This window comes from Roseomonas indoligenes (assembly GCF_017813365.1).
Lineage (GTDB): Bacteria > Pseudomonadota > Alphaproteobacteria > Acetobacterales > Acetobacteraceae > Roseomonas > Roseomonas indoligenes.
Window position 1 is genome coordinate 48,159 of sequence record NZ_JAGIZA010000003.1, and the last position, 104,844, is coordinate 153,002.

Annotated in this window: 140 protein-coding genes, 2 tRNA genes and 1 pseudogene (2 of these 143 running past the window's edge); 51 read left to right on the top strand and 92 right to left on the bottom strand. The window is 69.4% G+C overall.

The genetic code is table 11. The features are described from left to right. The 5 genes from J5Y10_RS05125 to J5Y10_RS05140 all read right to left on the bottom strand — a co-directional run. A protein-coding gene (locus J5Y10_RS05125) for a phage baseplate assembly protein (RefSeq protein WP_209371463.1) crosses the window boundary here: on the bottom strand, positions 1–6 show its 5' end (the start). Its footprint begins 1,218 nt before the window's first position; the window shows 6 of its 1,224 coding nt (coding positions 1–6); its start codon is at positions 4–6; the stop codon falls past the left edge of the window. Positions 7–105: 99 nt separating this feature from the next. Next, positions 106–477, bottom strand: coding sequence for a hypothetical protein (locus J5Y10_RS05130; RefSeq protein ID WP_209371464.1), 372 nt, complete (start codon positions 475–477; stop codon positions 106–108). Further along, positions 477–605, bottom strand: coding sequence for a hypothetical protein (locus J5Y10_RS28360; RefSeq protein WP_280854936.1), 129 nt, complete (start codon positions 603–605; stop codon positions 477–479). Before J5Y10_RS28360 ends, J5Y10_RS05130 begins: the two co-directional genes overlap by 1 nt. Positions 606–748: 143 nt before the next feature. Next, positions 749–1,384: a phage antirepressor N-terminal domain-containing protein gene (locus J5Y10_RS05135; protein ID WP_209371465.1), complete on the bottom strand. Its 636-nt coding sequence runs from the start codon at positions 1,382–1,384 to the stop codon at positions 749–751. A 113-nt stretch (positions 1,385–1,497) separates the two neighbouring features. Next, positions 1,498–1,707 carry an Arc family DNA-binding protein gene (locus tag J5Y10_RS05140; RefSeq protein ID WP_209371473.1) on the bottom strand — a complete coding sequence of 70 codons (210 nt, stop codon included), beginning with the start codon at positions 1,705–1,707 and terminating at the stop codon, positions 1,498–1,500. 119 nt (positions 1,708–1,826) lie between these two features. Between J5Y10_RS05140 and J5Y10_RS05145 the strand changes: the two genes are divergently transcribed. After that, entirely contained in the window at positions 1,827–2,102 is a 276-nt protein-coding gene (locus tag J5Y10_RS05145) for an Arc family DNA-binding protein (RefSeq protein ID WP_209371486.1), read from the top strand. Positions 2,103–2,570: 468 nt separating this feature from the next. Here the strand turns inward: J5Y10_RS05145 and J5Y10_RS05150 are convergent, their stop codons facing one another. From J5Y10_RS05150 to J5Y10_RS05355, 41 genes are all read right to left on the bottom strand, one after another. Continuing rightward, entirely contained in the window at positions 2,571–3,134 is a 564-nt protein-coding gene (locus J5Y10_RS05150; RefSeq protein ID WP_209371488.1) for a hypothetical protein, read from the bottom strand. Continuing rightward, positions 3,131–3,895, bottom strand: coding sequence for a DNA circularization N-terminal domain-containing protein (locus J5Y10_RS05155; protein ID WP_209371491.1), 765 nt, complete (start codon positions 3,893–3,895; stop codon positions 3,131–3,133). The genes J5Y10_RS05150 and J5Y10_RS05155 overlap by 4 nt, the downstream gene beginning before the upstream one ends. Then, positions 3,892–6,099 carry a lysozyme family protein gene (locus tag J5Y10_RS05160; protein ID WP_209371493.1) on the bottom strand — a complete coding sequence of 736 codons (2,208 nt, stop codon included), beginning with the start codon at positions 6,097–6,099 and terminating at the stop codon, positions 3,892–3,894. Before J5Y10_RS05160 ends, J5Y10_RS05155 begins: the two co-directional genes overlap by 4 nt. 125 nt (positions 6,100–6,224) lie before the next feature. Further along, positions 6,225–6,527 (bottom strand): phage tail assembly protein, encoded by a 303-nt coding sequence (locus J5Y10_RS05170; RefSeq protein ID WP_209371496.1) that lies wholly within the window; start codon positions 6,525–6,527, stop codon positions 6,225–6,227. A gap of 1 nt (position 6,528) precedes the next feature. Further along, a complete protein-coding gene (locus J5Y10_RS05175) occupies positions 6,529–6,897 on the bottom strand; it encodes a phage tail tube protein (protein ID WP_209371499.1) in 369 nt (122 codons plus the stop codon). A gap of 3 nt (positions 6,898–6,900) precedes the next feature. Further along, on the bottom strand, positions 6,901–8,379 hold the full coding sequence (locus J5Y10_RS05180; RefSeq protein ID WP_209371510.1) for a phage tail sheath subtilisin-like domain-containing protein: 1,479 nt from the start codon (positions 8,377–8,379) through the stop codon (positions 6,901–6,903). After that, on the bottom strand, positions 8,379–8,552 hold the full coding sequence (locus tag J5Y10_RS05185; protein ID WP_209371513.1) for a DUF2635 domain-containing protein: 174 nt from the start codon (positions 8,550–8,552) through the stop codon (positions 8,379–8,381). The genes J5Y10_RS05180 and J5Y10_RS05185 overlap by 1 nt, the downstream gene beginning before the upstream one ends. A gap of 9 nt (positions 8,553–8,561) precedes the next feature. Continuing rightward, positions 8,562–9,101: a hypothetical protein gene (locus J5Y10_RS05190; protein ID WP_209371516.1), complete on the bottom strand. Its 540-nt coding sequence runs from the start codon at positions 9,099–9,101 to the stop codon at positions 8,562–8,564. Further along, on the bottom strand, positions 9,098–9,436 hold the full coding sequence (locus J5Y10_RS05195) for a head-tail joining protein (RefSeq protein ID WP_209371519.1): 339 nt from the start codon (positions 9,434–9,436) through the stop codon (positions 9,098–9,100). The genes J5Y10_RS05190 and J5Y10_RS05195 overlap by 4 nt, the downstream gene beginning before the upstream one ends. A gap of 3 nt (positions 9,437–9,439) precedes the next feature. Then, on the bottom strand, positions 9,440–9,814 hold the full coding sequence (locus tag J5Y10_RS05200) for a hypothetical protein (RefSeq protein WP_209371520.1): 375 nt from the start codon (positions 9,812–9,814) through the stop codon (positions 9,440–9,442). 1 nt (position 9,815) lies between these two features. Next, the gene (locus J5Y10_RS05205; protein ID WP_209371521.1) at positions 9,816–10,844 is read right to left on the bottom strand and encodes a major capsid protein; all 1,029 of its coding nucleotides are present in this window, start codon (positions 10,842–10,844) and stop codon (positions 9,816–9,818) included. 26 nt (positions 10,845–10,870) lie between these two features. Further along, positions 10,871–11,251 (bottom strand): head decoration protein, encoded by a 381-nt coding sequence (locus tag J5Y10_RS05210; RefSeq protein ID WP_209371523.1) that lies wholly within the window; start codon positions 11,249–11,251, stop codon positions 10,871–10,873. A gap of 11 nt (positions 11,252–11,262) precedes the next feature. Further along, positions 11,263–11,853: a hypothetical protein gene (locus J5Y10_RS05215; protein ID WP_209371525.1), complete on the bottom strand. Its 591-nt coding sequence runs from the start codon at positions 11,851–11,853 to the stop codon at positions 11,263–11,265. Between the two features lie 44 nt (positions 11,854–11,897). Then, the gene (locus J5Y10_RS05220; RefSeq protein ID WP_209371526.1) at positions 11,898–12,794 is read right to left on the bottom strand and encodes a S49 family peptidase; all 897 of its coding nucleotides are present in this window, start codon (positions 12,792–12,794) and stop codon (positions 11,898–11,900) included. After that, positions 12,791–14,488, bottom strand: coding sequence for a phage portal protein (locus J5Y10_RS05225; RefSeq protein WP_342452845.1), 1,698 nt, complete (start codon positions 14,486–14,488; stop codon positions 12,791–12,793). Before J5Y10_RS05225 ends, J5Y10_RS05220 begins: the two co-directional genes overlap by 4 nt. After that, on the bottom strand, positions 14,485–14,754 hold the full coding sequence (locus tag J5Y10_RS05230; RefSeq protein ID WP_209371528.1) for a hypothetical protein: 270 nt from the start codon (positions 14,752–14,754) through the stop codon (positions 14,485–14,487). Before J5Y10_RS05230 ends, J5Y10_RS05225 begins: the two co-directional genes overlap by 4 nt. Positions 14,755–14,766: 12 nt before the next feature. Continuing rightward, on the bottom strand, positions 14,767–16,776 hold the full coding sequence (locus J5Y10_RS05235) for a phage terminase large subunit family protein (RefSeq protein ID WP_342452846.1): 2,010 nt from the start codon (positions 16,774–16,776) through the stop codon (positions 14,767–14,769). After that, the gene (locus J5Y10_RS05240) at positions 16,751–17,299 is read right to left on the bottom strand and encodes a hypothetical protein (protein WP_209371531.1); all 549 of its coding nucleotides are present in this window, start codon (positions 17,297–17,299) and stop codon (positions 16,751–16,753) included. The genes J5Y10_RS05235 and J5Y10_RS05240 overlap by 26 nt, the downstream gene beginning before the upstream one ends. A 168-nt stretch (positions 17,300–17,467) precedes the next feature. Further along, on the bottom strand, positions 17,468–18,085 hold the full coding sequence (locus J5Y10_RS05245) for a hypothetical protein (RefSeq protein ID WP_209371532.1): 618 nt from the start codon (positions 18,083–18,085) through the stop codon (positions 17,468–17,470). Beyond that, positions 18,082–18,393 carry a P-loop nucleotide/nucleoside kinase family protein gene (locus J5Y10_RS05250; RefSeq protein WP_209371535.1) on the bottom strand — a complete coding sequence of 104 codons (312 nt, stop codon included), beginning with the start codon at positions 18,391–18,393 and terminating at the stop codon, positions 18,082–18,084. Before J5Y10_RS05250 ends, J5Y10_RS05245 begins: the two co-directional genes overlap by 4 nt. 94 nt (positions 18,394–18,487) lie before the next feature. After that, positions 18,488–19,117: a hypothetical protein gene (locus J5Y10_RS05255; RefSeq protein ID WP_209371537.1), complete on the bottom strand. Its 630-nt coding sequence runs from the start codon at positions 19,115–19,117 to the stop codon at positions 18,488–18,490. A 118-nt stretch (positions 19,118–19,235) separates the two neighbouring features. Next, complete coding sequence (locus J5Y10_RS05260) at positions 19,236–19,514, bottom strand: hypothetical protein (RefSeq protein ID WP_209371540.1); 279 nt, start codon at positions 19,512–19,514, stop codon at positions 19,236–19,238. Beyond that, positions 19,511–19,960: a hypothetical protein gene (locus J5Y10_RS05265; protein WP_209371542.1), complete on the bottom strand. Its 450-nt coding sequence runs from the start codon at positions 19,958–19,960 to the stop codon at positions 19,511–19,513. Before J5Y10_RS05265 ends, J5Y10_RS05260 begins: the two co-directional genes overlap by 4 nt. A gap of 229 nt (positions 19,961–20,189) precedes the next feature. Beyond that, positions 20,190–20,411, bottom strand: a complete 222-nt coding sequence (locus J5Y10_RS05270) for a hypothetical protein (RefSeq protein WP_209371545.1) — start codon at positions 20,409–20,411, stop codon at positions 20,190–20,192. Next, on the bottom strand, positions 20,408–20,602 hold the full coding sequence (locus J5Y10_RS05275; RefSeq protein ID WP_209371547.1) for a hypothetical protein: 195 nt from the start codon (positions 20,600–20,602) through the stop codon (positions 20,408–20,410). Before J5Y10_RS05275 ends, J5Y10_RS05270 begins: the two co-directional genes overlap by 4 nt. Continuing rightward, positions 20,599–20,781 (bottom strand): hypothetical protein, encoded by a 183-nt coding sequence (locus J5Y10_RS05280; protein WP_209371549.1) that lies wholly within the window; start codon positions 20,779–20,781, stop codon positions 20,599–20,601. The genes J5Y10_RS05275 and J5Y10_RS05280 overlap by 4 nt, the downstream gene beginning before the upstream one ends. Continuing rightward, a complete protein-coding gene (locus J5Y10_RS05285; protein ID WP_209371552.1) occupies positions 20,778–21,125 on the bottom strand; it encodes a hypothetical protein in 348 nt (115 codons plus the stop codon). The genes J5Y10_RS05280 and J5Y10_RS05285 overlap by 4 nt, the downstream gene beginning before the upstream one ends. Next, entirely contained in the window at positions 21,113–21,583 is a 471-nt protein-coding gene (locus J5Y10_RS05290; RefSeq protein WP_209371554.1) for a hypothetical protein, read from the bottom strand. Before J5Y10_RS05290 ends, J5Y10_RS05285 begins: the two co-directional genes overlap by 13 nt. Then, a complete protein-coding gene (locus tag J5Y10_RS05295) occupies positions 21,580–21,825 on the bottom strand; it encodes a hypothetical protein (protein ID WP_209371557.1) in 246 nt (81 codons plus the stop codon). Before J5Y10_RS05295 ends, J5Y10_RS05290 begins: the two co-directional genes overlap by 4 nt. Continuing rightward, on the bottom strand, positions 21,825–22,310 hold the full coding sequence (locus tag J5Y10_RS05300; protein WP_209371558.1) for a hypothetical protein: 486 nt from the start codon (positions 22,308–22,310) through the stop codon (positions 21,825–21,827). The genes J5Y10_RS05295 and J5Y10_RS05300 overlap by 1 nt, the downstream gene beginning before the upstream one ends. 80 nt (positions 22,311–22,390) lie before the next feature. After that, complete coding sequence (locus J5Y10_RS05305; protein WP_209371560.1) at positions 22,391–23,551, bottom strand: AAA family ATPase; 1,161 nt, start codon at positions 23,549–23,551, stop codon at positions 22,391–22,393. Continuing rightward, positions 23,548–24,093, bottom strand: coding sequence for a hypothetical protein (locus J5Y10_RS05310; RefSeq protein WP_209371562.1), 546 nt, complete (start codon positions 24,091–24,093; stop codon positions 23,548–23,550). Before J5Y10_RS05310 ends, J5Y10_RS05305 begins: the two co-directional genes overlap by 4 nt. A 76-nt stretch (positions 24,094–24,169) precedes the next feature. Beyond that, complete coding sequence (locus tag J5Y10_RS05315) at positions 24,170–24,427, bottom strand: DUF2312 domain-containing protein (RefSeq protein ID WP_209371564.1); 258 nt, start codon at positions 24,425–24,427, stop codon at positions 24,170–24,172. Next, on the bottom strand, positions 24,420–24,650 hold the full coding sequence (locus J5Y10_RS05320) for a hypothetical protein (protein WP_209371566.1): 231 nt from the start codon (positions 24,648–24,650) through the stop codon (positions 24,420–24,422). Before J5Y10_RS05320 ends, J5Y10_RS05315 begins: the two co-directional genes overlap by 8 nt. Beyond that, a complete protein-coding gene (locus J5Y10_RS05325; RefSeq protein ID WP_209371568.1) occupies positions 24,647–25,459 on the bottom strand; it encodes a hypothetical protein in 813 nt (270 codons plus the stop codon). The genes J5Y10_RS05320 and J5Y10_RS05325 overlap by 4 nt, the downstream gene beginning before the upstream one ends. Before the next feature lie 258 nt (positions 25,460–25,717). Next, positions 25,718–26,164 (bottom strand): RuvC family protein, encoded by a 447-nt coding sequence (locus tag J5Y10_RS05330; protein WP_209371570.1) that lies wholly within the window; start codon positions 26,162–26,164, stop codon positions 25,718–25,720. 41 nt (positions 26,165–26,205) lie between these two features. Further along, complete coding sequence (locus J5Y10_RS05335; protein ID WP_209371573.1) at positions 26,206–26,496, bottom strand: hypothetical protein; 291 nt, start codon at positions 26,494–26,496, stop codon at positions 26,206–26,208. Between the two features lie 115 nt (positions 26,497–26,611). After that, positions 26,612–26,938, bottom strand: coding sequence for a hypothetical protein (locus J5Y10_RS05340; RefSeq protein ID WP_209371576.1), 327 nt, complete (start codon positions 26,936–26,938; stop codon positions 26,612–26,614). Positions 26,939–27,131: 193 nt separating this feature from the next. Beyond that, the gene (locus tag J5Y10_RS05345) at positions 27,132–27,887 is read right to left on the bottom strand and encodes a COG3415 family protein (protein WP_209371579.1); all 756 of its coding nucleotides are present in this window, start codon (positions 27,885–27,887) and stop codon (positions 27,132–27,134) included. Continuing rightward, entirely contained in the window at positions 27,888–28,127 is a 240-nt protein-coding gene (locus tag J5Y10_RS05350) for a hypothetical protein (RefSeq protein ID WP_209371582.1), read from the bottom strand. After that, positions 28,127–28,333, bottom strand: a complete 207-nt coding sequence (locus J5Y10_RS05355; protein WP_209371584.1) for a carph-isopro domain-containing protein — start codon at positions 28,331–28,333, stop codon at positions 28,127–28,129. The genes J5Y10_RS05350 and J5Y10_RS05355 overlap by 1 nt, the downstream gene beginning before the upstream one ends. A gap of 84 nt (positions 28,334–28,417) precedes the next feature. On the opposite strand from J5Y10_RS05355, the gene J5Y10_RS05360 reads away from it, so the two are divergent. Genes J5Y10_RS05360 through J5Y10_RS28870 form a run of 3 tightly spaced genes read left to right on the top strand, consistent with a single transcriptional unit; the run spans position 28,418 to position 29,822 of the window. After that, entirely contained in the window at positions 28,418–29,146 is a 729-nt protein-coding gene (locus tag J5Y10_RS05360) for a S24 family peptidase (RefSeq protein WP_209371586.1), read from the top strand. Further along, complete coding sequence (locus J5Y10_RS05365; RefSeq protein WP_209371588.1) at positions 29,143–29,382, top strand: hypothetical protein; 240 nt, start codon at positions 29,143–29,145, stop codon at positions 29,380–29,382. Before J5Y10_RS05360 ends, J5Y10_RS05365 begins: the two co-directional genes overlap by 4 nt. 35 nt (positions 29,383–29,417) lie before the next feature. Next, on the top strand, positions 29,418–29,822 hold the full coding sequence (locus J5Y10_RS28870) for a type II toxin-antitoxin system PemK/MazF family toxin (protein ID WP_408901575.1): 405 nt from the start codon (positions 29,418–29,420) through the stop codon (positions 29,820–29,822). Between the two features lie 182 nt (positions 29,823–30,004). On the opposite strand, the gene J5Y10_RS05375 is transcribed toward J5Y10_RS28870, so the two are convergent. Further along, positions 30,005–30,229 carry a hypothetical protein gene (locus tag J5Y10_RS05375; RefSeq protein ID WP_209371592.1) on the bottom strand — a complete coding sequence of 75 codons (225 nt, stop codon included), beginning with the start codon at positions 30,227–30,229 and terminating at the stop codon, positions 30,005–30,007. Positions 30,230–30,412: 183 nt separating this feature from the next. Here J5Y10_RS05375 and J5Y10_RS05380 point away from each other — a divergent pair, with 183 nt between their 5' ends. The 24 genes from J5Y10_RS05380 to J5Y10_RS05495 all read left to right on the top strand — a co-directional run bounded on the left by J5Y10_RS05380 (position 30,413) and on the right by J5Y10_RS05495 (position 41,830). Beyond that, positions 30,413–30,691, top strand: coding sequence for a hypothetical protein (locus tag J5Y10_RS05380; protein WP_209371594.1), 279 nt, complete (start codon positions 30,413–30,415; stop codon positions 30,689–30,691). Next, entirely contained in the window at positions 30,688–30,960 is a 273-nt protein-coding gene (locus J5Y10_RS05385; protein WP_209371599.1) for a hypothetical protein, read from the top strand. Before J5Y10_RS05380 ends, J5Y10_RS05385 begins: the two co-directional genes overlap by 4 nt. After that, positions 30,957–31,154 (top strand): hypothetical protein, encoded by a 198-nt coding sequence (locus tag J5Y10_RS05390; protein ID WP_209371606.1) that lies wholly within the window; start codon positions 30,957–30,959, stop codon positions 31,152–31,154. Before J5Y10_RS05385 ends, J5Y10_RS05390 begins: the two co-directional genes overlap by 4 nt. Continuing rightward, entirely contained in the window at positions 31,154–31,630 is a 477-nt protein-coding gene (locus J5Y10_RS05395; RefSeq protein WP_209371607.1) for a hypothetical protein, read from the top strand. Before J5Y10_RS05390 ends, J5Y10_RS05395 begins: the two co-directional genes overlap by 1 nt. Next, a complete protein-coding gene (locus J5Y10_RS05400; protein WP_209371608.1) occupies positions 31,631–32,017 on the top strand; it encodes a hypothetical protein in 387 nt (128 codons plus the stop codon). Between the two features lie 214 nt (positions 32,018–32,231). Next, positions 32,232–32,420, top strand: a complete 189-nt coding sequence (locus J5Y10_RS05405) for a hypothetical protein (protein ID WP_209371609.1) — start codon at positions 32,232–32,234, stop codon at positions 32,418–32,420. 91 nt (positions 32,421–32,511) lie between these two features. Next, positions 32,512–32,667, top strand: a complete 156-nt coding sequence (locus J5Y10_RS05410) for a hypothetical protein (protein WP_209371610.1) — start codon at positions 32,512–32,514, stop codon at positions 32,665–32,667. Beyond that, positions 32,664–33,857, top strand: coding sequence for a DNA cytosine methyltransferase (locus J5Y10_RS05415; RefSeq protein WP_342452847.1), 1,194 nt, complete (start codon positions 32,664–32,666; stop codon positions 33,855–33,857). The genes J5Y10_RS05410 and J5Y10_RS05415 overlap by 4 nt, the downstream gene beginning before the upstream one ends. Further along, positions 33,854–34,108: a hypothetical protein gene (locus tag J5Y10_RS05420; protein ID WP_209371611.1), complete on the top strand. Its 255-nt coding sequence runs from the start codon at positions 33,854–33,856 to the stop codon at positions 34,106–34,108. Before J5Y10_RS05415 ends, J5Y10_RS05420 begins: the two co-directional genes overlap by 4 nt. Before the next feature lie 55 nt (positions 34,109–34,163). After that, complete coding sequence (locus tag J5Y10_RS05425; RefSeq protein ID WP_209371612.1) at positions 34,164–34,370, top strand: hypothetical protein; 207 nt, start codon at positions 34,164–34,166, stop codon at positions 34,368–34,370. Continuing rightward, entirely contained in the window at positions 34,367–34,582 is a 216-nt protein-coding gene (locus J5Y10_RS05430) for a hypothetical protein (protein WP_209371613.1), read from the top strand. Before J5Y10_RS05425 ends, J5Y10_RS05430 begins: the two co-directional genes overlap by 4 nt. Beyond that, positions 34,575–35,318, top strand: a complete 744-nt coding sequence (locus J5Y10_RS05435) for a hypothetical protein (protein WP_209371615.1) — start codon at positions 34,575–34,577, stop codon at positions 35,316–35,318. Before J5Y10_RS05430 ends, J5Y10_RS05435 begins: the two co-directional genes overlap by 8 nt. Then, positions 35,315–35,533, top strand: coding sequence for a hypothetical protein (locus J5Y10_RS05440; RefSeq protein WP_209371617.1), 219 nt, complete (start codon positions 35,315–35,317; stop codon positions 35,531–35,533). The genes J5Y10_RS05435 and J5Y10_RS05440 overlap by 4 nt, the downstream gene beginning before the upstream one ends. Next, positions 35,530–35,835 carry a hypothetical protein gene (locus J5Y10_RS05445; protein WP_209371619.1) on the top strand — a complete coding sequence of 102 codons (306 nt, stop codon included), beginning with the start codon at positions 35,530–35,532 and terminating at the stop codon, positions 35,833–35,835. The genes J5Y10_RS05440 and J5Y10_RS05445 overlap by 4 nt, the downstream gene beginning before the upstream one ends. Beyond that, a complete protein-coding gene (locus J5Y10_RS05450; protein ID WP_209371622.1) occupies positions 35,835–36,173 on the top strand; it encodes a hypothetical protein in 339 nt (112 codons plus the stop codon). The genes J5Y10_RS05445 and J5Y10_RS05450 overlap by 1 nt, the downstream gene beginning before the upstream one ends. A 1-nt stretch (position 36,174) precedes the next feature. Further along, on the top strand, positions 36,175–36,468 hold the full coding sequence (locus J5Y10_RS05455) for a DUF4326 domain-containing protein (protein ID WP_209371624.1): 294 nt from the start codon (positions 36,175–36,177) through the stop codon (positions 36,466–36,468). After that, positions 36,461–36,655 carry a hypothetical protein gene (locus tag J5Y10_RS05460; protein WP_209371626.1) on the top strand — a complete coding sequence of 65 codons (195 nt, stop codon included), beginning with the start codon at positions 36,461–36,463 and terminating at the stop codon, positions 36,653–36,655. Before J5Y10_RS05455 ends, J5Y10_RS05460 begins: the two co-directional genes overlap by 8 nt. After that, complete coding sequence (locus J5Y10_RS05465; RefSeq protein ID WP_209371628.1) at positions 36,655–37,536, top strand: PD-(D/E)XK nuclease-like domain-containing protein; 882 nt, start codon at positions 36,655–36,657, stop codon at positions 37,534–37,536. Before J5Y10_RS05460 ends, J5Y10_RS05465 begins: the two co-directional genes overlap by 1 nt. Continuing rightward, complete coding sequence (locus J5Y10_RS05470) at positions 37,533–38,492, top strand: AAA family ATPase (RefSeq protein WP_209371630.1); 960 nt, start codon at positions 37,533–37,535, stop codon at positions 38,490–38,492. The genes J5Y10_RS05465 and J5Y10_RS05470 overlap by 4 nt, the downstream gene beginning before the upstream one ends. A 46-nt stretch (positions 38,493–38,538) precedes the next feature. Further along, the gene (locus J5Y10_RS05475) at positions 38,539–38,853 is read left to right on the top strand and encodes a hypothetical protein (RefSeq protein WP_209371632.1); all 315 of its coding nucleotides are present in this window, start codon (positions 38,539–38,541) and stop codon (positions 38,851–38,853) included. 371 nt (positions 38,854–39,224) lie between these two features. Beyond that, positions 39,225–39,674: a hypothetical protein gene (locus tag J5Y10_RS05480; RefSeq protein WP_209371633.1), complete on the top strand. Its 450-nt coding sequence runs from the start codon at positions 39,225–39,227 to the stop codon at positions 39,672–39,674. After that, the gene (locus J5Y10_RS05485) at positions 39,675–39,941 is read left to right on the top strand and encodes a hypothetical protein (RefSeq protein ID WP_209371635.1); all 267 of its coding nucleotides are present in this window, start codon (positions 39,675–39,677) and stop codon (positions 39,939–39,941) included. Positions 39,942–40,164: 223 nt separating this feature from the next. Continuing rightward, positions 40,165–40,335 carry a hypothetical protein gene (locus J5Y10_RS05490; RefSeq protein WP_209371637.1) on the top strand — a complete coding sequence of 57 codons (171 nt, stop codon included), beginning with the start codon at positions 40,165–40,167 and terminating at the stop codon, positions 40,333–40,335. Between the two features lie 613 nt (positions 40,336–40,948). Beyond that, positions 40,949–41,830 carry a tyrosine-type recombinase/integrase gene (locus tag J5Y10_RS05495; RefSeq protein ID WP_342452848.1) on the top strand — a complete coding sequence of 294 codons (882 nt, stop codon included), beginning with the start codon at positions 40,949–40,951 and terminating at the stop codon, positions 41,828–41,830. Positions 41,831–41,850: 20 nt separating this feature from the next. Here J5Y10_RS05495 and J5Y10_RS05500 read toward each other — a convergent pair. Together J5Y10_RS05500 and J5Y10_RS05505 are read right to left on the bottom strand one after the other, a co-directional pair. Continuing rightward, a tRNA-Ser gene (locus J5Y10_RS05500) sits at positions 41,851–41,943 on the bottom strand. Positions 41,944–42,018: 75 nt separating this feature from the next. Further along, entirely contained in the window at positions 42,019–42,648 is a 630-nt protein-coding gene (locus J5Y10_RS05505; protein ID WP_209371640.1) for a glutathione S-transferase family protein, read from the bottom strand. A gap of 126 nt (positions 42,649–42,774) precedes the next feature. On the opposite strand from J5Y10_RS05505, the gene J5Y10_RS05510 reads away from it, so the two are divergent. The 4 genes from J5Y10_RS05510 (at position 42,775) to J5Y10_RS05525 (ending at position 47,293) form a co-directional block, all read left to right on the top strand. After that, positions 42,775–44,142 carry a cytochrome P450 gene (locus J5Y10_RS05510; RefSeq protein ID WP_209371643.1) on the top strand — a complete coding sequence of 456 codons (1,368 nt, stop codon included), beginning with the start codon at positions 42,775–42,777 and terminating at the stop codon, positions 44,140–44,142. A gap of 52 nt (positions 44,143–44,194) precedes the next feature. Beyond that, positions 44,195–44,530 (top strand): TM2 domain-containing protein, encoded by a 336-nt coding sequence (locus J5Y10_RS05515; RefSeq protein WP_209371645.1) that lies wholly within the window; start codon positions 44,195–44,197, stop codon positions 44,528–44,530. A 136-nt stretch (positions 44,531–44,666) separates the two neighbouring features. Next, entirely contained in the window at positions 44,667–46,292 is a 1,626-nt protein-coding gene (locus tag J5Y10_RS05520) for an ABC transporter substrate-binding protein (protein WP_245214353.1), read from the top strand. A 65-nt stretch (positions 46,293–46,357) separates the two neighbouring features. Then, entirely contained in the window at positions 46,358–47,293 is a 936-nt protein-coding gene (locus J5Y10_RS05525; RefSeq protein ID WP_209371649.1) for an NAD(P)/FAD-dependent oxidoreductase, read from the top strand. Between the two features lie 13 nt (positions 47,294–47,306). Here J5Y10_RS05525 and J5Y10_RS05530 read toward each other — a convergent pair whose 3' ends face one another. The 5 genes from J5Y10_RS05530 to gatC form a co-directional block, all read right to left on the bottom strand. Continuing rightward, entirely contained in the window at positions 47,307–48,845 is a 1,539-nt protein-coding gene (locus J5Y10_RS05530) for a cryptochrome/photolyase family protein (protein WP_209371651.1), read from the bottom strand. Between the two features lie 51 nt (positions 48,846–48,896). Further along, entirely contained in the window at positions 48,897–50,348 is a 1,452-nt protein-coding gene (gene gatB / locus J5Y10_RS05535) for an Asp-tRNA(Asn)/Glu-tRNA(Gln) amidotransferase subunit GatB (protein WP_209371652.1), read from the bottom strand. A 72-nt stretch (positions 50,349–50,420) separates the two neighbouring features. Next, positions 50,421–51,392: a hypothetical protein gene (locus tag J5Y10_RS05540; RefSeq protein WP_209371653.1), complete on the bottom strand. Its 972-nt coding sequence runs from the start codon at positions 51,390–51,392 to the stop codon at positions 50,421–50,423. Between the two features lie 41 nt (positions 51,393–51,433). After that, positions 51,434–52,915: an Asp-tRNA(Asn)/Glu-tRNA(Gln) amidotransferase subunit GatA gene (gatA, locus tag J5Y10_RS05545; RefSeq protein ID WP_209371654.1), complete on the bottom strand. Its 1,482-nt coding sequence runs from the start codon at positions 52,913–52,915 to the stop codon at positions 51,434–51,436. After that, entirely contained in the window at positions 52,915–53,202 is a 288-nt protein-coding gene (gene gatC / locus J5Y10_RS05550) for an Asp-tRNA(Asn)/Glu-tRNA(Gln) amidotransferase subunit GatC (RefSeq protein WP_209371655.1), read from the bottom strand. Before gatC ends, gatA begins: the two co-directional genes overlap by 1 nt. 108 nt (positions 53,203–53,310) lie before the next feature. On the opposite strand from gatC, the gene J5Y10_RS05555 reads away from it, so the two are divergent. The 5 genes from J5Y10_RS05555 (at position 53,311) to J5Y10_RS05575 (ending at position 56,654) form a co-directional block, all read left to right on the top strand. After that, positions 53,311–54,249 (top strand): retropepsin-like aspartic protease, encoded by a 939-nt coding sequence (locus tag J5Y10_RS05555; RefSeq protein ID WP_209371656.1) that lies wholly within the window; start codon positions 53,311–53,313, stop codon positions 54,247–54,249. Between the two features lies 1 nt (position 54,250). After that, positions 54,251–54,712 (top strand): Holliday junction resolvase RuvX, encoded by a 462-nt coding sequence (gene ruvX, locus J5Y10_RS05560; RefSeq protein WP_209371657.1) that lies wholly within the window; start codon positions 54,251–54,253, stop codon positions 54,710–54,712. A 69-nt stretch (positions 54,713–54,781) separates the two neighbouring features. Further along, complete coding sequence (locus tag J5Y10_RS05565) at positions 54,782–55,372, top strand: chromate transporter (RefSeq protein WP_245214354.1); 591 nt, start codon at positions 54,782–54,784, stop codon at positions 55,370–55,372. Continuing rightward, the gene (locus tag J5Y10_RS05570) at positions 55,369–55,887 is read left to right on the top strand and encodes a chromate transporter (protein ID WP_209371659.1); all 519 of its coding nucleotides are present in this window, start codon (positions 55,369–55,371) and stop codon (positions 55,885–55,887) included. Before J5Y10_RS05565 ends, J5Y10_RS05570 begins: the two co-directional genes overlap by 4 nt. A 68-nt stretch (positions 55,888–55,955) precedes the next feature. Beyond that, complete coding sequence (locus J5Y10_RS05575) at positions 55,956–56,654, top strand: hypothetical protein (RefSeq protein ID WP_209371661.1); 699 nt, start codon at positions 55,956–55,958, stop codon at positions 56,652–56,654. On the opposite strand, the gene J5Y10_RS05580 is transcribed toward J5Y10_RS05575, so the two are convergent. Further along, positions 56,626–57,234, bottom strand: a complete 609-nt coding sequence (locus J5Y10_RS05580) for a GNAT family N-acetyltransferase (RefSeq protein ID WP_342452849.1) — start codon at positions 57,232–57,234, stop codon at positions 56,626–56,628. The two genes, J5Y10_RS05575 and J5Y10_RS05580, sit on opposite strands and share 29 nt — an antisense overlap. Between J5Y10_RS05580 and J5Y10_RS05585 the strand changes: the two genes are divergently transcribed. The 10 genes from J5Y10_RS05585 (at position 57,217) to rpmG (ending at position 69,942) form a co-directional block, all read left to right on the top strand. Then, positions 57,217–58,158: an aspartate carbamoyltransferase catalytic subunit gene (locus tag J5Y10_RS05585; RefSeq protein WP_209371663.1), complete on the top strand. Its 942-nt coding sequence runs from the start codon at positions 57,217–57,219 to the stop codon at positions 58,156–58,158. The genes J5Y10_RS05580 and J5Y10_RS05585 overlap by 18 nt on opposite strands. Beyond that, positions 58,155–59,426, top strand: coding sequence for a dihydroorotase (locus tag J5Y10_RS05590; RefSeq protein ID WP_209371665.1), 1,272 nt, complete (start codon positions 58,155–58,157; stop codon positions 59,424–59,426). The genes J5Y10_RS05585 and J5Y10_RS05590 overlap by 4 nt, the downstream gene beginning before the upstream one ends. Then, positions 59,423–60,007 carry a glycerol-3-phosphate 1-O-acyltransferase PlsY gene (gene plsY, locus J5Y10_RS05595; RefSeq protein WP_209371667.1) on the top strand — a complete coding sequence of 195 codons (585 nt, stop codon included), beginning with the start codon at positions 59,423–59,425 and terminating at the stop codon, positions 60,005–60,007. Before J5Y10_RS05590 ends, plsY begins: the two co-directional genes overlap by 4 nt. Before the next feature lie 301 nt (positions 60,008–60,308). Continuing rightward, the gene (locus tag J5Y10_RS05600) at positions 60,309–61,136 is read left to right on the top strand and encodes a DNA-processing protein DprA (protein ID WP_432761252.1); all 828 of its coding nucleotides are present in this window, start codon (positions 60,309–60,311) and stop codon (positions 61,134–61,136) included. Continuing rightward, complete coding sequence (gene topA / locus J5Y10_RS05605; protein WP_209371668.1) at positions 61,133–63,871, top strand: type I DNA topoisomerase; 2,739 nt, start codon at positions 61,133–61,135, stop codon at positions 63,869–63,871. The genes J5Y10_RS05600 and topA overlap by 4 nt, the downstream gene beginning before the upstream one ends. 55 nt (positions 63,872–63,926) lie before the next feature. After that, positions 63,927–66,263 carry a ribonuclease R gene (rnr, locus tag J5Y10_RS05610; protein WP_342452850.1) on the top strand — a complete coding sequence of 779 codons (2,337 nt, stop codon included), beginning with the start codon at positions 63,927–63,929 and terminating at the stop codon, positions 66,261–66,263. A gap of 287 nt (positions 66,264–66,550) precedes the next feature. Beyond that, positions 66,551–67,735, top strand: coding sequence for a S41 family peptidase (locus J5Y10_RS05615; RefSeq protein ID WP_209371670.1), 1,185 nt, complete (start codon positions 66,551–66,553; stop codon positions 67,733–67,735). Positions 67,736–67,867: 132 nt separating this feature from the next. Next, on the top strand, positions 67,868–69,232 hold the full coding sequence (locus J5Y10_RS05620; protein ID WP_209371672.1) for a putative bifunctional diguanylate cyclase/phosphodiesterase: 1,365 nt from the start codon (positions 67,868–67,870) through the stop codon (positions 69,230–69,232). Beyond that, a complete protein-coding gene (locus J5Y10_RS05625) occupies positions 69,229–69,660 on the top strand; it encodes a BLUF domain-containing protein (protein WP_209371674.1) in 432 nt (143 codons plus the stop codon). Before J5Y10_RS05620 ends, J5Y10_RS05625 begins: the two co-directional genes overlap by 4 nt. A gap of 114 nt (positions 69,661–69,774) precedes the next feature. After that, the gene (gene rpmG, locus J5Y10_RS05630) at positions 69,775–69,942 is read left to right on the top strand and encodes a 50S ribosomal protein L33 (protein ID WP_140881882.1); all 168 of its coding nucleotides are present in this window, start codon (positions 69,775–69,777) and stop codon (positions 69,940–69,942) included. Positions 69,943–70,030: 88 nt separating this feature from the next. Here the strand turns inward: rpmG and J5Y10_RS05635 are convergent, their stop codons facing one another. Next, positions 70,031–71,101, bottom strand: coding sequence for an alcohol dehydrogenase (locus J5Y10_RS05635; protein ID WP_209371678.1), 1,071 nt, complete (start codon positions 71,099–71,101; stop codon positions 70,031–70,033). Between the two features lie 61 nt (positions 71,102–71,162). Continuing rightward, complete coding sequence (locus J5Y10_RS05640; RefSeq protein WP_209371680.1) at positions 71,163–71,924, bottom strand: M15 family metallopeptidase; 762 nt, start codon at positions 71,922–71,924, stop codon at positions 71,163–71,165. Positions 71,925–72,050: 126 nt separating this feature from the next. Here J5Y10_RS05640 and J5Y10_RS05645 point away from each other — a divergent pair, with 126 nt between their 5' ends. After that, a complete protein-coding gene (locus tag J5Y10_RS05645) occupies positions 72,051–73,154 on the top strand; it encodes a TRAP transporter substrate-binding protein (RefSeq protein WP_209371683.1) in 1,104 nt (367 codons plus the stop codon). Between the two features lie 36 nt (positions 73,155–73,190). Here J5Y10_RS05645 and J5Y10_RS05650 read toward each other — a convergent pair whose 3' ends face one another. From J5Y10_RS05650 to J5Y10_RS05720, 16 genes and pseudogenes are all read right to left on the bottom strand, one after another. Continuing rightward, positions 73,191–74,249, bottom strand: coding sequence for a toxic anion resistance protein (locus J5Y10_RS05650; protein WP_209371685.1), 1,059 nt, complete (start codon positions 74,247–74,249; stop codon positions 73,191–73,193). After that, positions 74,246–75,001: a hypothetical protein gene (locus J5Y10_RS05655; protein WP_209371687.1), complete on the bottom strand. Its 756-nt coding sequence runs from the start codon at positions 74,999–75,001 to the stop codon at positions 74,246–74,248. The genes J5Y10_RS05650 and J5Y10_RS05655 overlap by 4 nt, the downstream gene beginning before the upstream one ends. Further along, complete coding sequence (locus tag J5Y10_RS28365) at positions 74,998–75,120, bottom strand: hypothetical protein (protein ID WP_280854983.1); 123 nt, start codon at positions 75,118–75,120, stop codon at positions 74,998–75,000. The genes J5Y10_RS05655 and J5Y10_RS28365 overlap by 4 nt, the downstream gene beginning before the upstream one ends. Positions 75,121–75,169: 49 nt before the next feature. Beyond that, the gene (locus J5Y10_RS05660; protein ID WP_209371689.1) at positions 75,170–76,180 is read right to left on the bottom strand and encodes a branched-chain amino acid ABC transporter permease; all 1,011 of its coding nucleotides are present in this window, start codon (positions 76,178–76,180) and stop codon (positions 75,170–75,172) included. Positions 76,181–76,183: 3 nt separating this feature from the next. Then, positions 76,184–77,071: a branched-chain amino acid ABC transporter permease gene (locus J5Y10_RS05665; RefSeq protein WP_432761248.1), complete on the bottom strand. Its 888-nt coding sequence runs from the start codon at positions 77,069–77,071 to the stop codon at positions 76,184–76,186. A gap of 57 nt (positions 77,072–77,128) precedes the next feature. After that, positions 77,129–78,367, bottom strand: a complete 1,239-nt coding sequence (locus tag J5Y10_RS05670; RefSeq protein ID WP_209371690.1) for an ABC transporter substrate-binding protein — start codon at positions 78,365–78,367, stop codon at positions 77,129–77,131. A 51-nt stretch (positions 78,368–78,418) separates the two neighbouring features. Further along, complete coding sequence (locus J5Y10_RS05675; RefSeq protein ID WP_408901573.1) at positions 78,419–79,141, bottom strand: ABC transporter ATP-binding protein; 723 nt, start codon at positions 79,139–79,141, stop codon at positions 78,419–78,421. Continuing rightward, positions 79,134–79,919, bottom strand: a complete 786-nt coding sequence (locus J5Y10_RS05680; RefSeq protein ID WP_209371691.1) for an ABC transporter ATP-binding protein — start codon at positions 79,917–79,919, stop codon at positions 79,134–79,136. Before J5Y10_RS05680 ends, J5Y10_RS05675 begins: the two co-directional genes overlap by 8 nt. Before the next feature lie 109 nt (positions 79,920–80,028). Next, positions 80,029–80,105: transfer RNA gene (locus J5Y10_RS05685), tRNA-Pro, on the bottom strand. A gap of 170 nt (positions 80,106–80,275) precedes the next feature. Then, positions 80,276–80,626, bottom strand: a pseudogene (locus tag J5Y10_RS05690) (MerR family transcriptional regulator); the annotation flags it as partial. Positions 80,627–80,673: 47 nt separating this feature from the next. Continuing rightward, on the bottom strand, positions 80,674–80,982 hold the full coding sequence (locus J5Y10_RS05695) for an integration host factor subunit alpha (RefSeq protein WP_209371704.1): 309 nt from the start codon (positions 80,980–80,982) through the stop codon (positions 80,674–80,676). A 172-nt stretch (positions 80,983–81,154) separates the two neighbouring features. Further along, positions 81,155–82,099, bottom strand: a complete 945-nt coding sequence (locus J5Y10_RS05700) for a beta-ketoacyl-ACP synthase III (RefSeq protein WP_209371706.1) — start codon at positions 82,097–82,099, stop codon at positions 81,155–81,157. Next, a complete protein-coding gene (plsX, locus tag J5Y10_RS05705) occupies positions 82,099–83,115 on the bottom strand; it encodes a phosphate acyltransferase PlsX (RefSeq protein ID WP_245214389.1) in 1,017 nt (338 codons plus the stop codon). The genes J5Y10_RS05700 and plsX overlap by 1 nt, the downstream gene beginning before the upstream one ends. Positions 83,116–83,218: 103 nt before the next feature. Further along, a complete protein-coding gene (rpmF, locus tag J5Y10_RS05710; RefSeq protein WP_209371709.1) occupies positions 83,219–83,422 on the bottom strand; it encodes a 50S ribosomal protein L32 in 204 nt (67 codons plus the stop codon). Positions 83,423–83,527: 105 nt separating this feature from the next. Continuing rightward, complete coding sequence (locus J5Y10_RS05715; RefSeq protein WP_209371710.1) at positions 83,528–84,022, bottom strand: YceD family protein; 495 nt, start codon at positions 84,020–84,022, stop codon at positions 83,528–83,530. Further along, positions 84,019–84,558, bottom strand: coding sequence for a ubiquinol-cytochrome C chaperone family protein (locus J5Y10_RS05720; protein WP_209371711.1), 540 nt, complete (start codon positions 84,556–84,558; stop codon positions 84,019–84,021). The genes J5Y10_RS05715 and J5Y10_RS05720 overlap by 4 nt, the downstream gene beginning before the upstream one ends. Before the next feature lie 120 nt (positions 84,559–84,678). On the opposite strand from J5Y10_RS05720, the gene J5Y10_RS05725 reads away from it, so the two are divergent. Next, positions 84,679–85,224, top strand: coding sequence for an outer membrane protein assembly factor BamE (locus J5Y10_RS05725; RefSeq protein ID WP_209371712.1), 546 nt, complete (start codon positions 84,679–84,681; stop codon positions 85,222–85,224). A 107-nt stretch (positions 85,225–85,331) separates the two neighbouring features. Here J5Y10_RS05725 and J5Y10_RS05730 read toward each other — a convergent pair whose 3' ends face one another. From J5Y10_RS05730 to J5Y10_RS05780, 11 genes are all read right to left on the bottom strand, one after another. After that, positions 85,332–86,531, bottom strand: a complete 1,200-nt coding sequence (locus tag J5Y10_RS05730) for an MFS transporter (RefSeq protein ID WP_209371713.1) — start codon at positions 86,529–86,531, stop codon at positions 85,332–85,334. Next, positions 86,531–87,499, bottom strand: a complete 969-nt coding sequence (gene thiL / locus J5Y10_RS05735; protein ID WP_209371714.1) for a thiamine-phosphate kinase — start codon at positions 87,497–87,499, stop codon at positions 86,531–86,533. Before thiL ends, J5Y10_RS05730 begins: the two co-directional genes overlap by 1 nt. 18 nt (positions 87,500–87,517) lie before the next feature. Continuing rightward, positions 87,518–88,054 (bottom strand): transcription antitermination factor NusB, encoded by a 537-nt coding sequence (nusB, locus tag J5Y10_RS05740; protein WP_209371716.1) that lies wholly within the window; start codon positions 88,052–88,054, stop codon positions 87,518–87,520. Next, positions 88,051–88,539 carry a 6,7-dimethyl-8-ribityllumazine synthase gene (ribH, locus tag J5Y10_RS05745; RefSeq protein ID WP_209371718.1) on the bottom strand — a complete coding sequence of 163 codons (489 nt, stop codon included), beginning with the start codon at positions 88,537–88,539 and terminating at the stop codon, positions 88,051–88,053. The genes nusB and ribH overlap by 4 nt, the downstream gene beginning before the upstream one ends. Then, positions 88,533–89,654, bottom strand: a complete 1,122-nt coding sequence (ribB, locus tag J5Y10_RS05750; RefSeq protein WP_209371720.1) for a 3,4-dihydroxy-2-butanone-4-phosphate synthase — start codon at positions 89,652–89,654, stop codon at positions 88,533–88,535. The genes ribH and ribB overlap by 7 nt, the downstream gene beginning before the upstream one ends. Continuing rightward, positions 89,651–90,268 carry a riboflavin synthase gene (locus J5Y10_RS05755; protein ID WP_209371722.1) on the bottom strand — a complete coding sequence of 206 codons (618 nt, stop codon included), beginning with the start codon at positions 90,266–90,268 and terminating at the stop codon, positions 89,651–89,653. The genes ribB and J5Y10_RS05755 overlap by 4 nt, the downstream gene beginning before the upstream one ends. A gap of 82 nt (positions 90,269–90,350) precedes the next feature. Next, positions 90,351–91,460, bottom strand: a complete 1,110-nt coding sequence (gene ribD, locus J5Y10_RS05760; RefSeq protein WP_342452851.1) for a bifunctional diaminohydroxyphosphoribosylaminopyrimidine deaminase/5-amino-6-(5-phosphoribosylamino)uracil reductase RibD — start codon at positions 91,458–91,460, stop codon at positions 90,351–90,353. 18 nt (positions 91,461–91,478) lie between these two features. Then, a complete protein-coding gene (nrdR, locus tag J5Y10_RS05765) occupies positions 91,479–91,934 on the bottom strand; it encodes a transcriptional regulator NrdR (RefSeq protein ID WP_209371724.1) in 456 nt (151 codons plus the stop codon). Between the two features lie 14 nt (positions 91,935–91,948). Beyond that, entirely contained in the window at positions 91,949–93,253 is a 1,305-nt protein-coding gene (glyA, locus tag J5Y10_RS05770) for a serine hydroxymethyltransferase (protein ID WP_209371726.1), read from the bottom strand. After that, positions 93,250–93,708, bottom strand: a complete 459-nt coding sequence (rpiB, locus tag J5Y10_RS05775) for a ribose 5-phosphate isomerase B (protein ID WP_209371739.1) — start codon at positions 93,706–93,708, stop codon at positions 93,250–93,252. Before rpiB ends, glyA begins: the two co-directional genes overlap by 4 nt. Before the next feature lie 47 nt (positions 93,709–93,755). Further along, positions 93,756–94,586 (bottom strand): dienelactone hydrolase family protein, encoded by an 831-nt coding sequence (locus J5Y10_RS05780; protein ID WP_209371741.1) that lies wholly within the window; start codon positions 94,584–94,586, stop codon positions 93,756–93,758. 70 nt (positions 94,587–94,656) lie between these two features. Between J5Y10_RS05780 and hemB the strand changes: the two genes are divergently transcribed. Beyond that, positions 94,657–95,652: a porphobilinogen synthase gene (hemB, locus tag J5Y10_RS05785; RefSeq protein WP_209371743.1), complete on the top strand. Its 996-nt coding sequence runs from the start codon at positions 94,657–94,659 to the stop codon at positions 95,650–95,652. Positions 95,653–95,673: 21 nt separating this feature from the next. Here hemB and J5Y10_RS05790 read toward each other — a convergent pair whose 3' ends face one another. The 4 genes from J5Y10_RS05790 to J5Y10_RS05805 all read right to left on the bottom strand — a co-directional run bounded on the left by J5Y10_RS05790 (position 95,674) and on the right by J5Y10_RS05805 (position 100,334). Continuing rightward, positions 95,674–96,684: an alpha/beta hydrolase gene (locus J5Y10_RS05790; RefSeq protein ID WP_245214358.1), complete on the bottom strand. Its 1,011-nt coding sequence runs from the start codon at positions 96,682–96,684 to the stop codon at positions 95,674–95,676. Positions 96,685–96,887: 203 nt separating this feature from the next. Beyond that, positions 96,888–97,739 carry an alpha/beta fold hydrolase gene (locus J5Y10_RS05795; protein WP_209371747.1) on the bottom strand — a complete coding sequence of 284 codons (852 nt, stop codon included), beginning with the start codon at positions 97,737–97,739 and terminating at the stop codon, positions 96,888–96,890. Then, positions 97,726–98,931: a CaiB/BaiF CoA transferase family protein gene (locus J5Y10_RS05800; protein WP_209371749.1), complete on the bottom strand. Its 1,206-nt coding sequence runs from the start codon at positions 98,929–98,931 to the stop codon at positions 97,726–97,728. Before J5Y10_RS05800 ends, J5Y10_RS05795 begins: the two co-directional genes overlap by 14 nt. Before the next feature lie 2 nt (positions 98,932–98,933). Further along, positions 98,934–100,334 (bottom strand): malonyl-CoA decarboxylase, encoded by a 1,401-nt coding sequence (locus tag J5Y10_RS05805; RefSeq protein ID WP_209371751.1) that lies wholly within the window; start codon positions 100,332–100,334, stop codon positions 98,934–98,936. Positions 100,335–100,509: 175 nt separating this feature from the next. On the opposite strand from J5Y10_RS05805, the gene J5Y10_RS05810 reads away from it, so the two are divergent. Further along, positions 100,510–102,021, top strand: coding sequence for an aldehyde dehydrogenase family protein (locus J5Y10_RS05810; protein ID WP_209371753.1), 1,512 nt, complete (start codon positions 100,510–100,512; stop codon positions 102,019–102,021). A gap of 44 nt (positions 102,022–102,065) precedes the next feature. Here the strand turns inward: J5Y10_RS05810 and J5Y10_RS05815 are convergent, their stop codons facing one another. From J5Y10_RS05815 to J5Y10_RS05830, 4 genes are all read right to left on the bottom strand, one after another. Further along, positions 102,066–102,827, bottom strand: coding sequence for an ABC transporter permease (locus J5Y10_RS05815; protein WP_209371756.1), 762 nt, complete (start codon positions 102,825–102,827; stop codon positions 102,066–102,068). Positions 102,828–102,837: 10 nt separating this feature from the next. Then, on the bottom strand, positions 102,838–103,806 hold the full coding sequence (locus tag J5Y10_RS05820) for an ABC transporter substrate-binding protein (RefSeq protein WP_209371758.1): 969 nt from the start codon (positions 103,804–103,806) through the stop codon (positions 102,838–102,840). 77 nt (positions 103,807–103,883) lie between these two features. Beyond that, on the bottom strand, positions 103,884–104,645 hold the full coding sequence (locus J5Y10_RS05825; protein ID WP_209371759.1) for an ABC transporter permease: 762 nt from the start codon (positions 104,643–104,645) through the stop codon (positions 103,884–103,886). Beyond that, a protein-coding gene (locus J5Y10_RS05830) for an ABC transporter ATP-binding protein (RefSeq protein ID WP_209371760.1) crosses the window boundary here: on the bottom strand, positions 104,638–104,844 show its final stretch. 588 nt of this gene lie beyond the right edge of the window; the window shows 207 of its 795 coding nt (coding positions 589–795); the start codon falls outside the window, past its right edge; the stop codon is at positions 104,638–104,640. Before J5Y10_RS05830 ends, J5Y10_RS05825 begins: the two co-directional genes overlap by 8 nt.

Below are 104,844 nucleotides of genomic sequence, written 5' to 3' on the forward strand. Positions count from 1 at the left end.
GGGCATGAACGACACTCCTGAAACAGGAAGAGCGCCCCGAAGGACGCTCTAGTAATGTGAAGGGCCGCCACCGGGTGGCCCTTCAGTCGGTATCGCCGGCTCAGATCAGGCGAGCCGCAGCAAATCCCGGATCACGTCGCCTGCCAGCTGCTCACCCCAATCCTGCTGGTCATAGGGTTCCTGCATCAGGTGAAGGAACATGGTCACCGACTGGGCCTTGGCCTGCAGCCCGGCCAACGTAAGCGCCGGCAGAGCCTGGACCCGCGTCAAGGCGTCATCCTCACGCTTCTGCCGGATCGCCCACTCGGCATCGGTAGCACTGGTGCCGTCGAGGACGCGGCAGGCCACGAAGGCCTCCCGGTGTTCGGCGCAGGCCGCCAACAGGACGGCATCGGGGTTCGGCGCGGCCACCACGGCCACAGGTGCTGCGAAGGCCCCCGCAGCGGCGAGGGCGAGGCGGCGAGAGAGGGCGGGCATTAGTGCTGGCCTCCCTCAATCTGCTGTTGACCACCCATAATGTAGGCAATCAGCTTCTCAGCATCGCCAATGATCAAGTCCGCACGCTCACGCGCCGTCCTCGTCGGGCAAGTGTCGATCAGTGCCATCACCACATCACGGCGAAGCTTACGCGGGTCTGGTGGGGTATTCGTCACCGGACCGGGCTTCGGGGCATCGGGCTTCGGGGCGATTGCCGAGGCGGCGGGGCTGCCTGGGCGCTGGTGCTGGCCCAGCGGAGGGTTCGAGGCCATCAGGCGCGCCCTCCCGGCATCTGAACCACGACCATAGCCCGGTTGTCCTGGACCGGCTGTGGCATGTCGATCTCGGACTGCCACCACGCCGGCTGAAAACGCCTCGGCGGCCGCGGCATCTTTGCTTGGGTCATGGCGTACCACCATGCGCAAGAATGGTTGCCGTAGCGGCCGTAGGCGGCGATGGTCGCCAACTCTAGGCGCCGATCCTCTGCCGGGCGTTCGTGCCAGGGGCGCTCTTCCATGACCTCTATCGGGGCATGAGCAACATGCTGCCGTCCGAAGAAGTGGGCAAAGAGGGTGTCCGCGCACTCGACTTGGTAGCGGATCACCGCATCACGGACAGCCTGATCCTTGATGCGGTTCGGGTGGATGGTGGCCATCCAGAAGTTGAGCCGCGTCAGCGGCAGGGCCGTCGCCTCCTGTAGCCCGCCGTCCGAAGGTATCTCCATAACGGAGACACCCTGAGAGAGAACCGGGTGCGCCAGGAGCTTCTTGTGCTGGCCGCCCCAGTCCAGCTTCATGCCCTCTACGACGGGCTTCATCGCTACGAGGGTGGCTTCCGGCGTCTCGGCCGGAGACGTGAGCAGGGTAGCGCCGTGGAACTCGACGGTGGTAAGGGACCGATTAGTCATCGTGATCTTCCTGAACAAGGTTGCGATGCAGCCCTTCCCCGCCTTGCCGGGCGGATGGGGCGCTGGTCCCGTTCCCCAGAATTGGGGAGCGGCTTAGTTGAGCCGGTGGCGGGCTACGCCCGCGAAGCCTCGCCCGCCGCCGGCTGACCGCCCCCGAGAGGGCGGGGCTGCTGGACGCCTAAGCGGGCCAACTCCAGCAGGAACTCAATCTGTCCGTTCATGCTGCGGTCGTTCTCTTCGGCCTGCGCCTCCAGCCAGCCCTTCAGAGGCCGGGGGATGCGGAGGGTGAACCGCGCAGCCATCTTGGTCTTGGTCCTCGCCATCATCTCCTCGTAACGACACCATTGTCGTGTCACAGATGATGAAGCGACACCATTGTCGTGTCAACTCGAAAGCGACACCAGAATCGTGCTAGGGCGGTTCTATCTGAGAGAGCAACCTGATGAGCGATGACGGCTACACCCGCATCACCCTGCGCATTCCTATGTCGCTGCACCAGCGCTTAACCCAAGCCGCTGCGGATCGCTCCCACTCCATGAACGCTGAGATCATCACTCGTCTCGAAAGTTCATTCGGTGAAATCGGCGAACGTTTGAGCAAACTAGAAGCGCTGGTTTTCGGAGATGAGTTAGGGAATGAGGCACTACTCCGACAAATCATGTCTGTCGAAGAGGATTATCAATCCTTGCTGCGGGATTTGGCCCGCCAGTTCAGATGAGGAGTAACGCCATGCGCTGGACAATAATTCTAATTCTCTGGGCTGCCACGGCCATGACGGTCCAAGCGCAGCAGGTAAATGCGCCCCAAATTTGGATCTACGCGACAGCTCGACTTAGTGTGCTAAGTTGCGAGGTCTCTGTGGCTGCGACGAACTACACCACTCAGCCAATCGACTCCCTTTTAGTCGCCGGCTCGGTTGATTCTCGCGGAAATTCGTACCCGGTAAGCTTTCTTTTCCGTAATGCCTTGGTGGACAGGCGCCAAACGCAGTCATTCTCGCTACCAAAAGAGGCCTGCGATTTGGAAATGAAAATCGTGGTTGTGCAAGAGCCACGGTGCACTATTAACGGACGTCCGCAAAGCCAGTGCGTCACGTGGCTCAAGCAATCCTCTGCGCCCGCTGATCTTCCCGCCGATCGCCTTCCGATCTTGATTACACTGCCCACTGGAATCCGACTGGGGTGATCTACCGTCCTCGCGCCTGGAACTCGTCTGGCATAAAGTTCGGATCCGCCGCCCCCGCGTAGGCTGTCAGCTCATCGGCCCGGTCCAGGTCGGCGTAGAGTCGGTAGGCGTGCACCAGCGCCGGCAAAGGCGCGCGGACCGACACCGTTTGTAGCCGCGCGAGGTTGGCTGCCCTGTCGGTAAGGAGGCGAGCGGTTGCAGTCTTGAGCCGGCGCAGAGCATCTCCCGACGCATCGTCTGCCAGATCGCCTGCAATCAGGATCTCGGCTTCGAGCAGCCCGTCGAGGAGGTCTCGCAGGGCAACCGCCTCGTCATAGGACGCCGGATAGATGTCCGACACGGCCCGCGCCATCGCCACCAGCGCAGCGCGGCGGCACAGTGCTCCCATCGCGTCCTGGATCGCGCCACGTGCCGCTCCGACCGTGTCCGCCTCGACCGGATCGGCCGGGTAGAAGGCCGAAAGGCGCGTCAGCAGGCGCAACTGGTCGCCCGGGTCGGCAGCCATGGCGCGAACGGAGGCCGTGAGGGCCTGCACACCGCCCGCGAGGTCATCCGCCGCGCTCACAGGAGGCCCGCCAGGCGTTCGACGGTCGCCCCGGCGCGGGTCACCGCTGCCCGCGCCTGCGATACCCGCGCCAAGCCCTGCGAAACGCTGCCGGTGATGCTCGTCAGGGTGCCGAGAGGAGAGCGAGAGCCGCCAATCAACCGCCCGAAGGAGCGATCAAGCCCGGGGACCAGCCCACCGACGCTGCCGACCACCGACCGCACATCACCCGCGAACCGCTGCACCTGCGAGATGTAGGCACGAGCCGTACTTTGGACCTGCTGGACCACCTGCGCCCCCTGCTGAACGGCTCCGAGAGCGTCCTTTGCGAAGTCGGACGAGGCGGCCAAGTCGGCCAGTCCGCAGGCCTCCAGCACATCGCCCGCGAAGTCCGTGCCGAGGGTCGGATAGATCCGCTCACCGCCCTGGATAAAGATGAAGGCCAGGGAGGCGACCCGGCCGAGCTCGACCCGCATCTCGGCGCCGAAGTCGACGAGGCTGACCTCGCAGGACCCGAAGATGGGGTGGACGAGCTCGCCCGGCCCCTCTTCCTCGGCGGCGTCGCGCAGCGCTTCCACCTGGGTCACCACGTCGTCGCCGACGACGAAGCCCTGCAGGGAGAGGCGGCGCACCGCCAAGCCCAAGTCCTCAACCCAGGCGGTATCCCGAAATGGGTACTCGTGCAGCGCGGTCCGGCGACCGGCGCGGGTGTCGTGCGTAAAGACGCCGAACGGAATGCCGCGCCAGGAGGCGGGACGCAGGTCGTCGCGCCAGTCACTCATCCAAGGCCTCCCAGGCCGGTACGCTCAACCCGAACGCTCCCATCCTGCGTCCGGGTGGTCACCGTGGCGCCGGCGCTGCCCGGCCCCGCCAGCTGCACGCGGACGTCGACGCGTTGCGCCTGCGGGCCCAGGCTGGGGTTCTGCATGGGCTCTTCGCCACGGCCAGGGCGGCCAGCGGTCGGCCGCTCCGGCAGAGCGGGCAGTGAGCGCGGGTCGAGGGGGTCGGCGTAGCGTGCCGCGGGCGCCGGCGAGGAGGCCGGAGACGGGGCAGCATTCGGCCGTTCGCGGACAGCGCCAAGCACGCCGTCGACCATGCTTTGGCTTACGCCTGGCCGCCTCTGACCAGGGTAGAACCCCTGCCCCGTCCGCGGATCCGGAATGCTCGCCCACTCCTGGGCAAGCCGCGACTGGAACTCCTCACGGGTAATGTTCCCGGCCTGGAACGCGCGCAGGCCCCGGCGCTCGGCCAGTGCCGTCGCCAGCTTGTCCTGCGTTGCCTCGTCGTAGCGGGTCGTGCGCGGGTCGAGGCCCATCTCCCGGACGAGACCGCGCAGTGTGGTCTGGGTGATCTGGTAGCGCCCAGCGGCTGAGGAATTGAGCTTGTTGTCGGGGTGCCGGAGCATCTCGGACTGCATTTTGTCCACCTCTTCCAGCGTCATGCCGGTGAGGTTTCGCGCGCCGCCGGTGTAGGCGCCGTAGCCGAGCGTCTCGTTGTAGCCGCGGCCCCGGTCGGTGCCTTCCGAGCGGCCGATGAGCCCCAAGAGATCGGTGGGCGCCGGGCCCACATCCACAGAACGCTGGGCTTCACGGCCGGCGCGGTTGGCAAAGCCCGCCGCCGGCCCGGTCGCAATGCGCCCGATGATGCGCTCAGCCGGGAAGTTCAGCATGCGGTCCAGGAGGCTGGCCTGGCGCGACCAGACCCGCGCCGGCTCCATCTCCCGAGCCAGCGCGGCCGGGTCGCTCCTCTGGCGCTCCAGTTCTTCCCGCTCTCCGGCATTCGTTGTGCTCGGCTTCATGCCAAGCGCGAAGGCACCCGCGGCCCCGAGCCCCGTCACGCCCACCATCCCCAGGAGCCACGCCGGCGCGCGGAACGCCGCAATGACCCCCAGGGACCCGACGATCGAAGCCAAAGGGGCGACCATGTTGGCCGCCAAGAGCCCGCCCACGACGATGATCGCGTTCTCCCAGCCGCCCATGGACTGGACGACCTTCTCGATCCCCTCGCCAATGGCTTGGATCCGGCTGGAGAACCGGTCCCAGCCCCCGTCATCGACCCAGGCCTTGATCCTTGTCGCCAGCTGCTCAACTGCGCCAGCGACCGCCGTAACCACGGCCTCGACCTTCTGGGCCAGCCACTCGCGGTTCTTGGCGATCCACTCCGTCATCCTCTCCATCAGCCCACCGATTGAAGGTGCGAGCCGCTGGGCGATTGTATTGACGAGCCCCTCGCCGGCCAGCCGGAGCATGGACTGCTGCTTCTCGAAGCGTGCCGCAGAGGCCGCGCCGTCGTCGGTGATGGCACCTAGGCGCCGAGCCTCGCTGGCATATTCTGCCAGCCCTGCCGCTCCCCGCTTCATGAAAGGGATGAGGCTCTCGGGGATGCGGAGGGCGCCCAGGACACGCGCCTGCAGGCGAGGATCTGCAATCCGGGCGATGCCGTCGGCGACCTCTGGCAGCACGTCGGAGGCGGTCCGGGCATGCCCGGTGGCATCCCGCATCTTGATGCCGAGCAGGGTGAAATACTGCAGCGCCGTGGCATCGCGCCCGCCGACAGCGTCGGACAGCGCATCGCCTAGGCCCTGGAGACCCGCAGTCAGGTCCTGCGCCGAAGATCCCGCGATCCGCGCTGCGCCCTGAAGAGCGGCCAGGCCTGACGCCGTGGTCTGAACGCGGTAGGCCGCACGGCCAAGCTGCGCGCCCATGTCGGCGAAGCCGGTCACAAGACGCACCACGCCGGCGACAGTGCCCGCCGCGGTCAGCACGCCGAGGGCCGGGATCATGGCCTCCAGCCCGCGCGAGGCACCGCGGGCGCTGTTCGCCAAGCGGTTCAGGCCGCCGGCGCCGCCGAGCCCGCCGATTGAGCCCATGCGGCTCAGACCGGCCTGCATCTTCGTGGCGAGGGCGTTGACGCGGGTCAGCGCGGGCGAGAGGCGGTCGTTCGCGGTGAGGGTGACAGAGAGGGTGCCAGCGGAGGCAGTCGCCATGGGTTACGGCCTCCTTTGCTGCTGGAGCAGTCGGTTCGCCGCCCCCAGCCACCGCGACAGGTCAGAGGGGGTCAGACGATCAATCTCGCTGGGAGGCCAGTGAAAGAGCAGTGCGGCCTCGGCCCCTAGGCCTCGCCATCCTTGGGGGAGGCCGGCGTAAAAGCCTCGAAGTAGCTGGAGGCCGCCTGGACCACCCCCTGCGGAAGCTTGTTGATGACGAAGGCATTGAGCCCGGTCACACTGCTGAGCAGTTTCACCACCATGGCCGAGCCCTGCAGCTTGCTGGCCTCGGTGATCTCGCCCCAGGTCGGTTCCCGCAGCACCATGCTGTCGTAGGTGGTGCCGCTATGCTCGATCGGCGCGAACTTGAGCCGCAGCGGCTTCGCGGCTGCGATTTCCTTCTCGTCCTCGACGTACAGCTCGTCCATCTCAGGTCTCCCGCACGTCCTCACCCTCAAAGCGCACGCTGAAGGTGCCCTCCGTGGCGTTCACCTCCTGGCTCTCCACGGTCCACATGCCCGTGCCGGACACGCGCTTGCCGCTGGCGAGCTCCAGGGAGACGGAGGAGTTGGTCATGTTCTCGAAGTCGCCCACGGTGATGTTGTCGCGGTCGCTCAGCGTGAACGAGATGAAGCCGGGGGAGATCGTCTCCGAGTACCCGTGGATGCGATCCATGCCGGCGACAGTCGTCCGGGTCCGGGTCGAAACCTTCCACATGGGGTCGGCTCGAAGGTCGAAGGCCAGCCCATCGACGAAAGCGGCGCCGATGCCGCCGATGCGGCGATTGCTTTCCGACATGGCTTACGCCTCCCCGGAGTTGCGGAACTGGACCAGCATCGCAAGCTGGCGCAGCTGGTCGATCGGGACGATGGGCACCAGCCCGTCCACCCGGCAGCGGTTCGACGCGTTGCGCTCGACCACCAGATTGCGCCGGAAGGTCTCGTACTCCTGCACCAGCCCGGCCCGCTCCATGGCGCGGTACTCGCCGAGGATGTGGTCCTTGATGATGGAGGGGGTGACGATGTTGGAGCCCGGCGCGAAGGCCGTGCCGTCCGACGCCAGCTTGAAGCGGCCGAACTTGGAGGTGGTGCTCGCCTTCAGCCGGCGGATAGCCGCGGCCAGGGTGTAGAGGCGTTCGACGTATAGGTAGCTGTCGTCGGGCTGGCCCAGGACGTTCGTCCGGTAGTTCGTGACGATCGTCTCCAGCACCACCGTGCCGTCGTCCTGCACCGTTGAAGTCGACATCCCCGCGAAGAGCAGGCCGTTCCGCTCGCCGATGTTCCAGCGGCTCTCCACAGGAGGGGGCTCCACGTCGAGCGCCAAGCCCTGCAAGGGCAAACCAGGGTCAGCCCGCAAGCTCACTGCGGCAGCACCCCCGAAATTGGCGGCCCAAAGCCATGCCGGCCGGGGGCTGCCATTGAAGGGGAGCGTCACGACGTGGCTGTCGTTGCGGGAAAGCCCCTGAGTGTTCACTGCCGAGAGAGTACCGCGGAAGGCAGTGAAGGCACCGCCATAGAGCATCCGGTCCCAGGACCAACGGGAGGCCAGAAAGGTCTTTAAGGCGTCGAGGCTGGTGCTGTCCGTGTACGGGCAGATGATAAAATCGAACGGCATATCGCCCAGGATGGCCAGCGCGGTGTCCAGCACCGGCGCCGTTGTGCCGCCGCTCATCGGCGAAATTGTCACCGCCAGCCCGGGCGGGGTTGCCTCGCCGCCGGCGGAGCCCCGGTAATTCAGCCGCAGGTCGATGTCGTTGCCGATCGTACCCTTGTGCTTGGCGGTCAGGGTGACGGCGTTCGTGGTCGCGGCGGCCGTGACCGGCTGGTCGGTGTCGGCATTGATGGAGGCAGCGATCGCTGCGGCAATCTGGGCTGTGGTCTGTGAGGGGGCCACATACACCTGGACCCGGTCGCCAGCCACGTAGAGGTTCAAGGTGCCGGCGGCGGTCGCCGCCGAGGTCACAGTGATCGTGCCCGTCGCCACAACACCTGCGGGATTGTCTGCAAGCGGCAAAACCCAGGTCTCGCCGAAGCTATCGCGCTTGCGATACCACTCGGCCATGAGCGCAAGCATGGTGCCGGGCCCAGACCGCACCTTGACGGAGGGAACACCTTCCATCAGCACCGGAATGCCCGCCGGGTAGGTGCCCGACGCGCCCTGCTGCCCGATGATAAGGGTGCGCAGCACCTGCGCAGTGCCACTGTTCGCCCGGCTGTTGTCCAGCTCGGCGAAAAAGAGCGGAACGCGGAGGTTCTGCGGGATTTCGCGGAAGCCGACCATCAGCGGGTGCCCTCCGCCGGCTTGGCCGGCTTCTCCTCGACCTCGCGCACATCACCCTCGGCGATGCGGCGCAGCCAGTATTCGTTGCGGGGAACGTCCCGCCCCTCGGAGGGCAAGGCATCGTTGAGTTCGGGGTCGCGAACCGCGAGCCCCTTGGCAGGCTTCACCAGCATGGCGGGCTCCTACGGAACGGAGGGGGTGAGCAGGAGGGCGAGGGAAAATTCCTCGCAGAGTTCAGGGGGCGGCAGGGCGTACTGCTCCTGCCAGGCCATCTCGAAGGCGATCACGCCCTCGCCAATGGCCGTCTCGCCATCAGTCTTGATGCCCAGCGTGGTCCGGGCGGCGCCGATGGAAACGTCGAGACCGCCACCGCGGCGCGAGAGGCGGAGGGCGGGGGCAGTCATCACCGAGAGGCAGACGGCGCCTGCGAGCGCTTCCAGGTCGGCCTCAGTCCCGGGCGTGTCGATCGACTTCTCCTGCACGCGCAGGCCAACAGCCATGGTGCAGGTCACGTCGTAGGACGCCTCACCCCGCGACATATTCGTCAGGGTCTTCGTCTCGTCGTACCCATAGACCAGCAGTGCTGGGAAATGCTCTCGCTGTAGCGGCCACGTGCGCGCCCGAAAGACCCGCCCCCTCACCATCGGCACGCCGGCGTCGAGGGTGGCGGCCACAACGTCACGCACCAGAGCGCGGCGGGTGGGCGGGACGGTCTCGCTCAACCGACGAGCCCCAGCGGCAGGTAGATCCACCCAAAAACGTCGGGCTGCACGTCCGTGATGTGGAAGGTGAGCCCCTGCACCTCGATGCGGCCGCCCTGCTTCAGCTCCAAGTCTATCGGCAGGTCGGCCTGACACATGCTGAGCATTGAGCGCTTCACCGAGGTCGGCGCCCCGTCCTCCGCGATGACCTCAATCTGGTAGCGATCCAGGATGCCGCGCAGGCCCTCGAAGATGACGCCGGTCCCAGGGGCGACATAGGTGACGGGCACCGCCTTCTCGTCGCTGAACCCCGTCATGACGGCGGAGTTCAGGGCGTTCCAGTCGATGCCCGCCATGGGTCAGGCCTGCGAGACGGTGACGCCACCCGTAAGCGGGTCCGGGGCGCGGGGAAGGCCCTTGCCTGCGTACTTCTGCAGATCGAAGAGGGAGACCTCGAACTCGGACCCGGACAGGATCGTACGGCCGGTCGGATTCTCGTCATCCACCAGGGTGAACGACGTCACTGCGACCAGCGTGGTTTTTCCCATGCGGTTGCGGGTCTCGTCCTCGACCGCGCGCTGACGGGCGAGTGCATCCATATCCCGCTGCCGTGCCGTCTCCGCTTCTCCGCGGATGGCGGCGGCGAGCTGCGCGACGAGGTCGCCGGCAGGAGCCACCGGAGCCACGGCCGCAGCCGGCGCCACGGGGGCATTGGGCTTCTGAGGATCGGCCATGTCAGATCACCATCGCTGCGAAGGACGCGTTGACGCGGCTGGGGATCACCAGCGGCGCGGACTGGGTCATGAGCCACCGCGCGCCCGGGTCATGGGTCACCCAGGACTTCGGCGCATACGGGATCGAGGGGTAGCCGATCTCGGTGTCGATGATCGTGGCGAAGGCGCGCACGCCGTCGATGTTGCGGCTGCCCATGAGGACCGTGCCGTCCGGCAGGGTCGGCTTCTGCTGATTATCCACCGGGTCGACATAGAAATCGTAGTACAGCCACAGCCGGAACTGGCCCCACTGGCCGAGCAGCTGACCGCCCGTCTGCGCCACGACGCCCGCAGCCTGCAGGCCGGGAATGCCATTCGCCAGCGAGGCGACGATCTGGGCGAAGCGGGGATCGGCGCGGAAGTAGGCCCAGGCCGACGGGGTGAAGACCACGTCCGTCACCGGGTAGCCCGACTTCTGCAGAACGAGGCCGCCCCAGGTCTCGATCATGCTCACTGGCGACACACCGCTCTGGCCCCAGCGATTGGCGCCGCTCAGAGTGACGTTCAGGGCGGCATCGCGGCCGAAGTTGATGCTGGTCTGGGGCACGCCCTCACCGACCACCGTCAGCGCGCCATCGGCCATCGCGCGACCGGCCATCCATTCCAGGCGGCGGTTGATCATGCGGATCTGCTCTTCGAGCTCAAACCGCAGGTTGATCGCCTCCCGCTCCATCGGAGTCATGTCGCCGCCGACACGCTCACCGAGGGAACGGCGGAGCGGACGGGTCGGATCGATACGGACCTTGGGCTTCAGGTAGGGCGGCTTGAACGTCGGCGTGCGGATGCCGAGCTGCTCGACCAGCTTGCCTTCCTGGAGAGGATTGACGAACGGCGCGAGGCGCCGCTGGCCGTCGAGCACGTCGATCGCGACGTATTCGGTGTCCGACTGGACGGTGTTCGGGAAGAACGTGTCCAGTAGGAACTGGGAGGGCTCGAAGACATTCTCCACCACCCTGATCAGGGCGACGGTGTCGTACATGCTGATGGCCATTGCGGCGTTCTCCTATGCGCCTGCGTTCAGGACGCGTGAACAGAAGGCTTGAGGAAGATGCCGCCGTCCCGAAGGGCGTCGTGCACCGTGAGGACGGTGTGGCCGGCGCCGAAGATCACGGCGTTGTCGTTGAACTCGCCCTTCACCATGACGCCGCAGCCGCCGAGATCGCCGGCAGTCGCGTCGTAGTCGTCGAGCAGGATGCCGTAGGGGACTTGGCTCCCGTCGGACGCGGCCGCGGCCGAGATCGTCGCCTTGCCGGACGCGGTGATGCGCCCAACGATGGTGCCGCGCTTCAGGTTCTGGCCGCTGAGCAGCACCATGTTCTCGGTGACAATCTGCGTCAGCCCGGCAATGAGCCGGTCGGGGGCGTAGCTCTCGCTGAAAGAGCGGGGATACTGGGGCATGGGGGCTCTCCTTACTTGCCGGCCGGCTTGCGGCCGGCGCTGAGGACGAAGGCCGCCATGCCTTCGGCGGTGTTGAGGTCCGGGCCCTTGGCGGAGGCGTCGCCGAGCGCGACGCTCGCGCGGGGGGCCATGCGGGTATCGAGAGAGGCGCGACGGGGCTGGGCCGCGGCAGTGCCGACGGCGCCGGCCTTGAGTAGCGCAACGGCCTGCTTGACGGGGACGTCACTCTCGAAGGCGAGGCTGGCCGCGAGGACGGGGTTGTTTCCGGCCTCAGTTGCCTTGAAGATGGCGGAGCAACGCGCACGCTCGGCCTTCGCGCCGACCATGCGGCCCTTCCGGTAGGCTTTGCGGGCCTCCGGTTCCTTCGGCTCGTTACTCTCCGGCTCATCGTCGGCAGAGTCACCTTCGACGTCGTCGATCTTCTCTTCGAGGTCTTCGACGGCGTCTTCGAGGTCTTCGACCTTCTCCTCGACGTCCTCAACGTCATCCTTGACGTCCTTCACCTCATCAGTGGTGGCGGGCGTCTCCTCTGCCTTGGCCTTGCGGAAACCGGCCAGGTGCGCGAACGCGCTCACCCGGCCCGCAAGTGAGCGGTTGGACATGGTCTATTCCTTTGTGGGAAGCGGTCGCGGGATGCGCCGCCGGACTACTGAGGCGCGGCGGCGTCCAGATCAGCCATCAGCGCCATAAGCGCCTCGTCGGGAGCCATGACGGCATCGGCGAGGCCAGCCTGTACGCCGGCGGCGCCCAGGTAGTAGTCAGCCTGCTGGGCGCGGACGGCCTCAACAGACATGTTGCGGTTCCGCGCCACGGTAGCGACGAAGAGCTCGCCCATTACGTCCACGTCGCGTTGAATGCGCTCCAGAAGGTCGGGCTTGACCCCGCCGTGCATGGCGCGAGTCTCTTCCATCTTCCGTGAGCCGTAGTGCACGAAGTGAACAGCCAAGCCGGACCGCTCGATCGCTTTCGAGTAGTCCACCAACATTGTCACGACACCGACGCTGCCCGTACCTCCCGTGCGGGGCACAGTGACCCGGTCGCAAGCGCTCGCCAGGGCGTAGGCCGCGGAGTAAGCGCATTCCGAGCAAATCGCCCAAATCGGCTTCAAGCCGCGGCTGGCATAGATTAGATCGGCCAGATCAAAGCAGCCCGCCACTTCCCCGCCGCCACTGTTCAGATCCAGCACAATTGCCTCGGCGAGCGGATCCTCCATCGCGGTGAGAAAGTTCGCTCGCAGGCCATCGTAGCCAGTCATCCCCGAATAGGGGCGGAGCGTGCCGGTCTTTTGGACCAGCATGCCCTCCACCTGGATCAGGGCGACACCACCGACGAGGTCGTACCCAGCCCGGCAGGGGCGGGCTTCGTCATCAAATCCGAGGTCCTCATCCTCATCGAAGGCTAAGGAGGCGCCATCGGCTCGGGCGACCCGAGCAATTCCCAGCCTCTCCGCAAGGGCCGTCAGCGCCACCTCGGCTTTTTGAGGGTGAAGGGCGAGCGGCGTGTTGAAAATACGCTGAGCCAGCCGGGGGAATAGGTCGCTCATGCCGCCGCAGTCCTATCTAGGCCCCGTGCCGCGATGCGCGCTTCCGTCGGAGATAGGGCTTGCTCAACTGACGGTTCAGAGCCTCGCTGCGGCTGCTGCCCGCCCGTTACCTCGATGGTCAGGTCCAACCCCAAGGCACGCGCTGTCTTCTCCTCCAGCGCACGCTGCTCCAGGACCTCTTCCCAATCCTCTCCGCCGGACTCCATAATTTCCTGCTGAAGCGTCGACAGCCCGGCGGAGATTTTGGCCCTCGCTCCCTCGACTTCTGCCACGGGGTCTACCCAGCCGCGGCCAGGGCCCATCCAGCGGCAACGGGCATACTCGAAGCGCGCTTCGGCGAACTCCGGGGCGCCGGCGGGCATCGGCACGTCGCCGCGGTCGATCATCTCTTCCAGCAGGGCGACATAGACCGGGGTGCAGAAGCTGGCCCCGAAGTCCATCCGCCGGCGATCGACCGTCTTGCCCTCGACGATGGTGGCCTGCCGTGCCGAGCTGTAGCTCGACCCGCGATAGTCGCCTGACACGTTGACGTAGGCCATGCCTAGCTGGGCGGCGAGGTGCCGCAACATGGCGCTCTCGAACATGTCGAAGGCCGCGGCCGGGCGGTTGGCCGAGATTGTGGCGATGTCCTCACCGGGGAAGAGGGTTGGCATCCGCACGTCGCCGGCCATCAGGCGCCGGTCCGCGTGGAAGTCCGCCCGCTGGGCTTGGTAGTTCGAGAGCATGCCCTCGTCGCTGTCGTCCATCGCCGCCTGGACCTGCGTCGCGTCGAAGGGGCTCTTCACGTATGCGCCGAAGATGGCGTTCACCATCGCGGCCTGAAGCTCGACCCGGTCGTACTGCGCCAGCATCCGCATCCGGGCTAGGACCGGCGTCAAAATGCCACCCACCGGGCGGTGCTGCCCTGCGCGCTCGCTGTCGAAGTGGTGCACGACCACCGGCCGCCCCCACTCCTCCTCCCGCGGCAGGCGCTCCCACTGGACAGACTGCCCGGCCGCGAACCAATCGTTCAGGTGCGCCCGGCGAATATGGTAAGCGATGGGCACTCCGTCCTGGTCGAGCTCGATGCCGCCCCGCATATCGAGGGTGTCCATCCGCTGCGACGGATTGCTTAGCCGGTCGGGATCAAGAAGCTGCAGCGTGGTCGCGTAGCGCGCACGGCCGTAGCCCATCCGGTCCGGGCGCCAAGCCAGTACGGCTAGCGCTTCCCCCTCAACGAGGTAGTGCCGGAAGGCCAAGCGGGCCATCTGCCCGAAGGTAAGCCGGCGCGACGTATCGCAGTACCGCCCGGGATCATTGGCCCACACCCGCCATCCGGCCTCGGCCGCATCGCGGAACTCCTTTGCCCAGACGGCATCGAAAGTGCGCCCAAACTGACGCTGGAGATGCCGGTAATCCGGCATGGCGGATAGCCGAAAGTCGGAGCCGATCGTCGCGTCCGTGATCCGCATGATCGCGCCGGACGCCCAGCCATCGTTCCGGACAAGGTCTCGGATGCGAGCAACCGACTGGTCACGGTACGGGGTGGTCTCAGTGTCTGGGGAGCCGAGCCAGGGATTCCAGCCCGACATCTCCGCCGACATCGTATCGGCTGCGTCGTATGGCGTGCGGCTGCCGTTAATCAGGGCGGACGCCCGGGGGCGGCGCAGCGGCAAGGCCTTGCCGTCCGGGCCGAGAAGCGTGGCGCCGCTCACCCGAAGCGGATCCCGATGGCGCGGCGGGCAGGACGGCGAGCGACAGCGAGGCCGCGCAGCGCCATCTCCGCAGCGATCGCCGCCCCCCAAGCCAATAGGTCGTTCTTCGTCGCCTGCGTGAAGCTGACACTGCGGCTACCGGCGCCCTGGCTCACCGAAAGGCTGGCCTCCATGCGGCCGGTCGCGAGCTTGCCGATTGCCTCGGCGTAGCTGGCCGCTGCGGCACGCAGCTGGTCGTCCGTCAGGAGGTGCAGCTGATAGTCCATGCGGCCCTCCTTTCAGGCGAGGCGGCTGACGGCGCGGCGCGGCGCTCCGGCGACGGTGACGCGGGGGCCGGCGACAGCCGCTGGTGGCAGTGTGACGGGCCCGGCAGCGGGCGCTGCTTCTGGCAAGTCCATGAGAGGCCGCGGCGGCGCCACCTCAGTCCCGGAATAGCCAGACGAAACCCGCCCGACCTCCTGGTTCAGCTTCAGGCCGAAATGCTGCAGCCCGGCCAGCGCGGCGTAGGCGTAAACCCGGCAGTCGAGCGCCTCATTCCGACGGCCCGGTAGTGGTTCCCAGACCCGGTAGCGGGCGCCGCCCGCGTCTTTCAGGACCGATCGCTCTGCGAGCAACTGGCTGAAGTAGGCCGCGTCCCGGTCCTCCGGGAAGTGCATGAAGCCTGGGCCGTGCTCGTCTAGGTTAAGTCGGTGCCGGACGACGTCCTTCGCCGTATTAACCCCGATGATAACGGGCTTGAAGGATGCCTTCATGCGCGCCAGCGGCTTCTTCGTCGGCCAGACGGGGGATCGCTGCCCGGGCCGGGCGCTCTCTCCCTTGATGGCCCAAATCTTCCGGCCCAGCCTCGCCTTGGCGAATTCGTAGACCCTCTGCGTGTGGTGCCCGCCGCTGTCGCAGCAGCCCGCTGCCAGGCTGAAGAGCCGGCCATCCGCCCGCATCCACCGGCGCCGCAGGTACGGGTCGACCAGGTCGTTCCAGAAAGCGGGGGTGTCGAGGTCGCCCTCGATCGCCTCGTAGGCGACGGACCAGCTTTCCTCGTCCCGACCCCAGGCCACAACCTCGATCTCGACCCGGTCGTCCTGGGTGTCCAAGCCAAAGGTCAGCACCGCGGCGCCGTCCGGAACCTCAGCGGGATAGACCTCGCGGCGCGCCATGAGGCGGGCCTCGGCCAGCACCTTGTCCGCCCGCTCCTCGTAGGGCTCGCCCAGCACCAGGTTGTAGAAGGTCTGCCGCTCCAACGGCTTGTCCATGACCCGGAGCCACTCGCGGACGAGCTCGGCCCAGGCCGCATTCGTGTTCAGGCTATAGCCGGCCCAAATGTGGAACCCGGCGTGCCCACCCTTCGGGTTCGTCGCCCGCCACTCGCCGCCGGCGACCATGTCGGCCTTGTCGGCCTCGTCGATGATGCAGCCGTTCATCCGGCACACGTAGTGCGCCGTCTCCGGCCGCCCGTTGCCGTCCTCGTCCCGGGCCCACTTGATCCCGTAGGGCGTGTCGCGGCCGCCCCACTCCAGGAACTGCCGCTCGCCGCAATGCGGGCAGGCCACAAAGAATCGCCGCTGGTCGCTCTCGTTCCAGGCGTCCTCAATGCGGGACTGCCCCTTCACGGTCGGGGTCGAGCCCAGCACGATCTTCCGGTTCCAGAAGGTCTCGCTGCGCTTCTTGCCCAGAGCAATCTGGTCGCCTTCACTGCCGGCGCCCGCCTTGGGATAGCCGTCCACCTCATCGAAGAGGATCACTCGCGCCGTGATGCGCCGGAACCCGCCCGGGCTGTTCGCCCCGACAAAGGAGACCGACGAGCCATTCCGGAAGACCCGCTTCAGCAGCTTTTGCTTGCTGTCCTTAGCCTTCAGATCGCCGGCGATCTCGGCCAGCACCTCCGTGTCTCGGAGCATCGGCTCGATCTCGGTCGAGCTGTAGTCCTCGGCATCCTCGACGCGCGGCTGAACCACCAGGATCGGAGAAGGGTCCTGGTGGATGAAGTACCCGACGACGTGGTCCAGCACCTTCGTGTAGCCCACTCGGGCCGACTTCATCACGGTGACCTGCGTCACGGAGGGGTCCGTGATCGCGTCCATGATACCGTCCTGGTACGCATAGGCCCGGAACCGGCCCGTCTGGGCGCTGGTCTCTCGGGAAAGGACCGCGTAGCGGGACGCCCATTGGCTCAGGGTGAGCCGCGGAGGCGGTGCCAGGTTGGCCCGGCGGGCCTCCAGCAGCCGCGTGCGTAGTTCCTGCGCCCCCTTGGCGTAGCGCCGCGCCTCAGTGGGCTCCAAGGGCAACGTCACGGGTCAGGGCCTCCAGGGCCTCGGTTACGACCTCAGTCAGGACCGCCTGGACTTCGGCAATCGTCTTGCACCGGTGGATCCGGGGCGCGTGCTCGGCAGGGATCGACAGGAGCTTCGACCGCACGGCCGCGTACTCCTTACCTACCGCCTCGGCCGTGTCGGCGATCAGGGCCACCGCCTTGACCTCACGCTCGTATTCCACCTGCCGCAGCCGGGCGATGAAGCTGTCCCGGTGCCGTTCGGCGTCGGCGCGGGTCTCAAAGACTCCCTCAGCCTCGACCAGCTTCAGCGCATCTCGCGCATCGGCCGCTGCGGATCCGTCCACGCTCTCCCGTGCAACCGGCGCCCGGGTTGCGGGTGCATCCCGGTTCTGGCGGTCATTCAGCCACAGATCGAACGACGCGACGCGGACTTCGCCGGTCGCGGTCAGCGCGATGCGGCCAGCGCGAATGTGCTTCTCCAGCGCGGGCCGGCTTATGCCAGCGCGGCGCGCCGCTTCAGACCGCGAAAGCGTGTCCTGCACCCTGCAACCTCATTTCTGGCCTTCAGCTAGAGAGGGCGCGGGGTCGGGAATGCCCCGCATCCGGGGGGAGGGGGGCTGAAGGGACCCGCATGGGGGGGGTGCCCCCCCTCCGAGCCATGCGTCTAATGCAGGTGTGGCGCCATGGCCACACCTCGCCAATCCCCTGCCCTACCCCCTCCTCGTCCTCATCGCCTCGGCCAGCCTCTGCCTGAAAGCGGGCACCATGACCGCCTGCGCGGTCCGGACCACCTTGCGCTGAAAGCCGAAGCGAGGCCGATACTTCGCCACCTGCTTGAACGCGACGAGCAGCCTAGGCCGTCCTGCCTTCTCGCCTGAGCCCTTCGGGACAGGACGACGCTGCCAGATGCCACCGACGCCGCCAACGACGCCTGAGAAGGTGTCCTTGCGGTTTGAGACCCGCCGCACCCCGCCCCGCGGGATGTTGCCGTATTGGTCGCGCTGGATGGCCGCAGGCAGCACCAGCGCCCGCTTACGAGGGGTGCGTGTGCCGCCTGTCTCCTGGATGGCCAGATACTCGGCCTGCTTGGTCTTCACAAAGACCCGCGCCGTCAGGTCCGTCTTCCGCGCCGCCTTGATTGTCACCGCGTTGCGCGTGAACGGCGTGGGCTTCTCGAACACCCTGGGCAGGTCACGCGAGACGGCCACCCTGGCAGCTTGCGCGCTGTCCGTGAGCGCCCGGGCCATGGCGTAGGGCGCCTGCTTCCTGGCCACGTCGTCCAGGCCCCGGGTCATGCTGCGCATGTCGATGCGGACGACCGGGTTCATCCGGCCTCGACCTGCACCCACCGGCAATCCGCCCCGGTCTCCCGCGCGAGTTCACGCCACCCAGCCCGGTCGTCGGCCTCCAGATTCCAACCCACCGCGCAGACACTGACGTCGGCCTGGAGCAGTGTCCGGGCCATGGCGAAGGTGGTCAGGGTTACGACCCACTCATCGACTTGGTGCTGCAGCAGGCTCCGCACATGGTCCCGAGCGATCATAGCCTGCCCGCGGTAGGCGACCAGCGCCTCGGCGATCAGGCTCTTCCCCGTTTCGGGGCCGCCGGCGATGACAGTGAGGACCGGCCGGGCCATCCGATCCTCCGGCAAAAGAAAAGCCCGGAAGCCAAAAGGCCCCGGGCGCAAAACGACGAATTACGGAGAAACATGGAATAACCCCCTCGCCGCGTCAAGATCCTTTTCGGCAGTAGTCCGCAGGGATGCGGTAGTGATCCACCAGCACCCGCAGCGCCTCATGCAGCAGTCGCATCCGGTCAGAGGCCCACTCGTCCTCTCCGCAGACCCCGATAACCACGGCTCGCATCCGCACGGGCAGGGCATCCAGGGCCGCCAGGTATTTCCGCTCGGCGTCGTTGCGAGCATCAACCGCCTCGGCCGTGCTCCCTTTTCCGCCCCGCTCCCCGTATTCCGCCGTGACTTTGGGGCGAGTGGTCGCAGCGCGGTACTGCGCCCGGAACATCATCCCCGCTCGCCAGAGCATGTCTACGAGCTGTCCCCGGGCATTGTAGGCATCCAGCACGCACTCCACGGTATAGCGGCGGGCAATCGCCTTGACCGCAGCCTTACTTCCTGGCGCCGGCAACAACTCGATTTCCGTGGTTTCGATCGGGCGATGGCTGCCTGCTCCGACAACCTTACCTTCCGGATCCCTCACCTCTTGCCCGAGGTCTGGGGGGGTGCGGGCCTCCTTCAGCGCCCGCTTCCGAAGCACAGCTGTCTTTTCGGACGGCCAGAGGGATGCGGGCGTCAGCGCCGGCTTACCCCTCTTCATGGCCTGACTGCCCTCAAGTGCCTTCATAGCGCCCTTCCTCATGCCCCAGCCCTCCCCTGTGTGTGTTGAGACCCCCTCCCCAACCCCCGCGCGATCTGCACCAGCCGCGCCCGCTTGGCGGTGAGGAAGGCGGCGTCGTCGGGGGCTAGGACGGATAGGTCACGCCCTCCTTCATCGCCTGTTCAAGGTCTTCGGAAATCGAAGTCAGATGGACGAGATACCGGCCCTGCCCCTTGCGCCGGGCGGCCCGCCAAGCGTTGGCCCGCGACCGCCAGACGCCGTTGATGCCGCGCACGCCGTAGCGCTCACGCCCTAGGCGCCGGATGTTCGGGCCGTTGCCCTCTCCCCGATCCCAGGTTGTCAGGCTCTGTCCGCGCCATGCGACCGTGAAAAGCCGCCAGGCGGTTGGGTCTTCCACCGTCACAGCGACCCCTCCCGTTCCCCTTCCCGCCCCACCTCAGCCTTCAGGGCCATTCCGTCAGGGCTGAGCCGCCAATACGCCGACCCTTCCATATCGTTCTCGGCCAACCCCATCCCCCGCATCTCCTCCAGCATCTCCACCTGCTCCGTGAGGGAGCGCGTCCAGCTGCCGTCGCCGGGGAGCCAGGACAGGGCGCGGCGTTGGGGTTGGGTGAGGGCGGCGAGGCGGATCATGGAGCGACCCTCGCGCGGAGAGCCGCGCCGGCCGGGGGTGAGGCGGGCATGAAGGCCTCGCCATCCCTCGCCAGCGTCGTAACCACTCTCAGCCAGCTTCATGGTGCGGAGGCGCCGCACCGCCATCCGCATGCCTCGGGGGAAATCGCCTCGCCATTCAGTCGTCAGCCACAGCAAGGCGCGCTTCTGAGCGGGCGTGAGGTCAACGACGGTCATGCGCCCTCCATCTCGGCTTTGAGGGCTAGGCCGGCGGAAGTGAGGCGCCAGACCCAATCCCCGCTTCCAAGACGCGCCTGAGCCAAGCCAAGCATTCGGAGCCGGCGCAGAACGCCACGGTTGGGCCGAGGTGCCATGTCGGCGTCCAAGATGGACCCACGCCACCCCCCATCCCCCGGCAGCCACTCCAGCGCCCGCACCTGCGCGGGGGTGAGGTCTTCCAGGCGGGTCATGTCCTGTCCCCATCTGCGCAGAGGTCGCGGACGTTCAGGAGGGCGTCGCGAAGCTTGGCAAGACCACCCAAGACGACTGCATCCTGGCCCTGCTCACGCATGAGGTCCGACAGGACGGCCACGTAGTCGGCAGCGCTCACTTCCCCGTCGAACCCCAGCGCCTCCCGTATCCGCAGCCGGTGGTAGGCTGTTGGGTCGGTGATTGTGCCGTCGGTCATGAGCGGGTGTTCCGGTGAAAGGCGATGAGAACCAGAGCCAGCCCACAGAGGGCCATCCACCCGGCGAACAGCGCATAGGCCAAGCGAGGCAGGCCGGCGATGATGGCGGCCAGCTGCAACAGCCCGAGGATGCACAGGTGCCAGAGGAAGTAATCGGCCCAGGCCTGGGCGGCGGCGTAGATGCGGGTCACCCCCTCACCTCCTTCACCCGCCACAGCCCGACGATGCGGGAGCGGTCACGGAAGGCGTGCCCGGCCTCGCGCTGGTGGGCGATCAGCGAGGCGGCGCCGTCCGCGGTGACCGGGCCTATGACGCCCTGAGCGGCTGACGGGGGCTGGACCACCAGCCAGGTGTCGCGGTGGGGGGTCATCGCGTCATGGCCTCCAGCCCGCGGTCTGCCTTGGTGGCGAAGTGCGGACGGAGCCGACCTCCCCCTTTCTCAGCCAGACGCGACGCGACCCACTGCCACAGATAGATCTGCCGGAAAGGCGGGGTGCTTCCCCGACCACTCCGCCCCCAGCGATACCGGAGCATCGCGCTGCGGTAGTCGAACCAGCAGTGGTCACAGAGTTCCGGGGCAATCTGCCGGCGGTAGCGTCTGGGCGGCAGCGGATGGCACCAGATCGACTGACGCACCTCGTCGTCGTCCATGACCGTCGCGGCGTCGATGAGGCGGTCACAGACACCGCAGGAGAGGAAGGTCAGCCGGAGCATTCGGCACCTCCCGTCAGCACCAGGGGCGCCGGCGCATGGTCAGGCCCGAGGGCCGCAGCGCGCTCGGCATGCACCAGCTCCAGCTTCACCGTGTTGCAGATGCCGTCAGCCAGCTTCGCGGCGGCCAGGGCCTGCTTGGGCGAGGTCTTACCCTCCCTGAGAGAAGCCAGTTCCGCGAACAGGATGGCCCTGAGGCCGGCAGAGGTCATGGTGGTAGGCGATGGGCGGGGCGGCATCACAACGACCTCCTGCGTGGGCTGGGGCTGCGTGGCGGGCTGGGTAGGTGGCTGAGGGGCGGATGGGGCCTCACGCGCTGGCAGCAGCCCCTGCTGAGAGAGCGATACCTTCAGCAGCACGATGTCGCGGGCCGGCAGCGGGACCTTCCGGGCAACCTCGGCCTCGGTGTAGCCCTGCCTGAACAGGTCCTTCGCCTGCTCGCGCCGATCTTCCAGGGTCACGGCCGCCCCCTCCCCAGCGTCTCGCCCACCTGAAGCTGCTCCTGCGCCGCCTTCAGGGTGCGGGGGTTCGTGTACATGGCGAACTTCCCGTCGAGCTGCAGGCAGACCATGCCGCTGCTGCGCTCCTCGGCCGTGGCGCCGCGGGTCAGCAGGTCGGCCGCGCGGTTGATCTGGTGGATGTCGTCCCAGGTCTTGCCGGAGGTGCTGGGGTGCTTGCCCCGGGTGCGGTGCTGGGGGCGCATCAGGCGGCGCCCCGAACGACACTTCGCATGCATGCGAACGGGGTCACGCCACTCTCTTCCAAGTAGGCGACCAGCGCCTTGAGCTCGTCGAGGGTGGCATCCGACTTCAGTCGGTTGGCGCGGTAGCTGATGACCCGCACATTGCTGGGCACGTAGCCCAGGGACGGCACGAGGCGGTCCAGAGTGGGGCTGTTGTCGCGCTGCCCACCAACCACGAGCGCCAAGCCCAGGACAGGACATGCGGCCGGGACAGCGATGTCCGAGGCCGAGAGCGTGAAGGCGATGCCATGGCGAGCGGCCCGATATCGCGCTTTATCGAACAGGTGCCGCGCTACGTCCGACTGGCGCCGCTCAGCGACCCGCAGCCGCTCGGCCGCCCGCTTTTCGGGGTTCGCAGCGCGGTAGGCCGCCTTCCTGGTGCGCTCGTAGGACCGCCTCTGATCTCTCTCCGCCCGGTCGCCATCCCAGGGGGACATAAAGGACATGTCTATAGACACATGTCCTTTTTGTCCCTTCGTAGGGACATGGGGACATTCTGGGGACATGTCCCTTTTGTCCCGGATGTTCATTGGCCGTTCTCCATGCTGACTGCCCAGACCAAATCTCCCCACTTGCCGACCTGGCGCCCGGCAATGAGGTCCCGAGAGGCCCGGTCAAACGCCTTTTTCTGGGCGTCCGGCTTGGCCTCGGTGAATGCGCGCTGGTAGGCATGCTCCCGCCAGTCCTTGATGGACACGCAGGGCATGTGCGGGGGCACGAACTCATTAACCGGTGGGATGCGGCCCTGCCGGGCGATCAGGTCGTGCAGGATGTCGAGGGCCTGCCCCATCTGGCCTGAGGGCTTCTTCGGCTTGCCCTTCGGCGCGTCGGTGGGATCGATGAGGCAGGTGGTAATATCGTCCCCGTCCTCGTCCTGGCCCAACACCACCCGGCGCAGGTTGAAGCCCAGCTTGTCCCCATCCGCGTCGTCCTTCGCCTTGGCGACCCGCATCAGACGCGGGCCGTCCTCCTCGGGGCGACTGATCTCCAACTCGCAGTCGCACGCGCCGTGCAGGCTGTTGTGGCCGCGCATGCCGCGCGTCACGTCCTTGCCAGTGTGGTGGATGACCGTGACGTGGGCGCCGGTCGCGTGACGGACATCGGAGAAGATGGACAGGATCTTGCCCATCCCCTCGGGGCCGTTCTCGTCTCCCCCGCCCATGGCCCGGCTCAGGGTGTCGATCAGGATCCACTGCGCGCCGACTGCCATGGCCGCCGCGATCAGCTCGGCCACGGCCTGCGGGTCGTCGTGCAGGTTCAAGGGCTGGGCGAGGTAACAGAAGTCCGGGCAGTCCCCGAACTCGTCCGCCAAGGCCTGCAAGCGCTTGTCCGCTCCGCCCTCACCTTCCAGAAAGCCGTAGAGCACCTTCGTGCGCTTGACCCGCCGGCCGAAAACCTCGCGTCCTTGCGCGGCAGCGTAGGCGATGTGGCTGCCCATGAAGGACTTGCCCGACCCAGGCGGCCCGTAGATCGCGCTGAACTCGCGGGCGTAGAAAAGCCCCTTGACGATGTATTCCCGCGTGGTGGACTGCCGCGCCTCACCGATTGTCTTGACCAGCAGGCGGCCGACACGCAGCCCGCCTTCCTCAGCAACGGCCTTGATCGCCTCAGCCATGACGGCCGGGTTCGTGGCCTGGGTCGCCAGACGCGCCCGCTTCTCGGCCTCGCCCCACATGTCGGCGCTCATGCAGCGCGGCCTTTCTCAATGAGCTTGGCAAGGCGGATGAGGGCGGCACCGTGTTTGCAGGACCAGCGCCAGGCGGCGAGGGAACCGAAGTTAGGTCCGGCAGCCTCGGTCGGCGCCTCCCGCGGCGCACCGGCCGGCTTGGCCGACCAAGCGCCGCTGGTCAGATCGACCTTCACCAGCAGGCGAGCACCTGCCCACTCCATCAGCGCCCAACTCTCGCCGCCCTTGATGCGCCGATCGAACAGCGTGAGCAGGACGAAGGGGCCGTCCAGGGCACAGGACCACTCGGCCAGGATCCATTCCGGTTCGCCGCGCTCCAAGGTCTGCAGGAAGGCGACCGCATAGTCCCGGGCCGTCCCGATCCCGAGCCGGATACGGTCCGCACGATCCTCGCGCATTCCGGCCTCGATCCAGGCGACGACATCCGGCGTGAAGGCGGGGAATTGCTCGATGACCGATACCGGCACCTGAGCGTCCCGGGCTGACAGGAGCCCGCGAACCTTTGCGAGCAGGCGCATATCCTCTGCCATGGGCAGCGGCACGTGCTGGCCGCCGACGTAATCGTCCGCGACCTGCGCCAGCCTGCTCAGAGTGGATGTGCCCCCGCTCACCTGGATCTCACATACCCAGAGCGCGGCGGTAGAGATCGAGCAGGGTCTCTTGCTCTTCGACCTCAGCAGGCTCCTGCTTCCGCTGACGGATGATCTGGCGGATCACCTTCACGTCGAAGCCGGCACCCTTGGCTTCGGCCAGGATGTCCTTCTGGTCCTCGGAGAAGGCCTTCTTCTCCTCCTCCAGCTTCTCCCACCGCTCGATGATAGAGCGCAGGCGCTCAGCGGCGATGCCGCCCACATCAGTGTCGCTTTCGTCAGCCATTGGAGCCTCGCTTGAAGGGGATGAACCGCTCGACACGCATCAGGCCGAGGGCGTTGATGACGCGCTCGCTGGGGTCGCGCCGGCCGCTGATCGTCTCGGAGACAACGGAGACCGGGATGTTATGGCGCTGCGCCCAGCGAGACTGGCCACCGGCCATTTCGCACGCATGCGAAAGTCGGTTTCGGAGGTCACCCGACGTGAGGGCCTGGGCGTCCTCGGTCACCCCCGACCTCGCATCTCGGAAGCGAGGCGGTCCACCTGATCCTTAAAGACCACGTTCTTGCCGCTCGCCTTGAAAATGGCGATGAACTGCGCTTCGTCCGCGCCTACGCCCTCGTAGCGGCCAAGGAACAGGTGGCGGGACCCATTCCGCGTCATCTGCCGGAGCACCACCGGGTAATCGTCTCCGATCACCGGCTTGATCTCCACGCGGAGCGTGAAGGTGGGCTCGTAGGGGGTGTGGCTAGTCAGCCGCAACCCATCCAGACCAAGCCGGTACGAACCGGCCGAAGTGGCGCCCGCGGACGGCAGCGACGCGCCCAGCACCACGTCTTGCGGGGCTTCGAACGCCACCTTCAAGGAGAAGCTGGGCGCTCCCAGATTGGCGAGCTGGGCGAGGACGCCCTCACCTGCCGCGATGAGGCTGTTACGGCTGATGTCTTTGCCATAGCTGCAATGGGTCGAATCCGGCGCCTTCTGGGCAGCCTCAACCTGAGCCGCGATGAGCCCTCGAATTTCTTCTCGGATGTCCTCGCGGCTCCGGAGTTCCTTTGCTATCTCCTCCGCAATCCGTTCGCCCGCGGCGATCTGCGCGAAAGCCGCCTGATAAACAGGATCCAGGAACAGCGCTTGCAGCCGATTGTGGATCGGTGTCGCCTCGGCCTCAGCCCGGTCGTGTGCGTCGAGCAGATGCCCGAACCGCTCACGGAACCAAGGCTGGGCGCCGATCCATTCCATGTAGCCGGCGTCCGCCAGCATGTCCTCAACCGGCTTTCCCTTGTATTTGCCGAAGGGCACGACATTATCGGCCATGTTCAATCCGCTCCTGACGGGTTGTGCACGACGCCCGTTCCCGTTCGCAGCGGGGCGGTCGTTTCCGTTTGAGGGGATGACGTGCGCGTCACTGTCGGACATGCGGCTTGCCCCTCTCATCCACATGGACAGGCGGCAGGCTCTGCGCGCGGCGAAGCTCGTTTGCCCTCTCCAGCGCGTGCACGTAGCAGCGCTGTTCCTGTCCCACACGGACGGCGATCTCGTCGGGGCAGCCCGGAACGTCACACCGGAGACCGCTCATGCCGCAAAGGCCGCCAGCCCGTGCATGCGGCCGGATCCATGCAGCGCGATCAGCGCTGCCTCCGCCCGCCCGTCATCCTTCACCCGGGCGAAGGAGGCCGCGGCGCCCGGCCAAAGTTGGCACGCGCGTGCCCGGGACGCGCTCTTGTCCCGCCCCAGGCTGAGGTCGCGCTTCCAGACCTGCGGACGCACCATCGTGTAGGCGAGCCCCGCCGCGGCCAGAGCGCCCTCGATCTGCCCGAAGGAGCGCCCGAGATTGAAGGACTGCACCGCGCCGTCGTTCGGCATCGGCCCTACGTCCTCCAGAAAGGCGTGGACGACGGAACGCTCCCGCAGAAAGGCGGCCAGCACCGATGGAACCAATCGGGTGCGCTTGCCCTCCCCGACCTTAATCTTGACGGTCGGCAGATCGCGCACCTCAACCAGGTGCCCGTCGTCGGTCATCCAAGCGATCGCGCCGGAAGCGCCGGGGTCGATGCCAACGATCACTGCACAACACCCCGCAACCGGAACACGCCCACCGGGCGGGAATGGCAGGTCTTGCGGCTGGAGCGCTCGTGCCGAAGCAGTTCCCAGTCCTTCGCCTGGAACACCGCCCCCATCACCCGCGGATCCACGTCCTCGGGCGGCGGGCACTTGGCGCGCACGTCGTTGATGGTGACCGTCCGGCCTCCGAGACCGAGCAGGCGGGCATGGGCGCGGGCCTGGGCCAGCCATTCGGCGCGGTGCGCCTCGAAGTGCGGAAGGACGGTGTCCTCGAAGAGGGTGGTGCTCATCAGCGCCACCACCAGAAGCGCCGAATGCGCCACTCTTGAGCACGACGAACGGCCTCCTCAGCGCGCGCGGTCCAAACCCGCTCACGCCAGCTGGCGAAGCGTTCCCATAGAGGCTTCATGCGCTCCCTTTCAGGGCATCAAGCTTCGCGCGCACCAGGGCCTGGCGAGCGTCGAGCTGCCTCATCTCGTCTTGCATCCGCGCCTCGTAGGCGGCCTTGATGCGATCCTGCTCGTCGGCCCAGAGCCGCTTCGGCTCGCCGTAGAAGATCGCCTTCGCGCGCCGCGCAGACACGACGCAGGCGCGGGCCGCGCGGTCGATCGCGCCGTCTAGCCCGTGCTGCGGACGGTCCAGCAGGACCATCTCGCGCAGCAGCGTTCGACCGCTGAGCGCGCTATTCATGGCTTCCGAACCTTTGGACGGAATTTCCAACATCTGGGACAAGAGGCTCTCCATGCTTCAGGGCATGGAGAGCGAGCGTTTCACCATTCAGCAGCGTAGGCAGACCCGGGGGCTGGCACCCCTGGGTCGTCTGCTGTTGCGCCTGTTGACGCGCCTCCAAAGCAGTTCGGCAGCCGGCGGTGGGCTGGGCGGGGAGCCCGGCGTCGACGGCGGCGGGGGTAAAGGCGGCGGCCATTCAGGCAGCCCGCCGGGTGATGATGGGAGCGCCGTCTCGCTCCTTGCAGTCGGTGCAGACGAACCACCGGGGCGGATCCACGATGTCGGCCGGCTTGCGGCAGCACATGCAGAGGCGAGTGGGGACGGGATCCACGACGGTGGGCGCCTCCACCTTCTGCGGCAGTGCCGCGATTGCCGCCTTAGTCCGGCAGCGGTAGGGGATATGCTCTCCCTGCGCCCGCATCGCATTGAGAGCGTCGTGGACCGTGGCTTCCTTGCAGCCCAGACGTCGCGCAATCTCGCGCGTAGGCAAGGTCAGCGGGTCCAGATAGAGAGCCTTCACCGCCTCGTAATCGACTGTAGGTGCGGGGCCACGCCGGGGCTTGGCTGGGACATTTACGCCAGCCTGGCGCTGAGCATGGAGGATCTTGCTGACGGCCCTCTCCGTGATGCCGAGAGAGGCTGCGATCTGCTTCTGCACGACCCCGTCGCGTGCCAGCTGGGTAACGGCGCGCCAGTCGAGCTTGCGCGGCGCCCCCGGCATATCCTGCAGAGGAAGGTCTATGCCCTTGCGCCGAGCCTTGGAGGCGTAGTCGTAAACGGCGCTGATGCTGATGCCCAGCTTATCGGCGATGGCCGAAGCAGCCCAACGCGCCTTATACAGTCGCGCGACCTCAGCCTCACGCGGTGTGAGAAGTGCGTCGGCTGCCTCGGCGGAAGTGCCGTGGGGGTTGGCAGCCGACGCGGCCGGACTGGAGGAGGTTCCGTCCGGCATCTACTTGGCGCCTCGCAGGGTGGGCCCCATGCTGGCGTCCATCTGTTGGATCAGCGCGCGGGCGGCATCGTGCAGCGGCTCCGCGTCGTATTCGTGCGGGATGCCCTCCACCATCTCGCCGTCCGGGTACACGGCGCGCAGCATCACCGCGCCGAACTCGTCCAGGACGATCTGCGCCTTCGGGCCTGGCACGCCGCGCTCAATGGTCAGAATGGTGGTGCGCTCGGGGAGGCCGGCCATCAGGTGGCGTCCGCGAGCACGAAGAAGTCCTCGGGCTTGATGACCACGCCCGCCTCTCTGGCCTTCTGGACCACATCGCCTTGACGGCGAGCGGGGATGAACCCGGCATCCTTCCAGGACTGGACGGTAGTCGGGGGGCTGCCGAGGATGGCAGCAGCCTTCCGGGTGCCGCCGAGCTTGCTGATGATGCGGGCCGCAGGGGTCATGTACGACATATTCGACGTTTTCCGCCGAATGTCAACGATCTTGTCGTACAGACGAATCGTTCGAGTTTCTCGTACGGGCTCGTCATGGTTGATGAAGAGCCGGCGGCTATCCGCCTCCGAAAGCTAAGAGAGCGCTCCGGACTGTCTATTCAGGCGGTCGCGGACAAGCTGGGCCACGATGGACGCTCTACCTATGCCAGTCGCGAGGACGTCAAAAAGGCCAAAGGCCGCTTCATAAAGGTGGAACACGCCCTGTCGTACCTGCCTGTTTTCGTCGGTCGCGGCGATCCTCCCATCACGCGAGACGACGTGATGGCGCTGACCGGGACCGAGACCCTGCCGGCCGTTTCTGCCCCTGACCCCATGGACGACGACGACGAGGGCGAACCGAGGCAGGGCTACCTGGTGCTCCGGGAGTACGACGTTGCCGGCGCCGCCGGGTACGGCGCGTTCCCGAATCTAAGTCCCGGGGGTGAGGCCCGCATCGTGGGGGAATGGCGGGTTCCCAGGTCCATGCTGCCGGCGCGCTACCAGGGCGGCACGATCGCCATTGTCAGCGTCCAGGGCGACAGCATGGTCCCCGAGCTGATGCCTGAAGAGCGGGTCATGGTGGATATCTCCCAGACCTTCATGGGGCCGGAGGGCATCTACCTGCTGGTCTTTGACGACAGCCTTCTCGTAAAGAGGCTGCAGCGGGTCGGCAATGGCAAGCTGCGCTTGGTCAGCAAGAACCCGGACTTCGAGCCCCTGATCGTGCCGGCCTCCGAGGTCCGGATTGTCGGGCGCATCATCGGCCGTTGGGAGTGGAAGTGACCCACCCTCCCCTCAACCCCTTCCCCGTCGAGCCCCGCGAGGACGAGACCCACCCGGCTTATGGTGAGGTCGGCCTCTGGGTCTTGAAGGCCATGGGCGAGGCGCCCTCGCCTGGCACGGTCGGGCGGATGGAGCTGCTGCGGATCTGGGACGTGCTCGGCCGGGATGCGCGGAAGGAGTTGGTGGCGAAGGGGCGGGAGCTGTTGAGGCGGGAGACGGGTGAGGATCGAGGTTAGTGGGGCTACAGTTTCCGCCGAATGTCGGCTTGGTGGTGATCTGCAACTACAACTCGGGGTTCCGAGAGCCGGAGATGGTGAAGGAGCGGCTTGCCGTAGTCGTAAGCCCCCGCCTACCGCACCGGGACCGCCTGTGCACCGTTGTGCCGTTGAGCACGACCCCGGCGCGGGCGGGCATCCGGTACCAGTGTAAGATCATGCTGCCGACCCCGGCGCCGGCCCCATACGAGGGCACGCTCAAGTGGGCCAAAGCGGACATGCTGGCCACGGTTTGCTACGACCGATTGACCTTGCCGTACACCGGACGTGATCCCGTAGGAGGCAAGCGCAAGTACTTGAAAATCATAGTACCCGAGTCCGGCATGCAAGACATACGGCTGGCTATGCTCCACGCGCTTGGAATGGAATCGTTGACCTCGAAACCGGCCGAGCCTATATAGCGTTCCGCTAGCGTTCGCCGAATGCTCACAGGATTTGGCGGTACGCCTCAAGTCCACTCCCGGGTGGCGGATAGTACTTGGGCAATGACAAGCCTGTATTATTGACAACCCCGCCTTCCGAGGCGGGGTTTTCTTTTGTGGTGTCGGCTCAATAGCCGGGCGCGTGGCTGCATCTCCCCACATTACTTCGCCGGCCACTTATACTCCGGCGGCAGCCGCCCCTGGTCCAGCCAGTAGTCGATCACCCGCGTAATCACCCCGACCCCTGAGCCATTCAGCTTGAATGGCAGCCCCTCCGGCTGGGTCCTGGCCGTCCAGATGTGCTCCCCTTTGGCCGACCACACCTCGAACCCGCGGTAGGTGTAGGTCCGCCCGCCGAGAGAGTTCTCCTTGCCAGTCCACTTCATCTCGTGACGGTCGTGCGGACTGGGCGGGAGTAGGTCTGCGGGCATGGAACGTAGGTAGCAGAACAACACGCCCGCGTGTGCCGGGACGCTTTCGTACGAACCGTACGATTTTGTCGTTGACTGCCCGACGATCTATTCGTACGTTTTCCCTCACCAGCCACCCGCTGATGAGGCCCGAACCCGATGCCGTATCCCACCGGACAACTCCCCGCCGTTGCGATCCCCCGCGAGCTGCAGCTGCAGCTGGTGACGCCCGTCCTGGCGATGGTGCTCAGCGACGACGAGCAGGAGGAACTGCGCGACTGTCTCCGGCAGCGCCGGCTGCAGGTCGTGATGCAGGGCTATGCCGAGCACGCGGCCGGCTACCGCAGCAACGCGCGCTGGCACTTCGCTCGGGCTGACCGGGTGAGCGGCATCATTGCGAAGCTGGGGCTGGTGCCGGCGGCGGAGGTGGTGTCGTGAACGCCGTCATGCCGCCCCGCATGCAAGGCTGGACGTGCGAGCTGGACCGTATGTCCGCTGCGGCGGAACTCCCCAAGGCCCAGCAGGGCGCGAACGCATCGCTGCGCGAGGTGATGGCGCTCTTCGAGGAGGAGGTTGCCGCCGTCGAGTTCGTGCCGGAGCACCCGACGCTGACGTGGATCGACTACCGCGAGACTGAGCGGGTCGAGCGCGCGATGCGGGCCGCCTGGGCTGCGTTCGGCGCTGCCATGGGGAGGGCCGCCCTGTGACCGAGACCCGCACCATCACCATGACGCGCGAGCAGTGGCGCCGGACTGAAGCCTGGGCCGAGGCGCAGCGCGTTTCGGACCTGCGCGAGAAGGACCGCCTCGACGAGGAGGGCGAGCTGATTGCCGCCACGCTTTGCGAGGACGATGCGGCAGACGCGCTGGACATCCTCACCGCCATCCGGAGAGCCGCCTGATGCCCACCTGCCAATGGCTCTGGATCCGCGGCTGCATGCGCTGCATCGACGGCGTGAGCCCCAACCGCACGCACATCCAGTGCGACACGCGCAACGGCCCGCACGCGACGGTGGGCGAGTTGGAGGCTGGTGGCGCTGTGGGCGGCTGGTCCTTCCCGACATTCGCGGGCGGTGGTGGGGCTGTCCTCTCCCCGCAAGAGGCGGTGCTCCTCTCTCAGGCCGGCGCGTTCGGGACCGGCCCCGTGCTGGTGCGCGACACGGCGACCGGCACCTGGCTGGCAGTGAGCCAGCAGGAGCTGGCCACGGCGTGGAGCTACATGCCGCCGATGCTGTCGCTGCCGGAGGTTGGGGCGAGCGGGGGTGTTCCGCCGATGCGAACGCCGGTCGCTGTGCCGGAGCCGGGGGCGGCGCTGATGTTCGTGGTCGCTCTTGTGGCGCTGGCTGTGGCGCGGTGCCGGATGGGGAGGGCTGCGTAGATGGCCGACGAGACGAGCGGCGAGGCGGTGGGGGATGCTGCCGCCATCAGCGCCTGGATTGAGCACCACACGAAGCCCGGCGAAGACAATATGCGCGATCCATTCTGCGCACCCCGGATCGAGTGCGTCGACGGCTTCCGGGTGAGCGTCCAGGCTGGCGCCTACCACTACTGCCTCCCTCGCGAGATGTGTGGCCCCTGGACGCACTTCGAATGCGGCTTCCCGTCCGCTGCCGTGCCCGAGTGGCTGGAATGGCGTGACGGCCCCGGACCCGACACTGAGACCGTGTTCGGCTGGGTTCCGGCGACCGCAATTATGGACGTGATCCGCCAGCACGGCGGGGCTGCTGCGCTAGGTGCTCTCACGATGAGGGGAGACGCCGCATGACCCCGCCCGACGAGAACAGCGGCGGGGCGGCTCTAGCCGAACTCCGTGGGCGCGCTCGGAACGCTGACATTCAAGTTTGGCCTTCTGAGGGGGCGCGCTATCCCGGCGATGATGCTCCGTGGCGCTACCGGATAGGTGGGCGAGAGGTCGGCTCCCTCGTCTGCGAGACGGAGGCTGAGTGCCTCTCCTACCTGCTGGATGAAAGGCGCAACCCATGACCGACGCCAACGGCGGGGCGGCGGATCTGTTCGAGGCGCTGAGGGCTGCACAGAAGGCCCTGGCGATGATCGTATCTCCCGACGCGATCAAGCAGACGACCACGATGAGTGCCTTTGCCGCCGCGACGGCAGCGGAGGTGCAGGCCCGCGCCGCCCTCACCCGCGCGAAGGGCACCGCGCCATGACCCCCTGGCCTGTCGCCGCCCGTCGCATCGCCCTTCTCTCCTTCGCGGGATGGGGGCCGCTCCTCCTCGCCGTTCTGTGGGTGTCCAGCCGATGAGCAACGAGAACTGGCTGCGTGACAGCCGCCGCGCGACCCACGGCCTGAGCGCGGAAGAGATCGCGCTGGGCTGCGTGCAGGCCCTCGGCGGCGGGGTGCTGTTTGCCGCCGTGCTGGCGGTCTTCTGCTTCGCGGCGGGGGTGATGCAGTGATCTTTGGATCCGTTTGCTCCGGCATTGAGGCCGCGTCCGCTGCGTGGGAACCGCTGGGCTGGAAGGCTTCCTTCCTGTCCGAGATCGCGCCCGCCCCTCGCGCCGTCCTCAAGCACCACTACCCCGACACGCCCCTGCGCGGGGACTTCACGGAGATCCAGCGCGTTGACCATGATCCAATCGAGCTTCTCGTTGGAGGCACCCCCTGCCAGTCGTTCAGCGTCGCAGGGCTGCGGCGAGGCATGGCCGACGAGCGCGGAAATCTGGCCCTTGAGTATCTTCGGCTGGCTGACCGACTACGCCCCCGCTGGCTGGTTTGGGAGAACGTCCCCGGCGTCCTGTCGAGCAACGGAGGACGGGACTTTGGTTCCCTCCTCGGGGGCCTTCGCCAACTCGGGTATTGTGGGTGCTACCGAGTGCTTGACGCTCAGTACATCGGAGTACCCCAGCGACGCCGTCGTGTCTTCCTTGTCGGATATCTTGGAGACTGGCGACGTGCCGCCGCGGTTCTTCTTGAGCCCGCGAGCCTGCGCGGGGATCCTCCGCCGCGCCGAGAAGAGGGGGAAAGAACTTCCCCAACCCTTAGCGCGCGCGCTTCGGCAGGTGGCGGGCTTGGAACCGACCACGACCTCAACGGGGGTCTGATCGAGGCCGCCGATACGGCGCGCTGTCTGACGGCCAAGAAGGGATACCGCAGCGATGGTGAGAGCGAGACCTTCATCGCCACGGTGGACACGTCGCCTGCCCTGCGAGCTCAGTCCCAAGCAAGTCACCGAGCCGACAGCGAGGCGTACGTCGCCCACACCCTTCGGGGCGAGGGCTTTGACGCGAGCGAGGATGGAACGGGACGCAGGACACCGCTGGTGCCCGTCGCCTTTGACTGCAAGGCATCAGGCCGCAACGGCTTCGGTGTGGGCGAGATCGCCAGCACGCAGCGCGCCATGGGGCACTCGGATAGCCACCAGAACGGCGGCGGGCACCAAGCCGTCATGGCCGGGGCTGCTGTCCGCCGCCTCACCCCGCGTGAGTGCGAGCGACTGCAGGACTTTCCCGACGACTACACGCTGGTCCCGTACCGGGGCCGGATGATGGCCGATGGGCCGCGCTACCAGATGCTCGGGAACAGCATGGCGCGCTGCGTCATGGTTTGGCTCGGGCGCCGCATCCAGATGGTGGAGAGCATGGCATGACCGAGCGCCGCGAGTACTTCAGCCGCTGGCAGATTGAGGATCTGATCCGCCGCGAGTTGCATGTATATATGCCGGGCGTTGAAATTGAGTGGGCTGGCAACTGCAGCGCCGTCGCCGTCTGGACCGAGGAAGACGAGCGACGCGTCAGTGCTTCCGCATGTAGCTCGAACGGCTGTCTGGACCGCCTTTGGTGCCTCCAGCGCGAGACGTGCAAGCGCACTCTCGACGTATCTCGGGAGCCCTCCCCATGACCCGCCGCCTCCGGGTGTTCGGGGTGTTTCTGCCGCTGCCGGGTGGGAGGGGGTGATGGCGCTGGTTATCCGCCGTCAATCTGACGAGAGCTGGCGCGCAGCCGTTGAGCGCATCGCCGGCAAGTATGGCTTGGCCGCCGAGTGCCTCGAAGTCTTCGATGACGAAATCGAGGATGGAGCGGACGAGGGGCGCGCGGCCTGGAACGCCCTCTACGAGTGGGACTGCCTCGCCTACGTGCCCGACCCGGAGGACGAGGAATGACCCGGTATCGCCCAACTGAGATGGAGTGCCGCTGCATGCTCTGTGGCGACCAGACCGTCATCCCGAACCTTTGGTTCGACACGGAGCCGCCCGACCGAAAGTGCGTCGAGGGCGCGCAGGTGGTGACGGACTGCCGGCAGGCCATGGAGCGCGCCGGGGCATCTGCCTGGCTGCTCAAGACCCTTGCACGCAAGGACCCCACCCATGTCTAACCCCACCCCGCCCCCCGCTGACCAGCCGGTTCGGCCCTCGCGCGAGGGGGTGACGGACACGATGTGCGAGGCCCTTGTTGACGCGCTGAAGCCTGACCGCATCCAAGGCTTTCAGTATGGCGACGAGCTGGTCATCCGCGATGTCTGGCTGCCTGACGGTAAGCAAGTTCTCTGGCGCGCACCAGCAGACCCACGCCCAGAAGGTGAGCGGTTCTCCCCCAGCGGCCCGCAGCACGACAAGATGATGCGGCGCTGCGAGATTGAGCGCGCTCGGCTCGGTCTTGCCGCCGCTCTTGCCGACCCGGACACCCCCGCTCCGTCGCTGGGCGAGGCGGCGATGCGACTGCGCGAGGAGTACGACGGCTTCAAAGAGCAAGCGGTCGCTCTAGCAAAGCTTCGGAACAACACGTCCACCTATGCATCTGGGTGGGACGATGGAGTTGTGTTTGGGTTGGATCGAGCGCTGGAGATCGTCTCCGGAGAGCACGGCACCGCCCTCTCCCGCCCCAGCCCTGTCGCGCACGAGGATGGGGAGGTGGGCCGGTTGAGGGATGTGGTCAGCCGCCTTCTAACCTGGGCCGACAAGAAGTGCCCTTGTGAGAACGAACAGCCGAACCCTTGCCCCTTGTGCGGCGCCTCGGTCGAGAACCTTGAGCCGTGCAAGGCCGCCGACCAGACACTCCCCCGCGACCTGCTTGCCGCAGCCCGTGCCGCCCTTCCCGGCTCCCCGTCATGACGGCGGTCAAAGTCTACCTCTTCAGTCGAGAGGCGGAGAACGCGCTGGTTGATCTGGCTGAGATGCTGGCGCCGGACGCCAAGATGACGCTGGTCGTCTACTTCGACGGCAAGCCCGAGCAGGACATCATCATCACGAACGGCAACCTGGGCGAGGTCGTGGCCGCAGTCGAGCGCCGCCGCACGGTCCCAGCCGATGGAGGCTCCCCGTCATGACGGCGCAGAGCGAGGGTGCGGGGGTGGTGAAGGGGCGCGGCGACGGGCTGAAGCTCGGCGACTACGTGACAGCGACCTGCCCTGGCGTTGACGGTCCGAGGCAGGGCGTCATCACGACGCTCAATGCCAACTGGATGATCCTTGAAGGACAGATCGGAACCTACGTCGCGAAGCGCAAAGGCGCGGTGCTGGTGCCAGACGTGAACCTCTGGGGCGATGCTTTGAAACACGTCCAGCAGGTCCGCGCCCTCCTCACCGGAGAACCCGCACGCGCCGCCCAGGTCCGCGGGGAGGAGGGGTGATGCCGATCCGAGCCTCTGAGCGCGCCCGCTACCCGAAGGACTGGCCGGCGATCAGCAAGCGGATCCGCGAACGCTCCGGCGGGCGCTGTGAGTTCGAGGCTGACGGCGCGCGCTGCGAGGCGCTGAACGGCCAGCCGCACCCGATCACCGGCAGCAAGGTCGTGCTGACCGTGGCCCACCTGGACCACACCCCGGAGAACTGCGCCGACGACAACCTGCTGGCGGGCTGCCAGCGCTGCCACCTCCGATACGACGCGGCGCACCACGCGGCTAACGCCGCCGCCTCTCGTCGCGCCGCCCTTCAAACCCGAGACCTGCTCGCCCAGGAGGACCGCTGACATGGAGACCCGCGCCCCCACCCGCGTCCAACTATCCCGCAAGAAGGGATGGAGGATGCCGGAGAACACGGTGAAGGTGGATCGCACCAGCCGTTGGGGGAACCCGTTCCGCGCCACAGGGCACACGCCGCAGCAGGTGGTGGATCACTACCGGCACTGGCTGGAGGTCAACCCCAGCGGCCGATGGGTGACGCAACTCGCCCGCACGGAACTACGCGGCCTCAACCTCGCCTGCTGGTGCAAGCCCGGCGCGCCCTGCCACGCCGATGTGCTGCTGGAGATTGCCAATGCCTGACATGGAGCCGACCACCCCCACCCGCGCCGATCGTATCCGGCAGGCCCTGGACGACGTGCTGATGCAGCTGACCACGAAGGACCATCGGCCGGCGGAGCAGATCGCGGAGGACATCATCTACCGGCTGAACGAGGCCAAGAGCAGACCGCTCGCCGCGGGCACCACCAGCGGGCAGGGCGGGGAGTGATGGCTGTGAAGATCGAGAACCCAGGCATCTACGACATGCCAGCGGCCGACTACCACGCGGACCCGTGCCCGGAGCCGAGCCTGTCCAGCGGCATCGCGAAGCTGCTGGTGCGGCGCTCGCCCCGCCACGCCCGACATGCCCACCCTCGCCTGGGCGGCGTCACGAGGACTGCCACGGAAGCCATGGACGCAGGTTCCATCCTCCACGGTCTGCTGCTGGGTGAGGGCGGCGACTACGTGGCTGTTGATGCCGATGACTGGCGCAGCAAGGCGGCAAAGGAGCAGCGGTCCGCCATTCGCGAGCAGGGCAAGATACCGGTCCTGGCCGATGAAATGGAGGCGCTGCACGAGGCGGCTGGCATCGCGGAAGCCGAGATGATGGACCGGCCCGACCTGCGCGCCTTCTTCAGCCCCGGCCGGTCGGAAGCGGTTCTGACCTGGCAGGATAGCGGCGTCTGGTGCCGCGCCATGGTGGATCGCCTGCCGTCCGAGGGTGGCATCTGGTTCGACCTGAAGACGACGGCGACCAGCGGTGCGCCAGAGGACTACCAGCGCACGATGATCCGAGATCACGCCTTCCAGGCAGCCTTCTATCTGCGCGGCGGCCGGGCGCTGGGCATGCGCCCCAAGGAGATGCGCTTTGTCGTGGTGGAGCGGCACCCGCCCTACGGCGTGTGCGTCATGGCCTGCGCGCCTTCCCTGCTGGCGATGGCCGAAGCCGAGGTGGAGCGCGCCATCCGGGCCTGGGGCGATTGCCTGCGGTCAGACCACTGGCCCGGCTACCTCACTCAAACCGCCTACGTCGAAGCGCCGGCCTGGATGATGGTCGCTGAAGATGAGCGCGAGCTGCGCGAAGAGATCATGAAGGAGAACGCCCTGTGAGCTTCACCGTCCGCCCGGCCGTCCGGGAGAAGATTGGCCTGCTGTTCGGCATCGCGGGGGCCAGCGGCTCCGGCAAGACCTTCTCGGCGCTCATGCTCGCCAAGGGCATCGCGAACGGCACCGGCAAGATCGCCGTCATCGACACTGAGGCCGGTCGCGCCCTGCACTACGCCCCGAAGCCTGGCGAGAAGGGCGACGGGATCCGCACCTTCGACTTCCTGCATATTGACTTCCCGCCCCCGTTCACGCCGGAACGCTACATTGAGGCAATCCGCGCCGCCGAGGGCGCCGGAGCCACGGTGATCGTTATCGACAGCATGTCGCATGAGTGGGATGGCGAGGGCGGCTGCGCCGACATGGCGGACGCGGACCCGTCCTGGAAGACGCCGAAGAAGCGCCACAAGCGTATGATGGCCCGGCTGATCCAGACCCGCACGCACCTGATCTTCTGCCTGCGCGCCCAGGAGAAAGTGAAGTTCGTCAAGAACCCGAAGACCGGCAAGAACGACATCGTGCCCATGGGCTTCATGCCCATTTGCGAGAAGTCCTTTATGTTCGAGCTCTCTGGCTCCATGACGATGCACCCGGAGAGCCCGGGCCAGCCCCGCTACGACCTGCCGCACAAGCTTAACGACGACCTGCGCGGCATCTTCGCGGAGGGCGACCGAGTTGGCCCTGATGCCGGCAAACGCCTTCGGCTGTGGGCCGAGAGCGGCGAGGATAGGCCGCCTGTGGACCGCGTGGCTGAGGGTGTGCGCGAGCTGATCGAGCGTATTCAGGATGCGGACAGCATGGCGGCTCTGGAGGCCATTACGGCGGATCCCGAGGTGATGAAGCGCCGCGAGTGGCTGGCACAAAAGCGCATCGACTTGGCTGCCCGCGTGACCGATGCCGTGAACGCGGCCCTTGATGCCCTGAACAGCGAGGAAGAGACCCGCCAGGAGGACGCAGCATGACCGAGGCGGATCGGGTGGTGAAGGCGCTGGGGATGGGAGAGGGGTGATGGGACGTATTACGATCGACGGGCGCACGTTCACGGGCCGCTCCGTCAGCATCATCAACGGCCGGGTGACGGTGGATGGCGTGCCTCAGGACGGCACCCTCTCGGGCGTAGTGGAAATTCGAGTTGTGGAGGGCGTGCTGGGCGAGTTGCGGACCGATGCCGCCGTGAACTGCGGAACGGTCCAGGGCAGCGTTCAAGCAGGCGGTTCCGTCAACTGCGATGACGTGGGCGGCAACGTAAGCGCGGGCGGCTCGGTAAATTGCGATGCCGTCCGGGGCTCGGTGAACGCTGGAGGAAGTGTCCGCCATGGCTAATCAGACCGCCCCGCACCCCCCGCCCGCCGAAGCCGTGATGGCGCGGGCGATTGAGAACGGGAACACCGCGCAGCACGGGCTGACCTGGGGCGACTGTCAAGCGCGGGCTCGGGCCGCCCTCACCGCCCTCCACGACGCCGGGTACGAGCTGACCCAGGGCTGGCAGCCGATCGAAGGCGCGCCAAGAGATGGTACGGAGGTTCTGCTCTGCTCCCCGCGTTGGAGAGGCGGCCCCCTTGTGGCCGCTGGCCGCTACCATGTCGAAGGAGCGCCGTTTGCTCATCTGAGCCAATGGCGCGACGCATTTGGAAGTTGGGTAGAGCCGACACACTGGAAGCCCCTCGGCCCACTTCCCAACCCGGAGGCCCGCGATGCCGAGTGAGAAGGGCTGGGAGGGGGTGGTGGGGGTGCCGGCGGGGGCATTCCGCTTCGCCTCCGAGCATGGATGCATGCTGGCATCCCTGTCGCGCGACGGCGTGGCGCAGTTTCACTGGACAGCAATCGAGCAAGCCGCCGCCATGGAAATGAGGGGGCCGGCGGACGCCACGGCGATTGCCATGGCCAAACTGTTGCTCGCGGCCCGAGAACAGGAGCGCACCCAAGTCGCCGCCCGGCTCGCGGAGGCTCGGAAGGCGGCGCTGGAGGAGGCGGCGGTGCGGGTGGAGGGAATGCGCGACTGGCATTCCGAGAAGAAGGACGCAGCCGAACGGATGGACCTGCACGAGCCGTATCTGCGCTACCACCAGCGGATCGTAGCGTTTGAAGACGCCATTGACGCCATCCGCCAGCGAGGCCGCGCCGATCAGCAGGGGGAGGGGTAGATGGGAAAGATCGACCCCAGCGCGCCACTGTCCAAGCACACGATGCGCTTCGTATCGGCATACCTGCGCATCGGCGCCGACCGATCCGAGCGGGAGGCGATGGTCTTGAGGCATAATGCGGCGGGCCTCACGGACCCGTCCGCCACTCTTCGTCACGCCCGCAAAGAGGAGGGCAAGGCTGCGCGGCTACGGAGCGGATCCGACTACTTCCGGCGCCTCGCGACCACCACGCGCCCGCCGGCCAGCGAGGGAGGGGAGGCGAAGTGAGAACGAACCCTGAGACGATAGCCGCGCTCGTCGCCAAGGCGCCAAACGGTCTGCAGCCCTTCATCCTCATTGCCGCCGCCAGGAAGTTCGGCATGACGCCCGGTGAGGCCCGTCGAGCCGTGCAAACCGCCCTCGATAAAGGGCTGGTGCACTTTGGCCCACGAATGGAGCTTCAGCCCGGCTCTCTGTGGACCACCCCCGCGCCCGTGGTGGAGGGGGAGCCATGAGCGATCCGCGAGAGGTGCGGAAGGCCGCGATGGAAGATGCCGCCAAGATCTGCGACAGCATGGTGAAGACCATCCTCTTCATCCATCCGGAGAAGGAGAAGGATCCGGCGGTTGTCTACCTGCGCGCGGCAGCCCAGACGATCCGTGAGGTGGCCGGCTATGCCTGACCTCACCCTCAACGACCTAACCCGCGAGCAGCAGCACGCACTGCGCGAGTGGCCGTCTGGGTGGGACCGGTGCGCCACAGAGGAGGAGATGGAGAAGCAGTTCGGACGCGGTTCCGGTCTGTTGGTCCGGTCTGGGGCCGAAAGGCACGGCCTCTACACCTTCAAGCTATCCCGATTGGGGCGGTTCCTCTGGGGGCTGGAACGAGGGTCGTTTGCGATCAGGGCTGCCGATGCCTGAAGGCTCCCTCCCTCCCCGCGTCCGTGCCGAATGGGTGGCTGAGCAGACCACCCTCTCCGTCCGAAAGGTACAGGAGCTGGCCGCCGCCGGCCGCCTGGAAGGCGCTGCCAAGCTGAGCGGCGTCTGGACCTTCGACCCCATTAAGATCCGCGAGTGGATCGCGGCTGAGGAACGCAAAGCATGGCGAGGACGCCTCGCAACCTATACCTCCGCGGAGACACGTGGTGGGGTCGGACCAAGATTGCCGGCCAGCAGTACCGATGCAGCCTACGAACGTCTGATCCGCGGGAAGCGGCGCGCCTCTTCAAGGCTTGGCGGAAGCGCCTCGTCCGCGAGACCCTAGGAGACCCGGACGCGCCGACCTTCAAGGAGGCGGTGCTCCGCTGGGCCAAGGAGGTTCTGCCCGGCGCCGTGAAGCCCGCCGTCGCCACACGCTACCTCGCCAGCATCGGGCAGCTCGACGCGATCTTCGGCGCCCTCCGCATGGACCAGATCACGCCGCAGACCGTGGCGGCCTATGTGAGCGCCAGGACCGGCAAGGTGACGAACGCCACCATTCGGCGCGACCTGACGGCCCTCTCCCGTCTCATGGCGGCCTGCGTGTCCTGGGGCTGGCGTACGGACAACCCGGCCAGCGCCTACGACCGGTCCATGGTCCGGGAGAAGCGGGACCCCATCACCCTGCCCGGGGACCGGGAGTGGCATCTTCTGCTGGCGGAAGCGCCGGAGGAGATAAGGCGGATCCTGCGCCTGCTGGACGCGACGGGGTTCCGGAGCAAGGAGGGGGAAGACCTGCGCGGTGAGCAGGTGGACAAGGCCCGGGGGCAGATCACCCTCAGCATCACCAAGACGATGCGGCGCCGGGTGGTGAACTGGCGCACCCCTGGCGGCGACGCCACGCCCCTGCTGGCCGACGCTCCGCGGACGGGCCGGCTGTTCCGGGCCTACCCGAACTTCTCATCCAACGTCGGCCAGGTCATGCGCCGCATTGAGCGTCAGGAGCAGAAGGCGGGGCGGGAATTCCGGCGGTTCCGGGTCCATGACCTCCGGCATCGTTTCGCCGTCCGGTGGCTCAAGGAGGGCGGCAACATCTACAGCCTGTCCAATCACCTGGGGCACACATCGGTGAAGACCACCGAGATCTACCTCGATCACCTCACGGAACAAGAACGGGGGGTGGCACAAAAAGGGACACAGACGGCGCCTGAACGTGTCGAATCCCCCAGCGCCAAGGGCGATCTGGAGGATGCAGATTAGCTAGGAAATGCGGGAGTAAATGGCGGAGGGGATGGGATTCGAACCCACGATAGGACTTGACATCCTATAACGGTTTAGCAAACCGCCGCCTTCGGCCACTCGGCCACCCCTCCGCAGGAGTGGAAGTCAACACGGCGTTGCAGGCGCCGCTTCTAGCCGGCCCCTGCCCCGCCGTCAAACCTCCCCGATCAGGAAAGTGCCACCTCGAAGCCGCGCTTCACCCCGGGGCGGGCCATCATCCGCTCGTACCAGGCCGCCACGTTGGGCAGGTCGTCGAAGGGCACCTGGTGCCGCTCATGCCGCCAGGCCCATCCGATGATCGCGAAATCGGCCACGCTCGGTTCCCCCTCGGTCGCGACGAATTCACGGCCCGCGAGCCTTTTCTCCAGCACGCCGTAGAGCCGCCGCGTCTCCTTGCCGTAGCGCGCCAGACCGTAGTCCTTCGCAGGCCCGTCCGGCTGCATCAGGAAGTGGTGCACCTGCCCGGGCATCGGCCCGAAGCCGCCCATCTGCCACATCAGCCACTCCAGCACCGGCACCCGCGCGCGCAGGTCCACCGGCAGGAACCGACCGTTCTTCTCGCCGAGATAGAGCAGGATGGCTCCCGACTCGAAGATGCTCATCGGGCTTCCGCCCGGCCCCTCGTCGTCCACGATGGCCGGGATCCGGTTATTCGGGCTGATCGCCAGGAACTCCGGCCGGAACTGCTCATCCTTGCCGATGTTCACGGTCTTCACCGTATAGGGCAGCCCCATCTCCTCCAGCGCCACGCTGATCTTTCGCCCGTTCGGCGTGTTCCAGGTGTGCAGCGTGATCATCCGCGCTCTCCATCCATCCCCCCGCAGGGCAGATGCCGCGGGCGCGGCAGCATCGCCCCGTGCCACCGCGATGAGAAGCCGCCCGGCCTGGAACCCGGGCCCGGCCGGGACGATATCCCCGGTGCCATGCCGGACATCCATCAGCCCGATCTCGCACGCCTCACGCCGCCGGAGGCGCCTCTCGGCAGCCTCGCACTTCTCCGGGCCATTATCCGCAATCCGCTGGAGGCCCTGCCGCGCGAAGCCTTTGAGAGCGCCCTGACACGCCGCACCCTGCTGGGCCGGGAACGCGTTTTCGTCACCGGCCCGGACCTCATTCAGACCGTCCTGCTGACGGAGGCCGACGCCTTCGTGAAGTCGGACGCCATGCGCCGCGCCCTCTCCCCCGCGCTGGGCGACGGCATCCTCACGGCGGACGGGGAGCGCTGGCGGTGGCAGCGCCGGGCCGTCGCCCCGATCTTCCGCCCGGACCGGGTGAACGGCTTCCTGCGTCCCATGCTGGACGCGGCGGCCGCAACACGGGACCGCTGGCTCGCCCTCCCCCCGGGCAGCACGGTGGAACTGGGCCACGAGATGATGCGGACCACCTTCGACATCATCGTGGAAACCATGCTCTCCGGCCACGGCGCCATCGACGTCGCCCGGGTGGAGCGCGGGATCACCGACTACCTGGCGAGCACGGGCTGGTCGATTGCGCTCGCCATGGCCCGTGCTCCAGGCTGGACCCCCTATCCCGGCCAGCGCCGCGCCGCCCGCGCCCGGGACTACCTGCGCGGCGAGCTGCTTCGCCTGGTGGAGGAGCGCCGCCGCCTCGGCTCGGAGCGCGACGACCTCATTGCCTCCCTCCTCGCCGCGCGAGACCCGGAAACGGGGCAGGCGATGGATGACCGGGACATCGCCGACAACCTCCTCACCTTCATCACCGCCGGGCACGAAACCACCGCCCTCGCCCTCACCTGGGCCTTCTATCTCCTCGCCAGGCACCCGGAGGAGGAGGAGCGCCTGCTGGCCGAAATCGCCTCCGCTGCTGGAAGCAGCCCGTTGCAGCCGTCGCAGGTCTCCGCCCTCACCCGCACCCGGCAGGCGGTGCAGGAGGTCCTGCGCCTCTACCCGCCCGCCCCCATCATCGCCCGCACCACCACCCGCGCCGTCCAGTTGGGCGAGGAGCGGGTGGAGGCCGGCGCGAACGTCCTTCTCCCCGTCGTCGCCACGCATCGCCTTCCCGATCTCTGGCCCGACCCGGACCGCTTCGATCCCTCGCGCTTCGACCCGGCGCCGGCGAAGGCCCGCCACCGCTACGCCTGGCTCCCCTTCGGCGGCGGCCCACGCATCTGCATCGGCCTCGGCTTTGCGCTGGAGGAAGCGACGGCGATCCTCGCCACCCTCCTCCCGGCCCTGCGGCTGCGGCCGGACCCGGCCTTCGATCCCGGGCTCCAGATGCGCATCACCTTGCGCCCCGCGCGCGGCATGCCAATGCGGGTGGAACGGCGCTGAACCGGACCGGGCGGAACCGCGCCTGAATTCCTCGCCAGCACAGGAAATCCAGATGGCCATAGCCCAGCGCATCCCGAACACCGGCAATCCGGGGCTGAGCGACGCCGCGGCGCTGATGCATTACGACGCCAACAAGCGCTCTGTCCTCGTCGCCTACATTCTCTGGTTCGTCCTCGGCTGGTTCGCGGCCCACCGCTTCTACGCCGGGCGCGTTTTCAGCGGCCTCGTCATGCTCGCCGTCAGCCTCGTTTCCTGGGCGCTGACGGCGATCGCCGTCGGCTATGTCGGGCTCTTCTTCATCGGCCTCTGGCTCTTCCTGGACGCCTTCCTCATTCCCGGGATGATCCGGTCGTACAACCGGGGAATCATCGCCTCCCTCGGCCGTTAGCCCCGAGCCCTCCAGCTTCGCCCCGCCGGAGCTTCGTTGACACCGCGCCCGCCGCCATGCGCCAATCGCCGCGGCATCCCCGGCAAAAAGGGGAGCCGGGGGTGCCAGGCCGTCACGCAGACACATGGAGACGACCATGGCCGAACGCATGCCCGCGCTCCAGCGCCGAGCCTTTCTCGCCCTGCCTGGCGCAGGCCTCTTGGCGAGCGCGACCGGCGCCCGGGCGCAAACGGGTGTGGCAGCTGGGACAGCGCCAGGGACCACCCTGAACCTCGCCGTCGCGGCGCCCGTCACCTCGCTGGATCCGCACTACCACACGCTCTCCCCCAACAACATGATGGCGGAGCACTTCTTCGACCCGCTGGTGGGCCGGGACGCGAAGGCAGCGCTGCGCCCGGCGCTGGCAGAGTCCTGGCACCTGGTGGACGAGACCACCTGGGAGTTCAGGCTGCGGCGCGGCGTGAAGTTCAGCAACGGCCAGGACTTCACCGCGGAGGATGTGGCCTACACCTATCGGCGCGTGCCGACCGTGGTGAACAGCCCCGGTTCCTTCGGCATCTACACGAAGGCGATCACCGGCACGGAGATCGTCGATCCCCACACGATCCGCTTCAAGACGAACGGCGTATACCCGTTGCTGCCGCAGGATCTCAGCCAAGTCTACATCATCTGCAAGGCGGCCGGCGAGAACGTCGCCACCGGCGACTTCAACAACGGCCGCGCCATGATCGGCACAGGCCCCTTCCGCTTCGTCTCCTTCAACGCCGACGACCGCGTGGTGATGAGCCGCAACGACGCCTACTGGGCCGAGAAGCCGGAGTGGTCCCAGGTGGTGTACCGTTTCATCCCCGGGGATGGCGTGCGCGTGGCCGCCCTGCTCTCTGGCGACGTGCAGATGATCGACGTGGTGCCGCCCAACGACATGCCGCGCCTTCGCACCACTCCCGGCATCGCCTTCGCCGAGATGCCGAGCCTGCGCTGCATCTACATCAAGCTCGACACGGCCCACGACGTCTCGCCCTACATCACGGACAACGACGGCAAGCCCTTCACGAGGAATCCGCTGCGCGACCTGCGCGTTCGCCAGGCTCTCTCCATCGGCATCAACCGGCAGGCGATCGTGGACCGGGTGATGCAGGGCGCGGGCACCCCCATCGGCCAGATGATGCCGCCCGGCGCCAACGGTTACGTCGCCGACCTGCCGCCGCCCACCTTCAGCATCGACCGCGCCAAGGCCCTGCTGGCGGAGGCCGGCTATCCCAACGGCTTCCAGATCACCCTGATCGGCCCAAACAACCGCTACGTGAACGACGCGCAGATCATCCAGGCCGTGGGCCAGATGTGGCAGCGCATCGGCGTGCGCACGCGGGTTGAGGCGATGCCCTTCGCCGTCATGGCGCAGCGGCAGGCGCGGAACGACATGTCCGCCATGCTGATCGGATGGGCGACGGCGGGCGAACCCTCCACCGCCATCCGCGGCAATCTCACCACCCGCATCCCGGACAAGGGCTTCGGCACAGTGAACTTCAGCGGCTACTCCAACCCGCAGGTGGACGCGCTGACCGACGAAGGGCTGCGGACTGCCGACGACGCGAAGCGGGAGGCGATCTTCGGCCGGGCCATGCGGGTGGCGATGGAGGACGTCGCCCTCATCACCCTGCACATGCAGAAGAACATCTGGGCGCTGAAGGGCGGCATGACCTACGAGGCGCGGGCGGACGAGTATACCCTGGCCATGGGGGTGAAGCGCGCTGTCGGCTGAATAGGCGCGGCGGCTGCAACGCAGGGACCCCTCCGCGCGTCTGTAACGGGGCGCGGAGGTGAAACATGGCGGAAGACGGCGTCCTCGATGCCCTTATCATCGGCGGCGGCCCGGCGGGGCTGACCGCCGCCCTCTACCTCGCCCGGTTCCGGCGCCGCCTGGCGCTGGTCGATGCCGGGGACAGCCGCGCCGCCTGGATTCCAACCAGCCACAACGTCCCTTTCTTCGCCGAGGGCATCGGCGGCCGCGAGATGCTGGCCCGCCAGCGGGAAAGCCTCGCCGCCTACGGCATCGCCCCGCGCCGCGCCGAGGTGACGACCCTGGCCCAGGAGGACGGCCATTTCGTCGCCTCCACCGCGGAGGGCGAGCCGATCCGGGCCCGCCGCGTCCTGCTGGCCACGGGCTGCCGCGACACCCCGCCCGACCTTCCCGATCTGCACGAGGCCCTAGGCCGCGGCCTGCTGCGCTACTGCCCGATCTGCGACGGCTACGAGGCCCGCGGGCGCAAGGTGGCCATCCTCGGCCACGGCGCGCGTGGCCTGGGGGAGGCCGTCTTCATCGCCCGCACCTACTCGCGGGATGTCACCCTCCTCACCCTCGGCGAGACCCTCTCCCCCGAGGACCGGGCACGGGCGGAGGAGCACGGCATCCGCCTCCTCACCGCGCCGATCGAGGCGCTGGAGACTGAGGGCGACCGCATCTCCGCGGTCCGCCTCGGCGGCCAGGAGCACCGGTTCGAGACGCTCTACTCCGCGCTCGGCCTGAAGGTTCGCTCTGGCCTCGCCATCGATCTGGGCGCGGAATGCGACGACACCGGCGCCCTGACCGTGGACGACCACGCCCGCACCACCGTCCCCGGCCTCTACGCGGCGGGCGACGTGGTGCGCGGGCTGAACCAGATCGTGGTGGCGATGGGCCACGCGGCCATCGCCGCGACCGACATCCACAACCGCTGCGAACTGCCGACCGAAGACGAACCGGGCGGGAACCGCGGCCGCTGATCGGCAGGCTGCCTCAATAGGTGCCGGAGACCGGGAGTCCGTCCAGGAAGGCCAGCGCCTCACGCCGGACCGCCTCGACCCGAACGGGATCCATGCGGTCCAACGTCTGCACGGCGTGGCGCGCGCGCGGGTTGCGGGACAGTCGTTCCCGGTGGCGCGCCACGAAGTCCCAGTAGAGCAGGTTCAGCGGGCAGGCCCCCCGGCCCAGGCGCTTTCGCACGTCGTACCGGCAATGCGCGCAGTAATCCGACATCTTGTGGATGTAGTTGCCGGACGCCGCATAGGGCTTCGTCGCGAAAAGCCCGCCATCCGCGTAGAGGATCATGCCGACGACGTTCGGCATCTCCACCCACTCGTAGGCGTCGTGGTAGACGATCAGGTACCACTCCTGCACCGCCTTCGGGTCGATCCCCGCCAGCAGCAGGAAGTTGCCCAGCACCATCAGCCGCTGGATATGGTGGGAATAGGCGTTGTCCCGCGTGCCCTCGATCGCCTGGCGAAGGCAGTTCAGCTCCGTCTCCGCCGTCCAGAAGAAGTCCGGCAGAGGGCGGCCAGCGCCCAACGCGTTGCTCGCGCCGTAGCCCGGCATCTCCCGCCAGTAGACGCCACGGATGAACTCCCGCCAGCCGATGAGCTGCCGCACGAAACCCTCCGCCGCGCTCAGCGGCGCCGCGCCGTCATCATAGGCCTCCGCAGCCGCGTCGCAGCACTCAGCGGCCGTCAGCAGCCCGCAATTAATGAGAGCCGAGAGGTGGGAGTGGAACAGCATCGGCTCGCCCTGCCGCATCGCGTCCTGGTAGGCGCCGAAGCCCGGCAGCGCATCCCGCACGAACCAGCCGAGATAGGCCCGGGCCTGCGCGCGGGTAACGGGGTAGTCGAAACCGTCCAGCCGCCCGAAATGGTTCCCGAAACGCCGGGCGACGAGGGCCAGCACCTCCTTCGTCACCGCATCGGGCTCGAACCCCGGCCGCTCCGGCGGGCGGACGCCGCGGGGGATGGGCGCGCGGTTCTCCTCGTCCAGGTTCCAGCGCCCGCCCTCCGGCTCGCCCTCCTCCGTCATCAGGTAACCGGTCCGGCGCCGCATCTGCCGGTAGAAGCCCTCCATCACGAGGGGCGTTCCCGGCCTGCCCAGCCGCGCGAACTCCTCGTGCCGGCAGAGGAAGCGATCGTCCTCACGCACCTGGACCGGCAGGCCCAGCGCCGCCCCCCAATCCTCCTGCGCCGCGCGCACACGCCACTCGCCGGCCTCGGTCACCACCACGCCGGAGACTTCGTGCCGCCCCAGCGCCCGCGCCAGCTCCCCGCCGAGGCTGCCGGTATTCCCTGGATCGTCCAGCCGCACGTAGTCCACGGCCACCCCCTCGGAGGCCAGATCCATCGCGAAGTGCCGCATGGCCGAGAAGAGGAAGGCGATCTTGCGCTGATGGTGGCGCACATAGGTCGCCTCCTCATGCACCTCCGCCATCAGCACCACGTCGCCGGGCGCGAGGTCGCGCAGGCAGGAGACGTCCCGCGTCAGCTGATCGCCCAGAACAAATCGGATACACGCCATCCACGGCATATGCCGTTGCGGCGCCGGATCGCAAGACCCGACGCCGCCCGGTCAGCGGTCCAGGCGCGCCTTGAGCACCTCGTTCACCAGGGCCGGGTTCCCCTGCCCCTTCATGGCCTTCATCACCTGGCCCACGAACCAGCCGAAGAGCGTCGGCTTGGCCCGGTACTGCTCTACCTTTTCGGGATTGGCGGCGATGATGGCGTCCACGGCGGCCTCGATCGCGCCGGTATCCGTCACCTGCCGGAGCCCGCGCTGCTCCACGATGGTGCCGGGCGCCTCGCCCGTCTCACCCATCGCCTCCAGCACCTCCTTCGCCATCTTCCCGGACAAGGTCTTGTCCGCAATCAGGTCCAGCAGCGCGCCGAGGTGTCTGGCCGAGACCGGGCTGTCCTCGATCCCCTTCCCCAGCCGGTTCAGCATGGCGAAGAAGTCACCCATGACCCAGTTCGCCGCCACCTTCGGGTCGCGGCCCGTGGCCACCTCCTCGTAGAAGGCGGCCGTTTCCTTCTCCGCAACCAGCACGCTGGCGTCGTAGGCGGAAAGGCCGAACTCGTTCACGTAGCGGGTGCGGCGCGCATCCGGCAGCTCCGGCAGACCCGCGCGCAGCTCCTCGATCCAGGCGGGGTCCACCACCAGCGGGGGCAGGTCCGGGTCTGGGAAGTAGCGGTAGTCATGCGCGTCCTCCTTGGACCGCATGGAGCGCGTCACACCGCGCGACGTGTCGAACAGCCGCGTCTCCTGGTCCACGGTACCGCCGGATTCCCAGACCTCGATCTGGCGCCGCGCCTCCGCCTCCACGGCCTGCATGACAAAGCGGATGGAGTTGACGTTCTTCACCTCGCAGCGCGTGCGGAAGCCCTCGCCCGCCTTGCGGACGGAAACGTTCACGTCCGCCCGCAGCGAGCCCTCCTCCATGTTCCCGTCGCAGGTGCCGAGGTAGCGCAGGATCTGCCGCAGCTTCGTCAGATAGGCCCCCGCCTCCTCCGGCGAGCGCATGTCCGGCTCCGACACGATCTCCATCAGCGCCACGCCGGAGCGGTTGAGGTCGATGAAGCTCTTCGTGGCGTGCTGGTCGTGGATCGACTTGCCCGCATCCTGCTCCAGGTGCAGCCGGGTGATCCCGATCTCCTTCGTGCTGCCGTCCGAGAGCTCCACGCTGATCACGCCCGTGCCCACGATCGGGTGCGCGAACTGGCTGATCTGGTAGCCCTGCGGCAGGTCCGCGTAGAAGTAGTTCTTCCGGTCGAAGCGCGACCAGGGGTTCACCTGGGCATTCAGACCCAGCCCCGTGCGCACGGCCTGGGCCACGCATTCCCGGTTGATCACCGGCAGCATGCCCGGGAATCCCGCATCCACGAAGCTGACCTGGGAATTCGGCTCAGCCCCGAACTCCGTCGCTGCGCCACTGAACAGCTTGGCGTTGCTGGTCACCTGGGCGTGGACCTCAAGCCCGATCACCAGTTCCCAGGGGCCGGTCTCGCCCTCGATCGTATAGGTCATCCACATCTCTCCGACGGCGCGCCAGCAAGCCCAAGACCTGCCCGGCGTCAAGCCGCCAGAGCCGGACCAGTCCTATCGGAAGGCCTGCACCAAGTAGGCCGGCATGCTGATCCAGGTCCAGCGGTTGCGCTCACGGCCGAGCGCCGAGACGGTCACCACACGCGAGCCCTCCCGGCTGACCTCGTAGCCCAGGGACCGCGTTTCCGCCCAGAAGGCACCCTCCCTCCCGTTGGGCGCTGTGCCGACCAGCAGCGAGACGCCCGTGCTGGGGATTTCGAGGGACGGCATGCGCTCGATGTCGAGGGGCTGGGTCGAGAAAACCGCCAGCCGGACCACCGAAGCCAGCTCCTCGGCCAGGGGCCCTGCCTGCTCCCGGATCAGCCGGCTGTCATCCGCCGTCCACCGGGCGACTGCCTCCTCCTCCGAGGGCGCATTCACCGGGCGCGAGAAAGCCGCCGCGTACCGGACGATGCTGCGCCGCGCGGCGCCCTCGCCGACCGTATGCATCGTCGTCGCCCGCGCGACGAGGAAGCGGCCATCGGTGGTCAGGACGACGTCGCGGTAGATCTGCAGGCCGGCGCCCTCGCCCAGCTGCACCTGGGCACCTCGCGGCGCCTGGTCGAAACGCTCCACGCGCAGCGCCGGCACCCCGGCCAGCTGCTGCTTGAAGGCCTCGTTGAACTGGCGTGCGAAGTCGGAGGCGATCGGCCCCGTCTCGCCCAGGCGCGCGGCCAGCTCGTCGCGGCGCGCGGTCCGATTGCTCTCGGTGATGCTGTTCACCACCGCATCGCCCGCCGTCATGACGGCCCCGATAAGGAGCCCGGCCGGCGAGAGCCCGACGAAGGCCGTGCGCCGCAGGTCCAGGTTGACGTCCACGGGCACGTTGGGCCGTGGCTCGTCCACAACGACCCGATGCGGTGCCGCGATTTGTGCGGCAGTGGGAGGTTCAGGCGGCTTCGCGGCACAACCGACGACGAAGGCGAGGAGGATGATCGGGCGCAAAGGCTTGAGCATGGGAACCGTCGGAGGCGTGATGTAAAACATCACGCCTCCGTGATTTTAGGTCAATGCGCGCGCAACCAGTTTCAGGCGAAGGCCCGGAGCTGTGGCATTCCCGTCAGTCCCGCGGCGCGCTCGACGACCGTGCCCACCGCGAACACGGTCTCCTCGTCGAAGTCGCGCCCGAGCACCTGCAGCCCCAGCGGCAGCCCGTGGCGGTCGAACCCCGCCGGCACGGTCATGCCGGGGATGCCCGCCAGGTTGGCCGTCACCGTGAACACGTCGTTCAGGTACATCGCCACCGGATCGTCCTGCTTCTCCCCCGCCGGGAAGGCAGCGGAAGGGGTGGCCGGCGTCAGGATGGCGTCCACTTTCGTGAAGGCCTCGTCGAAGTCGCGCTTGATCAGCGCGCGCACCTTCTGCGCCTTCAGGTAGTAGGCGTCGTAGTAGCCGGCGCTCAGCACATAGGTGCCGATCATGATGCGCCGCTTCACCTCGGCCCCGAATCCCGCCGCGCGCGTGCGCTCGTACAGATCCTTCAGGTCCTGGCCGTCCACCCGCGCGCCGTAGCGCACGCCGTCATAGCGCGCGAGGTTGGAGGAGGCCTCCGCCGGCGCCACGATGTAGTAGGTCGGCAGCGCGTATTTCGTGTGCGGAAGGGAGATCTCGACGATCTCGGCTCCCTCTGCCCGCAGCCACTCCAGCCCCTGCTGCCACAGCGCCTCGATCTCGTCGGGCATGCCCTCCAGCCGGTACTCCTTCGGCACGCCGATCCGCAGTCCCTTTACACCGCGCGCGCAGGCCGCAGCGAAGTCCGGCACCGGCAGGTTCGCGCTGGTGCTGTCCTTCGGATCGTGCCCGGACATGCTCTCCAGCAGGATGGCGCAGTCCTCCACGGTGCGCGCCACCGGCCCCGGCGTGTCCAGGGAGGAGGCGAAGGCCACCACGCCCCAGCGGGAGCACCGCCCATAGGTCGGCTTGATCCCGGCGATGCCGCAGAAGGCCGCGGGCTGACGGATGGAGCCGCCCGTGTCCGTCGCCGTCGCGCCCAGCGCCAGCCGCGCTGCCACGGCCGCCGCCGATCCGCCGGAGGACCCGCCCGGCACCAGCCGCACGCCATCGTCGTTGGAGCGCTGCCAGGGGTTCTCCACCTCGCCATAGGCCGAGGTGGCGTTGGAGGAGCCCATGGCGAACTCGTCCAGATTCACCTTGCCCAGGAACACCGCGCCGTCCCGCAGCAGGTTGGACGTGACCGTGCTCTCATAGGGCGGCGTGAACTCGCCCAGGATCCGGCTGGCAGCCGTGGTCCGGGTGCCGGCCGTGCAGAACAGGTCCTTGATCGCCAGCGGGATGCCCTCAAGCTTCCCGGCAAGACCATCGGCCCGGCGCTTGTCGGAGGCCCGCGCCGCCTCCAGCGCCTTCTCCGCCGTTACGGTGATGAAGGCGTTCAGGCGGGGGTTCAGGGCCTGGATCGCGTCTAAGTGGGCCTGCGTCAGCGCCTCTGAGGTGACGATGCCCTCGTTCAGCGCCTCGAGCGCGCCGCGGATGGTAAAATCGGTGGGGTGCATCACTCGACAACCTTCGGAACGGCGAAGAAATCGCCCGCGCGATCTGGGGCGTTGGCCAGAACGGCCGCGGCCTGCCCGCCATCGGTGACGACATCCTCGCGCATCGGCATGGCGGAAGCCCCGGCGCCGGCCAGGGGCTCCACATCGGCGGTATCAACCTCCTGCAGCTGCTCGATCCAGCCGAGGATGCCGTTCAGCTCCGCTTGCAGGCGCTGGTCCTCCCCCTCCTCCAGATGGAGCCGGGCGAGCGACGCGACGCGCCTCACGGTCTGCAAGTCGAGTGACATGGAACGTCCTGGTCAGAAGGCGAAGAGCCCTCAGGAAGCCGCCGCCCCCCCTCAAGTCAAGGGGCAGCGCCTTTCCCGCCCGGCGGCGCGGGCGCATATCGCGGGGGAATGCCGCATCACCGCTCCCTCGCCGCCCTCCTGGCCACCTTCATCCTCGCGCCGGGCGCCGCCTCCGCCGCCTGCCTTCCCGGCGAGGGCGAGCGCCTGATCCTCGCGGCCCAGGCCTCCCCCGCCGCCCGCGCCCTGCTCGGCCCCGCGGCCGCCGGCCCGCTGCCGATCGTTCTCGCCCAGGCCAATGGCGCAGCCCTGGCCTTCGTGCTGGATACCGGCTCCAACCTCACCCTCCTCCGCCCGGAGGCGGCCGTGGCGCTCGGCCTGTCGATGGACCCGGACCGGTCCACCCCCATCACCGGCGTTGGCGGTACATCCCGCATGCCGAACGCCGTGATGCGCCATTTCCAGATCGGCCGGCGCGTGTTCCAGAACCTCTCCGTCCCCGTCGCCCCGGGCAGCGAGGACGAGGGCGGCATCGCCGGCATCGTCGGCGCCGACCTGCTCCGCCAGGGCGCGCTGGAGCTGGACCTCGCCGCCGGACGCGCCGTGCTGCACGACAGCCCCGGCTGCATCGCCGCCCCGCCCCCCTGGCCCGCGGAGGCCATCCCGGCGGAGGTGACGGGCGAGGGGCTGGTGGTGATCCCCCTGCGCCTGAACGGCCGCCCCGCCCGCGCCCTGCTCGATACCGGGGCGGTCCGCACGGTGCTGCGGCAGGACCGGATCACCGATTTCGGCATCCCCGCCAGCGCGCTCGGCGCCCCGGCCGCCGGCACCGTTTTCGGCACGGGCGGGGAGGCCGCCGCCTTCCGCATCCATGAGGGCGCGACCCTCAAGCTCGGCGAATACACCACGGCCGCAATGCCGATCGTCATCGCCCCCCTCCCGCCTTCCCTGCCCGTGGACCTGGTGCTCGGCCAGGACATCCTCGGCACCCGCCGCCTTCTGCTGTCCTACGCCGCCCGGCGCCTCTGGGTCGGTCCCTCGGCGCGCTGACATGCCGGTCACCCCCCTCCCCGCGCTTCGCGCCGCCCTGCCCCGCCACGCCCGCCTGATCGGGCTCGATCCCGGCAGCAAGACAATCGGCATCGCCCTCTCGGACGTCCTGCTGATGCTCGCCTCACCCTATGCCGCCCTGGCCCGCGGCAAGCTGGCCCCCAACGCCGCCGAGATCCGCCGCATCGCGGAGAAGGAGGGCGCGGGCGGCCTGGTCTGCGGGCTGCCACTGGGCATGGACGGCTCCTTCGGCCCCGCCGCCCAGGCCGCGAAGGATTGGGCCATGGCTGTCTCCAACGCCACCGGCCTGCCGGTCGCGCTCTGGGACGAGCGCCTCTCCTCCTCCGCCGTGAACCGGATGATGATCGAGGCCGACCTCTCCCGCGCCAAGCGCGCGAAAGCCGTGGATGCGGCCGCGGCCGCCTACATGCTCCAGGCCGCGCTGGACGCCACGCGGGGCTGACGCCCGCGCATTGGACATCCCGCCCGGCCTGGCGCATCCCACGGGATACAGCCGGAGGATCCCGAGACGATGCAGAGCCCGAGCGACAGCGCAGCGGCCCTGGCCATGGAGGGGGCCGACGCCGATCGCCCGCCGCCGAGCTGCACGGACCTGTTCCTCGGCTTCCTCGGCCTCGGCCTGATGGGCTTCGGCGGCGTGCTCCCCATGGCGCGCCGCATGCTCGTGGAGGACCGGCGCTGGCTGGCCCCGGACCAGTTCACGGAGCTGCTGGGCCTCTGCCAGTTCCTCCCGGGCGGCAACATCATCAACCTCTCCGTCGCGGTGGGCCTCGAGTTCCGCGGCGTGGCGGGCGCCATGTCAGCCATTCTCGGCCTGATCCTCGGCCCGACCGCTGTGGTGATCGGCCTCGGCGTCCTTTACGACCAGTACAAGGACGACCCGACCCTCCGGCACATCTTCATGGGCCTGGCCGCCGCCGCCGCGGGGCTGCTGGTTGCAACGGCGTGGAAGATGCTGGTGCCGCTGCGCGCCCGGCCGGTGACGCTGGGCATCGTCCTCCTCACCGCCCTCGCGATCGCCGTGCTGCGCCTGCCGCTGCTGCCGAGCATGGCGGTGCTGGCGCCCCTCAGCATCCTCGCGACCTGGCGCCTCAGCCGATGAGCACCCTCGTCGCCCTCGCCGTCATCTTCACCCAGCTCTCCCTGCTCGCCTTCGGCGGCGGGAACACCATCCTGCCGGAGATGCAGCGCCAGGTGGTGGAGGTGCACCGCTGGATGAGCGCGCAGGACTTCACCGCCCTTTTTGCCCTCGCCCAGGCCGCGCCGGGTCCGAACATGATGGTGGTGCCGCTGGTGGGCTGGCACGTCGCGGGCTGGTCGGGCGTGCTCGTCTCATCGCTGGCGAAGTTTGGCCCCTCCTCCATCCTCACCGGAATCGTCCTGGGCCTCTGGCGGCGCTTCAAGGACCGCCCCTGGCGCAAGGTGGTGCAGGCCGGTCTGGTGCCGATGACGGTGGGGCTGGTCACGGCCAGCGCCTTTCTCATCACGGAAGCGACCACGACCGAATGGCTGCTCGGCGTGATCACGGCGGCCGTCGCGGCCCTGTCGGTCAGGACGAAGCTGCACCCGCTCTGGCTGCTGGGCGGCGGCGCCCTGGCCGCGCTCGCCCTGCTGTGAAGCCGGGCAGGCCGGGAATGCCCGGCGCAGGTGGATGCGGAATCGCACGAAAGGGCTAGCTTGCCGCCATGCGCCTGCTGCCAGCCGTCCTCGCCCTGCTCCTTGCCCCTCTACCGGCCCTGGCCGCGGACTGCCTCGGGCTCGGCGCCGCCGGCACGCCCGCGGAGCTCCGCATGGTGCGCGACGGCCCGCCTCACCCTCTCTATCGCGGCGCGGCGGATGCGAGCTGCCCCGCCGAAACTGCTGCCTGCCGGTCAAGCGCGACGCTCGGGCCGCGTTTCCGCGTGGTGGCGGGGGAGGCGAACGGGGCCTTCACCTGCGTGGTCCGGGCCGACGCGAAGGGTCGGATGACGGCGGGCTGGCTGCCCACCTCCGCCCTGGCCCTCCCGCCCGAGGTCCCGCCGCTTCGCGCCGCGGACTGGATTGGGCGCTGGCACAGCGGGACGGATCGCTACCTCATCGTCACCGCGACGCTGGACGGCGCCCTCGTCCTGCGCGGAGAGGCGCGCGAGGGCGCCCGCGCCGCGCGGCGAGGGCCGCGCCCGGCAGTCCATCACGGCGTGCTGGACGCCCGTATCCAGACGGACGGCGACGACGCCGCCCTCGTCATCGGGGAGGACGGCGCCGCCCGCCCGGACGCGCCGGAGGAGGCCGAGCTCTGCCGCGTGGCCCTGCGCCGGCGCGGCCCCTATCTCATCGTTCAGGACAACGGCCGGTGCGGCGAGGCCGGTGTCGGCTTCACCGGCGCCTATCGCCGGACCGGCTGACCGGCCGTTCCATGTAGCGGGCGCCGGAGTCGTAGCGCCGCAGCACCGCCTCAAGTGCCGGGTCCGGCACGGCGGCGAACCCCTGAACCTGCCAGAACCCCTCCGTGCCCCCGATGGCCACGAGCGCCATGGGCAGCCCACCCGTCAGCTCCTCCAATTCCCGCAACGCCCCGCCGCCGGCGCCCTGGCCACGCGCGGCCGGCAGGATCGCCAGATCGTGCAGGTAGAAGACCCCGGGCGCCTCCGGCAGCGCGCCCAGTAGCGTGTCCAGGGCCGGCGGGCGCCGCCGGTGCCAGGGATGCGCGATGGCATAGCCCAGGGCGGTCTCCCCAGCCTCCAGCAGCAGGCATCCGGGCGGGTGCAGGGCCAGCCGCTCCGCGAAGACGGCATCCGATTCCGGGTGCCCGGGGTGCACGGCCGCCGCGATCGCGCGGACCTCCGGCAGGTCCCCCGCCCGCATCGCCCGCCAGATCCCGCCCTTTTCGCCCAGCCCCGCCTCCCCTAAACAGCCGGGGGTCGGCGACTCACCGGCCCTCGCCCCGTCCACCGCCAGCGAGGCCCCATGCCCCTTTATCCGCACCGGCACCTCCTCGCGCTCCAGGGGCTGGAGCCCCCCTATATCGCGGAACTCCTGGACCTCGCCGAGAGCTACGCCTTGCTGAACCGCGGCGGAAAGGCCCAGCGGGACGTGCTCCGGGGCCGCACCCTCATCAACCTGTTCTTCGAGGACAGCACCCGCACCCGCACCAGCTTCGAGCTGGCGGGCAAGCGGCTGGGCGCGGACGTGATCAACATGTCCGTCTCCACCAGCAGCGTGAACAAAGGCGAGACGCTGCTCGACACCGCCTCCACGCTCAATGCCATGAAGACAGACCTCCTGGTGGTCCGCCACGCCCAGTCCGGCGCCCCCGCCCTTCTCTCCCAGAAGGTGGACGCCGCCGTGATCAATGCCGGCGACGGCACGCATGAGCACCCCACCCAAGCCCTGCTGGACGCGCTGACGATCCGCCGCCGCAAGGGGACGCTGGAGAACCTCACGGTCGCGATCTGCGGCGACGTGCTGCACAGCCGCGTGGCCCGCAGCAACATCCACCTGCTGCTGGCGATGAACTGCCGCGTCCGCGTCGTCGGCCCGCCCACGCTCATCCCCGCGGAGGTAGAGGCGCTCGGCGTGGAGGTGTTCCACGACATGCGGGCGGGCATCAAGGACGCGGATGTCGTGATGATGTTGCGGCTCCAGAAGGAGCGGATGGCGGGCGGCCTCGTCCCCTCCGCCCGCGAGTTCTTCCGTTTCTATGGGCTGGACGCGGCGAAGCTGAAGCTCGCCAAGCCCGACGCCATCGTCATGCATCCCGGCCCGATGAACCGCGGCGTGGAGATCGACAGCGCCGTCGCCGACGACCCCGCCCGCAGCGTGATCGGTGAGCAGGTGGAGATGGGCGTCGCCGTCCGCATGGCCGTCCTCGACATCCTCTCCCAGAACAACCGGCGGAACGCGCGATGAGCACTCTTCTCCTCGACAACGCCCGCCTGGTCTGCCCCGCCACCGGCCGCGACGCCCCGGGCCGCCTGCTGGTGCAGGACGGCCGCATCGCCGGGCTGGACGGCAGCGGCGCGCCTGAGGGCGCGACCGTAGTGGACTGCGGCGGAGCCGTGCTCGCCCCCGGCCTGATCGACCTGCGCGCCACCCTCGGCGAGCCGGGCCACGAGCACCGCGAGACGATCGAGAGCGCGGCCGAGGCGGCGGCGGCGGGCGGCATCACCACCCTCTGCGCCCTGCCGGACAGCGAGCCGGCGCTGGACGACCCCGCGCCGCTGCAATTCATCCTGCGCCGCGGCGAGATGACGGGCAGCCTCACCATCCTGCCCTACGGCGCCGCCACGCGTGGCTGCGCCGGGAAGGAGATGACGGAGTTCGGCCTGCTGCGGGAGGCCGGCGCGGTCGCCTTCACGGACGGCACCCGCGCCATCGCCGATGCGCGCACCATGCGCCTCGCCCTCTCCTACGCCCGCGCCTTCGGCACCTTCATCGTGCAGCACCCGGAGGAGCCGAGCCTCGGCCGGAACGCGAGCGCGACCGAGGGCGAGATGGCCACCCGCATGGGCCTGCCCTCCGCCCCCGCCGCCGCGGAGGCGATGATGGTGGCGCGGGACATCGCCCTCGCCCGGCTGACGAAGGGCCATGTCCACTTCGCCCATGTCTCCACCGGTGCCGCTCTGGATCTGATCCGTGCCGCCAAGGCGGAGGGCCTGCGCGTTACCTGCGATACCGCGCCCCCCTATTTCGACCTGAACGAGACGGCGATCGGCGACTTCCGCACCTACGCCAAGCTCTCCCCGCCCTTGCGGCGGGAGGAGGACCGCCTGGCCGTGATTGCGGCGCTGAAAGACGGTACGATCGACGCCATCGCCTCCGACCACCAGCCGCGCGACGCCGATGACAAGCGCGTGCCCTTCGCCCAGGCCGAGGCGGGCGGCGCCGGCCTCGCCACCCTGCTCGGCGTCACCCTGGCGCGTTATCACGGCGGCGACCTGACGCTGCTGCGCGCCCTCGAGCTCCTCACCGCCGCGCCCGCGAAGCTGCTGGGCCTCGAAGCCGGCCGCCTCGCCCCCGGGGCGCCTGCGGACCTCGTCCTTTTCTCCCCGGATCGCGGCTGGAAGGTCGAGGCCGGGAAGCTGCCGGGCAAGGCGCAGAACTCTCCCTTCGACGGCCGGGCGCTGGAGGGGAAGGTCCTCGGCACCTGGAAGGAAGGAAGGCGCGTCTTCGGATGAACGGGCTCCTCGCCGCGATCCTCGGCCTGCTCCTGGGATCCATCCCCTTCGGCCTCCTCCTCACCCGCGCCGCCGGGCTGGGGGACATCCGCAGCATCGGCTCCGGCAACATCGGCGCCACCAACGTCCTGCGGACGGGCAACAAGAAGCTGGCCGCCGCCACCCTGGTGCTGGACTTCCTCAAGGGCGCCGCCGCCGTCTGGCTCGCCGCCGCCCTCTTCGGCCCGGAGACAGCGGGAATAGCCGCGATCGCGGCCGTCCTGGGCCACTGTCACCCGCCCTGGCTCGCCTTTCGCGGCGGCAAGGGCGTCGCCACGGCGCTCGGCGTCTTCCTGGCCCTGGCCTGGCCCGTCTTCGTCGCGGCCGCCCTGACCTGGCTCGTCATGGCGAAGCTGGTGAAGATCTCCTCCGCCTCCGCCCTGACCGGAATGGCGGTGGCGGCGATCGTGGCCTTCGCCTGGGGGGGCTGGCCGCTGTTCTGGCCGGTCGCGTTGATCGTCGCCTATGTCACGCTGCGCCACCATGCCAACATCGCCCGCCTGATCGCCGGGACGGAGCCGCGGATCGGCCAAGGCAAGTGATCGCACCGGCCGAGTCCCTCGCCCGCCTCCGACTAGTGCGCTCCGAGGGAGTCGGCCCGCAGACCTTCCGCCGACTTCTCTCGGAACATGGCAGCACCGCCAGAGCCCTACGCACTCTCGGCAGCCGCGCCGCAGACCTCGCCGCTGTAGAGCGTGAACACGACGCGGTCCTCGCCATGGGCGGCCACTGGCTCCATCTCGGCACCCCCGCCTACCCGCCCCTGCTGGCCGCGATCGCGGATCCGCCCCTGTTCTTGCCGCCCTGGGCGACCTCTCTCTCCTCACCTCCCGCCAGGTCGCCATCGTCGGCGCCCGCAACGCCTCCGCGGGCGGCCGCCGCATCGCGGAGGAGATGGCGGAGGCCCTGGCCGCCGCCGGCGTGGCGGTCACCTCCGGCCTGGCCCGCGGCATCGACACTGCCGCCCATCTCGGCGCCCTTCCCCACGGCCGCACCATTGGCGTGGTCCCCGGCGGGCTGGACGTGGCCTACCCGCCCGAGAACGCCGCCCTCCAGCGCCGCATCGGGACGGAGGGCCTGCTCCTGGCCGAAGTCCCGCTCGGAACGGCCCCCCTGGCCACGCATTTCCCCCGCCGGAACCGGATCGTGGCCGGCCTCGCCCTCGGCGTGGTGGTGGTGGAGGCCGCTCCGCGCTCCGGCACCCTCATCACCGCCCGCCTGGGCGCCGAGGCCGGGCGGGAGATCTACGCGGTCCCCGGCTCCCCGCTCGACCCCCGCTGCCGGGGCTCCAACGACCTGATCCGCAACGGCGCCCATTTCTGCGAGGGCGCTGCGGACGTGCTGGAAACCCTGCCCGCCAGCGCGGAGGCCGCCCCCATTTTCCATGATCCCTTTCACCGCCCCCCCTCGCGCGCGCCCGCGTATACCCCCGCGCCCGCCCGCGATGCGCGCGAGGAATCAAGGGGTTCCGACCTCCTCTCCCTCGTCGGCCCGACACCCGTCGCGGTTGACGAGGTGCTCCGCCGCTGCCACCTCTCCCCGCCTGAGGCCCGTGCCGCGCTCCTCGAGCTGGAGCTGGAAGGGCTGATCGAGGCGCTGCCCGGAAACCGCGTCATGCGCTCCGGCCATCAGCGCGAAAAGGATTTCGGAGGGTTCCGCACCCCCACATGACGGATGTCGTCGTCGTCGAATCGCCTGCGAAGGCGAAGACCATCAACAAGTACCTGGGCAGCGACTATCATGTCCTGGCCAGCTTCGGGCACGTGCGCGACCTGCCGGCCAAGGACGGTTCCGTCCGGCCGGAGGAGGACTTCGCCATGGACTGGTCCTCCGAGGACCGGGGCGAGAAGCAGGTGCGCGAAATCGTCCAGGCCCTGAAGGCCGGCCATTCCAAGCGCCTCTACCTCGCCACCGACCCGGACCGGGAAGGCGAGGCGATCTCCTGGCACGTGCGCCAGATGCTGGAGGACCGCCGCGCCCTGAAGGGGGTGGAAGTCCACCGGATCACCTTCAACGAGATCACCAAGCGCGCCATCCAGCACGCCATCGAGAACCCGCGCGAGCTGGACGTCCCGCTGATCGACGCCTATCTGGCCCGGCGCGCGCTGGACTACCTAGTGGGCTTCACCCTCTCCCCGGTGCTGTGGCGCAAGCTCCCCGGTTCCCGCTCCGCCGGCCGCGTGCAGTCGGTCGCCCTGCGCCTGATCACCGACCGGGAGTCGGAGATCGAGGTCTTCAAGGCGCGGGAGTACTGGACGGTCGAGGCCGCCTTCCGCAGCCCGGCCGGCGCCCCCTTCACGGCCCGCCTGACCCACCTGGAAGGCAAGAGGCTCGACCAGTTCGACCTTCCGAACGAGGCGGCGGCGCATCACGCCAAGGCCCTGGTGGAGAGCGGCAGCTACACCGTCTCCGCCGTCGAGAAGAAGCGCGTCCGCCGCAACCCGCCGCCACCCTTCACCACCTCCACCCTGCAGCAGGAATCCTCCCGCAAGCTCGGCTTCGGGGCCCAGGCGACGATGCGCCTGGCCCAGCAGCTCTATGAGGGCGTTGACATCGGCGGCGAGACCGTCGGTCTCATCACCTACATGCGGACGGACGGCGTGCAGATGTCGCGCGAAGCCATCTCGGCCATCCGCGACCACGTCAAGGGTGAGTTCGGCGACAACTACCTGCCGGCCGCCCCGCGCGAGTACACGTCCAAGGCGAAGAACGCCCAGGAGGCGCACGAGGCCATCCGTCCGACCGATGTGGGCCGCACCCCGCAGGAGGTGGCCCGCTATCTCAACCCCGAGCAGCGCCGCCTTTACGACCTCGTCTGGAAGCGCGCCATGGCTTCCCAGATGGCATCCGCCGAGATGGACCAGACGGCGGTGGACATCGAGGATGCCGCCGGCAAGGCCCGGCTGCGCGCCACGGGCCAGGTCATCGCCTTCGACGGCTACCTCAAGCTCTACCGCGAGGACATCGACGACGCGAAGCTCGCGGCCGACGACGAGAACCGCACCCTCCCACCGCTGAACGAGGGCGAGCAGCCCAAGCGCGGCGACGTCGCGGCCAACCAGCACTTCACCCAGCCCCCGCCCCGCTACACCGAGGCCTCGCTGGTGAAGAAGATGGAGGAGCTGGGCATCGGCCGCCCCTCCACCTACGCCTCCATCCTCCAGACCTTGCAGGACCGCGACTACGTCCGGCTGGAGAGCCGGCGCTTCATCCCGGAAGACCGCGGCCGCCTCGTCACCGCCTTCCTCGTTTCCTTCTTCGAGCGTTATGTGGACACCGGCTTCACCGCCGCGCTGGAGGAGAAGCTCGACGACATCTCCGGCGGCAGGGCCGAGTGGCGCCAGGTGATGCACGAGTTCTGGGACCAGTTCCGGACCGCGGTGGACGCCACCAAGGACCTGAAGATCAGCGACGTCATCGACGAGCTGGACGAAGACCTTGGCCCCCACTTCTTTCCACAGAGGGAGGACGGCGCCGACCCGCGCGGCTGCCCCCGCTGCCAGCAGGAGAACCGCCTCGGCGGCCGCCTGGGCCTGCGCCTGGGTCGCACTGGCGCCTTCATCGGCTGCTCCAACTACCCGGAATGCCGCTACACCCGCCCGCTGGCCGTACCCGGCGCCGAGGGTGAGGCGGCCGAGGGCGAGGGCGGCGACCGCGGCCTGGGCACCGATCCCACGACGCAGCAGGAGATCTCCCTCCGCCGTGGCCCCTACGGCCTCTACGTCCAGCTTGGAGAGCCGGGGGTGGACGAGAAGGGCAAGGCCACGAAGCCCCGCCGCGCGTCCCTGCCCCGCGGCATGGACCCGGAGACGCTGACGCTGGATCGGGCGATCGCCCTCCTCAACATGCCGCGCGTCGTCGGCATGCATCCGGAAACGGGGGAGGAGATCACGGCCAATCTCGGCCGCTTCGGGCCCTACCTGAAGATGGGCGCCCTGTCCCAGAGCCTGCAGCCCGGGGACGACGTGCTCTCCATCGGCATGAACCGGGCGATGGAACTGCTGGCCAACGCCAAGCCGCGCGGCGTCACCCTGGGCAACCATCCCAAGGATGGCGCCCCGGTCGAGGTGAAGCGCGGCCGCTTCGGTCCCTTCGCGCAGCACGGCCAGACCGTGGCGTCACTCCCGCGCGGGACGGAGATGGAGAGCTACACCCTCGACCAGGCCGTCGCGCTGCTGGCGGAGAAGGGCAAGGTCCTCGCGCCGAAGAAGGGCGCCGCGGGCCGTAAGGCGCCAGCGAAGAAGACCGCCCCGGCGGCCGACGCGGCCCCGAAGGCCCCGGCCCGCGCCAAGGCGGCCGCAAAGCCGGCGGCAGCGAAGCCGAAAGCGGCGGCGGCCAAGAAGCCGGCGAAGAAGCCCGCCACAGCGAAGGCGCCGAAGTCCGCCACTGCAAAGCAGTCGGGCTGACTTGGCCACCAAGCGCCCGCCCCGCAAACCCCGTCGTGGCGGCCCAGGCCCCTCGGTGCCGGGGGAAGCCGGGCGTGTGCGGGTGGTGCTGAACCGCAACAAGCTCCCGCCCCGCGGCGGCGGGGTACCCCGGCCGCCCGTCGCGGGTGCGGCGCCCGCCCCCCTGCCGAGCCGGGAGGAGTTGCGTGCCTTCCTACGCACCGCGACCGGCCGGGTCGGGAAGACGGAGATCTCCCGCCATTTCGGGCTTTCCACCGATCAGCGCCCCGCCCTGCGCCAGCTGATGGCGGAGCTGAAGGAAGAGGGCAGCATCGCCCCAGTGGGCCGCCGCACCGTCCGCCACGCCGCCAACCTGCCGGACATGGCCGCGCTGGAGGTCTTCGGCACCGATGCGGATGGCGACCCCATGGCCCGGCCCATCGCCTGGGAAGGATCCGAGAAGCCGGTCGTCTACATGCGGCCTGAACGGGCCGGCCAGCCCGCCCTTGCCCCGGGGGACCGCGTGCTCGCCCGCATCACGCGACTGGGCCCGAACAAGTATGAAGGCCGCACCTTCAAGCGCATCGGCACCGGCTCGCCCTCCCGCGTCCTCGGGATCTTCAGCGCGGGCCTGGTCGAGCCCGTGGACCGTCGCTCCCGCGCCAGTTGGATCATCCCGCCGGGCGAGGAGAACGGCGCGGAGGATGGCGAGCTGGTGCAGGCGGAGCCGATCGCCGGCGGCACCCGCGAGCGCCTCTTCGGCCCGAAGCCCGCCCGGATCGTGGAGCGGCTCGGGCGGATGGACGACCCCAAGGCCGTCTCCCGCCTCGTGATCGCCGCCCACCGCATCCCCGACGAGTTCCCGGAGGAGGTGGTTCAGGTCGCCGAGCGCGCGCGGGCCGTGCCGCTGGGCACGCGCGACGACCTCCGCGACATTCTCCTCGTCACCATAGATGGCGAGGACGCGCGCGACTTCGACGATGCCGTCTTCGCGGAGCCGAAGGAGGATGGCTGGCGCGTCCTCGTCGCCATCGCCGACGTAGCCCACTATGTCCGCCCGAAGGCGCCGCTGGACCGGGAAGCCTGGCACCGCGGCAATTCCGTCTACTTCCCCGACCGCGTCGTGCCGATGCTGCCGGAAGCCCTCTCCAACGGCTGGTGCAGCCTGAAACCGGACGAGGATCGCGGCTGCCTCTATGTCGAGATGCATTTCGACCGCGAGGGCACGAAGACCGGCCACCGCTTCGGCCGCGCCCTGATGCGCAGCGCCGCCCGCCTCACCTACGAGACGGTCCAGGCCGCCCGCGACGCCGGCGAGGATGCCGGGCTGGAGCAGGGCCATATCGCCCGCCTCTACGGCGCGTTCCAGGCCCTGCTGGCCGCCCGCCTGCGCCGCGGCACGCTGGACCTCGACATCGCCGAGCGCCGCGTGATCCTCGGCCCGGAGGGCAAGGTGGCCTCCATCGCGCCCCGCGCTCGCCTCGACAGCCACCGGCTGATCGAGGAGTTCATGGTGGCCGCGAATGTCTGCGCCGCGGAGGAGCTGGAGCGGCTGCACATGCCCTGCATGTACCGCGTGCACGACCGCCCCTCGGACGAGAAGATGGAGACGCTGCGCGGCTTCCTCTCCGGCTTCGGCTTCTCCCTTCCGCCCTCCGACCGGATCCGCCCTCGCGACTTCGCGGACATCCTGGAGAAGACGCGGGAGACTCCCGAATCCCGCCTGATCAGCGAGACGATCCTGCGCGGCCAGTCCCAGGCGGAGTACAACCCGGAGAACATGGGCCATTTCGGCCTCGCCCTGCCCCGCTACGCCCATTTCACCAGCCCGATCCGCCGCTACGCGGACCTGCTGGTCCACCGTGCCCTCATCCGCGGCCTGAAGCTCGGTGACGACGGGCTGACGGACGAGGAAGCGGCCTCGATGCCTGATACGGGCGAGCACATCACGAAAACCGAGCGCCGTGCGGCCCTGGCGGAACGGGACGCGGTGGACCGCTACCTCGCCGCCTACATGGCAGACCGCGTCGGCGCGCATTTCCCGGCGCGCGTTTCGGGGGTGACACGCTTCGGCCTCTTCGTGACACTGGAGGAGAACGGCGCCAGCGGAATCGTCCCGATGAACGCCCTTCCGGACGACCAATGGTTCCACGAGGAAGCGGCGATGCGCCTGGTCGGCCGCCGCACGGGTTTGAGCTTCGCCCTCGGCCAGGAGGTGGAGGTTCGGCTGGCGGAGGCGGTGCCGCGAACGGGCAGCCTCACCTTCCAGCTGCTGCAGGGCGATCCGCGCACGGCCGGGCCGCGCGCGACATCCGGCCAGGGGACGCCCCCGCGCGGGCGCCAGAAGATCACGGACCGAAAGCCGAAGGCCGGGAAGCCCGCACGCCCCGGCAAAGGCAAGCGGCCGCGCTGATCCGCCGCCTCGCCGCCCCTCTCCTGGCCGTCCTCCTCCTGCTCCCCGGCGCTGCCCGGGCGCAGGATTTCGCGGCCACCCTGCGCGCGGCCTATGGCGCCATCGCGGAGCGTCATCTCGAGGGCACTGACCCCGGCGACCTGGCCCTTTGGACCCTGCGCGGGCTCGAGGCGATCGACCCCTACCTTTCCGCCGTCCGCCGTGGGCCGGAACTCGCGCTCGGCCTCTCGGACACGGCCCTGGCCCGGCGCCCGGTCGGCACCACGCCGGAAACCGCCGCCGACGCGGTGGCCGCCCTGTTCGCGGCGGCGGAGCGGGAATCCCCGGCCCTGCGACGCGCCGGCCGGCAGGCCATGCTCCAGGCAGGGTTCGAGGAGGTGTTCAACCACCTCGATCCCTACAGCCGCTACCTGACCCCACCGGAAGCCACGCGGGGCCGGGAACGCCACCTCGGCGCAACCGATCTCGGCCTGACGCTGTCCGCGGGCCGGCGGCGGGAGGTGACGATCTCCGCCGTCGCTCCGGGCAGCGCCGCCGAGCGGGCCGGCCTCCGCCCCGGAGACCGGGTGGCCGCCGCGGACGGCATCACCCTGGACGCCGAGGAGATGGACGAGGCGCATGCGGCGATGGAAGGAGCGCCCGGCAGCAGCGTCCTCCTCTCCATCCGCCGCGGACGCCGCCGGCTGGACGTCCTCCTCACCCGTGCCGCCGCGCCCCAGCTCTCCGTGGCCGCCGGCGTGCGGGATGGGATCCTCTGGCTCACCCTTCCCCTCTTCTCCTCCGCCACGCCGGAGCAGCTGGATCGTGCGCTCGCCGATACGCCCACCGCGGCCGCGCCGCTGGGGGTGGTGCTGGACCTGCGCGGCAACCGCGGCGGGCTCCTCCAGCAGGCCATCCGGGTCGCGGATTCCTTCGTTCCCACCGGCACGATCGCCTTCACGGAAGGCCGGCATCCCGACTCCCGCCGCCGCTTCGACGCGATCGGGGCCGACCTGGCCGGCGGCCGCCGCCTCATAGTCCTGGTGGATGGCCGCACCGCCTCGGCGGCCGAGGTGGTGGCGGCCGCCATTGGCGACCTTGGCCGCGGCGTGGTGGTGGGCAGCGCCACCATGGGCAAGGGGCTGATCCAGGTCCTCGTCCCGTTGCCCGGCGGAGCCCAGCTCGCCCTGTCCTGGTCCCGCATCCTCGCGCCGCGCGGCTGGCCATTGCAGATGCTCGGCGTCCTGCCCGCCCTCTGCACCAGCAACGGGGCGGAGGCCACGGCCCGCAACCTGGCCACGCTCGGCACCGCGGACAGCCCCATGGCGGTCCCGCTCGCCCGCGCCCGGGCCGCCCGCGCGCCGGTGCCGGGCAGCGAAATTGCCGCCCTGCGCGGCGCCTGCCCGGCGGCCGAGGGCCGCGACGCCGACCTTGCCGCCGCGCGGGCCGTGCTGGAGCGCCCGGAGATTTACGAGGCCGCCCTGGCCCGCTGACCAGGGGTCCCGCCCAGATGGCCGCCGCGCCATTCCGACCCTCATGGGCCGTTTTGAAGATCTTCACACTTCCGGGCCTAGGAAGGCGGAGGCGGACGCGACGTTCGGGTCCCTGCCCTGGGATGGACGAGCATGGACAGCATGATCGGAGCAGTAAGGCCCGCCGCGGGGGCCGGGCGCTGCCAGTCCTGTGCCGGCCCGCTCTGGCAGGGCGACGAGTTGACGAAGCTGGCCGACCGGCGCGAGTTCCTCGCCCGCCTCAGCGACGCGCTCACCGTCTCGGCCCAGTCGAACCATGACGGCGGGGAACGCCGCGTCGCCGTGATGATGATCGACCTGGACCGCTTCAAGGCCGTGAATGACGGCCTTGGCCACCCGGCCGGGGATGCCCTGCTGCGAAAGGTGGCGGCTCGCCTTCGCTCCGCGTTGCGGGAGACGGACATGCCGGCCCGCCTCGGCGGCGACGAGTTCGCGGTCCTGCTGGACAAGCCGGTGGACGAGTGCGTCGTGGAAGCGATCGCCACCCGGTTGGTGGACCTGATCAGCCGCCCCTACATGATCGACGGCAGCGTCGCGAACATCGGCGCCAGCATCGGCATCGCCTTCGCGGCGCCTGGGACGGGCCCGGACGACCTCCTGGGCCAGGCGGACCTCGCCCTCTACAAGAGCAAGGCGGAGGGGCGCGGCCGCTTCGCCTTCTTCGAGCCCGCCCTGCAGGAGGCCGCGCGGGCCCGGCGGGCGCTGGAATTCGATCTGCGGGCGGCGCTCGCGCTCGGCCAGTTCGAGCTGTTCTACCAGCCCAAGATCCACCTGGGCGAGAACTGCCTGAGCGGCTTCGAGGCGCTGATCCGTTGGCGCCACCCGCTGCGCGGTCTCGTCCGGCCCGACGACTTCATCCCCATGGCCGAGGACCTGGGCCTTATCATCCGCATCGGGGAATGGGTGCTGCGCGCCGCCTGCTCGGAGGCGGTGAACTGGCCGGAGGGGCTGAGCGTGGCGGTGAACGTTGCCCCGGCGCAGTTCTACACGGGATCCCTCGTGCCCGCCGTCGCCGCCGCCCTCGCCGCCTCCGGCCTGCCCGGCCCGCGGCTGGAACTCGAGATCACCGAGACCGCGCTCCTGCGCAACGGGCCAGAGGTGCTGCGGCAGCTCGCCGCGCTGAAGGCGCTGGGGGTGAAGATCGCGCTGGACGACTTCGGGACCGGCTACTCTTCCCTCACCCAGCTCCGCAGCTTTCCCTTTGACCGGGTGAAGATCGACCGCTCCTTCGCCGATGACGGCGTGGTGGTGCGCGCCGTCGCGGCGCTCGGCACCAGCCTCGGCATGTGCGTCACGGCTGAGGGGGTGGAAACCGCCGAGCAGATGCGCCGCCTGCGTCAGGACGGCTGCACGGAGGCGCAGGGATACCACCTCAGCCGCCCCGTGCCGGTCCCCGCCCTGCCCGGGATCATCCGGCGGCACCTCGAAGCATCCAACGTGGAGGAGAGCAACCGATGACGGGAAACCCGGAGAGTTACCGCCTTATCTATATCAGCAGGAATGCCCTCCGCGGCACCGCGGCGGAGCTGGAGGCCGAGGTGGGCCACATCCTCGTGGTCTCCCGGCGCAACAACGCGCGGGACGGGATCACCGGGGCCCTGCTCTTCAACGAGAGCTGCTTTGCGCAGGTTCTGGAAGGCGGATCCGACGTCGTCCAGGAAGTGTTCGAGCGCATTCAGCTCGACCCTCGCCACTGCGACACGGTGGTGCTGGCCTTCGGGCCCGCCCCGCGGGAGTTCGGCGAGTGGTCCATGGCCTATGCCGGCGCCATGGGGGCGGATTCCGCCGGCTATCACCATCTCGCCATGCCCGGCGGCGCCGAGGCGGCGTCCGGCCACATCCTGGACCTCCTCCGCGGCGTGCTGCTCCGCCAGGGCGCGGCCTGAGGCGCCGGGCACTCGAAGCGCGGCTAAAATGCTTGACGCGGCAGCGTCGGACGCTAGTTTGCGCGGCCTCTACGCCCCGGCCCTGGCCGGCATCCGTCCTATTGGAATCGAGTCATGGCCAAGTCCAACACCATCCAGATCCGCCTCGTCTCCTCCGCCGACACCGGCTACTTCTACGTGACGAAGAAGAACACCCGGAACGCGACCGGCAAGATGGAGAAGAAGAAGTACGATCCGGTGGCCCGCAAGCACGTCACCTTCCGCGAGGCGAAGATCAAGTAATCCGCGGCGGGCCGCTCGCCCGCCACTGAGCGGCATCGGAAGCGCCCGGGGACCAGGGGTCCCGCGGGCGCTTTGCCGCGTCCGCGGCTCAGGCTGCCTCGGCCCTTAGCACCACGCGGCCGGTCACCTTCCCGTCGCGCAGCCGCTCCAGCACGGCGTTCGCCTGCGGCATCGGCTCCGTGGTGACGGGCAGCGCCGCCAGTTTCCCGGCTTTGGCCAGCCCCATCACCGCCCGCAGGTCCGCCAGCGACCCGACATAGGAACCCTGCAGCGTCAGGGCGCGGATGGCCATGATCGGCAGTGGCAGCGTCACCTCGCCCCCGAACAGCCCGACCTGGATCAGCTTCCCGCCCTTGGCCAGCGCATCGAAGGCGAAGCGCGCGGTGGCGCTGCCGTTCACCAGGTCGATTACGGCGGGGGCGGGTCCGTCACAGGCCGCGACGATGGCCTTTGTCGTCCCGGCCCCGTCGGAGGAGGCCAGCACCGTCTCGGTCGCGCCGGCCGCCTTCGCGGCGTCCAGCTTCTCCGCGGAGACATCGACCGAGACGATGCGCCGGTGCCCCAGCGCGCGCAGCATGTGGATGGCGTTCAGCCCTAGCCCGCCGGCGCCCACCAGCACCACGGGCCGGTCCGGCGGCAGATCGCCGAGCTTCTTGATGGCCGCATGCACGGTGATGCCCGAGCAGGCATAGGTCGCAGCCACGGAGGGCTCCACCCCGTCCATCGAGACCAGGTACTTTGCGTCCGGCACCAGAACATGGGTCGCGTAGCCGCCCTGGCGGTAGATGCCGATGGTGCGCGGCGGGTTGGGGCACATGTTGTCCTCCTCCCGCGCGCAGGCCTCGCAGTGCCCGCAGCCGATCCAGGGGAAGACCACCTTGGCCTCGCCGACGGCGACACCCTTCGCATCCGGCCCCATCGCGGCCACGCGCCCGGCGATCTCGTGCCCCATCACCAGCGGCAGGGTCATGCCCCGGTCCTGCATGGAGAGCCGCCCGCGACTGCCCAGGTCGTAGCCACCCTCCCAGATATGCAGGTCGGAGTGGCAGACACCGCAATGCGTCACCTCCACCAGCACCTCGGCGCCCTTCGGCTCCGGCGTCGGCCAGTCCTTCTCCTGAAGGGGCTGTCCCGTCTCCACCACTGCCCAGGCGCGCATGTCGTGTCCTCCTGCTTCGACGGGGATGGCACACCCCGGCCGCCGAGGGGTCAAGCCGGGCTCAGTCGAAGAGTTCCGGCCGGTACTCGAAGTGCATGGTGTCGTAGTGGTACCACTTGCCGCCCCAGATGAACTGCTCGGCCTCGAAGGCCTCCACGATCTCGAAGGGGATGCGGTTGCGGTAGGGGATCTCGCCGTCGCCCCGGGCGCGCGCCCAGTGCCAGTAGTCGGAGTTGCGGGTATTGATGTCGATGGCGGCGCCGAATGCGTGCATGCTCACCAGCCCCGTATCCGCCACGCCACGGCAGCTCAACGTGCCGGCGGAGGGCACGAGATAGGCCTGGAAGCGGTCCGGCAATCCTTCCAGCGAGGCCGCGATCCGTTCCAGCCTGTCGGCCACCCCGTTCACCGTGGTCACGGGGAGTCGCTGCCGGCCCATCCAGGCCACGCCACGCGGGCTGACGCCGCCCCCGTGGCAGTCGCCGTACATGCGCGTGAAGAGCGCGGCGTTGCGGATGCGGCCCGGGCTGAAATCCCGCGGTGGAGGCCCGTCCGTTGGGCCCGGGCGGTAGGGCTGCCGAAGGCCATCGGCCACCGTCGCGTCGTGGAGCATCACCTCGAAGGGACGTTCCGGCAGGCCGGCGCCGATCGGCATCCGCGCCCCGTCCCGCCAGACCAGCAGGTCGCCCTCCACCCCCGCCAGGTGGTCGGGATAGGCGCGCACGAGCCGCGCGATCCGCGCCGCCTCCACCCCCGCCGCCCGCGCCGTGCCCGCCGCGGCCAGGAAACCGGCCAGGAGGGCTCGGCGGCCGGAATTGGGCATGGGGCGAATCCTGGTGGGGGCGTCGATCCCATCCCGGCAACGGCCGGGGCGCCTGTCAATCGCTCCCCTCTTCCGCATGGCGCGCGGGAAGGCTACGCAGGCCACAAGACTCGGGAGAGAAACGCCATGGATCGCCGCGCCCTTCTCGGCCGCGCAACCCTCGCCGCCGGCACTGCCGCGGTGGCGACGCCGCTGGCCGCGCCGGCCATCGCGCAAACGGCGCAGCCCAGCCTGCGCTGGCGCCTCACCTCTACCTACCCGAAGTCGCTGGACTGCATCTACGGCGCGGGCGAGGTCTTCGCGAAGGCTGTCGGCGAGCTGACGGACGACCGCTTCCGCATCACCGTCCACTCCGCCGGCGAGATCACGCCGCCGCTCCAGGCGCTGGATGCCGTGCAGGCCGGCAGCGTGGAGTGCTGCCACACCACCAGCTTCCTCTACACCGGCAAGAACGAGGCCTTCGGCTTCGCCACCGGCCTGCCCTTCGGCCTCAACACCCGCCAGCAGAATGCCTGGATGTATGAGGGCGGCGGGATCGATCTGCTGAACGAGGTGCACCGCAAGTTCAACGTCTACGGCATGCCGCTGGGCGCGACGGGCGCGCAGATGGGCGGCTGGTTCCGCAAGCCGCTCGGCCCGGCCACCGACCTGCAGGGCCTGAAGATGCGGATCGGCGGCCTCGCCGGCCAGGTGCTGTCAAAGCTCGGCGGCGTGCCGCAGCAGCTCGGCGCCGGCGATCTCTACCCGGGCCTGGAGCGCGGCACGATCGACGCCGCGGAGTGGCTCGGCCCCTATGACGACGAGAAGCTGGGCTTCGTGAAGGTGGCGCCCTTCTACCACTATCCGGCCTGGTGGGAGGGCGGCGCCTCCACCTACTTCTACGTCAACCTGGACCAGTGGAACGGCCTGCCGAAATCCTACCAGGCCGCAATCCGCACGGCCTGCGCAGAGGCGACGCACTGGATGGTCGCGCGCTACGACATCCGCAATCCCGACAGCATGCGCCGTCTGATCGCGCAGGGCGCGAAGCTCACGCCTTTCTCCCGCGACATGCTGGACACCTGCTACCGAACCTGGCTGGACATCGAGAAGGACCTCGTCGCGAAGAACCCGGACTTCGCGAAGGTGCATGAGAGCTGGTCGAAGCACCGCGACGACATGCGGACCTGGTTCCGCGTCGCCGAGCTCTCCTTCGACAACTACGTCTCCCAGGCCAGCGCCCGGCGCTGACCTGCTAGCGGGAGCGCGGCACGCCCGCGCTCCCCGTCACTTCCGGGCGGGTGCAGCGGGCGCCCGGGATGCGGTGAGGGCCCGGCGGATCTCACCCTCCGCCTGGGCCAGCGCCTTGGTGGCCTCCTGGCGGCGGCTCCGCCCCTCCTGCGCGATCCGGAGCGAATCCTCGATCGTGGAGACGAGGGCCGCGTTGGCCTTCTGCACCGCCTCCAGATCCACCACCCCGCGCTCGATCTCCGTCCGCACCTCCACATTGGCGCGGCGCAGGCCCTCGGCATTGGCCGTCAGCAGCTCGTTCGTCAGGTCCGTCGCGGCCTTCACCGCCGCGCCCGCCTCCCGCATGCGCTGCAGGGCCAGGGCCTGCGCCAGCTGGGTGCGCCAGAGCGGAACGGTGTTGGCCAGCACGGAGTAGATCCGCCCGGCCAGCGCCTTGTCGTTCTCCTGGATCAGCCGGATGGAGGGCAGCGCCTGCATCGCCACCTGCCGCGTCAGCCGCAGGTCGTGCACGCGCCGGTCCAGGTCCTCCCGCGCCGCGCGCAGGTCGCGCAGGCGCTGCGGCGCCAGCGGGTCGTTCGGGTTCTCCGCCGCGCGCTCCGCGGCCGGGATCGCCTCCCGGTCCGTGCGCTCCATGACGGCCTCGCCCGCCGCCACGTGGTCGGCCAGGGCGTGGAACCACTCCAGCGTGGCGCCATAGAGCCGCTCCAGCCGCTCCACATCCTCCATCAGACGGGTGCGGTGGGTGTCCAGCTTGTCGCCAATCGTCTCCACCTGCCCGCGCACGCTCTCGTAGCGCTGCAGGATGGCGGTCGTCTCGCTGCCGGCACGGCTGAACAGGCGCGAGATCAGCCCGGGCTTCTCGTCCAGCCTCGTCACGTCGAAGCCGCGCAGGGTGGAAAGCAGCTTGGACAGCGAGTCCCCCGCCTCCCCGACCGCGTCGCTGCGGGCGGAGCCTAGCATGGCATCGGCCGCCGCGGCGGCACGCCCCTGCGCCTCCTGCCCGAAGCGGGTGATGCTGACGGGATCGTTCAGGTCGATCCGGGCGGAGAGTTCGGCCACGCGCTCCGGCACGGGCTCCAGGTTGCTGTCGCTCACGAGATGCCCTCCTGATGCAGGCGGTCCTGCAGGACCTTCACCTGGATTGCCAGCGCCTCGGTCTCCGCCGAGCGCAGGTCGGCGGCGGACTGGCTCGCCACGCGGGTCAGGTCGTCCAACAGGGTCGGCAGGGTCTCCGGCGGATCGGCACCCTGCGCCAGCCGCACCCCGATCCGCTCCAGCCCGTCCACGCCCACCACCAGCACGCGCCGCGCCTGGCCCGCGGCGTCCGGGCGCTGCGCCAGCTCGTCCAGGAGCCCGCGCAGGGCCGTCGCGGCCGGGCGCAGCCGGTAATCCCCGAAAAGAAGGCCTGCCAGGCGGGCCCGCAAAGGCTCCAGCGTATCCGGCGGCTGCGGCACGGGCAGGGGCGGCGGCGCGGGCGGCGGTGCCGCCTCGGTCACGCCCTCATAGAGCAGCCGCGCCCCAGCCCAGGCCATGAGGCCCAGCGCCACGGCACCCACCGGGCCTGTCCCGGCCGCGAAGCCGGCCGCCAAGCCGGTGCCCACGCCCAGCACGGCCCCGGCCCGCCTTGCATCCCCTCGCCGCGCGCGGGCGAGCCTGGACATGGCCATGCCGACCCCGGCCAGCCCGGCGATGGTTCCGCCGACCAGCCGTCCCTCCCCGCTGGCGAGCGCCAGGAAGAAACTCGGCATGAAAGGCACGGCAAAGACGGCGATCGGCACGCCGCGCAGGCCGGTCCACCAGCCCGGCAGCCTGTCGAAGCCCTGATAGGGACGCCGCGGCTGGCTCAATCGAAAAGCTCGATCAGGATGTGCACGAAGGAGAGCACCCCCGTGAAGCCGACACTGGCCGCGATCAGGGCGAGCCCGGCCAGGCGCCGCGCGGGGGCAGGAAGAAGGGAGGGGTTCATCGCGCGCCCTAGATCGCCCCGCGACGCCCCTTGTTCAAGCGGCCGGGGGCTACAGTTTCACCCGGAGGAGACGGGCGACCTCCCCCACGATGCCGGCGCGGAAGGCGAGGACACAGAGGACGAAGATGACGCCCTGGATGATCGTCACCCAGGCGCCGTAGGGGGCGAGGTAGGTCTGCATCCCGACCACGAGGCCCGCCCCGACCACCGGCCCGAAGAGGGTCCCGAGACCGCCGAGAAGGGTCATCAGCACCACCTCCCCGGACATGGCCCAGTGCACGTCCGTCAGGGTGGCGATGCCCACCGTGATGGCCTTGGCCCCGCCCGCGATGCCCGCGATTCCGGCCGAGAGGACGAAGGCGACGAGCTTGTAGTCGTCGACCCTGTAGCCCAGCGAGGTCGCGCGGGGCTCGTTCTCCCGGATCGCGGTCAGCACCTGCCCGAAGGGAGAGCGGATGACGCGCTGGACCAGCAGGAAGCCCGCCAGGAACAGGGCGGCAATGAACCAGTACAGGGTCATGTCCGCCTGCAGGTCGATCAGGCCGAAGAGCTTCCCGCGGGGGATGGACTGGATCCCGTCCTCGCCATGGGTGAAGGGTGCCTGGAGGCAGAAGAAGTAGACCATCTGGGCCAGCGCCAGGGTGATCATGGCGAAGTAGATCCCCGCCCGCCGGATGGCGATCCAGCCGAAGACGAGGCCGAAAGCCGCCCCCGCGACGCCGCCGAGCAGGATCGAGACCTCGGGCGTCAGCCCCCAGACCTTGGCCGCGTGGGCGGCGACGTAGCTGCCCATGCCGAAATAGGCGGCGTGGCCGAAGGAGAGCAGCCCGACATAGCCGATCAGCAGGTTGAAGGCGCAGGCGAACAGGGCGAAGCAGAGCAGCTTCATCAGGAACTGCGGGTAGAGGAAGAAGGGGCACACGACCACCGCGGCGATCATCACCAGCAGCGCGATCCCCTGCGCGCGGTTGAGACCGAGGAGGCCGGGCGCGGAGGGTGGCAGGGTGGCCGGCGGCACGCCCTGGGAGACCTCCGTCCGGAGTGTGGTGGCGGACGCCATGGGTCAGGCCCTTCCGAACAGGCCGGCGGGGCGTGCGAGCAGCACGATCGCCATGATGACGAAGATCACGGTGGCCGAGGCCTCCGGGTAGACCACCCGCGTCAGGCCCTCCACCAGCCCGAGGCCGAAGCCGGTGATGACGGAGCCTAGGATGGAGCCCATGCCGCCGATCACGACCACCGCGAAGACGGTGATGATGAAGTTGGATCCCATGCCCGGGTTCACCGAGTAGATCGGCGCGGCCAACACCCCGGCCAGCGCCGCCAGCGCGACCCCCGCGGCGTAGGTCAGCGTCACCAGCCGCGGCACGTTCACGCCGAAGGCCTGCACGAGCGGCGCGTTCTCCGTCGCGGCGCGCAGATAGGCTCCGAGGCGCGTCTTCTCGATCACCAGCCAGGTCGCGATGCAGACGACGAAGGCGGCGGCCACGACCCAGAGCCGGTACTTCGGCAGCATCATGAAGCCGAGGTCGACCGGCGCGCCCGACAGCGCCGCCGGCGGGGCATAGGGCAGGCCGGAGGAGCCGAAGCCGTTGCGGAACAGCCCCTCGATGATCAGCGCCAGGCCGAAGGTCAGCAGCAGGCCGTAGAGATGGTCCAGCTTATAGAGGCGGGAGATCATCAGCCGTTCCAGCACCACGCCGAAGGCGCCCACGATCAGCGGCGAGAGGATCAGCGCCCCCCAGTAGGGGATGCCCGCCCAGTTCAGCAGCATCCAGGCGACGAAGGCGCCCATCATGAACTGCGCGCCATGGGCGAAGTTGATCACGTTCAGCATGCCGAAGATCACGGCGAGGCCCAGCGAGAGCAGCGCGTAGAAGGCGCCGTTCACCAGCCCCAGCACGATCTGCGGCGCCGACATCTCCAGCTGAAACAGGAATTCCTCGAGCAAGGCGGATCACCCGTGAGAGGCGGGGTACCCGGCGGCGGGCACCCCGCGGATTGCAGTTCAGGTATTGACGAGGGAGCAGCCGCCATCCTTCAGCGGCCGCCACGCCTCCTCGGGCGGGGTCGTGCGGACGAGCTTGTAGTAGTCCCAGGCCCCCTTGCTCTCGCCCGGCGTCTTCACCTCGAACAGATAGGCCGGATGGATCTTCCGCCCGTCCTGCCGGATGGAGCCGGCGCCGAAGGCGTCGTCATCCGTCGGCATCGCCTTCATCCGCATCACCGTCTCCGCACCGCTCGCGCGCGCCTGGGCGACGCCCATGTCGGCAGCGGCCTTCAGGTAGTGCAGCGCCGCGCTGTAGCAGCCCGCCTGCCACATGGTCGGCATGGCGCCGCCCATGCTGCCCTTCACCTTGTTGGCGAGATTGCGGGTGCGGTCGTTCAGGTCCCAGTAGTAGGTTTCGCTCAGCACCAGGCCCTGGGCGGTGTTCAGGCCCAGGCTGTGCACGTCGCTGACGATCATCAGCAGCACCGCGAGCTTCTGCCGGCGCGTCAGCCCGAACTCGGCCGCCTGCTTCACGCAGTTGATCGTGTCCACGCCAGCATTCGCCAGCCCCACCACCTTCGCGCGGGACTGCTGCGCCTGCAGCAGGAAGGAGGAGAAGTCCGTGGTGCCGGGGAAGGGATGACGGATATTCCCGACCACGCGGCCGCCGTTCTTCCTGATCACCTCGCCCGTGTCGCGCTCAAGCGCATGGCCGAAGGCGTAGTCGGCGGTGATGAAGTACCAGCTGTCGCCGCCCGCCTTCACCATGGCGCCACCGGTAGAGTTCGCCAGCATCCAGGTGTCGTAGGTCCAGTGGATGGTGTTCGGGTTGCAGGCCGATCCCGTCAGGTCCGCCGTTGCGCCCGTGGAGTTCAGCATGATGGAGTTCTTCTCCTTCACCACGCTGTTCACGGCCAGCGCGCAGGAGGAGGTGGCGACGTCGATGATGACGTTCACGCCGTCCCGGTCGATCCACTGGCGCGCGATGGTGGAGGCGACGTCCGGCTTGTTCTGATGGTCGCCCTGCAGCACCTCGACGTTGATGCCGCGGCCCGTCACGCCGCTGTCCTGCACGGCCTGGCGCACGCAGGCGACGGAACCCGGCCCGGCGCCGTCGCGGTAGGTGCCGGACATGTCGGTCAGCACGCCGATCTTCAGCGTGTTGTTCGGCTGCGCACGGGCAGCGTTGAAGGGCAGCATGCCCAGCGCGGGCAGGGCAGCGGCGCCACCCAGCAGGGTGCGGCGGTCGATGGTCATTCCTGGTCCTCTCCTGTTCGTTCTTATGGCGTTGCGCCGGAACCGGCGCGGCTAGACCCCGAGATAGGCGTGCAGCCGCTCCATGCTCCCGGCCATCTCGTGATTGGCGACGCTGTCCACCACGCGCCCATGCTCCATGACGTAGTGGCGGTCCGCCACGGTCTGGGCGAAGCGGAAGTTCTGCTCCACCAGCAGCACGGTGAAGCCGCGCGCCTTGATCTCGCGGATCATGGCGCCGATCTGCTGCACGATCACGGGCGCCAAGCCCTCCGTCGGCTCGTCCAGCAGCAGCAGCGGCGCGCCGGTCCGCAGGATGCGCGCGATGGCCAGCATCTGCTGCTCCCCGCCCGAGAGCTTCGTGCCCTGGCTCCGCGCCCGCTCCTTCAGGTTCGGGAACAGGGCGTAGATGGTGGGCAGGTCCAGCCCCCCGTCCCGCACCTTCGGCGGGAGCATCAGGTTCTCCGTCACGTCGAGGCTCGCGAAGATCCCGCGCTCCTCCGGGCAGTAGCCGATGCCCGCGCGCCCGATACCGTCCGGGCTCATCCGGATCGTCTCGCGCCCCTCGAAGATCACGGAACCCGTGCGGCGGCCCGTCAGCCCCATGATGGAGCGCAGCGTGCTCGTCTTTCCCGCGCCGTTGCGACCGAGAAGCGTGACCACCTCGCCCGGGCGGATATCGATGTCCACGCCGTGCAGCACATGGCTCTCGCCGTACCAGGCATTCAGCCCGCGCACGGCCAGCATCGAGTCGGTCTTGGTGGCCGCATCAAGCATGGGCCGCCTCCTGGCTGGCGCCGGACACACCGGGGTCGCTGCCGAGATAGGCCGCAATGACAGCCGGATTGCGCGAGACCTCCGCATAAGGCCCTTCGGCCAGGACCTTGCCGCGGGTCAGCACGGTGATGGCGTCGCAGAGGCCCTCCACGACCTTCAGGTTGTGCTCCACCATCAGCACCGTGCGGCCCTGCGCCACGCGGCGCACCAGCGCGACGATGCGGTCCACGTCCTCATGCGTCATGCCCGCGGTCGGCTCGTCCAGCAGCATCAGCCGGGGCTCGAGCGCCAGCGTCGTCGCGATCTCCAGCGCGCGCTTGCGCCCATAGGGCAGCGTGCCCGCGGGGGCGGCGGCATAGGCGGTCAGCCCGACATCGGCGAGCAGGGCCATGGCGCGATCGTCGTAGCGGCGCAGCACCGCGTCGCTGCGCCAGAAATCGAAGCTGCCGCCCCTCTCCCGCTGCAGCGCGACGCGCACGTTCTCCAGCACCGTCAGGTGCGGAAACACAGCCGAGATCTGGAAGGACCGCACCAGCCCCATCCGCGCCACCTCCGCCGGCGGGGTGCGCGTGATGTCCTGCCCGTCGTAGCGGATCGTCCCACGGGAGGGCTGCATGAACTTCGTCAGCAGATTGAAGCAGGTGGTCTTGCCCGCCCCGTTCGGGCCGATCAGCCCGTGGATCGTGCCCCGCCTGATGCGCAGGTCGACATCGGAGACCGCGAGGAAGCCGCGGAACTCCTTGGTCAGCCCAGCCGTCTCCAGGATGTATTCCTGCACCCAGACCGTCCCATTCCCCATAGCGCCGTCTTCGCGGCTGCGTGGAAGCATGGACGGGCGGCAAGGGCCGCGCAAGCGGAACAGTGTAAGAAGGATTTTGGGGGAGGAATGGTCGGAGCGGCGGGATTCGAACCCACGACCCCCAGTCCCCCAGACTGGTGCGCTACCAGACTGCGCTACGCTCCGACGCGCCGGGGTCTAGCACCCGCCCGCACCGCCCTCAACCCCGGCGGCACGGCTTTCCGCGGCTTTCAGCGGGCCGTCAGGGCCTTCAGCGCGGCGGCTATGGACTCCAGCTCCTCCAGGCAGGCGCGCAGCTCGGCACCTTCCGCGCCCTCCGGCGGCTCGGTCATCGCGCCCTCCCCGGCCTCGCCGGCGGCCTCCACGGCCTCGAGCCCGCCCTCGCGCAGCAGGCGCTGCACGCCCTTGATGGTGTAGCCCTGGGTATAGAGGAGGTCGCCGATGCGGCGGAGGAGGTTGATGTCCTCCGGCCTGTAGTAGCGGCGGCCGCCGCCGCGCTTCAGCGGCTTCAGCTGGGGAAACTTCGTCTCCCAGAAGCGCAGCACGTGCTGCGGGATGTGCAGGTCCTCCGCCACCTCGCTGATGGTGCGGAAGGCATTCGGGGACTTGCGGGCACGGGCGGCGGATTCGCCGCCCTCGCTGATCCCGGAGGGCGGGGTGGGTGTGATATCGCCAAGGACGCTCATGCCGGTCATCGCGCTCCTGCTCAGTCCTTGCCCACTCGATCGCCCGATCAATCGTCGGTCCGGGGCGGCGTCTCGCCGTTGATCCGGGCCTTCAGCACCTGGCTGGCGCGGAAGGAGAGGACGCGGCGTGGGGTGATGGGCACCTCGACGCCTGTCTTGGGGTTACGCCCGATCCGCTGCGCCTTCTGCCGGACGGCGAAGGTCCCGAAAGCGGAGAGCTTCACCGCGTCCCCCGCCTGCAGCGCGGCGGAGATGCGGTTCAGCACGTCCTCAAGCAGGGCCGCGCTCTCGTTCCGGGAGAGGCCGACCTGCATGTAGATCGCCTCGGCCAGCTGAGCGCGGGTGATGGTGTTCACGCGGCCATGCCCCCTCTCGCCCCTGCGGGAATGTCCCGCCGAGGGCGATTGGACCGCCGCACCCCACCCTCCGTCAATCGACTCACGAGGGAAGATGTGGTTTCCGGCACGCAGTGTTGCCGATTTGCCGAGGTGACTCGGCGAGCGAGGAAATCAGGCCGAAGTCGGCCGCTCAGAAGCGCGCCAGCGCCGCGCCCCAGGTCAGCCCGCCACCGATGGCTTCCATCAGGACGAGGTCGCCCCGCGCCACGCGCCCGTCCCGTGTCGCTTCCGCCAGCGCAAGGGGGATCGAGGCCGCGGAGGTGTTGGCGTGGCGGTCCACCGTGACCACCACGCGCTCCGCGGGAAGACCGAGCTTGCGGCCCATGGCGTCGATGATCCGCCGATTCGCCTGGTGCGGCACCAGCCATTGGACGTCGGCCTGGGCCAGCCCGTTGGCGGCCAGCGCCTCGTCAACGGCAGAGGCAAGCTTGGCGACGGCGTGGCGGAACACCTCCCGCCCGGCCATGCGGACAAGGCCGCCCTCCACCTGCAGGATGTCGCCGTGGCGCCCGTCCGAGTGCAGATGGGTGGAGAGGATGCCGCGATCCCCCTCCCCGCCCTCCGCGCGCAGCAGCACGGCGCCGGCACCATCGCCGAACAGCACGCAGGTGCCGCGGTCCGTCCAGTCCAGGATGCGGGTGAAGGCTTCCGCCCCGATCACCAGCGCGCTGCGGCAATGGCCCGTGCGGATCATCGAATCGGCCACGCCGAGCGCGTAGATGAAGCCGGTGCAAGCGGCCGAGATGTCGAAGGAAAAGCCCTGGCGAATGCCAAGCTTCTCCTGAACCCGCGTGGCGGTGGACGGAAAGGCGGAGTCGGGTGTGGCGGTGGCCAGGATGATGGCATCCACCTCCGCGGCATCGGCACCCGCCTGGGCCAGCGCCTCGCGCGCGGCGGCGGCGGCCATGTCGGCCGTGGTCTCGCCCGGGGCCGCCATGTGGCGGCGGCGAATGCCCGTCCGCTCGCTGATCCAGGCATCGGAGGTGTCGAGCCCGTAGGCCTCGGCCAGCTCGTCGTTGGTCAGGGCGCGCACGGGCAGGTAGCCGCCCGTGCCGGCAATCACGGAACGGGTCATCAGCCCGCCACGGCCCCCTGCTTGCGCGCAGCCTGGGCCGCGCTCAGCCGGGCCACGCCCGTGCGGATCCGATCGTTGAAGCCGTGCGTCACCATGTCCATCGCCACATCCACCGCATGGGCGAAGCCGAGCCCGTCCGTGCCGCCATGGCTCTTCACCACCACGCCGTTCAGCCCGATCAGCACCGCGCCGTTGTAGCGGCGGGGATCCATCCACTGCCGCAGCCGATCCAGCGCCGGGCGGGCGAGCAGGTAGCCCAGCCGCGCGGGGATGGAGGAATTGAAAACCTGCCGGAGAAGGCTGCCGACAAGCTTCAGCGCCCCTTCGCCGGTCTTGAGCGCCACGTTGCCCGTGAAGCCGTCCGTCACCACCACGTCCACCGTGCCGGCCGTGATGTCGTGCCCCTCCACAAAACCGTGGAAGCCCGCGCCGATATGGCTCTCGCGCAGCATCTCCGCTGCCTGGCGAATCCGCTCGTCGCCCTTCAGTTCCTCGGAGCCGACATTGAGCAGGCCGATGGTGGGGTCGGTCAGGCCGAGCACGGCGCGGGCGAAGGCGTCGCCCATCACCGCGAACTCCACGAGGTTGCGCGCCTCGTAGGTGATGTTGGCGCCGAGATCGAGCAGCACCACGTCACCCCGCGCCGAGGGGCCGATCGCGGCCAGCGCCGGCCGGTCGATTTCCGGCATCGTCCGCAGCACGATCTTGGCGAGCGCCATCAGCGCGCCGGTGTTCCCGGCGGAGACCACGCCCTCCGCCTCCCCCGCCGAGACGGCGTCGATCGCCAGGCGCATGGAAGCCCCCCGCAGCCGCAGGGCCGCCGTGGGCTTCATGTCGCCGGGGATGGCATCGGGCGCATGGCGGATCGTGCAGATCGCCGCCGCACGGGGCCGGGTGGAGAGGCCGGCGCGAAGCCGCGCCTCATCCCCCACCAGCAGGAAGCGGGCGCCCTTGTGGCGCTCCGCAGCCTGCTCCAGCCCGTCCAGCACGGCATCGGGGGCATGGTCGCCCCCCATGGCATCGACCGCGAGCGCGAAACGCTCCGCTGGTCCGGTGGCACCGGATGCGGCCAATTCCGCGCTCCTCAGCTTGCCAGGACGGGAAGGAAGCCGCGCCGGATCAGGCGCGGACAGCGGCCTTCAGCGGCTTGCCGGCGGCCACGACCTCGCGGCCGTCATAGAAGCCGCAGGAGACGCAGATGTTGTGCGGGCGGCGCAGCTCGCCGCAGTTCGGGCACTCGGCATGCGCCTCGCGGCCCAGGGCCTCATGGCTGCGGCGCATGCCGCGGCGGGAGGGCGAAGTCTTTCTTTTCGGAACGGCCATCGGTGCCGGGCCTTTCTATAGTTATGACACGTCACGCGGACGGACGGATGCTCGGGAGGCGCGCGCCTTACCACCGGCCACCCCGCGGGGCAAGGCTTCTGGTGCCTAGCCGGGCTTCCGACCGCGCAGGGCAGCGAAAGGAGAACCGCCCCCATCCCGCGCGGCATCGGGCAGTTCGGCGTCCGGGACACGGGGATAAGGGTCCAGCGCGAGGGAGAGGCTCTGCGCCAGGGCCTCGCCGATGTCCACGGTGCCGTCGGGCTCGGATTCGATCTCATCTGGCCCATCATCGAGCTCGTCGGAGGGCTCCTTCCCCGGCGGCAGGATGCGCCAGTCGAGGGGTTCCTCCACCGACTGCGGCACCGGCTCCAGCGTCACAACGCAGGACTGCACCACCGCCGCGCGCAGCGTGCCGCGCACCCGCACGGTCTTGCCGGAGGCAGGCACCATGTCCAGCTCGGCCGAGAGCGAATCCAGGGCCACCAGCCCCATCCGCTCGGCCAGGGCCGCGCGCTCCTCCGGCTTCGCCTCCAGCGTCTGCCGGCGCCCCTCCTGCCCCAACGCCGCGGGGCGGAGGATACGGCTGAACTCGTGCTTCATGCCGCCACTCCTCCGAAATCCACCCTGCCCGCCACGAAGCCCGCGAAGGGCTGCGCAGCCAGCCGGGCATCTAGCGCCACAGCGTGGGCCGCCAGCCCGGCGGCCGCGCCCTCCGGCGCATCGCCACCCCAGACATTCCGGGCAAGGGCCTGTTCAAGCGCCGCGACATCCCCCGCCTCCAGCGCCGCCTCATAGGCCAGGGCGCGGCCGTGAAAGGCCTCCCACATGCTCCGGACACGCTTTCCGATGGACATGTCGCCCACCCCCATCTCCCGCAGGTTCAGGTCCATGTCGGCGAACATCGCGTCGAAGACCGCCTGGGCCAGGGCGGCCCCGCGCGGGTCCGGGTCCCGGCGCAGGCGGCGCACCAGCAGGGCCGCGTGCAGGGCCACCAGGTCGAAACGCCCCTCCAGCGTGTCCGGCACCGCCTCATCCCCGAACAGGGCGGGATCGCGGGCCGCCGTCACGGCGGCCGTGTAGAGGGCGAAGCCGGCCCGCTCATGCGTGCGGCGGCGGATCAGGCCGAACAGGGCCATGGCTCTAACATTTCCGTTTCAGCGGCTCCGGGCCGGATTTCCGGCGGGATACGGGGCGGGCGCGACACTCTGTTGACCGGACCGCGGGGCGGTGGCAATCGAACCCTCGAAATGGCCTTCATGACCGCCTCCGTCAATCCGCCCACAGCCACGCCGGCCCGGCGCCGATCCGGCCCTGCCGTGCTCGCCCTTGCCGTGCTCCTCGCGGCACCGCTCGGTGGTTGCTCCGTCTTCGGGGCGCCCGAGGAACTGCGCGGCAATCGCGCGGACATGGAGATGCTGAAGGACATCACCCCGGGCGTGTCCAGCAAGGCGGACGTGACGGCGCTGCTCGGCTCCCCGAGCGCCACCTCTACCTTCGATGCCAGCGAGTGGTACTACATCAGCGCCACCACCCATCTCCGCCCTGCCCGCACCCCCGGCATCGATAACCAGCGCGTGGTCGTCGTGCGCTTCAACGACCGGGACATCGTCCAGGTGGTGGAGCAGAAGGGCGAGCGCGACATGCGCGACGTCACGATGGTGGAGAGGACCACGCCGGTTCCCGGCAATGACCGCTCCCTGCTCCAGGCCCTGTTCGGCAATATCGGCCGCTTCGGCCCGACGCCGACGACGCCGGAAGGCCCTGGCGGCGGCTCCGGCATCGGCTCGGGCGTCAGCCGCTAAGCCCTCCCGAAGCGCGGGTCCCCGCCCTCCGGCGATCCGCTCCGCCTTGGCCGTCCCGAGAGGCGCGGGCTTGCATGCACCCGGGTTCCCCCATCCGGGTGCCCGGATCAGGCGCTCCGGGCCGTGTGCACAGGCCGGGCGATCCGCCACAGCGCGATGACCAGCGCGGGCAGCACCAGCAGGTTCAGCACCCACCAGCCAGCGGAGGCGTGGAGGAGGCCGGAGCCGAAGGCCGTGCAGGCCACGGTGCCGAAGACGATGAAGTCGTTCGCCATCTGCGCCCGCACCCGCTCCGCCGGGCTATGGGCCTCCGCCAGCAGGGTGGTTGCCCCGGTGAACATCAGGTTCCAGCCCAGCCCGAGCGCCATCAGCGCCACGATGAAGTGGGAGAAATCCTTCCCCATCAGCGCGAGCCCCACGCAGGCCGCGTTCAGCACCACCCCCGCCAGGATCACCGGCCGCGCGCCGAAGCGCCCGATCAGCCGCCCGGTGACGAAGCCGGGCGCGAACATGCAGATGGCGTGGAACTGGATGACGGTGGAGCTCTCCGTCACCCCGTAGCCACAGAGCATCATCTCCAGCGGCGTGGAGGTCATCAGCAGGTTCATCACCCCGTAGGCCACCGCCCCGGTGACGGCCGCGGTCAGGAAGGCCGGGCGGGAGACGATCTCCATGATCGGCGTGGCAGCCGCGGCGCCGCGCGCCGCGGCGGGCGGCAGTTCCACGATCCGCAGCAGGGTCATGCAGGTCAGGGGTGCCAGCGCCAGGATCAGGTAGGTGCCGAGGAAGAGCGTGGGCGCCAGCAGGTCCTTGCTGTTCTTCACCAGCTCCGGCCCTAGCGCCGCCGCCAGCACGCCGCCCGCCATCACCAGGGCGATCGCGCGGGGCCGGTAACCGGGGCTGGCCACCTCGGCGGCGGCGAAGCGGTAGTGCTGGGCAATGCCGAAGCCCAGCCCGGCCGGGATCGCGCCAAGACAGTACAGCGGGAAGCTGCCCTGCCAGACCCCGAAGGCGAAGGTGAGGCTGCCCAGAAGGCTGCCGACGGCCCCCAGCAGGAAGCCGGGCCGGCGCCCGAGCCGCGCAAAGACGAGCCCGGCAGGGATGGAGGCCGCCATGGTCGCCAGCATCTGGATCGCCATGGGCAGGGTGGCGAGGGACTTGTCCTCCACGAGGCTGTAGCCGATCAGCGCGCCCATAGCCGCCTGCCCGACGACGGCGGAGTTCATCAGAGCCTGGCAGAAGAAGAGCAGCCGGACGTTCCGGCGCATCGCCGCCTCGTTGGACAGTCCCGCCGTGGTCGCTGACATCAGAAGTGGCTCCATCCCCCCCGCGGGAGACTCACGGCCCCCCCTTCCGGTCCGAGCACCGTGACGCTTGCGAGACCATCCGTGAAGCGCCCAACGCGCGTAGCCGGTGTGCTGGCCGCGCGGGAGGCCGCTTCCACGCGCTCCCTGTCCGCCGGATCGGCGGCGAAGAGCAGTTCGTAGTCGTCCCCGCCGGCGGCGAGGCGGGCACGCAGGTCCGGATCCGACGCCACCAGGGCAGCCGCCGGCGCCGAGAGCGGGAGGGCGGACAGTTCCAGCACCGCCCCCACCCCGCCCGCGCGGCAGAGATGGCCGAGGTCCTGGGCCAGCCCGTCCGAGACGTCCATCGCGGCCCGCGCCACGCCCCGGAGGGCGCGCCCCAGCGCGAGGCGCGGCTCCGGCAGGCGGTAACGACGGGCGAGATGCCCTTCGCCATCGGCCTTGATGCGCCCCTGCAGCACGGCCAGCCCCAGCGCCCCGTCCCCGATGGTGCCGGAAACCCAGAGATCGTCGCCCGCCCGCGCCCCGGCGCGCCGGAGCGCCTGCCCGGGCGGCACGGTGCCGATGATGGTGAGGGAAAGGCAGGCCGGGCCGGGGATGGAGACGGTGTCACCCCCGAGGACGTGGATGCCGAATTCCCTCTGATCCTCCGCCAGCCCGGAGGCGAAGCCCGCCAGCCAATCCGGTGGGGTGCCGCGCGGCAGGGCCGTGGTCATGAGATAGGCCAGCGGTTCCGCGCCCATCGCCGCGAGGTCGGAGAGATTCACCCGCAGCAGCTTGCGCCCCACCGTCTCCGGCGGGTCGTCCGGCAGGTAATGCACCCCTTCCACCATGGCATCCGCGGCCAGCACTAGCTCCCGCCCCGGCGGGGGCGTGATGACGGCGGCGTCGTCCTGAAGGTCGAGCGCCCCCTCCCCCGCCAGCCCGCGGAAATGGCGGGCTATGAGGGCAAATTCGGGGGGAAGGCTCACCTCGCCGGTCCAGGTGGATCAGGTCTTGGGCTGGAACTCGTCCCCGCGCATCTGCCGGGCGAGCGCGTCCAGCACGCCGTTGGCGAAGCGGGGTTCCTCGCCGTCGAAGAAGCCGTGGGCGATGTCCATGTACTCGTTGATCACCACCCGGGCGGGGGTATCGGCGGCCCCCCAGAACTCCGTGGCGGCGGCGCGCAGCAGGGCGCGCAGCACGGGGTCGAGCCGGTCCAGCGTCCAGTTGCCGGAGAGGTGGCCGGCGATGGCGGCGTCGATCGTTTCCGCGTCCTTGGCGGCGGCGCGGACGATCCTGCTGAACAGGGGCACGTCCGCCTGGGGCACGCGCCCGTCCTCGAAGCCGGCATCGCTGTTCATGGTGCCGATGCGGTGGCGCACGAACTGGTCGATCACCGTCTCGGCGCTCTCACCGCCTGCCTCGGACTGAAACAGGGCCTGCACGGCGGCCACCCGGGCGCCCGTGCGGGGGCGTCCGGCCTTGGCCGGCTTCCCACCGGGCTTGGCGTTGCGCTTCGGGGTCTGGTCCGCGGTCTGGTTCATTCCTTGCTCTCCGCCAGCCGCCGCGCGAGGGCGATCTGGCCGATCATGGCGTTCGCCGCCTCCACGCCCTTGTTGTGGCGGTCGGGGGATGAACGCGCGATCGCCTGCTCAAGCGTCTGCACGGTGAGGAGACCGAAGCCGATCGGCGCCAGGGTCTCGACCGAGATGTCCATCACGCCGCGGCAGGCCTCGCGGCAGATGTGCTCGTAGTGGTCCGTCTCGCCCTTCACCACGCAGCCGAAGACCAGGTAGCCGTCCCAGCGGCCCGCGCGGATGGCCATGCGCAGGGCGGCGGGCAACTCAAAGGCGCCGGCCACATCCACGATCTCCGCCTCGGCACCGACGCCGGCCAGGATCGCCAGCGCGCCGTCCACCATGCCGCCGACCACGGCCTCATAATAAGGTGCCTGGATCACCAGCACGCGCGGCGGCGGGCCGGAGAGCTCGGGGGCAGCGCGGAGGGGGGCGTCGGCGGTGCTTAGCAAGAGGCGTCTCCGATCGGGCGGATCTCGGTGATGGTCAGGCCGTAGCCCTCCAGCCCCACCACGGGGCGGGGGTGGTTGGAGAGCAGGATCATGTCCCGCACCCCAAGGTCGGCAAGGATCTGGGCGCCGATGCCGTAGTCGCGCAACTCCGGCATCGCCTTCTCGCGCCCGGCGCGCACGCGGGTCGACAGGGCATCGGCCTTCACGTCGCGGATCAGCACGACCACGCCCCGGCCGATGCGCGCGATCTCTTCCATCGCGTCATGCAGGTCCTTGGGGCCGTTGCGGCCGGTGATGTCGGAGAGCAGGTTCACGGCGTGCACGCGCACCGGCACAGGGCCGGGGCGGGTCAGGTCGCCCTTCACCAGGGCCACGTGCTCCCCGTATTCCAGGGTATTGGCGAAGATCGCGACCCGCCAGGGGCCGCCCGGGGCATCGTCCAGGGTGCCCTCCTCCACCCGGCGCACCAGCCGCTCGGTCCGGCGACGATGGCCGATGAGGTCGGCGATGGTGCCGAGCTTCAGGCCGTGGTGCTGGGCGAAGGCCACCAGGTCCGGCATCCGGGCCATGGTGCCGTCCTCGTTCATGATCTCGCAGATCACGCCTGCGGGGTTCAGGCCCGCCAGGCGGGCGAAGTCCACCGCCGCCTCCGTGTGACCGGCGCGGACCAGCGTGCCGCCCTCGCGCGCCACAAGCGGGAAGACGTGGCCGGGGGTGACGATGTGCTCCCGCCCCATCTCCGGGTTGATCGCCACCGCCACGGTGCGGGCGCGGTCGGCCGCCGAGATGCCGGTGGTCACCCCGTCCCGCGCCTCGATGGAGACGGTGAAGGCCGTCTGGTGCCGGGTGCCGTTGCTCTGCGCCATCAGCGGCAGGCCGAGCTGCTCCACCCGGTGCCGCGTCATCGCCAGGCAGATCAGGCCCCGCGCGTGGCGGGCCATGAAGTTGACTGCGTCGGGCGTGGCGAACTGGGCGGGGATCACCAAGTCGCCCTCGTTCTCCCGGTCCTCGTCATCCACCAGGATGAACATGCGGCCGCGCCGGGCCTCCTCCAGCAGCTCCTCCGTGGGGCTGATGAAGTCGGAGAAGTTCGTCTTCACGGGCTGCACGTTCATGCCTCGGACTCCCGCCCCTCAAACTGACGAAGCCGCGCGACGTAGCGGGCCAGCATGTCGATCTCAATATTGACCCGCGCGCCCGGCGCGAGGGCGCCGAGGGCGGTGACCTCCGTCGTATGGGGGATCAGGTTGACGCCGAAATCAGTGCCCTCCACCGCGTTCACGGTGAGGGAGACGCCGTCGATGGCGATGCTGCCCTTCTCCGCCACGAAGCGGGCGAGGTTGGGGGGCAGGCGGAAGGTCCAGCGGTGGGACCCGTTCTCCGGCACCACGGAGAGCACTTCCGCCACCCCGTCCACATGGCCGGAGACGACATGGCCACCCATCTCGTCGCCCATCTTCAGGGAGCGTTCCAGGTTGATCCTCGCCCCTTCCCGCCAGCCCGCAAGGGTGGTGCGGGAAAGGCTCTCGGCGGAGACCTCCACCTCGAAGTGGTCCGTCGCCAGCTCCACCACGGTCAGGCAGCAGCCCGAGCAACAGATGGAGGCGCCGATCGCCACCCCATCCAGCCAGCCGGCCGGGGTGGCGATGCCGACGCGCATGTCCTGCCCCGCCCCGATGGGCAGGAGGCGGCGAATCTCGCCGATCGCGGTGACGATGCCGGTGAACAAGGGCGCGGTTCCAGAACGGTGAAGAACGCGAGGCAGGGGATGGCGCGCGAGGCGCCCCATGACAAGGGGGAGGCGGCGCGGGTCAGCCCGTCGCGGCGTCCCCTGGCATAAGATCGGCCTCGACCAGCCAGCAATCACCGGCCTGGCGGCGCCCGGTGACCTTGAGCCGTGGCATGGCGGCCAGCGTCTCCACGCCGATCGGATCCAACCCCGCGCGGCCGTCCCCGCCGATGACGGACGGCGCGGTGAACCAGGCCACCCGATCCACCAGCCCCGCCCGGAGAAGGGACGCCGCGAGGGCCGCCCCGCCCTCAACCAGCAGCCGGGTGATCCCCTTTCCCGCCAGGGCGCGCAGCAGCGCCTCCGGTTCCAGCCCGCCGCCGGGCGCGGCCGGCACGTCGATGAACGCCGCCCCGCGCTGCTCCAGCGCCGCCATGGAGGCCGGGTCGTGGCCGGGGGCCGTGGCGATCCAGGCCGGGGCCTCGCTGTTGAACAGCCGGGCGCGCAACGGCGTGCGGAGACGCGCATCGGCCACCACGCGCACCGTCGGCACGGGGGCGTAACCGGGCAGGCGGCAGGTCAGCTCTGGGTCATCCGCCAGCAGGGTGCCGCTACCCGCCATCACCGCGTCATGGGCGCCGCGAAGGGCATGGGCGAGGCGCCGGGCCTCCGGGCCCGTGATCCACTGGCTCTCCCCCGTGCGGGTGGCGATGCGGCCGTCCATGGTGGTGGCCAGCTTCACCGTGACCATCGGCAGGCCGCAGCCGAAGCGCTTGAGGAAGCCGGCGTTCACGCGCCGTGCCTCCTCCTCCAGCAGCCCCACCTCGACCTCGATCCCGGCATCGCGCAACCTTTGAAGACCGACGCCGTCCACCCGCGGGTCCGGGTCGCGCAGGGCGACCACGACGCGGGCGACGCCGGCCGCGATCAGCGCGTCCGTGCAGGGCGGGGTGCGGCCCCAGTGGCAGCAGGGCTCCAGCGTGACATAGGCGGTGGCGCCGCGCGCGGCCTCGCCGGCGGCGCGCAGGGCCTCCGTCTCGGCATGCGGCCGGCCACCCGGGCGGGTGCGGCCGCGGCCGACGACCCGGCCGTCCCGCACGATGACGCAGCCGACCGAGGGGTTGGGCCAGGTATTCCCCAGGCCCCGTGCCGCGAGGGCCAGGGCCGAAGACATATGCGCGCGATCAGACACGCCGGCCCTTTGCTCGCCTCACCCCGCATTGTCCAGGGAGCCGAGGAAGGCGTGGAAGTCCTCCGCGTCCCGAAAGTTCTGGTACACGCTGGCGAAGCGCACATAGGCCACGGGGTCCAGTTCCCGCAGCACCTCCATGACTCGCTGGCCGATGGCCTTGGAGGTGATCTCCTCCGTTCCCTCCGACTCCAGCCGGCGCTGGATGGAGGAGACGATGCGCTCCACCTTCTCCGTATCCACCGGGCGCTTGCGCAGCGCGACGCGGATGGAGCGGGCCAGCTTCTCCCGATCGAAGGGAACCCGCCGCCCATCCGTCTTCAAGACGACGAGGTCACGCAGCTGGACCCGCTCGAAGGTGGTGAAGCGGGCCCCGCAGGCATTGCAGGAACGGCGGCGGCGGATCGCCGAGCCGTCCTCCGCCGGACGGCTGTCCTTCACCTGCGTGTCCTCGGACTGGCAGAAGGGGCAGCGCATCCGGCGGGGCTATCTCAGCCGCGGTAGATCGGGAAGCGGGCGCAGAGGGCCTGCACCGCCTCCCCGGCCGCCCGCTCCACGGCCTCGTTCCCCTCGGGGGAATTGGAGCGGGAGAGCCCGTCCAGCACCTGCCCGATCAGGCGCCCCACCTCGCGGAACTCCGCCTCGCCGAAGCCGCGGGAGGTGGCGGCGGGGGAGCCCAGACGCACGCCGGAGGTGACGAAGGGCTTCTCCGGGTCGAAGGGAATGGCGTTCTTGTTCACCGTCAGGTGGGCGCGGCCCAGCGCGGCCTCGGCGGCCTTGCCCGTCAGGTTCTTCGGGCGAAGGTCCACGAGCACGAGGTGGTTGTCCGTGCCGCCGGTGACGAGGCCGAAGCCCTGCTCCAGAAGCTCGGCGGCCAGGGCCTTGGCATTGTCCGCCACCGCGCGGGCATAGGTGCGGAACTCCGGGCGCAGCGCCTCGCCCAGCGCCACCGCCTTGCCGGCAATGACATGCATCAGCGGCCCGCCCTGGGTTCCCGGGAAGACGGCGGAGTTCAGCTTCTTCGCGATCGCCTCGTCATTCGTGAGAATGAGGCCGCCGCGGGGGCCGCGCAGCGTCTTGTGGGTGGTGGTGGTCACCACATGCGCGTGCGGGAAAGGCGAGGAATGGGCGCCGCCGGCCACGAGCCCGGCGAAGTGGGCCATGTCCACCAGGAACAGGGCGCCCACCTCGTCGGCGATCTCGCGGAAGCGCGGGAAATCCCACTCGCGGGCATAGGCGGAGCCGCCGGCGATGATCAGCTTCGGGCGGCTCTCCCGCGCGATGCGGGCTACCTCCTCCATGTCGATCCGCTGGTCCTCGCGCCGCACCGTGTAGGGCGCGACCTTGAACCACTTGCCGGAGAGGTTAACGGGAGAGCCGTGGGAGAGGTGCCCGCCGGCGGCCAGGTCCAGGCCCATGAAGGTGTCGCCGGGCTGGAGCAGGGCGAAGAACACCGCCGCGTTGGCCGAGGCGCCGGAATGGGGCTGCACATTGGCATAGCCGCAGCCGAAGAGCTTCTTGGCCCGCTCGATCGCCAGCGTCTCGGCAAGGTCCACCACCTCGCAGCCGCCATAGTAGCGCTTGCCCGGCAGGCCTTCAGCGTACTTGTTCGTCAGGACCGAGCCCTGGGCCTCCAGCACGGCGCGGGAGACGATGTTCTCGGAGGCGATCAGCTCGATCCCGTCCTGCTGGCGCACCAGTTCGCGGGAGATGATGTCCGCGATCTCCGGGTCGATCTCGGCCAGGGGGGCGTTGAAGAAGCGGTCCGTGCTGGCGGCCGGGGTCTGCTCGTTCATGGGGTGCGGGTCCAGTCCGGGGAGAGCTTCAGGACCCGGCGGTCATGGCGGCCGCCGGCATAAGGGGTGGAGAGAAAGGCGCGCAGGGCGTCCAGCGCAGGCTCCGGGCCGGTCATGCGGGCACCGAAGGCGATGACATTGGCGTCGTTGTGCTCCCGCGACAGGCGGGCGCCCGTCACGTCGTGCACCAGGGCGCAGCGGATGCCGGGGGTGCGGTTGGCCGCGATCGAGATGCCGATCCCCGTGCCGCAGACCAGCACGCCATAGCGCGCACGGCCGGCGCTGACGGCTTCCGCCACGGCCTGGCCGAAATCCGGATAGTCCACGCTCTCCGGCCCATGGGTGCCCATGTCGAGCACGGAATGGCCCGCCTCCTCCAGCGCCTGGCGGAGGGTGGCCTTGAGCGCCAGTCCGGCGTGGTCGGCGCCGACGGCGATGGTGATGGGGGTCGTCATCCCGGCGCCTTACCACGGGTGGCCGGGCGGTTGAAACGGCACCGCCACTACCGCGGGGCAGGTCCGCCATGCGCGGCCAGGAAAGCGGGGACGCGGCGGAGCGCATCGGCCCGCGCCGCCTCATCCGTGCCCATCCGGGCAGTGCCATCGCCGCGCGCGGTTATGTCCAGTCCTGACAGGGTGCGAGGGGGCATAGAGGGCTGGTCGAATCCATGCGCGGCCCCGGGGTATTCCACCAGCTCCACCGGGGCGGGGCGGGCGCGCTCCGCAGCCAGGCGGCAGTGGCCGGGCGGGGTCCAGTCGTCAGCGCCGCCCAGCAGCATCAGCACGGGCGCGGCGGGCTGCCAGGGCGGGGGTGGCTGTCCCGGCCGGGCGCAGCCGGGATAGAGCGCCACCGCCCCGCGCAGCAGGCCGGTCGGGACAGGAGCACCGATGGCGGCCAGGGCCGTGCTGCCGCCGTGGGACCAGCCCAGCAGGAAGGCACCGCCCGGCGCGGACCAGGGCTGCGCCGCCGCCCAGGCCGCGGCGGCGTGGGCATCGGCGCGGCGCGTCGTCTCGGGCAGGATGCCCTTCTCCCCGCCGGAGCAGACCTGGGTGACGCCACGGCTGCCGAAGCTGTCGGGGAAGAGCACGGGGTGGCCCAGTGCCGCCAGCCGCGCCGCCCAGTCAGCCTCCCGCGCCGGCAGGGAAAGGGGGGTGCCCGGCCCGCCAAGGCCGCCGCAGCCATGCAGGGCGATCACGGGAATGCCCTGCCCCGCCCCGGCCGGGCGCACGAGCAGCCCGCGCAGCGCCACGCCGCCCGGGCCGGGGAGGGTGACGGGGTCCGCCGCCGCAGCGGGCAGGGCAGCGAGGAGCGCGACCGGGAGAAGCCATTTCATGCCGTCCCAGCGCCCCTCCCCTGCCCCGGTTTCGGCTTGGCGGGCCCGGGACTTGGCGCGACAAAGCGGCATGCAGCACGCCCCATTCCCCACCGGCCGCCCCCGCCGCAACCGCCTGGACGATTCGACCCGCCGCCTGGTGGCAGAGAACCGGCTCTCGGTGGACGAGCTGATCTGGCCGATTTTCATCATGGAAGGGCAGAACCGGCGGGAGGAGGTGGCCTCCATGCCGGGGGTGGAGCGTGTCTCGCTCGATCTCCTCGCCGACCATGTCGGGCCCGCGGCGGAACTGGGCATCCCCGCCATCGCGCTCTTCCCCGTCACGCCGCCGGAAAGGAAGGACGCGGAAGGGACCGAGGCGAAGAACCCGGAGAACCTGATGTGCCGTGCCGCACGGATGCTGACCCGGGACTTCCCAGGCCTCGCGCTGGTGGGGGACGTGGCGCTGGATCCCTACACGGACCACGGCCATGACGGCGTGATCCGCGACGGCTACGTCCATAACGACGAGAGCCTGGAGGTGCTGGTCGCGCAGGCCCTGGTGCAGGCGGAGGCCGGGATCGGCATCATCGCCCCATCCGACATGATGGACGGCCGCGTGGGCCGGATCCGCGCCGCCCTGGACGAGCGGGCGATGATCCACACGCGGATCATGTCCTATTCAGCCAAGTATGCCTCTGCCTTCTACGGCCCGTTCCGGGACGCGGTGGGATCGGGCGGCGCGCTGAAGGGAGACAAGAAGACCTACCAGATGAACCCCGCCAATTCCGACGAGGCGCTGCGCGAGGTTGCGAGCGACCTGGCGGAGGGCGCGGACATGGTGATGGTGAAGCCGGGCATGCCCTATCTGGATATCATACGGCGCGTGAAGGACGAGTTCCGAGTCCCCACCTTCGCCTATCAGGTCAGCGGCGAGTACGCGATGATCCAGGCGGCCGCGCGCAACGGCTGGCTGGACGGCGAGAAGGCGATGATGGAGAGCCTGATGGCCTTCCGCCGCGCGGGCGCGGACGCCGTGCTGACCTATTTCGCGGTGGAGGCCGCGAAGCGGTTGCGCGCCGGCTGAACCGGCGCGCAACCCCCTTCGCTACATCGCGGGGCGGCGCATCGGCTGGCGACCGCGCGGCACGGGGCCGGCGGGCGGCAGCGCCGGGGCATCGAAGGCGCGGCGGATCTCGGCGCCCACGAAGCTCTGCGCCTCCTTCGCCTTCGTCAGCACGGGATCCGCGCCGAAGAATTCGTGCGTGACGCCAGGGTAGGTCCGCTGGATAACCGGGGTACCCGCCGCGCGGAACTTCCGCTCCAGTCGCACGCCGTCATCCGCCAGCGGGTCAATCTCGGCATTCACCAGGATCACCGGCGGCAGGCGGGAGAGGTCGGCCTTGCCGATCAGGTCCATCCGCGGGTCCTGCAGGTCCTGCGGGCTGCGCGTGTAGTTCCGCACGAACCACTCGATCATCGGCTTGTTCAGCGGCTTCGCGTTGGCGAACTGCTGGTAGGACGGGGTGTTCAGGTCCACGCCGCCGACGGGGTAGATGGAAGCGACGACCTTCGGGGCCGGCAGCCCGGCATCGCGCGCGTAGATCGCGGCGTTGATCGCGAGATTGCCGCCCGCGCTCTCTCCGGCGATGGCGATCTTGTTCGGGTCCGCGTTGATGGAGGCGGCGTTCCGCACGGCCCAGGCATAGGCGACGTTGGCGTCGTCATGCGCGCCGGGGAAGCGGACCTCGGGGCCCTGGCGGTAGTTGATGGAGAGCACCATCGCGCCGGACTCCACGCACAGGGCGCGGGCGGACTCGTCGTAGGTGTCGATGTTCGCGATCACCCAGCCGCCGCCGTGGAAGTAGACGATCAGCGGAACCGGGCCCGAGTAGTTCACGACCGGGCGGTACAGTCGCGCGATCAGCGGGTTCGGCACGGTGTTCAGCGTCATATCCTGCTGGCTGCCGATCACCCGCATGGGGTTCGTGTTCGACAATTCCAGCGCGCGGGCCTTCACCGCATCGGCCAGCGAGGGCTGGCGGCGGGCGTCGGCGGCGCTGAGCGTCTCGATCGGCTGCGGGTTTAGGCGCGCGAGGGTCTCGAGCAGAGCGCGCATCTCAGGGTCCGCGCGACCGGAGGGATCGGCGGGCATCATGGTCCCGGACGGGGGCTGAACACAGGCCGAGGTGAACGCGGCAAGACCCAGCGGCAGCATCAACGCCCCGCGGCGGGACAGGTTATTCATAAGTAGGTCTCCAGCTATGCCTGATCGGCATGCCCGCTGGAACGTCACCCCGCCGAGTAGGTTTCGGACGCTGCCTAGGAAAGGAACTCCGCCACCACCGCCGTCTGGTCGCTGTCGATCAGCGCTGGAGCATGGCCGCACCGGGGAAACACCGCCAGGCGGGTGTCCGGGCGGGCGGCCATGGCTGCGGCCGTGGCCTCGTCCAGCAGGTCGCTCTCCGCGCCGCGGATGACGAGGATCGGCTGGGCAAGCGTCTTCCAGACCGGCCAGAGGTCCACGTCCACCACGGGCGCGCCCACCACCGGATCGGCGATGGCAGGATCGTAGTGCATCACCAGCCGCCCATCCGGTGTGCGGCGGCTGCTTGTCTCGGCCATGTGGTGCCAGGCGACATCCGGCAGGTCGCCGAAGGCGGCGTGGACGAGGCGGAGATGGGTCTCCACCTCCTCCAGCGAAGCGAAGTCGTGACGCACCGCGAGATAGGCGGCGATGCGGGTCAGCGCGCGGGCGGGCAGGAAGGGGCCGACGTCGTTCAGCACCAGGCGGCGCGGCGACAATCCGGGGATGGCGCCGATCGCCATGCCGATCAGCCCGCCCATGGAGGTACCGACCCAGTCATAGGGCTTCGGCAGATGCGCCAGGAAACCCCGGAAGGCCAGCGCATAGGCCGGAACGTTGTAGAACTTGCCGTCGGGCAGCCAGTCGCTGTTGCCTCGCCCGAAGACATCCGGGCAGATCACCCGCCGGCCGCGCGCGGCGAGGCGCAGGGCCAGGGCGTCAAAGTCACGACCGTTGCGCGTCAGCCCGTGGACGCAGACCACGGGCATGCCGTCCGGCGGACCCCACTCCACCCAGCGCAGCATCGCCTTGAAAGGGCCGACACTGCAGCGGAACTGCCCGGGACGGGGCAGTTCAGGCGATGCCATCGGCCCGCAGCTTCGCGATCTCCGCCGCACCCATGCCCAGGCCTGCCAGCACCTCCTCCGTGTGCTGCCCCAACACTGGGGCGGCGCTGCGGTAGCTCGGTGGCGTGGCGGAGAGGCGCACGGGGTTCGCGATCACCTGCACGCGCTCGCCGCTCGCGTGGTCCATCTCCACGATCACGCCGCGGGCCTGCACCTGCGGGTCGGCGAAGACGTCCTTCAACGTGTTGATCGGACCGCAGCCGATCTTCGCCGCCTCAAGTGCCGCGACCCAATCCTTCGTGGTGCGGGACTTCATCACCGGCGTCAGCGTGTCGGTCACCAGCTGCCGGTTCCCCACGCGGGCGGCGTTGGTGGCGAAGCGCTCGTCCTGCAGCAGCGCTTCCTGCCCGGTCAGCTTGCAGAAGCGCTCGAAGGTCGGGTCATTGCCGACGGATAGGACGATGTAGCCGTCCTGCGTCGGGAAGACCTGATAGGGCACGATGTTCGGGTGCTGGTTGCCCAGCCGCTTCGGGTTCTCGCCGGTGGCGATGAAGTTGGAGGCCTGGTTGGCCAGCCACGCCACGCTCGTGTCGAGCATCCCGATGTCGATGCGCTGGCCCTGCCCCGTCGCGTGGCGGTGGTTCACCGCCGCCAGGATGCCGATGCAGCCATACAGCCCGGAAAACAGATCGGCCACCGGCACGCCGACCTTCTGCGGCTCGCCCTCGATCTCACCCGTGATCGACATGACGCCGCCCATCGCCTGGATCAGCGCGTCGTAGCCCGGGCGCGGGGCATAGGGGCCGGTCTGCCCGAAGCCGGTGATCGAGCAATAGATCAGCCGAGGGTACTTGTCCTTCAGCTCGCCCCAACCCAGCCCGTACTTCGCCAATGCGCCGACCTTGAAGTTCTCCACGAGGATGTCGCACTCACCGAGGAGCTTGTGGATCACCGCCTGCCCCTCGGGCTTAGCGATATCGAGCGTGACGGACTTCTTGTTGCGGTTCACGCCGACGAAATAGGCGCTCTCCCGCGTGTTCGGCACGTAGGGCGGCGCGAAGCCGCGCGTGTCATCGCCGGCGCCGGGGCGCTCGATCTTGATGACCTCGGCGCCGAGGTCGCCGAGCATCTGCGTGCAGGTGGGCCCGGCGAGAACGCGGGTGAGGTCGAGCACCTTCAGCCCGTTCAGGGCGCCTGGGGGGAGTGCGGACATTCTCAGGATGCCTTGGTGACGTTGCGCGACTTCTTCGCGGCTGCGGTCCTGGGCGCGAGCAGGGAATCCACGGCGCCGGAGCGCACGACGGTTGCGCCGCGGGCGAAAGCCTCGTGGTTCCGCTCGATCTCGTCGCGCTCGTAGAGGTAGTTCACCATCAGCCCGTAGGATTCCTTCATGCCGCGCGGCGCGGTGTTGCCCAGCCAGTTGATCCGCTCCAGCCGCGCGCCGTTGCCGAGGTGGAAGCGCGCCACCGAATCCATCCGGTCGCCCGGATCGGTCAGGTATTCGGCGCAGAGCTTCAGCAGGGGCGCGCGCAGCGCCTCCGCCCGCGCCGGGTCCTGCCACCAGTCGAGGTCCGCGAGCGGAAGGGCCAGCTCCGGATCGGCGCGGCCGTCGGCCAGCCGCTTCTCCAGCCAGCGGCGGAAGCCCGGCACGGGGGAGAGGGTGGAGAAGCGCGTGAGCTGCGGCAGCTCCGCCTTCAGGTCCTCCACCACCTGCTTGATCAGGAAGTTGCCGAAGGAGATGCCCCGCAGCCCGTCCTGGCAGTTGGAGATGGAGTAGAAAATGGCGGTGTCGGCCGCATCCGCCCGCGCCTCTGCCCCCGCCTCGTGCTCCGTGTCGAGAAGCGGCTGGACGGAATCGGCCAGGCCCTGGACCAGCGCCACCTCCACGAAGATCAGCGGCTCGTTCGGAAGGGAGGGGTGGAAGAAGCCGTAGCAGCGGCGGTCCGCGGCCAGGCGCCGGCGCAGGTCGTGCCAGCCGGCGATCTCGTGCACCGCCTCGTAGTGGATGATCTTCTCCAGGATCGCGGCGGGCGTCTGCCAGTCGATCCGCCGCAGCTGCAGGAAACCTCGGTTGAACCAGGAGGTGAAGAGGTGGTGCAGATCCGCGTCCAGCGGCTTCAGCGCCGGCTCCTCCCGCACCTCCTGCAGGAGCTGGCGCCGCCACTCCACAAGGGCTCCCGTGGCGCCGGGGGACATGTTCATGCGGCGCAGCAGTTCCTGGCGCGGCGGCTCGGCGCAGCTCGTCAGGCGGGCCGCGTTCTCCGGGCTGGAATCGGCGAGATAGGCCTCGGCGGCGGCGCGCAGCGGCTCCGGCCTCGGCGTGAAGTTGGTGGCCATGAAGAGGCGGAAGGCCCGGCTGTCCTCCGGCGAAAGGTCGCGCAGGGCGTTCATCACCTCCCGCGCCACGGCGGCGCCGGAGGCCTCGCCGCGCTCGGTCAGAAGGGCCTGGGCCAGTTCCTTGGCCCGGTCCAGTGGCGGCGCGGAGTCATTCGGGACGGAAGCAAAGAGACGGCCCCGATCGGCGATGGAGGACCAGAGGCGCTCGATCCACGACCGGCTGCTGGCGGGAACCGTTTCGGACGGCGCGTCCTGGTCGATGCTGGGCGCGTCGGACATGGGGCTCCCCTCCTGCGCCGCCTGGAAGTCCCGAGGGGGGCGGGCGGCCGCAGCCAGATTGGCCGCCCGGGGCTGCCTGGGCAAGGCACGGTTGCGCCAGGACGGCCATGCTTGCGGCGCCGCGCCGCCGGGGGCACCTTCGCCGCCCTGTCCCGGCAGCAAGGAGGAAACGCCCGTGCTCGACACCCCGCACCCGACGCCCGAGGCGCCGACGCTGGATCCCTTCGTGCTGGCGAAGGCCCTGTCCGGCCAGCACTTCATCGGCGGCCGCTACGTCCCCGCCCGCTCCGGCAAGACCTTCCCTGTCGTGAACCCCGCAACCGGCCAGGAGGTGGCGACCGCCGCTGACGGCGATGCGGCCGATGTGGACGCCGCGGTGGAGGACGCTGCGCGGGCCCAGAAGGAATGGGCGAAGACCGCCGCCCGCAAGCGCGGGGCACTGGTGGCCCAGTGCGCCGCCGTGATCCGGCTGCATGTTGAGGAGCTGGGCCGCCTGATCGCGCTGGAGACGGGCAAGGCGCTGCGGACCGAGAGCCGGGTGGAGGCCAACACCGTTGCCGACATCCTGGAGTTCTTCGGCGGGCTGGGCGGCGAGCTGAAGGGCGAGACCGTGCCCTTCGCGCCGGAAGTCCTCTCCATGACGGTACGCGAGCCGCTGGGCGTAGTGGGCGCGATCATCCCGTGGAACGTGCCGATGCTGCTGATGGCGCTGAAGATCGCGCCAGCGCTGGTGGCCGGCAATTCGGTGGTGGTGAAGAGCGCGGAGGAGGCGCCGCTGGCGGTGCTTCGCATCTGCGAGCTGATGAACCGCGTCCTGCCGGCCGGCGTGTTCAACATGGTCTCCGGCTTCGGGCCGGAATGCGGCGCGCCGCTGGTGTCCCACCCGAAGGTGCGGAAGGTGACCTTCACCGGCTCCGTCGAGACCGGGAAAATCGTGTACCGGACCGCGGCCGAGAAGCTGATCCCCGTGACGCTGGAACTGGGCGGCAAGTCGCCCATGATCGTCTTCGAGGACTGCGACTTCGACAAGACGCTCGCCGGTGCCCTCACCTCCATGCGCTTCACCCGCCAGGGGCAGAGCTGCACCGCCGCCAGCCGGATCTACGTGGAGCGGCCGATCTTCCAGCGCTTCGTCGACGCCATGGCGGAGAAGGTGGACAAGATGGTGATGGGCGATCCGCTGGACGAGAAGACGGACATCGGCACCATCATCTCCGACGACCAGTTCAACAAGGTGAAGACCTTCATCGACGAGGGAAAGGCGACCACGGGCGCCGAGGGCCGCGCCTGCTCCGCCATGCCGGATGACCCCGCGCTGAAGAAGGGTCTGTTCATCCAGCCGCACATCTTCACCGGGCTGACAAAGGAGAGCCGCCTGGTGCGGGAGGAGATCTTCGGCCCGGTGACCTGCATCTTCCCCTTCGACGACCCTGAGGAGGTGCTGGCGGAGGCGAATGACAGCGAGTACGGCCTGGCCGCCAGCCTCTGGACCAACAACCTGAAGGTCGGGCTGAACCTGGCGCACAAGCTGGAAGCGGGGCTGGTGCAGATCAACCAGAACCTCGTCGTGCAGGCCAACCTGTCCTATGGCGGCGTGAAGTCCTCCGGCCTCGGCAAGGAAGCCTCGCTGGAGGCGATGCTGGAGCACTTCACCCACAAGAAGACCATCATGATCAACATGGCCTGACAGCCAGGGGCGCGGCGCCGGAAGGTGCCGCGCCCCCGCCCTTTCTACCCCTCCCGCCCTGTGGCGAAGAACCAGCCGATCAGCCGCCTTTCCATCACCACGAAGCCTCGGTTCAGCGCGTAGCCCAGGAAGGCCAGCACCAGCACGGCCGCGTACATCTCCTCCGCCCGGCCCGCGAACTGCATGAGCACGAGGTAGTGGCCGATCCCCTGCTCCCCCGCGATCATCTCGGCCACCACCGTCGTCACCAGCGTCAGCGCCAGGGCCACGCGCAGCCCTGCCAGAACATAGGGCAGGATCGCCGGAAGGGTGACGCGGGACAGGCGGCGCCAGGCCGGCACGCCGAAGGTGCGGGCCATGGCTATCTGGTCCGCCTCCACCGCCCGCAGCCCCTGGGCGGTGTTGGTCAGCACGGGGAAGAAGGCCGTCACGGCGCCGACCGTGATCTTCATCCCGTTATCCAGCCCGAGGAACAGCACCAGCGGCGGGATGACGGCGGGGATGGGGATGGGGCGCAACAGCTCCACCGTCGGCCCCAGCACCAGCCGCGCGAGGCGGCTGGCGCCGAAGAGCAGGCCGAAGCTCACCCCCGCGACCGTGCCGGCTGCAAGCCCCGTGAACATGCGGGCGAGCGTCGAGCCGACGAGAAGCGGCAACTCGCCCGAGACGATGTCTCGCCCCAGCACGGCGATGACGCGCGTCAGCGGCGGCCAGTTCGGGCTGTCCACAAGGCCGGTTCGGGCCGACACCTCCCAGAGAAGGAGGAGGGCCAGGACCAGCCAAACGCCCGAGGAGACGCGCCGCATCGCCCGCGCGTCAGGCCTGCGCCGTCCGGTGAAGAAGACTGGCACCGGTGGGATAGCGGCCGCTGAGACCGTAGCGCTGCATGGTGGCGACCAGCTCGTCGATCTCGGCAGGGGTGATCTCCTTCGGGTAGGCGGGCAACGCCACATCCTTCAGGCGCTCGGCCGGCACGCGGGAGAAATTCGCAATCAGCTCGATCAGCTCGGGCCGGCCGCGACGCTCGTTCACCCAATCCACGCCCTTGTGCAGGCCGCGCGCGAAGCGGTCGAACAGGTCGCCGCTCTTCGCCAGGTCGGGCGCGATGCCGACATAATGGGCATTGGTGCCGCCGGGCGCGGTCTCGCTCAACGGCCAGCCGATGCGCTCGATCTTCTCGCCATGGCTCTGCAGCGCGGCCGTGACGAAGGGCTCGCTGGAGACGCAGGCATCCACCTGGCCATTGGCCAGCGCGTCCGCCATCTGCGGGAAGGGCACCTCGATCGTGTTCACCTTCCTCCAGTCGCCGCCAGTCTTCTCGACCCAGGCCATGCCACGCAGCCAGACGATGTTGTTGCGCGTGTTCGAGGCGAGGCGCTTGCCTTCCAGGTCCTTGCCCGTGCGGATGCCGCCACCCTTGCGCGCCAGCACGGCCAGGATGTCCGGCGGCTGCGGCATGGCGCGGGAGGCGGCGGCGATGAAACGAAACTCCAGCCCCTCGCGCACGCCGAGCAGGGTGGAGACGCCGTTTGAGAAAACGGCGCGGAACTGCCCGGCCACCAGCCCCGGCAGGCCCGTCGCGCCGCCGGCCGTGGTGGATGTGTCGATCTCGATCCCCTCGGCGGCGAAGTAGCCCTGCGCGATCGCGGCGTGCAGGGGCGCCACGTCGAGCACGGGGATGACACTGACCCGCATCTTCGTCAGCGCCTGCGCACGAAGCGCTGGCGCGGCGAGCGGTGCGGCGATAGCCGCCCCGAGGGCGGCGCGGCGAGTGATGTCGGTCATGGTCGCGATCCTGTTATGGCGTGCCGTGGCGTTCCGTCGGTCCTATCCATGCAATGCGCGGGCCTGCCGTCTCGTGGTCAGTTTCGTTGCTGCCAGTGTAGGGCCCGCGACTCGGCCCAGCCGAAGAGCGCGTTCAGGGCCAGCCCGACGAGAGCGAGGATGACGAGCCAGGCGTACATCTGCCGGATCAGGAAGCTGCGCTGCATGTCCAGGATCAGGAAGCCCAGCCCCCCCTGCCCGGTCAGCATCTCCGCCAGGACCGCCAGGATAAGCGCGAGGCCGAGGCTGGTCCGCATCCCCGCCAGGATAAAGGGCAGCGATGCCGGCAGCACGACGTGGCGCAGCGTGCGCCCGGTGCCCCATCCATGGGTGCGCGCGGAGTCCAGCAGCACGCGGTCCACGCCGCGCACGCCCTGCAAGGTGTTGACCAGAACGGGGAAGGTGACGGCGAGCGCGACGGAGGTGATCTTCATCGTGTCGCCAAGGCCGAGGAACAGCATCAGCGGCGGCACCAAAGCGGCCTTGGGAATGGGACGCATCATCTCCACCAGCGGCTCCAGCAGCCGGAAGGCCGCGCTCCACCATCCCATCGCCGTCCCGAGCGCGATGCCGACCGCCGAGCCGAGGGCGAAGCCGATGAAGACCAGCCGCAGCGTGGCGAACAGCGGCCCGAGCACTTCGCCTGACGTGCCGAGATCCTGCAGCACCGCCCAGATTGCGGAGGGCGGCGGCATCAGGGCGCGGCGGACCAGCCCCGCATCGACTGCCCATTCGAGCCCGGCGAGCAGCAGGGCGATGAAGGCCAGCCCGGGGACGAGGGAGAGGAGGCGCCTAGCCATGCCCGCCTGCCTTCGGGCCGCGCGTCAGCAGGGCTTCCAGCAATTCGTGCCGCAGCTCGAGGAAACGCGGGGTCTCCCGCACCTCCACGGGGTCGCGCGGGCGGGGCAGCCCGGTTTCGACGACGCGCGCGATGGTGGATGGCCGCTTCGTCAACAGCGCCACGCGGTCGGAGAGCGCGACCGCTTCCTCCACGTCATG

Excerpts from the sequence above, each read along its gene's own strand:
- J5Y10_RS05130 (WP_209371464.1), bottom strand. The coding sequence starts at position 477 with ATGCCCGCCCTCTCTCGCCGCCTCGCCCTCGCCGCTGCGGGGGCCTTC.
- J5Y10_RS28360 (WP_280854936.1), bottom strand. The coding sequence starts at position 605 with ATGGCACTGATCGACACTTGCCCGACGAGGACGGCGCGTGAGCGTGCG.
- J5Y10_RS05135 (WP_209371465.1), bottom strand. The coding sequence starts at position 1,384 with ATGACTAATCGGTCCCTTACCACCGTCGAGTTCCACGGCGCTACCCTG.
- J5Y10_RS05140 (WP_209371473.1), bottom strand. The coding sequence starts at position 1,707 with ATGGCGAGGACCAAGACCAAGATGGCTGCGCGGTTCACCCTCCGCATC.
- J5Y10_RS05145 (WP_209371486.1), top strand. The coding sequence starts at position 1,827 with ATGAGCGATGACGGCTACACCCGCATCACCCTGCGCATTCCTATGTCG.
- J5Y10_RS05155 (WP_209371491.1), bottom strand. The coding sequence starts at position 3,895 with ATGAGTGACTGGCGCGACGACCTGCGTCCCGCCTCCTGGCGCGGCATT.
- J5Y10_RS05160 (WP_209371493.1), bottom strand. The coding sequence starts at position 6,099 with ATGGCGACTGCCTCCGCTGGCACCCTCTCTGTCACCCTCACCGCGAAC.
- J5Y10_RS05170 (WP_209371496.1), bottom strand. The coding sequence starts at position 6,527 with ATGGACGAGCTGTACGTCGAGGACGAGAAGGAAATCGCAGCCGCGAAG.
- J5Y10_RS05175 (WP_209371499.1), bottom strand. The coding sequence starts at position 6,897 with ATGTCGGAAAGCAATCGCCGCATCGGCGGCATCGGCGCCGCTTTCGTC.
- J5Y10_RS05180 (WP_209371510.1), bottom strand. The coding sequence starts at position 8,379 with ATGGTCGGCTTCCGCGAAATCCCGCAGAACCTCCGCGTTCCGCTCTTT.
- J5Y10_RS05185 (WP_209371513.1), bottom strand. The coding sequence starts at position 8,552 with ATGCTGGTGAAGCCTGCCAAGGGGCTCGCGGTTCGCGACCCCGAACTC.
- J5Y10_RS05195 (WP_209371519.1), bottom strand. The coding sequence starts at position 9,436 with ATGGCGGGCATCGACTGGAACGCCCTGAACTCCGCCGTCATGACGGGG.
- J5Y10_RS05200 (WP_209371520.1), bottom strand. The coding sequence starts at position 9,814 with ATGGCCGATCCTCAGAAGCCCAATGCCCCCGTGGCGCCGGCTGCGGCC.
- J5Y10_RS05205 (WP_209371521.1), bottom strand. The coding sequence starts at position 10,844 with ATGGCCATCAGCATGTACGACACCGTCGCCCTGATCAGGGTGGTGGAG.
- J5Y10_RS05210 (WP_209371523.1), bottom strand. The coding sequence starts at position 11,251 with ATGCCCCAGTATCCCCGCTCTTTCAGCGAGAGCTACGCCCCCGACCGG.
- J5Y10_RS05215 (WP_209371525.1), bottom strand. The coding sequence starts at position 11,853 with ATGTCCAACCGCTCACTTGCGGGCCGGGTGAGCGCGTTCGCGCACCTG.
- J5Y10_RS05220 (WP_209371526.1), bottom strand. The coding sequence starts at position 12,794 with ATGAGCGACCTATTCCCCCGGCTGGCTCAGCGTATTTTCAACACGCCG.
- J5Y10_RS05230 (WP_209371528.1), bottom strand. The coding sequence starts at position 14,754 with ATGGACTATCAGCTGCACCTCCTGACGGACGACCAGCTGCGTGCCGCA.
- J5Y10_RS05245 (WP_209371532.1), bottom strand. The coding sequence starts at position 18,085 with ATGAACCCGGTCGTCCGCATCGACATGCGCAGCATGACCCGGGGCCTG.
- J5Y10_RS05250 (WP_209371535.1), bottom strand. The coding sequence starts at position 18,393 with ATGGCCCGGCCGGTCCTCACTGTCATCGCCGGCGGCCCCGAAACGGGG.
- J5Y10_RS05255 (WP_209371537.1), bottom strand. The coding sequence starts at position 19,117 with ATGAAGGCACTTGAGGGCAGTCAGGCCATGAAGAGGGGTAAGCCGGCG.
- J5Y10_RS05265 (WP_209371542.1), bottom strand. The coding sequence starts at position 19,960 with ATGACCGTCGTTGACCTCACGCCCGCTCAGAAGCGCGCCTTGCTGTGG.
- J5Y10_RS05270 (WP_209371545.1), bottom strand. The coding sequence starts at position 20,411 with ATGACCGACGGCACAATCACCGACCCAACAGCCTACCACCGGCTGCGG.
- J5Y10_RS05280 (WP_209371549.1), bottom strand. The coding sequence starts at position 20,781 with ATGACCCCCCACCGCGACACCTGGCTGGTGGTCCAGCCCCCGTCAGCC.
- J5Y10_RS05285 (WP_209371552.1), bottom strand. The coding sequence starts at position 21,125 with ATGCTCCGGCTGACCTTCCTCTCCTGCGGTGTCTGTGACCGCCTCATC.
- J5Y10_RS05295 (WP_209371557.1), bottom strand. The coding sequence starts at position 21,825 with ATGCGCCCCCAGCACCGCACCCGGGGCAAGCACCCCAGCACCTCCGGC.
- J5Y10_RS05300 (WP_209371558.1), bottom strand. The coding sequence starts at position 22,310 with ATGTCCTTTATGTCCCCCTGGGATGGCGACCGGGCGGAGAGAGATCAG.
- J5Y10_RS05305 (WP_209371560.1), bottom strand. The coding sequence starts at position 23,551 with ATGAGCGCCGACATGTGGGGCGAGGCCGAGAAGCGGGCGCGTCTGGCG.
- J5Y10_RS05315 (WP_209371564.1), bottom strand. The coding sequence starts at position 24,427 with ATGGCTGACGAAAGCGACACTGATGTGGGCGGCATCGCCGCTGAGCGC.
- J5Y10_RS05325 (WP_209371568.1), bottom strand. The coding sequence starts at position 25,459 with ATGGCCGATAATGTCGTGCCCTTCGGCAAATACAAGGGAAAGCCGGTT.
- J5Y10_RS05330 (WP_209371570.1), bottom strand. The coding sequence starts at position 26,164 with ATGACCGACGACGGGCACCTGGTTGAGGTGCGCGATCTGCCGACCGTC.
- J5Y10_RS05335 (WP_209371573.1), bottom strand. The coding sequence starts at position 26,496 with ATGAGCACCACCCTCTTCGAGGACACCGTCCTTCCGCACTTCGAGGCG.
- J5Y10_RS05345 (WP_209371579.1), bottom strand. The coding sequence starts at position 27,887 with ATGCCGGACGGAACCTCCTCCAGTCCGGCCGCGTCGGCTGCCAACCCC.
- J5Y10_RS05350 (WP_209371582.1), bottom strand. The coding sequence starts at position 28,127 with ATGGCCGGCCTCCCCGAGCGCACCACCATTCTGACCATTGAGCGCGGC.
- J5Y10_RS05355 (WP_209371584.1), bottom strand. The coding sequence starts at position 28,333 with ATGACCCCTGCGGCCCGCATCATCAGCAAGCTCGGCGGCACCCGGAAG.
- J5Y10_RS05360 (WP_209371586.1), top strand. The coding sequence starts at position 28,418 with ATGGTTGATGAAGAGCCGGCGGCTATCCGCCTCCGAAAGCTAAGAGAG.
- J5Y10_RS05375 (WP_209371592.1), bottom strand. The coding sequence starts at position 30,229 with ATGAAGTGGACTGGCAAGGAGAACTCTCTCGGCGGGCGGACCTACACC.
- J5Y10_RS05380 (WP_209371594.1), top strand. The coding sequence starts at position 30,413 with ATGCCGTATCCCACCGGACAACTCCCCGCCGTTGCGATCCCCCGCGAG.
- J5Y10_RS05395 (WP_209371607.1), top strand. The coding sequence starts at position 31,154 with ATGCCCACCTGCCAATGGCTCTGGATCCGCGGCTGCATGCGCTGCATC.
- J5Y10_RS05400 (WP_209371608.1), top strand. The coding sequence starts at position 31,631 with ATGGCCGACGAGACGAGCGGCGAGGCGGTGGGGGATGCTGCCGCCATC.
- J5Y10_RS05405 (WP_209371609.1), top strand. The coding sequence starts at position 32,232 with ATGACCGACGCCAACGGCGGGGCGGCGGATCTGTTCGAGGCGCTGAGG.
- J5Y10_RS05410 (WP_209371610.1), top strand. The coding sequence starts at position 32,512 with ATGAGCAACGAGAACTGGCTGCGTGACAGCCGCCGCGCGACCCACGGC.
- J5Y10_RS05420 (WP_209371611.1), top strand. The coding sequence starts at position 33,854 with ATGACCGAGCGCCGCGAGTACTTCAGCCGCTGGCAGATTGAGGATCTG.
- J5Y10_RS05425 (WP_209371612.1), top strand. The coding sequence starts at position 34,164 with ATGGCGCTGGTTATCCGCCGTCAATCTGACGAGAGCTGGCGCGCAGCC.
- J5Y10_RS05430 (WP_209371613.1), top strand. The coding sequence starts at position 34,367 with ATGACCCGGTATCGCCCAACTGAGATGGAGTGCCGCTGCATGCTCTGT.
- J5Y10_RS05435 (WP_209371615.1), top strand. The coding sequence starts at position 34,575 with ATGTCTAACCCCACCCCGCCCCCCGCTGACCAGCCGGTTCGGCCCTCG.
- J5Y10_RS05440 (WP_209371617.1), top strand. The coding sequence starts at position 35,315 with ATGACGGCGGTCAAAGTCTACCTCTTCAGTCGAGAGGCGGAGAACGCG.
- J5Y10_RS05445 (WP_209371619.1), top strand. The coding sequence starts at position 35,530 with ATGACGGCGCAGAGCGAGGGTGCGGGGGTGGTGAAGGGGCGCGGCGAC.
- J5Y10_RS05450 (WP_209371622.1), top strand. The coding sequence starts at position 35,835 with ATGCCGATCCGAGCCTCTGAGCGCGCCCGCTACCCGAAGGACTGGCCG.
- J5Y10_RS05455 (WP_209371624.1), top strand. The coding sequence starts at position 36,175 with ATGGAGACCCGCGCCCCCACCCGCGTCCAACTATCCCGCAAGAAGGGA.
- J5Y10_RS05460 (WP_209371626.1), top strand. The coding sequence starts at position 36,461 with ATGCCTGACATGGAGCCGACCACCCCCACCCGCGCCGATCGTATCCGG.
- J5Y10_RS05465 (WP_209371628.1), top strand. The coding sequence starts at position 36,655 with ATGGCTGTGAAGATCGAGAACCCAGGCATCTACGACATGCCAGCGGCC.
- J5Y10_RS05475 (WP_209371632.1), top strand. The coding sequence starts at position 38,539 with ATGGGACGTATTACGATCGACGGGCGCACGTTCACGGGCCGCTCCGTC.
- J5Y10_RS05480 (WP_209371633.1), top strand. The coding sequence starts at position 39,225 with ATGCCGAGTGAGAAGGGCTGGGAGGGGGTGGTGGGGGTGCCGGCGGGG.
- J5Y10_RS05485 (WP_209371635.1), top strand. The coding sequence starts at position 39,675 with ATGGGAAAGATCGACCCCAGCGCGCCACTGTCCAAGCACACGATGCGC.
- J5Y10_RS05490 (WP_209371637.1), top strand. The coding sequence starts at position 40,165 with ATGAGCGATCCGCGAGAGGTGCGGAAGGCCGCGATGGAAGATGCCGCC.
- J5Y10_RS05505 (WP_209371640.1), bottom strand. The coding sequence starts at position 42,648 with ATGATCACGCTGCACACCTGGAACACGCCGAACGGGCGAAAGATCAGC.
- J5Y10_RS05510 (WP_209371643.1), top strand. The coding sequence starts at position 42,775 with ATGCCGGACATCCATCAGCCCGATCTCGCACGCCTCACGCCGCCGGAG.
- J5Y10_RS05515 (WP_209371645.1), top strand. The coding sequence starts at position 44,195 with ATGGCCATAGCCCAGCGCATCCCGAACACCGGCAATCCGGGGCTGAGC.
- J5Y10_RS05520 (WP_245214353.1), top strand. The coding sequence starts at position 44,667 with ATGGCCGAACGCATGCCCGCGCTCCAGCGCCGAGCCTTTCTCGCCCTG.
- J5Y10_RS05525 (WP_209371649.1), top strand. The coding sequence starts at position 46,358 with ATGGCGGAAGACGGCGTCCTCGATGCCCTTATCATCGGCGGCGGCCCG.
- J5Y10_RS05530 (WP_209371651.1), bottom strand. The coding sequence starts at position 48,845 with ATGGCGTGTATCCGATTTGTTCTGGGCGATCAGCTGACGCGGGACGTC.
- gatB (WP_209371652.1), bottom strand. The coding sequence starts at position 50,348 with ATGACCTATACGATCGAGGGCGAGACCGGCCCCTGGGAACTGGTGATC.
- J5Y10_RS05540 (WP_209371653.1), bottom strand. The coding sequence starts at position 51,392 with ATGTTTTACATCACGCCTCCGACGGTTCCCATGCTCAAGCCTTTGCGC.
- gatA (WP_209371654.1), bottom strand. The coding sequence starts at position 52,915 with ATGCACCCCACCGATTTTACCATCCGCGGCGCGCTCGAGGCGCTGAAC.
- gatC (WP_209371655.1), bottom strand. The coding sequence starts at position 53,202 with ATGTCACTCGACTTGCAGACCGTGAGGCGCGTCGCGTCGCTCGCCCGG.
- J5Y10_RS05555 (WP_209371656.1), top strand. The coding sequence starts at position 53,311 with ATGCCGCATCACCGCTCCCTCGCCGCCCTCCTGGCCACCTTCATCCTC.
- ruvX (WP_209371657.1), top strand. The coding sequence starts at position 54,251 with ATGCCGGTCACCCCCCTCCCCGCGCTTCGCGCCGCCCTGCCCCGCCAC.
- J5Y10_RS05565 (WP_245214354.1), top strand. The coding sequence starts at position 54,782 with ATGCAGAGCCCGAGCGACAGCGCAGCGGCCCTGGCCATGGAGGGGGCC.
- J5Y10_RS05570 (WP_209371659.1), top strand. The coding sequence starts at position 55,369 with ATGAGCACCCTCGTCGCCCTCGCCGTCATCTTCACCCAGCTCTCCCTG.
- J5Y10_RS05575 (WP_209371661.1), top strand. The coding sequence starts at position 55,956 with ATGCGCCTGCTGCCAGCCGTCCTCGCCCTGCTCCTTGCCCCTCTACCG.
- J5Y10_RS05585 (WP_209371663.1), top strand. The coding sequence starts at position 57,217 with ATGCCCCTTTATCCGCACCGGCACCTCCTCGCGCTCCAGGGGCTGGAG.
- J5Y10_RS05590 (WP_209371665.1), top strand. The coding sequence starts at position 58,155 with ATGAGCACTCTTCTCCTCGACAACGCCCGCCTGGTCTGCCCCGCCACC.
- plsY (WP_209371667.1), top strand. The coding sequence starts at position 59,423 with ATGAACGGGCTCCTCGCCGCGATCCTCGGCCTGCTCCTGGGATCCATC.
- topA (WP_209371668.1), top strand. The coding sequence starts at position 61,133 with ATGACGGATGTCGTCGTCGTCGAATCGCCTGCGAAGGCGAAGACCATC.
- J5Y10_RS05620 (WP_209371672.1), top strand. The coding sequence starts at position 67,868 with ATGGACAGCATGATCGGAGCAGTAAGGCCCGCCGCGGGGGCCGGGCGC.
- J5Y10_RS05625 (WP_209371674.1), top strand. The coding sequence starts at position 69,229 with ATGACGGGAAACCCGGAGAGTTACCGCCTTATCTATATCAGCAGGAAT.
- rpmG (WP_140881882.1), top strand. The coding sequence starts at position 69,775 with ATGGCCAAGTCCAACACCATCCAGATCCGCCTCGTCTCCTCCGCCGAC.
- J5Y10_RS05635 (WP_209371678.1), bottom strand. The coding sequence starts at position 71,101 with ATGCGCGCCTGGGCAGTGGTGGAGACGGGACAGCCCCTTCAGGAGAAG.
- J5Y10_RS05640 (WP_209371680.1), bottom strand. The coding sequence starts at position 71,924 with ATGCCCAATTCCGGCCGCCGAGCCCTCCTGGCCGGTTTCCTGGCCGCG.
- J5Y10_RS05645 (WP_209371683.1), top strand. The coding sequence starts at position 72,051 with ATGGATCGCCGCGCCCTTCTCGGCCGCGCAACCCTCGCCGCCGGCACT.
- J5Y10_RS28365 (WP_280854983.1), bottom strand. The coding sequence starts at position 75,120 with ATGAACCCCTCCCTTCTTCCTGCCCCCGCGCGGCGCCTGGCCGGGCTC.
- J5Y10_RS05660 (WP_209371689.1), bottom strand. The coding sequence starts at position 76,180 with ATGGCGTCCGCCACCACACTCCGGACGGAGGTCTCCCAGGGCGTGCCG.
- J5Y10_RS05670 (WP_209371690.1), bottom strand. The coding sequence starts at position 78,367 with ATGACCATCGACCGCCGCACCCTGCTGGGTGGCGCCGCTGCCCTGCCC.
- J5Y10_RS05675 (WP_408901573.1), bottom strand. The coding sequence starts at position 79,141 with ATGCTTGATGCGGCCACCAAGACCGACTCGATGCTGGCCGTGCGCGGG.
- J5Y10_RS05700 (WP_209371706.1), bottom strand. The coding sequence starts at position 82,099 with ATGACCCGTTCCGTGATTGCCGGCACGGGCGGCTACCTGCCCGTGCGC.
- plsX (WP_245214389.1), bottom strand. The coding sequence starts at position 83,115 with ATGGGGGGCGACCATGCCCCCGATGCCGTGCTGGACGGGCTGGAGCAG.
- rpmF (WP_209371709.1), bottom strand. The coding sequence starts at position 83,422 with ATGGCCGTTCCGAAAAGAAAGACTTCGCCCTCCCGCCGCGGCATGCGC.
- J5Y10_RS05715 (WP_209371710.1), bottom strand. The coding sequence starts at position 84,022 with ATGAAGCACGAGTTCAGCCGTATCCTCCGCCCCGCGGCGTTGGGGCAG.
- J5Y10_RS05720 (WP_209371711.1), bottom strand. The coding sequence starts at position 84,558 with ATGGCCCTGTTCGGCCTGATCCGCCGCCGCACGCATGAGCGGGCCGGC.
- J5Y10_RS05725 (WP_209371712.1), top strand. The coding sequence starts at position 84,679 with ATGACCGCCTCCGTCAATCCGCCCACAGCCACGCCGGCCCGGCGCCGA.
- J5Y10_RS05730 (WP_209371713.1), bottom strand. The coding sequence starts at position 86,531 with ATGTCAGCGACCACGGCGGGACTGTCCAACGAGGCGGCGATGCGCCGG.
- nusB (WP_209371716.1), bottom strand. The coding sequence starts at position 88,054 with ATGAACCAGACCGCGGACCAGACCCCGAAGCGCAACGCCAAGCCCGGT.
- ribB (WP_209371720.1), bottom strand. The coding sequence starts at position 89,654 with ATGAACGTGCAGCCCGTGAAGACGAACTTCTCCGACTTCATCAGCCCC.
- nrdR (WP_209371724.1), bottom strand. The coding sequence starts at position 91,934 with ATGCGCTGCCCCTTCTGCCAGTCCGAGGACACGCAGGTGAAGGACAGC.
- glyA (WP_209371726.1), bottom strand. The coding sequence starts at position 93,253 with ATGAACGAGCAGACCCCGGCCGCCAGCACGGACCGCTTCTTCAACGCC.
- rpiB (WP_209371739.1), bottom strand. The coding sequence starts at position 93,708 with ATGACGACCCCCATCACCATCGCCGTCGGCGCCGACCACGCCGGACTG.
- J5Y10_RS05780 (WP_209371741.1), bottom strand. The coding sequence starts at position 94,586 with ATGAAATGGCTTCTCCCGGTCGCGCTCCTCGCTGCCCTGCCCGCTGCG.
- hemB (WP_209371743.1), top strand. The coding sequence starts at position 94,657 with ATGCAGCACGCCCCATTCCCCACCGGCCGCCCCCGCCGCAACCGCCTG.
- J5Y10_RS05790 (WP_245214358.1), bottom strand. The coding sequence starts at position 96,684 with ATGCGCGCTCTGCTCGAGACCCTCGCGCGCCTAAACCCGCAGCCGATC.
- J5Y10_RS05795 (WP_209371747.1), bottom strand. The coding sequence starts at position 97,739 with ATGGCATCGCCTGAACTGCCCCGTCCCGGGCAGTTCCGCTGCAGTGTC.
- J5Y10_RS05800 (WP_209371749.1), bottom strand. The coding sequence starts at position 98,931 with ATGTCCGCACTCCCCCCAGGCGCCCTGAACGGGCTGAAGGTGCTCGAC.
- J5Y10_RS05805 (WP_209371751.1), bottom strand. The coding sequence starts at position 100,334 with ATGTCCGACGCGCCCAGCATCGACCAGGACGCGCCGTCCGAAACGGTT.
- J5Y10_RS05815 (WP_209371756.1), bottom strand. The coding sequence starts at position 102,827 with ATGCGGCGCGTCTCCTCGGGCGTTTGGCTGGTCCTGGCCCTCCTCCTT.
- J5Y10_RS05820 (WP_209371758.1), bottom strand. The coding sequence starts at position 103,806 with ATGACCGACATCACTCGCCGCGCCGCCCTCGGGGCGGCTATCGCCGCA.
- J5Y10_RS05825 (WP_209371759.1), bottom strand. The coding sequence starts at position 104,645 with ATGGCTAGGCGCCTCCTCTCCCTCGTCCCCGGGCTGGCCTTCATCGCC.